We start from the raw sequence: 115,343 nt of genomic DNA, 5'->3' as shown, positions 1-115,343 counted from the left end.
TTCTGGAAACTTATTTTGCCACTGTCTGGTAGTTTGATGACCTGACACATTCAAATAACACGATAACAAGGTGTCTAACTGTCCTCTGGCAGTGGATGCAATACGATCGGGTCCCGGTAACAGGGCGTCGGTAACGACACGGGCATGACCTTCGGGTGGAGTGACAGGCCCGCCACTGCAAACCGGGATTCAGCGGAGATAAAAACGATGTCAACCGGTCCCGCTGCGATAGAAATCAGGAACCTGCACAAAACGTTCGGCCAGGATGAAGTCCTCAAGGGCATCGACCTGACCGCCCACGACGGCGACGTGGTCTCCATCATCGGTTCCAGCGGCTCAGGCAAAAGCACCTTCCTGCGCTGTATCAACCTGCTCGAACAACCCACCGAAGGTGAAATCGCCATCAGTGGAGAGCCCCTGGTGCTGAAAAGAACGCGCTCCGGTGACCTGGATGCCGCCAATCACAAACAGCTCACCCTGATGCGGGAACGCCTCGGGTTTGTGTTCCAGAATTTCAACCTCTGGCCCCACATGACCATTCTTGAAAATGTCATCGAGGCACCCGTCAATGTCCTGAAGCAGAAAAAGGCAGAAGCCCTCGAAACCGCTGAACGACTCCTGCATAAGGTCGGCATGTATGAGCGCAAAGACTTTTATCCCGGCCAGCTTTCCGGTGGGCAACAGCAGCGTGTCGCCATTGCCCGGGCGCTGGCGATGGATCCCCAGGTCATGCTGTTCGACGAACCGACCTCGGCACTGGACCCGGAGCTGGTCGGTGAAGTATTGAACGTCATGCGCAGCCTGGCGGAAGAAGGCCGCACCATGCTGATCGTGACCCACGAAATGGCCTTTGCCCGGGAAGTCTCCAGCCAGGTGATGTTCCTGCACCAGGGCAAGGTAGAAGAGTTTGGCCCGCCAGCCCAGGTGTTTGGTAATCCGGCATCCGCACGTTGCCAGGCCTTTGTCTCCAGTATCTTCTGATTACGGCAGAAGACGTGTAATACCGTTAACAACGATAAATGGCCATTCACAGGCCAGCAGTAATAAACAACGGAACAGGAAAAACAACATGACGATCAAGAATAAACTGCTCTCAACGATTGTCGCCGCCAGCCTGGCCATCAGCGCCGGCAGCGCCATGGCCGCTGAAAAGATCCGCTTCGCCACCGAAGGCGCCTGGGCGCCCTTTAACTTCATTGATGAGACCGGCAAACCCCGGGGCTTTGATGTGGATATCGCCGACGCCCTGTGTGAAAAGCTGGAGGCAGAATGTGAGATGGTCACCCAGGATTGGGATGGTCTGATTCCCGGCCTGAAAGTGCGTAAGTTCGACGCCATTATCGCCTCCATGTCGATCACCGAAGAGCGCCAGCGCGTCGTTGATTTCACCGATCCCTACTATTCCGGTGGCCTGCGCTTTGTCGCCGCCAAGGACAAGGATTTCGATACAACCGTTGAAGCCCTGAAGGGCAAGACCATCGGTGCCCAGCGCGCGACCGTCGGTGGTATCTATCTGGAAGATAACCTGTCAGATGTCGTCAATGTGAAACTGTATGATACCAACGACAGTGTCTACCTGGACCTGAAGTCCGGTCGACTGGATGGCGCCATATCCGATGAACTGCCGACCTATGAGTGGCTGAAAAACGAACCCGGCTTTGAATACAAGGGTGAGGCCTTCAACAAAAACGACAAGATCGGCATTGCTGTCCGCAAGAATGACCAGGAACTGCGTGACAAGCTGAACCGTGCCCTGCAGGCCATCGTTGCTGACGGCACCTATGCCGAGATCAACGCCAGGTACTTCCCCTTCTCCATCTACTGATAGGTCACCCCGGACACGGAGCGGCCCTGCCGCTCCCCCTTCCTGCGAGTAGAGGATGTATGCATGCTTGAACTGCATGGCTTTGAAGACCAGCTTCTGGCAGGGGCGATGGTCACCGTCAAGCTGGCGCTGGCTGCCCTGGCAGTCGGCCTGGTACTGGGGTTGCTGGGCGCATCCGCGAAACTGTCCCGCTTCCGGGTGGCCCGTGCCATTGCCTCCGGCTATACCGGCCTGATCCGCGGCCTGCCGGAACTCCTGACAGTACTGATCATTTATTTTGGCGCCACCACGGTGCTGATGGGCATTGCCAGCCAATTCGGTTACGACGAATACATTGAGATCGGCCCCTTTGCCGCCGGTGTCACGGCGCTTGGCCTGACCTTTGGTGCTTATGCGACGGAAGTCTTCCGAGGCGCAATTCAGTCCATCCCTGCCGGACAGCGCGAAGCCGGCCTGGCCCTGGGCATGAGCAAACTGCGTATCTTTTTCCGCATTACCCTGCCCCAGGTCTGGCGGCTGGCGCTGCCGGGGCTTGGCAACCTGTTCCTCGTACTGCTCAAGGATACCGCGCTGGTGTCGGTCATCGGACTGGACGACATCATGCGTAAGGCCAGTGTGGCCGTGAATTACACCAAGGAACCGTTCACTTTCTACCTGGCTGCAGCCTTCATGTACCTGCTGCTGACCATTGTCACCATGATCGGTCTCCACTACCTGGAAAAACGCGCTAACCGCGGCGTCGCGAGGGCCTGATTATGGATTTCAGTGTTGTCATCGACTATTTCCCCCGCCTGATGGAAGGCGCCTGGATGACCGTTCAACTGGTGGTCGTCTCCGGCATTCTTGGTGCAGCCATGGCGCTGCCCATCGGCCTGGCGCGCCATTCCGACAAACTCTGGATCAAGTCGCTGCCCTACAGCTATATCTTCTTTTTCCGTGGCACCCCGCTGCTGGTGCAGCTGTTTCTCGTCTATTACGGACTGGCGCAGTTCGAGATTGTCCGCGAAAGCATTTTCTGGCCTTATATACGTGAACCTTACTGGTGTGCAATCATCGCTTTCTGCCTGAATACATCAGCGTATTCTGCGGAAATCCTCAGAGGCGCACTGGCATCTATTCCCAAGGGAGAAATTGAGGCTTGTCGTGTACTGGGTATGAGCAAGGTGCAGATGTACCGTCGTGTACTCCTGCCCCGCGCCTTCGGCATGATTCTGCCGGCTTACGGCAATGAAGTGATCCTGATGCTCAAGAGTAGCGCGCTGGCCAGTACCATTACCCTGCTGGACCTGACCGGTATGGCCCGGACCATCATTGCCCGTACCTATACACCCATTGAAATCTTCCTGGCGGCAGGCGCCTGCTACCTCGTACTGAGCCTGATCATGATGGGAGGCTTCAGGCTGCTGGAGAAACGTTTTAACGGGCACCTGAACCCGAAACGCAGACCCATTGTTAAAAGTACCGCCGAGGCTGGCAGAGTGATCCCGGAAAAAGTCACCGCCTGACTCTGCAAAACAAGCATCAAATAAGCATTACCTGAAAGCAAAAATGAAAAAGGCTATGGTTGAATAGACCATAGCCTTTTTCCTGAGATGCCGACCGGCTTAAAGGCTGCTGTAGGGACCAAATACCTCGTAGTGTATCCGTTCGTCTTCGACGCCCCACTCTACCAGTGTTTCTTTGACCATCTTCATAAAAGGCAGTGGCCCACAGAAATAAAAATGCGCACCTGGAACATCTATCGCCTGGCGAACCCTTTCCAGCGCCATGTGTCCATCAAAATCATAGTCTTCAGCGGGACGATCACCTGCATCCGGCTGGTTATACCACACCCAGGATTTCAACCGTTCCTGTTGCTGTTCCTTATTACGAATATCGTCTTTGAAAGCATGTAAACGCCCATTGTCACAGGCATGCAGCCAGAATAGCGATCCTTGATGTCCATTGCTAAGCTGCGTGTTCAACATTGACAGCATCGGTGTTAAGCCAACACCTGCGCTGATCAGTACAACTGGCGTCTGCTCATCAACATTCAGGAAGAAATCGCCGGCAGGTGGCATAACCTCAATCACATCACCTTCATTAACGGCGTCATGTAGCCAGTTTGATACCAGTCCATCGACGTCACCGGTTTCACGCTTGACGCTGATACGATAATCGCGGCCATTTGGCGCATCAGACAACGAGTACTGTCGGATTTCTGCATAGTCACTGGTGGCTGGTTTCAGTTTGATGCCCAGATACTGCCCGGGCCTGAAATCCATGACCGGTTTACCATCCACAGGCTCAAGCGAGAATGAAGTAATCAGGTCACTCTCACGTTTTTTTTGCGCAACCCTGAAAGGACGAAGACCACGCCAGCCACCACGGGCTTCTTCACTGGCCTGATAAATAGCTTCTTCCCGTTCAATGAAAATTGTCGCCAATAATTGGTAAGCCTCGGTCCATGCCTGCAGCACTTCATCCGTAGCCGCATCACCCGCCAGCTCACGAATAGTTTCAATAAGATGATGCCCGACAATCCGGTACTGATCCGGCGTAATGAGGAAACTGGTGTGCTTCTGGGCAATACGCTCAACAACGGCGCTCAGTACGGAAAGGTTATCAATATTTCTGGCATACCCGAGAACGGCTTCAAACAGTGCAACCGGTTGTCCATCGGAGCGCTGATGACTCAGATTGAACACATCCTTCAGTTCCGGGTTATGGGAAAACATCCGCTGGTAAAAATGGCGAGTCAGTTGCGTACCGGCAGACTCAAGCAGGGGGATAGTGGACTGTACAATCCTGATGGTTTCTGAAGATAACATAACAACCTTAAATATGTATTTTTTATACCTCTTTTATAATCTTGTATTTAGAATGCATGTTCAAGTTAAAATGCCCATGCTTTCCCAACCTGTACAAAGCGGTTCCCGATGCGTCTTACCACATTCACCGATATTGGCCTGCGCGCCCTGATGTACCTGGCCACCCGCCCGGAGGGTTATAAGTCCAGCATTACGGAAGTGACCGAGGCCTACGATCTCTCACGCAACCATGTGGTCAAGGTGGTTCACCAGTTGGCTCGTGCCGGCCTGGTACACAGCATTCGCGGCAAGGGTGGCGGCATCATGCTCGGCAAACCGGCGGATGAAATACGCATTGGCCAGGTCGTAATGGCGCTGGAAGAATCCCTGCAAGTGGTAGACTGCACCAAACCGGTCTGCAAAATCCTGCCTGCCTGTCGGCTGAAGGGCGTGCTAAAGGAAGGGGTGGACGCATTTATTGGAGTGCTGGATCAATATACCCTGGCGGATCTCATTGGAAACAAGAAAGACCTGATACCGTTATTGCTACAAGATTGAGCCTCGCAGTTATTAGCCTGCATTGTCACAACAATCATCAATACCCACGCTATATCCAAGGCGACGCCTGTTTATACCTAAGTCCAATACCTGTAAGAGAACTTAACGGGCATTCAGGGTTCTAAATTAGAACAAGCATAATTGGGATGATAAGCATGTGTTGCAGCACAAATTCTACTACCCATGCCAGCACGCCCACTGGGCACGCTCTTAGGGCCGGGAATGGAACCGGGCACGACCCGGCTCCATTCCCCCGTGTTCAGAGCCAACCTGACCTGACAACACAAACCCCCATTCATCAAAGAAACGTATGCAGGACATCCCTGACTATCCGGATATTCTGTTACCGGGTCTTGCTGGCCCTGTTTTCCTGCTGTTGCCAGCAAAACGCACTGGGCTGGCGTGAACGCATCGCTGAACTTGAAAGACTGCGTAATGGACAACCAGGACATCCTGCACACCCCGTGACGCCTTCCAGTCCATCTTCTTTGGCCAGCAACCAGAGGGGCGCGGATGACGGGACAGAGATTGAGCCTCCCCCATCCAACGAAGACGTTGTATCAAGCCCCATTCATACATCTCATTTACCCACTGGAGCCAGGGATAGAACAGAACCATCAAGCAGCAGAAATGATTTGCCAGGCATCCTCAAAGAACTGTTGCCAAATGTCTCCGCTCAGGTCATCGACAAAATTGCACCTTCCTTTGACAGAGAATGTATCGCGATACATGGCAAGCATTTGCATGAGATTTACCGGGATAATCCTGATACCGCATTAAAATTTATTACTGAACGGCAATCTGTCCGCTCGGAAATCTCCAAAGGTCGCGTTTATCAGCTAAACGAATTGTCGTTGCAAGAGATAGACGAATGGTATGAAAAGTACGATTTCGAAAGCGAACGGATTGCCCGGGAATTTATAAAAAATGCCGGGGCTAATATTCCTGATAACCAGCGTCGTTTTTATCGCGGCGGCGGCAAGCATGAAGCCTCTCGAAAGAGAAACAGGCTCCTTAAGTTTGATGCACCATTCGATCTGGAAAATGTCAACCAGGCAAGAACGACTAACGGCCCGGGCCTTTACCTGACACAGGACAACACTGAAACTCATTATTATATGGAAGGTGAGAATCCCGCCATGGTTTGTGAAATCGTCGTGAGGCCTGAAACCGTTGTACTGGATTTTACCAACGCGGGGCAAGATACATTTTTCGATTATCTTCTAAGAAACCATCCAGCACAGGCGGAACATATCAAGGAACAATTCAAGACAGGAAAATGTAGCTACCCCGGTGCTGTTTATGTATGGGACACCAGAAGAACAGCAGATCAATGTCTGTATAGCAACGCAACAATCAGAGACGCCAATTTGATTGAGTCAACCAGAATCTATGACCAGGGAATACAGACGAAAGTACATATCCCGATTGATAAGGAAGAAATTGACAGGCAATCATCCGGGTTAACTCTCAAGACCGTTGATCTGGCAGGAAAACATGTCACGAAAAAATACGCAGCAAACGTGCATTTTCCTGATGGCACAATGAAAACACTTGAAGTGTCCCAGTATGAACACTTACAGGGAGAAGACGCCAAAACAATAAGAGGACAACAGAACGAATATAAATTCTGCGCGACTGATCCCAACACCCATCTCAACGTGAGAATCAAGCCTGACGCCCCGGGGTACGAGCGCAGGGCAAGTGCCACAAGAAGGCTACCCAATCATAACTTCAGAGACTTCCACGTTACACTGCACAGGCCCAAGCTGACTGGACGTGATGCTATTCGTCACGGTTCCTGATACGCAGGCATGCTACTCGCGGTTGTTGTATCTCAGCACTTGACGATTTCCAGATAAAAGCCCTTGCCTGATCATTTACGCCTGTGCTCACGGTGTCTGCCATCCTCGCAAAACACCTCATCGTCGTAAATGATAACTGCCGGCGTAACCGGTTCCTTCAACGCCACAACAGCGCCACATCGTTACCGTTTAATGTCAGCCTGCAATCATGTGTTGAGGCCAGCCAGGCAAATGTCGCTTCCGAATAAAAACAGATATGGGTCGGATCACGAATATAGTGCCAACCGGCAAAGGCATGACGATCCTTCACCCGTTTTGTCATGAGTCCGAGGCACCCTCCCGGCCTGACCATACCCAGTAACTGCTTCAGCACAATACCGGGGCAGGCAAGGTGCTCAATCACCTCTGTTGCGGTCACAAAGTCATAGTTTTTTTCCAGCACTTCAGGGTGGTGGGCGTAATAGAGATCGTAAACTGCCATCGCGTGGCCAGCCTCACTGAACATGGCGGCCAACGCCGGGCCCGGACCACAACCAAAATCCAGTCCCTCTCCCTGAATCACGCCTTGTTGGTCGAGGTGCTCCATGACAGGATCAAAGACACGCGAAAGAAACCGGCGATACCCCGGATCATCCACACAGTTATCATGCTGGTCATACACCGCTTTTTCCTGCTCCCCGGACAAGTGATAGCAAGAGGGGACAAACACCAGCTGGCAGTTATTGCATTGCAGGTAATCACGCACGTTATCCCGGTGATAATGGCGGGTGTCAAAATTGCCGCAAAGCGGGCATATGTCGTCAGTCAGCATGGTGTATCGGTTATCCCGGAAACAAAGAACGCGGCTTGCGCCGCGTTCAGAGTGTACCGGAAAACGGGGCTATTACAGCTGCGGACCTGCCGCAATCAGCGCCTTACCGGCATCATTATCGGTGTATTGTGCGAAGTTCTTCACAAAACGTGCCGCCAGATCCTGCGCACGACGCTCCCAGACTGCGGGATCGTCATAGGTATTACGCGGGTCCAGGATGGAAACATCATCAACACCGGGTACATCAACCGGTACTTCCAGGTTGAAATACGGCAGCATCAGGGTATCGGCCTCATCAATGGAACCATTCAGAATCGCATCAATGATCGCCCGGGTCGCCTTGATCGAAATGCGCTTGCCGGTACCATTCCAGCCGGTGTTAACCAGGTAAGCGGTCGCGCCTGAATCCTGCATCCGCTTGACCAGTGTCTGGGCGTATTGTGTCGGGTGCAGCATCAGGAAAGCAGCACCGAAAGCCGCAGAGAAGGTCGGCGTCGGTTCAGTGATGCCACGCTCTGTACCTGCCAACTTCGAAGTATAACCGGACAGGAAATGATACTGGGTTTGTTCTGGCGTCAGCCTGGAAACCGGTGGCAACACGCCGAAGGCATCTGCTGTCAGGAAGATAACCCGTGTCGCATGGCCACCACGGGAGACCGGCTTGACGATGTTCTCAATATGGTAAATCGGGTAAGACACCCGGGTGTTTTCTGTCTTGCTGCCATCGTCGTAATCAATCTTGCCTTCCGCATCAACAGCCACATTTTCCAGCAGCGCATCGCGACGAATGGCATTGAAAATGTCCGGTTCATTTTCCTGGCTCAGGTTGATGCACTTGGCGTAACAACCACCTTCGAAGTTGAACACGCCATCATCATCCCAGCCGTGTTCATCATCGCCGATCAGTTCCCGGTTAGGGTCAGTGGACAGCGTCGTTTTACCCGTACCGGATAAACCAAAGAAGACGGCCACATCACCTTCTTTACCGATATTGGCAGAGCAATGCATGGAAGCAATGCCTTTCAGCGGTAGCAGGTAGTTCATGACGGAGAACAACCCTTTCTTCATTTCACCGCCGTACCAGGTACCACCAATCAACTGCATACGCTCGGTCAGGTTGAACGCGACAAAGTTCTCGGAATTCAGCCCCTGCGCCTGCCAATCCGGATTGGTGGTCTTGGCACCGTTCATGACGATGAAGTCAGGCTCGAAGGTGTCCAATTCTTCGGCAGAAGGTCGGATGAACATATTCGTAACAAAGTGCGCCTGCCAGGCCACTTCGGTAATGAAGCGCACACAGAGACGGGTATCAGGATTGGCGCCACAATAAGCATCGACAACAAACAGCCGCTTGCCAGATAACTGTCGAGTGACAACACCTTTAAGGTCATTCCAGACAGATTGATCTATAGGCTTGTTATCGTTGCGTCCCTGATCAGCCCACCAGAGCGTATCCCGGGTCGTATCATCACGGACAATGTATTTGTCTTTCGGCGAACGACCGGTAAATATGCCGGTATCCACAGTCACCGCGCCGGAATCAGTGACCACACCGCGCTCATAACCGTCCAGGTCGTCACGGGTTTCTTCTTCGTAAAGCAGGTCGTAGGAAGGGTTTCGCAGGATGTCGACGGCGCCGGTAATGCCGTAGGGGGTCAGGTCAAGGGTATCAGTCTTGGCACTCACGTTTATTGTCTCTCACTTCTGGCGTTTATCCAGGTGCTGAAGGCCGCCCCGTCCCCAAGGGTTTTTATCCGGAGCCAGCTGTTTTCCCTGACAGTTGAATTCATTGGTATCAGGGCCTTCATCCAGGCACTCATCCTTCGAGGCTGAATTGACGATACGGAAGGGCATTTTCCCTGAAGATGAGAACAATTACCACAGCATGATACGTATATTTACCAATTCGAACGCTCTATAACGGGCCTGGTAATTATTAGACCGGAAAAAGCCGGTTCAGTTCACTCTCCCCCGGTAGGCACCAGCTGGTTTGCGGCCAGCAGGTTTCTCAGCGGTCTGCGTTGTTTGACCGCCCTGAGAATCTCCTGCCACTGCGACGACGAAAGGCTCTGCACACCGCGCAGACGCACACCGTCATTCACTGGATGTTCATGCTCAGCCAGGGATTCATGAATCACGGCTGAATTCTTGTACCGGCAGGCAATACAACAGACACTGGCGGCAACCTGTATCTGCCGTGCGCCCTGATCCAGCTTCATTTCCCTGGCAAGCCGACGAACACGATCCGCGAGCCGATGGCAACTGCCAGCCCGGGAGCAGTGGCCGCCACTACAAACCACAATTTGATCACGGGCCTCACCGTCCAATACCGTTTTTTTCTTATCCTGAGGATCAGTAAGCGCAGCCAGCCCATGGCTATCAGGAATTCTGCAGATAACCATTTTCACCGATGGCCCTCCGGCCTGCAGGCAAAACGTGGATTCCGGTATCAGAACAGTCGATGCACCACTGCAGTGGCGGGCAGCGGCTTCCGCGACAGAAAAACGACCGTTTTCCCACAAGCCTTTTACCTGATTAACTGGGCGACTGCGGTCAGCAGTCAACAGTTCATCAATACCGTATGTCAGGAGAGGAATATCGTGAATGATCCCGAAATCATTCAAGGCAGGATGATGGCGCTGTAAATCCAGCCCCGCCAGGTAACGCACGCTGTCAATCGACAGGCCATTATCATCAAGAAACTGCACTAAACCCTGCCCGACCACTTCCAGCGGGGTATCACGGTGGCACCAGACGCCGACAACCAGGCTCTTGGGGCGCCAGACAACCACTTTGTCCTGATATTTCGAATGCATCATACCGGCAATCTGTTGATCCGATACCAGCACCAGTGCGTTATAAGCTTCAGGGTTCACAGTCGCCAAAGACGCGTGATGTACCAGGCAGTCTGACCAACCACTGACTTTCGGCAAACAGGGCACACGACCTGATGACTGCACCCAGGCCACCGACTGTTTCTGATACAACGCTGTCACCACACACCGAAAAGCCGCGTATGAGGCAGGTTCAAGCACCCAGCCATGACGAAGCCCCAGCGTCAGCAGAAATTGCCAGACATCCCCCGGCGAACCCGGCAAAGACAGTACCGACTGTACGCCCAGCATCCAGGCCACCTGCTCGGTTAGCTGATGCTGACGGCCGGCCTCATGCCCGCCGTATACTGGCAAACAAACGCCCGCCTGCTCATCGACAACCATCACCATCACACGACGATAGTCATTATTTGAGGGGAATAATCCCGCCATCTGCCACCAGCTCTGTCCAGAACGCAGAAACACGATATGGCATTCGTAGTGATCAAGGTTGGTACTGAGTAAATCCTGGACTGAGCGCTGAAACAGGCAGGCAAAATCAGGCAGTAAGACGCTGACATCCCTGTCGACAAACAGGTCTGCCTGATCAAGATGGCGTTCAAGCTCTATCGCCCGCCTGGCGCCCCTGGTATCAGTAGCGTACAACGCGAAATGCCCGGTCACTGCGCCCATTCAAAGTCCCCGACCTGGAGTGATGGAATTACCGCAAGTCTCCAGACAGGCATCAGGCCCCCCTGTTATCACGATAATCATGGCAGCATCAAAGATAGCCAATCCATCCAACTTGCCGGGGCTTTTTGATAATCGGGAGGACTGTGTGAATAAATGGTTGGTTACGCACCAGCGCTATAACGCGTGCGAAATGCCAAAAATGGATTATGCATCCAGTCGGAAGACTACCGGTACGCGTACACGGCAGGCCAGAGACACGCCGTCACGCACCAAAGGCCGGAATGACCATCCTCGCACCGCTTTTTCTGCAGCCCGATCCAGCAGGCTGAAGCCGGAAGAATCCACCAGGGTGACAGATTCAATATGCCCCCGGTTATCCAGAAAAACCTCCAGCAACACGGTTCCCTGCTGTCCGCGCTTTCGCGCCTGGTAAGGGTAGGCCGGTTTGCGTTGGGCACCATTAAACAGTGGCTCCGATACCAGGGGACGCTGGTCAGTCAAACCGGCCACATCAGCAGTACGGCTCATATCCTGGGCAGTATTCCCCTTTGACGCTTCCGTCGCTGGCTGTTTGGATTCGGTGGTTTCCTGTTTTGCTACCAACTTTTCTGGTGGCAATGTTTCAGGTTGCTTCTCAGGCTCTGGCGGTTTGGGTTTACCGACCGGTTTGGTGCGATCATTTTCGGTTTTTGCAACCGCTTTACTGGGCGATTCACCGCGAGTCGTTACCACGGACTCCGGCTTTTTAACCGTTTGTGGTTCTGACTCATCAGAGGGTTTGTTTTGATCAGCCTTGACCGGCTCGGCCTTCGGTTCTGGTGGGCTCGCCAAGGTGACATTCAACTGCAAAGTCTGCCCCCCCTGGGGCAACGCCAGCATATCCAGACGGGTTTCAGGCTTTCCAACAAAGCCGACAATCGCGGCATGGATCGCCAGCGAAATCACGATTGTCACCAGGATGTCAGAATGCATCATCAGACAGGCACACTCACCATGAATAAAGACCCGACCTGCACAATGGCAACCAATCAGGCATAAGGGGGTCTAATCATACGGCATAGGTCTGCAAACGCTAATCCGTACTGGACGAAAGGCCTCGCGGGGACTATTCAGGCATATTGCCAGACAAAAAACCGGGTTATTCCCTGCTCCCGCACATATACGGATTGACCCGGCTAAACTGCAATTGATACTTTGCGCGCGATTTTGATATCGGCCTCAGGCTACTGAGACCGACAGTCACTGAGTCGAACCAGTCTAAACGGAAGCCCCATGACCCAAGAAAACATCCTGATCATCAACTGCGGCAGCTCTTCACTGAAGTTTGCAGTGATCAACCCCCAGAACGGTGACGAGAAAATCAGCGGTGTTGCTGAGCGTCTGTCCACTCCGGAAGCGTTTGTCCGCTGGAAATTCCAGGGCAACAAAGACATGGTCGAAATGCCATCTGCCGGCCACTTCGAAGTCTTTGGCAAGCTGCTGGACGTCCTGAAAGAAACCAACCTGTTCGACACCATCGGCGGCATCGGCCACCGCGTGGTTCACGGTGGTGAAACCTTCAAAGAATCCTGCCTGATCACTGACGAAGTGGTTCAGGGCATCGAAGACTGCATCCACCTGGCGCCGCTGCACAACCCGGCTCACCTGGTCGGTATCCGTGCTGCCATCGAATACTTCCCTGGCCTGAAGCAGACCGCCGTATTCGACACCGCGTTCCACCAGACCATGCCTGAACACGCCTTCATCTACGCCGTACCTTACGAGTACTACGAAGAGAAAGGCCTGCGTCGCTACGGCATGCACGGCACCAGCTACCGTTACGTCAGCGCCCGCGCCGCGGAAATGCTGAACCTGGAGCTGGACAACAGCGCCATCCTGGTTGCCCACCTGGGTAACGGCGCCAGCGCTGCGGCGGTCCTGAACGGTGAATCCGTTGACACCACCATGGGTCTGACCCCGCTGGAAGGCCTGGTCATGGGCACCCGTTCCGGCAGCCTGGATCCGAACGTATTCAGCTTCCTGAACAAGACCTACGGTTACACCCTGGAAGAAATCACCGACATCCTGAACAAGAAGTCCGGCCTGCTGGGCATCTCCGGCCTGAGCAACGACTGCCGCGCCATCGAGGATGCGGCTGCCGAAGGCAACCGTCGCGCGCAGCTGGCGCTGGACGTATTCTGCTACGTTCTGGCCAAGCAGCTGGCCGGTCTGGCTGTCGGCCTGGGCCGCATCGACGCACTGGCCTTCACCGGCGGTATCGGTGAAAACTCCGACCTGATCCGTAAGAAGGTTCTGGAGCTGATGGGCGTATTCGGCTTCGACATGAGCGACGAGCTGAACGAGAAGTTCCGTTTCGGCAACGAAGGCGTTATCACCAACGAAGGCAGCACCGTTGCCATGGTGGTTGCGACCAACGAAGAGCTGATGATCGCTCAGGATACTGCCGCCCTGATCGGCTAATCCTCATCCGGCCTGCAGCATCCGCTGCAGGCCGTCCTGATTTCTTCCCGAATTCTGACCTTTTTTCCTGTTCCCGAACCCCAAAGTCCGTTAGCATGGAAAGCCTCTCCTGCCATAAATTCCCTAAGGTTATCTGATGACAATTTCTGACCAGAAAGCGGTACTGATCCACTACACCCTGAAGAATGATCAAGGCGAAGTCCTGGACAGCTCCGCAGGTCATCCGCCCCTGGCCTACCTGCACGGCGCCGGCAATATCATTGAAGGCCTGGAAAACGCCCTGGTCGGCAAAAAAGCGGGCGACAAGCTGCAGGTAACCGTTGAACCCGCCGAAGCTTACGGCGAATACGATGAGAGCCTGGTGCAGGAAGTCCCTATGGAATCTTTCGCCGGTATCGAAACCATTGAGCCCGGCATGCAGTTCCACGCGGAAGGCCCCTTTGGTCCCCAGATCGTGACCGTCACTGCCGTCACCGAAGAGAGCGTGGTCGTTGACGCCAACGCGCCGCTGGCCGGTGAAACCCTGCACTTTGATGTAGAAGTCGTGGAAGTTCGCGATGCTACCAAGGATGAACTGGAGCACGGCCACATCCACGGTGAAGGCTGCAATCACAGCCATGAAGAAGCACTCGCACACGAAGAGTAAGCGCTTTTGGGTCGGGTGCTATGCCCGACCTGCTCCTTTTGTCATATGCCCTTTTTCTCCTGAAACTCCCCATCCCTTTTTCTGTCTAAACTGCATTCGCTGATGAAAAGAACACGGTTGGTTTCATCCGGTTCGTCAGAAGGCTGAGAGTGGAATAAAGGGTAGCTGACGTGAAGTACTGGTTATATATCGCCATTGCTGGCTTGTTTGAATGCGTATGGGCTGTTGGCCTGAAATATACCGAGGGGTTTACCCGGTTACTGCCGACGGCCGGTACGGTGGCAGCCATCATTATCAGTTTCTACTTCATGGCACTTGCCTTGGAAAAACTCCCTATTGGCACCGCTTATGCGGTCTGGACCGGTATAGGAGCGATTGGTGTAGCAAGCTTTGGGATTCTTTTCCTGGGAGAGTCCCGCGATATCCTTCGGATTATATGCATCCTGCTCATTGCTGCAGGCATTGTTGGACTAAAGCTGGTATCAAGTACCGTCGAATAGAGCTACTAACAAATTATTGAATTCACCATAATTGTTATTGAAGCGTCTACCGGATTCGATAGAGTTATCCCCCCTTTATTCTTCGAAATTGTTCGAACCACCACAAATCATTCAATAGCAAATCTACTTTGGAATATCTGATTATGTTGCGTAGCACCTCATTCGATTCTTTTTTAGTGCCAACACAGAAGTTCAGAAGAACATCTCAGGATGCCGTACTTCCCAATCAGATAACAATTAACCGTAATATAGTCACTAAGTTGCTTACCAAGGGTTACACAATAAAGGTATCTCCTGTTCTTATCCCTGAGCCTTACATGAGTCTCCACTGGAGTGGTACGGATAGTAACCATTACCCTGAGCTTTATAAGGACGAAATGCTCGAAGATCGAACAACATCCCCCCTGTTCAATGAGAACAGACGCAACATACGTGATACAGAAAACTCAGTCTCTATTATTGAGCTCAATGCAATGGAGTTTCGTACAAAGGAATCAATTACCGATGCATTTCTGCGTTTCGAAATCAGAGACAACAAACTTTTAATTCCGGATTGCGCCGTAAAAAACACCAAAAGACAGCAAGGACTTGGCTCGTTGTTATTTTTAATAACGCAAGACCTTGCAAGAGATATGTCACTGACCCTGGAAGCGCATGGGACCTACTTAAGCAAGGACTTCTACGAGGAGTATGCCCAGCTGAGGACACTTGATAATTTCTGGTACCAGCAGCCATGTGTTCACATAAGTGACTACAAACCCAGCCGCTGCCTCAGGAAACTGTCAGGGTATTCCATGGACGATAACACCGGAAGACCATTCAGGCTGCGGCTCGAGGTGGTTCATCATGATGCTCATCATTAATCGGCTCTCTTTTGATAACCAGCCGTTCTCTCACCAGCATCAATGACAGAACCGAACATAACCCGCAGCCAGCGATCAATGCTGCCATCGGTACCGCTGTACCATTGTGAAACACACCAGCAAGCCCTGCGGTAATACCACCAATACCAAACCGCAGAATACCTGCAGCCGCATTGGCTGTACCGGCAATGCCCGGAAAATAAGACAGTGCCAGGGCATTGGAATTGGGCCCGGTGAAGCCCAGCATACCGACAAACAAAACAACAGGGATCACGATACCTGGCAAACCACCGGCACCCGTAACAGCCATGAATAACAGTACCAGACCGGACAAAGCGGCAAATGCGGTTCCACAACGCAACATATTCATCAGCGGGAAACGTCCGATCAGACGCATGTTAATGATATTGCAGGTTCCCATCGCAATGATGTTGGCCGCAAAGAGAAAACCGTAATATTCCGGCGCTATGCCATAGAGCTGGATATACACAAAAGGCGACGCGCTGATAAACGCAAACAGTCCACCAAAGAAAAAGGCATGGCCCAGAATACATCCCATGGCATTGCGGTGAGTAATCACGGACAGGTAATTGCGGGTCAGTTGTTTTGCCGTAAGCGCCTGGCGGTGTTCTTCCGGCAGGGACTCTTTCAGCATAAATAACGCCAGCACCAGCGCCGCGCAGCCAAACAGCGCCAGGGTAATAAAGAGTGAACGCCAACCGCCTAACAGCAACAGTTGTCCACCCAGCAGCGGCGCAATCAACGGCGCCACGGTCATCACCAGCAGTATCGAAGACATGATGCGGGCGCAGTCTTCCCGGTCAAACATGTCACGCACCATGGCCGGGATCGTGACCATGATCGCAGCACCCGACATGGCCTGCAGGATACGGGCGACGATGAGTTCATTGGCGGTATTGGTGAAGGCTGAAAGCAAGGTCGTGGCGATATAAAACACCAGGCCGGGCACCATGACCCGGAGCCGTCCGAAACGGTCTGCCAATGGGCCAAACATCAACTGCCCCAGGGCAAAGCCCAGCGTATAGGCGCTCAGCGTCAGCTGGATGCTACCCAGAGGTTCGTTCATGCTTTCGGCGATAGCGGGCATGGCGGGCAGATAAAGGTCAATCGCCAGTGGCCCAAGGCAGGTCAGACTCCCCAGAACAAGTATGAGTAACTGCTTATCCCTGCCAGACATAGAATGCGTATTATTCATTGATGCGACTGCTTTAAAGCGTAAGTGCCCCCAAAGCCAGGGGGGAAAGAAATACGATGAACGGTCAGGCTGTGTAATGGTTATACATCGCCCGAACAGGGACTTCCTGAAGGGTTATACCCACCCGAGCTTTACTGTGCCATTGTCCGACAGTAAGTGAAATACGCTTTACCAACAGTTTTCAGAGCATCTTCCCTATTCAACTGCCCAATGACAGGGGTTATTCAGTGTTATCAGAGAACGCCATTTTCGTCAGCCTGCGCCGTATATTTACGCATCAGTTGTACGCAGGCGGCAATGGACGTCAATAACCCGACAAAACCAACCCCCAGCGCCACCGTGATGACATCCAGCCGTTCACTGCTGTTGAAACCGGTTTCCAGCCGCATAAACAACATGGCATAGAAATTACCCACTACAAACGCCCAGCCGACCGGCAAGAGCACGATGCTGAGCTCATTGCGCGCCATCCGCGCCACCAGCAGCATGAAGGCAACCGCGATGTAGTCATCGAAACTCAGCGGCCAGTATTTGTTGGTCGTGATAAACACAAAGGTTTCACCCACCCCCAACACCCAGGCAAACGCCAGCGCCAGATAACGACTGAAAAGCAACATTCCCGGTTCCTTTATTCCTGGATTCCTTTCCTCTCAACGCCTGATAGTTCAGGGCGAAGAAAAAGCCTGTTTATCAGTCTAACCAGTTGTTCTGAAAAGTGCTGCATGAACCTGAGCCGCCAAGTCGTTCCGATTCATGATACGTATCAAAGGATCTCAACGACGGTGTATTACCATCCGTGATCAATCAGTCGCTTACTGCAGGTCAGACCATACAATGCGTCGTTTGAATGACACCCTGGTTGATATCATCGAAAAAGCTCTGGGCAGTACGATTTACTGGCATGAAAACCGTACGGATTATTGTGTCACAACCGATTGGCGGACCCTGCCCTTCTGGGTGATTCTGAGCGTGCATTCAGGCCGCTACACCTGTGAACTCGGCTCATCCCCGGAACAGACACCTGACCACCGTCTTTTTCAGGCCGGCCCCGATGAAATCATGCTGATTCCCGCGGGCGTCAAACACAGATTGACTGTCGATACTCCCACGGTGATTGATGGCATCCACATTCGCTACTCGCTGTTCAAAAGCCTCGACATCCTGGCCATGATTGATCTGCCATTGGTGGTAGACCGCCACCTGGGAAGTTCCCTGAAAACCAGCCTGCATCATCTGACGTTGGCGATTCGCGAGTATGAAAGCCGTCCTGACCTGAAACAGAGCGTTCTGCAATCCAGTTACAGGCATATGTTATTCCATGATCTCCTGAACCTGTCGCCGACGCCCCAGCTTGATGCACTGGATTACATGTCGCTCAATCGCCTGTCTACCGCCATACAGCTACTGGAAGAGGATCTGGTCGGTATAACGGTGGAGGAAATGGCTAAAGCCTGTGCCATGAGTCGAAACACCTTTACACGCACGTTTAAAAAAGCCACCGGTCAGCTGCCTGTGCAGTACATCAAAAATAAACGGCTTGAGTTCGCCATGGCCAAACTGGTTTATTCCCACGATAACCTGGCCCGGATTGCCCAGGACACCGGCTTCTGCGACCAGTTCCATTTCAGTAAAACCTTTCGTAAGGCGATTGGAGAATCCCCCAGTCAGTATCGGCTCAGTACCCGTGAGGCATTGAAAATGTACCCAACCAGCGTCGCCTTCCATTGAACATTTGGTGCAAATCTACATATACCGGCCGGTTTCCTCCATGCCTTTTCTTCAGGCCGGTCCTTACCATAACCCTGTCTTCAAAAGCGATCCTCTTACAGAAAAGGTAACGCATCATGAAAGGTTCACGTCCTGAACAGGCTGTACTGACCAAAGACAACGACCTCAGCAAAACCGAAGAAACCCTGGGCGTCATCAATGCCATGGTTGACGGTCTGAACGACCATGACATTGACCATATGGATCGGTTCTTCAGCCAGTCCTTCCGCTGGATCGGCAATGCCGGCTGCGGTTTCAAGAAGGGTCTTAAAGAATTCCAGGATAACTGGCAGCGTCCTTTCCAGGCTGCGTTCTCTGACAAGGTCTGCTTCGATGAAGCCCGTATTACCCAGGGTGAATGGTGCGCGGCTTTTGGTCGTCAGGAAGCTATTCATAGTGGCCCCTTCATGGGCGTTGCCCCCACAGGCAAGCGTGTAGAAATTCGCTACATGGACTTCTGGAAAGTGGTCGATGGAAAGATTGTTGATAACTACGTCATGGTTGATTTCCCATACGTGATGAAACAGTTAGGTATCGATGCCTTCAATGGCCATGGTTGGGAAATGAACGACACTGGCGCCATGCCTGTTCAGAATGGTGAAGTGCACTGAAAACACGCTTAATCCATTGATACAAAAGCCCGGGTAAGCAGTCATTACCCGGGCTTTTTATTATTCGTTTATTGGCCAGTTAATACCCATCATTCTTTTAAAAGCCGGGGATTCGCTCAGTGTTACTTTGGAGCCGGGATCTTTGATGGAGTTAGAAAGTACGATTGATATAACTCGTTAACGAATACGAACCATCGATAAGCCGCAATAAAATTCCACAGCCATGAATATTAACTTATCATCGTTAACAGGATATCAGGCAGGTAAAGACAACTGATGACTGTAACCAACGCAAAAACCAGCAACAGGTAATGAGACAGCACGGGCCGTTGGTACAGCTGTTTTTGCTGATCCACAAAGGCTTGCTGCGCTGACGACAGGCTTCCGTACCACTGGCTGACACCATACCCGACAACAATAAAGACCAGGGTTCCGATGGGCGCATACCAAGGCCAGGCAATCTCCGTCAGCCAGCATCCGGCAATGACCAGCATACTCACCACACTGGCAACCACGGCGCCGGTTTCGTTGGCCGTTCGGGAGATCAGCCCCAACACGAAAGAACCCAGCTGAATCCCGACAAAAATAGACACCAGGCTGGCAATACTCTTCAGCACCGATTCGTTGGAAATCGCCAGTATGGCGGGAACGATCACCAGCACCGAACAACTGATACTCAGTCGTCGCGCCATGGTTTCATAGTGTGTCGCTTCGGCATCGGGTTTGATAAAACGACGGTAGATATCTACCGTGGCGACTGTCGCCATGGAGTTGTAGGTGGAATCCAGTGACGACATGGCCGCCGCCATCAGGGCCGACATCACCAGTCCAACAATCACTGGATTGGTATGATGAAAAACAAAATCCAGAATAATGTTATTGCTGTTGGTAAACGCTTCCCCACCATAAAACACGAACAACAAAATCCCCACCAGGCTGAAAAAGGCATAAACGAAAAATGCCCCATACCCGCAGACCAGCATGGATTTCTGCGCCAGGTGGACTGACCGCGTTGCCAGGGTGCGCTGAATAATCAACTGGTTGGAGCCATAGACACTCAGGTGGAGAAATGTTGCCGCAATCAACCCGCTCCAGAGTGTCGTATCGTTGGTAAAGTCGAATGATGGATTGATGATGTCCAGCTTGTCCGGTACCGCTGCCAGCAGGTTACTCTCGGGAATCTGCAATAACAGGCAACCCAGGACGGCCACACTGCCCAGCAACAGCACCACCGACTGCATCACATCCGTCCAGATAACCGTCGAGATGCCGCCGCAATAGGTATAGAAAGCAGTGAAAATGCTGATATAAACAATCGCTTCTTCTATTGAGATGGGAATCACCATCACCAGAATCAACGACACGGTATAGAGAATAATGCCGGCGGAAATACAACGCACAATGATAAAAACAATCGCGTTGATGGTTCTGACTTTTACACCAAACCGATGCTCAAGGTATTCATAGATGGAGGTGAGCCCCAGCTTGTAAAAAACCGGGATAAAGAAAACGACGGCAAAAAATACGACGATGGGATAATTCAGGTGAATAATCAGCGCCTGCATCCCTTCCTGGTAAATCCAGCCCGGCATGCCAACAAACGTCATGGCGCTTATATAGGTTGCCAATATTGAAATACCGGCGGTCACCCAGCCAAACTGACGACCTCCCGTAGCGAAATCCCCCCGGGTTTCTTTTCTTCGGTTTACCAGGAAACTTATCAGCAGTGTGGCAAAAAGATAAATTGCCATCACCAGAAAACTGGAGCCTGTTACCATACTCGGTTGAACCCTGTACAGCTGAACAAAGCCTTTGCCATAGAAAATGTTATGACCCGTCACAGCGGTACACGGAACGGATCTGGCAAGACACGAATCAGGAAATGTCTGTCAGTCCCTGTCAGTGATACATGATGTTCCCAGCCTTTCTTTTTGAAACGGGATTCAGACTAACGATAATCATCTGAAAATTTATTGGCATACATCAATTTATCATCTTCAAGGCATCCACACTTTTTTTAAAGTATTGATTGTGCCTAGTTAATGTTAACTCTATGAATCACTTAACTTTTTCTTCAAACTTCAATCGATTTAACAGATGAGCGCTGTGCTAGCGGCTTTTTTATTGAGCCAAATCATAACTTGACTGAAATTTATCTGGTTACATGACTGCAGGGTTAATTAACAACAGGATTCAAAAAAACCAGAATCAACAGCAACAAAAATGTTTAAGCGGGATGTGTTCATCCTGGGTATCCAGAAACTGATGATGTCAGGTAAAACACTGTCAGTTAATTGTTTCCTTTATCTGAATACTCAGTCATCCGCGATGGGTAAGACAATATCGTCTTATTTTTTTGAACACAAAATGTAAACGTTTACAAAACCACTGTGACCTTGAGTCACATAATTTTTAAACAACAATGTAAACGTTTACAAAACCGGCATTACAGGAAAAAAACGGAGTTAGTCATCATGTCAGAACAGAAAAGCGCCAAGGCCGATACCGTCTCCATTACCAAGGCCACACCAGCACCCGCAACCGATCCTATTGTGTTTTTTGGCGACAGTTCCAAGGTCATCCCGTTGTATCACCATGACCACAACGAAATGGATACCTTCCCGGCTCCCCGCCAGAAGATGGATGGGTTTGATGAAAAATACCGGGATTTTGTCGACTACATCCTGCGCATCACCCACAAGATCTGGGAAGAAAAAGGCATCGGCGTCATCTACGAAACCTATCACAATGACTGTATCGTACACTTCGGTTCCAGCACCTTTCAGGGTCTGAACCCGGTCATCTCCGGCACGCTTCAGGCCCTGCACGCTTTCCCGGACCGTCGCCTGATTGCCGAGAACGTGGTCTGGTCCGAAGACAGTGACCAGACGTTCTACTCCTCTCACCGCATCCACTCCACCGCCACCAACATGGGCGACAGCAGCTTCGGCCCGGCCACCGGCAAGGCCCTGTCCTTCCGCACCGTGGCAGACTGCAAGTGCTACAAGAACCGGATCGTTGAAGAGTGGCTGGTGCGCGACAACCTGCACATTGTCAAACAGATGGGGCTGGACCCGGTCGCCGTGGCCCGCAAGATGGCCCAGGGCACAAAACCCACCCAGACCTTCGGCCTGCCCGAAAACCGTGAAGGCCAGTTCCTGCCCACCATTTACCAGCGCAAACACAGCGGCTTCGAGATTGGTGATTTCATGCAGGAAATGATGAGCCGCGTCTGGGGCGCCCGTTATTTCAACCGCCTGACCGACTACTACGCCGACAACGCCGTCCTGCACACCATCTGCAACAAGGAACTGACCGGTTCCCACTCCATTCGCGGCTGGCTGGTGAGCTTCTTTGCCTCCTTCCCGAATGCCCGGGTACAGGTTGAGCGCGTCACCTGCAACCAGACCGGCGGCGAAAAAGACTGGGATGTTTCCCTGCGCTGGCGGGTACTGGGCCTGCACGAAGGCATTGGCTTCTTCGGTGCGCCTTCCAATGCACTGGCAGAGATTCTGGGCATCAGCCAGTACAAGGTACGCGACGGCGTCATCCTGGAAGAGTGGCTCACCTTTGACGCCCTTGATGTCATGAAACAGATCGAAGCACACCGTCTCCAGGAAGAAAAGAAAGCCGCCGAGTCTGCAGCCTGATCGAACGGGCGCCCGTCGACAGGTGGGCGCCCAATCCAGACCCGATACCGGGCCACTCGTTAATAAACCGTGCGGGATCACAATCCATGAATACCAAGGTCGATCAGGAAACCACCGTACTGGGGCCTGACTTCAGTATGGGCCGCCGAATCGCGGCTTTTCTCTCCATTCTGATTGTCTACTTCTTTTACTGTTATAACTGGATGGTCGACATTTTTGTCCGGCCGACACTGCTCAGTGAATACGGCTTCTCCCTGACCCAGGCGGAATCCATTTACTCCATGCTGTCCTACGGCACCGTACCCGGCACCATTATCTGCGGTATGCTCGCCACCCGCTTTGGCAAAAAGCGGACCCTGATGGGCATTGCCCTGCTCTTTTCCTCCATGACGTTCCTGCCGCTGATCAACCCGTCCAGCCAGCTGCTGTGGATGGCTGGTCGTCTGGCCACGGGCCTGGCGCTGGGCGGTGTCTTCGGCACCGCGATTCCGCTGGTTGCCGACCTGTTCCCGCAGAAGTACCGGGGCAAGCTGGCGGCGATCTGCACCAGTACCTTCTCCGTAGCCATCATGTTCTCCGGCCAGCTCTACGGCATGCTCGGGGATGCCAACTGGCAGCTGCTGGTGATGACCGCCGTGGTTCCGCCGGTACTCGGTGTCATCCTGATGTATTTCCTGGTGCCTGATGACGCCAGCCATATGAAAAAGCTGCGTGAAGACGCCGCCAGGGAAAACAAGAAGATCAGCTACATCGAGATGTACAAGGGCAAGTACTTCTTCATTGGCCTGGGCGCGATCCTGCTGTCCGGCGCCAACTTTATTGCCTATGCCCTCTACACCAACAACGCCACCACCTACCTCACCACGGTGCTGGGCATGACCGCCGCCACCGCCGGCGGGATCTACAGCGTACAGGGTATTGGCCAGCTGATTGGTTACAACTTCTGGGGTTACATTTCCGACAAGTTTGGCCGTCGTGTGCCGCTGATCGGGATGGCGCTGACCGGCGCCTGCATCTTTGTCTTCAACCAGCTCAATGCCAGCAGTGTCACGCTGTTCTACGTCCTTTCCTTTATGACAGGTTTCCTGTTTGGCTTCTCCGGCGCCTGGGGCGCTTACTATGCCGAACTGTTCCCGGAGAAATTCCGGACCCTGTCTTCAGGGATTTCCTTCAACGGCGGCAAGATTCTGCTGGCTACCCTCGCGCCCTTACTGACCGCACTGGCGGGTGGCAGCATGAACACCATCTTCTTCATCTCCATGGCCGTGGTGGTGCTGGGCGCCGTGCTCTGGTTCTTCCTGCCGGAAACCCTGGCCAAGAAACCGGCTGAAGAGAAGACGGAAAAACTCAAATACGCCTGATGGTGGGGCCGCGCAGCGGCCCACCTCACAAGATGAGATCGAACCATTGCGTTTTTCATCCACAGAGTAAGAACAGTGATGAACACGATTCATACTGAAAACAAAAAAGTCATCATGGATTTCAATGAGAGTATCCATGGTGCAACAGCGGATACCATTGGCGACATCGTCAGCCGCTATTATCATCCCGATGTTGACTGGAAAGGCCCGCAGCCTTTCAACGAACTGGAAGGACGCGACGCCCTGCTGGAAACCTTCTGGAAACCCTTCCTGACCGCGTTTCCGGACCTGGAGAAAGATGTTTACATGCATTTCGCCGGCAACGATACACAGTTCGCTGACCGTGACTGGGTGATCTCTTCCGGTAACTATGTCGGTACCTTCAAGCACGACTGGCTGGATATTCCCGCCACTCAAGGCTCTGTCTGGATTCGCTATATCGAATTCAACAAAGTGGTGGAAGGCAAGATTGCCCAGACCTTCACCCTGATTGATATCCTGGACCTTATGCGCCAGGCCGGCCTGCGCTTTGTGCCCGCACTGGCGCCGGAAATCCTGATTCCGGGACCCGCCACCAACGATGGCGTCATCCTGGGACAGGCCGATGAAGAAGCCACCCAGAAATCCTTCCAGGTGGTGTACGACATGATCTGGAAAGGACTGGAATCCTTCGAAGAGCAAGGCATGGGCAAGATGGGCCTGGAGCGCTACTTCGACAAGGACTTCATGTGGTATGGTCCCTGCGGTATCGGTTCCATGCGCGGTATCCGCGGTTTTGAAACCTACCACCAGCAGCCGTTCCTGAAAGCCGTTCCCGATCGCACCACGGTTGAAGACGAGAGCGACCGCGCCTTCTTCGCCGAAGGTAAATACTGCGCCTACATCGGCTGGGCAGGACTGACCGCAACCCATACCGGCCCTGACTGGCTCGGCATGCCGGCCACCGGCAAACATATCGTGATGCGCTGCGCCGACCTGTATCGCCGTGAAGGCGACCTGCTGGTCGAAAACTGGGTCATGCTCGATATCATCGACATCCTCATGCAGATGGGCGTGGATATCTTTGACCGGTTAAAACGCCGCGTTTACACGCTATAATCTCCGGCCTTTCGCCACCCCGGTTCGGGGTGGCGCCTGTCACGCCAGCCTGTGAAACCGATCCGGACATGAACGACACACGACAAATTGCCACCATGCCAGCCAAATCCACTTCGTCTTCACTGTCTGTTCACGATGTCGCCAGGGCACTCGGAGTTTCTACCGCTACTGTCTCCCGCGCGTTTACGCCGGGCGCCAGTATCTCGGAAAAAACCCGTCAACGGGTGCTGGAAAAGGCCAATGAACTGGGTTACCAACCCAACATCATCGCCAAGATGCTCAATACCCGGAAAAGTCACCTGGTGGGGCTTGTGACAGGTCCGTTGAACATCAACCCTTATTACGCGGATTTCATGACGGCACTCACCCAGGCATTACAGGCCCGGGGCTATCAACTGATGCTGTTCACCGCACGAAGCGACGAAGACATTTCGGACTCGGTGCTTCAGGCGATGCAATACCAGGCAGAAGCGATTGTGATCGCCAACGCGGTTCTCAGTCAGAAAACGGCCCTGAGTCTGAGCAGGAACAAGCGTCCGATCATTGCCATCGCACCGCCGTATACTGACCTCGAAGATACCAGCACGATCCACTTTGTTTCTGCAGACAACACCGATATGGGACGACAGGCTGCGGATATCCTGCTGTCACACGGTTACCGCACCCTGCAGGTTCTTTCAGGTCCCATGACCAACCCCATCAACCGGCAACGGGCGACACAATGCCTGCATTCCCTTGAGCAACAGGGCGTCACGACAGCGCATATCATCGCGGATGAAGACAGCTACACCGCCGGTTTTGACACGGCAGAGCAGATTATCACCCAACCGGTATTGCCAGACGCTGTACTGTGCACCAGCGATATTCTGGCCATGGGTTTTCTGGACAGGGTTAAGCAGCAAACCACGTTATCCGTCCCGGAAGATATCGGGCTTCTCGCCATTGATGGTACGTCCACTGCCCGCTTTCATGCTTATGATTTATCAACGATAGCGGTACCGTTCAGTAAAGAAATTCAGCGGATCATTGAGATTATCAGCGGGAAACTGACAACGGCGGAACGAACCCACCTCTTTCCCGGATTTTACATTTCCGGCAGCACATTGCCCGACAGGCAGAGGTGTTAATCTCCAATAACCATTGTGCATTAGATCAATCAGGAATCGGCAGATTGACAGCCAAACCAGGGTGAAACAGAAATTCCGCCTTTCTTTAAATTCAGGAAAGACGCCATGATTTTTTACGATCGTCCCTCTTGCTGTCTTCCAGCTTTTATTCTTTCCTCCTCTTCTTCTTTATCTCTTATCTTTGGAAAAACTTTTTTGTATGCTTTGAAATCTTCACCCAACATTTTTACAAGACGGCTCATCTTTTGTCTTCCAAAAACATTCTTTTCCGACATTTTATCTTTGAAACGATCATCCAACATATATTCATCAACAGAACGCTTTATCTCTTTAAATGTTTTCGACTCGACCCCTTCACCACTATGCAATTGATTATAAAACCCCACAACATCATTAATCTTATCCTGTAAGCTTAGTGTTCCACCTTCCGCACCTGCAGGCTCTGCCCGTTTTATCAATGTGCTTTGAAATGACTGCTCCCGACTGTGTTTTACTGATAACTCTTCGTCTCTTTTTTTCCTTTCTTCTTCGATTCTTTTTAGCACCCTCATATGCTCTTCTTCATCTTTTTTTAATTTCCTCCTCTGCTTTATATTTTCATTAATCTTTCCGTATAGAGATCCAGTAAATTCTTTCACTTCCTCTTCTCTGTAGAACTGTACCATTTCCGCTTCCATGTTTGCGCGTATTTTTTTACAATGCTGGATAATTGCTAAAGTAATAATATGACGTACTACAAGCTTGCTTAACCCTTGCCGAGACAGATAATCCATATAACGACAGAGTCCGACCCCCAAAATATCCTCATTATTATCTTTTTTCCACATATCGCTAATCATACTTCTGGAAACTGAATGAGAACAGGTATCGATATCATGCATTAAAGATTTATCATCCTTGATTGCTTTAACGGCTAACTTTTTTTCCACATCACCAAGCACATCATCTTTATCTGGCATAACTTCATGATTTTCATAAAGCTTCAACCAATCATTAATTTCCATATCATTTTCCTTTACGCTGTCATCCAGCACCCCTTTTAAATAAATCCTCATTCCTGCAAGACAAACTTCGCTAAAATGTTCACATAAACCATTATCAACAATAACACCGACAGCATCCTTATATTGCATGCCTATAGCCATGGAACTAAACTCTAAACAGAGCTTTCTAGAAGAAACAAAAGCTGAAAACAGTTTTTCAAGAATTACATCCACCGTCCCTGTAGCGACTGCCAATAAACCTGATAGGCCCAGCCCCGCGCATAAACCGTTTGAAAACAAAAGGTACCGCTCGCCATTATGCTTTTCCTCAGGCGTGTATTTATCAAAGTATTCCATCAGAAATCCATTGACACCAGCCGTCAACAGGGCACCGGATGCGCCAATAACACAACCATTGATAACCCGTGCGCGCCATGAACTCGTGAACCACGATCCTGTTTTCACGCACTTCAAAATGGCCGTATAGAATGCCACTTTACAATATGTAACACTGCGGGTTGCGATTCCCGGAGGCCTTAAGTCGACTTTTTTTATCGCTTGTGTCGCTTTGGATAGCTCTCCTTTCACTTCACTTGTCGCTTTGGATACCTGCGATTTTCTGCCTTTACGCCGTGGTTTCGCCCTTGACTTTTTCGGTATAGCACCGGGATTCCTCTGACCCTTCACACCTGAGGCTTCCATATATTCTCCTTTCACCGGTTGCGTTTTATCTATGAGAAAACCATTCCTGCAAAAAGTTCACTGGATGCTCCTTGCCTGACAAACTTGTCCGACAAAATAATCCGGCAGGTTGTACAACGCGATAGCGACTTTAAACGGCTGGTGCCCTGCCTTAATGACAGAAGCGCTGACACAAGCGGACAACCGTCGCCTGCATGTTTTAAGGTGTTATCCACCCTGACGCCCATCGTTTACAAAACCTGCCTGCGAAGTGGCCGCATTGCCAATCCTGGGCCACACTATTTACGTTATTTAAAAAAACCAGACAACACAGAATCACTCAGGACAAGCCATGCCACACCAACCTGCTCATACAGACATTGTTAAAGACATTGCCGTCGTTGCCGAAGGGATACCTGAATCAGAACGGCTGATGCCAGAGACGGAGATGACAATGTCCTACGATGATGCCCCTGAACATGTGAAGTTGGCTGTAGAAATTATCCGGCAGGTTGAGTTGCTGCATTTTGAAGACGATACCGTACTCGAAGCCGCCCTGCTGGTGATCCAGGATACCCTGAGAAAACTGCCCCAGCACGAGCGCCTGTCCTGGCGTCAGCGTCTTTGTGAAATATTGAAAGTGCCGAATGGTTCCGGTCGTCTGAAATCCGACCAGGAAACCATCTGATACCCTATTCGTCATCTCGGCATATCATCAAAAAGGGCAGGTCAAACCTGCCCTTTTTGATTACTGGCTGACGGGAAAATGCATCACGGCAAAGGTATCGGGTAAATACCATTTCGCGTCGTCTGCCTGTACTGTTTCAAGCCGCTGAATGAAGTTATCAATACTGGTCAATCGAATACCTTGTTGATCACCGGTCGGATCATTACCAAAGAAATCTTCCCAGTGGCCCAGGATACTGTTCCTTGGCTGTAAATCCGTCACCAACCCTTCCGGATAATTGTCGACCTGCTCAAACGCACCGACGCAATGAAAGGCAAGATCCACCCGACGCTCATCCGCAGCCGCCAGTTCCGGCACAAAACCCAGCGGCGGTGTACTGGCAGCATCCTGGTAATGCACCCGGTAAACGGGCTTACCTTCCTCATCAAGAAAATCGATTAAATAGGCAAAGGTCTTCCCCTCTTTCCAGCCAAACGAATGCCACGGCAAAGCAGGAAGATCTTCTTCATAGCGCCCCTGCATAAAGGTAATCCCCATCACATGGGGGGCATGTTCTGATTCGATGGCCATAATCCGGAGTTTGCCGCTGGGCGCATACAACCACTCACCGGCATCATTCCCTTTGGCTGCCCTACCATTCACCACCACAATGCGATCTTCGGAAACAGAACCAGCAATAGAATGCTTCATGGTTTGTGAACCATAGACCTGGGCTTTTAAGGCATGCTTTTCCATGACCCTGGGAACATCCATCAGGTGGTCATAATGCGCATGGCCGACGAGAATCATCTCCACATCGTCAACTTGAGGCATCAGTGCATCAATACGTTCATGGTCAGGAGCTATCGGCTGAAAAGGCCCCGGCGGCAAGCCCAGCAATGCCGGGTTACTGAAAGAAGGCGCAGTCAACAAGGCAGTGTCGCCATAACGAATCAGCAGACCGCCAACGCCCAGGTATTGCACGGTTACCTGGTCCGACTGTGAGTCCGTTTGTTCGGTTGTACCCGTTGCCACCGGTAAATGATCAACCGAGGTTGCACAGGCAACCAGCATCGATACCAGCAAAATCAATGAAAGCAACTGACTGACGCGCATGATGAGTCTCAACCCCCGGTCTGATTGTTATTGTTTAGTGCACAACATCCACTGCAGCCGTTTCATTGATAACAAGATACTCCCTGATCAGCTGCATAATGCGCTCACGGTTGAAAGGCTTGCCCACATGTTCATCCATACCCGCATCAAAGCATTTTCGCCTTGCCGTTGCAGATATATGGGCCGTTAGCGCAATAATCGGTGTCCGTTGCTTACCATGTTCACGTTCGTACGTGCGTATACGACGGGTGGCCTCGAAACCATCCATGCCCGGCATTTCACAATCCATCAACACCATGGCTACCGGCTGGTTCTGATGATCCTGCTGACTATAAATCGCTACCGCCTCTTTACCATTGCGGGCGTGAATGGGTGTCAGGCCAACCTGCTTGAGGAATTCAGAAACGACCAGCCAGTTAGTGTTATTGTCTTCCGCCACCAGTACCCGCTGTCCACACCCTGACAGCGGTATAGCCGGTTGATTAACCGCCGGAAAGATCGGTTGCTCTCCCGACAGGCTTGTGGCCAGGTTTGCCGTAAACCAGAAGCAGCTGCCTCGCCCCGGCTCACTGATGACACCGATTTCTCCCCCCATCAATTCCGCCAGCTGTTTGCTAATAGTCAGTCCCAGCCCGGAGCCACCGTACTGCCGGTTGGTGGCAGCATCCGCCTGCACAAATGACTGAAACAGACGCTCATGGAGTGATGTCGGTATGCCAATACCGGTATCCTTTACTGAGAAATAAAGCGTCAGCTGCCCATTTTCATCTTCATGATCGAGCCTCACCCTGACCGCAACCGCGCCTTTATCCGTAAATTTAAAGGCGTTACCCAGAAGGTTCACCAGGATCTGGCGAAGCCGGGTCGGGTCACCCGTCACCTGGGAAGGGATATCAGGTGCTATTTCCAACGACAGGTGAATATTTCGCAGCCTGGCCTCTGACTGAAACAGGTTCAATGTACGATTCATCAGATCAGGCAGATCAAACGAAAGGCGTTCCAGTTCCATACGCCCGGCACTAATGCGGGTATGGTCAAGGATATCGTTGATGATCGTCAGAAGAGACTGACCTGAGTCGTTAATCGTCTCCGTGTACTTTTCCTGCAACCGGTTAAGGGGCGTCTGTCGCATTAATTCGGTCACACCCAGAATGCCATTCAGTGGCGTCCGGATTTCGTGGCTGATTTTTGCCAGAATCTCACTTTTCGCGTTGCTCTCTGCCTGGGCGATCACGGCCAACTCGCGACTGCGCACCTGCTCTCGCCCCAGCAGGTAAAGCCGGTAACCCAAGCCAATCATTAACACGAAAAACTCACTGACAAAGGCGAGTTTGAGACCATAGATTGAGTCTGCGTAATCGTGAACAATCCCCAGGTTGGCCACCGCCACAAATACGCAAACGGAAATGAACAGTGTCCAGCCCGCCGTAAAGATCATGGCGGGCCGATCGCCCTGGATGGAACGTACCATCGCCTGACCGAAGATCCAGAAAACCAGGAAAGACTCGGGAATCACCACCGAGAAAGACGCCACGCTGTACGGCAGGAAAGGCGAACTGACCATAGCCAGCAGCATGTACCAGATCATGATGCGATTCAGGCGATCAGCTCGCGGCAGATATTCCGGCAAATGAAGATAGCTACGGGCAAATAACATGACAAAGATGGAATTCAGGCACTGGAAAACCACTACCGAGATTTCCTGGAATTTCAATGCATCCGGCCAGAAAGGAAAACCACTGCCATCGAGTGCCATCATTGCCAGCGTGGTAAACACCGCATGCATGAAATAGTAAAAATAAATCCGTTCCCGAATCGCCAGGAATATCAGCAGTGCGGAAAGAATAACCGTCAGACAAATCCCGTAAAACAAGCCATCCGCGGTATAGCGAAATTCAGACGTTTCAATGAGTGTCTTGAGGCCCGCAACGTAAAGCGGTATGTGCAGTGAGCTGGTGCTCTGCACTTCAATATAAAATGTTTGCGTCGCCTGCGGCGGTAATTCAAGGGGGAATGTCAGCTGTCGGGTACGAAAAGGTCTCTGTTCAAAAGGTTGTGCATCACCGCCCTGCACCACCCGGTATTGATCGCCCCCCATCAACGAAGAATCAGCGGATGGCGCATACAGATTCACATGATCCAGACGGGAAAAACTGGATTCAAGAAAAACACGGACAGCCCTGGAAGCAGGGTTCTGCAATGAAAATCTCAGCCAGACCGAGTCATCGCTATAGGCCAGGTTCAGCTGCCGGACCCTGACAGGCTGAAAATAGAGGGTTTGATTACCAATAATGTTGTCTGCTGTCGTACCGCTGGAAGGCGTAGCACGATACATTTCGAGATAGGGCGCCAGGGATTGGAAGGGCATGGTTTCATCAACCACTAATACACCCGCCAACGTCTTCTGCCAGGGCAGGCAGAGAGCAATCAACAGCAATGTACACCATACCGACAGACAACTGCGGTACGCCCCATGTACCCTGCCTGCAAAACTGTACGACAACATTTTTCTATTCTTGTTATGTGACAAGGCGACTACGTTACCGTTTCGCCTTTATTCCAGCAAGGGGCGAACGGCCACTGCAACCCTGTATTTCAGGTCAACAAGGCAAGTAGCCTTTCAGGGTCATCGGTTTCGATCCAGTCCACACCCAATCCTGCCAGCCGCTGTGCTTCCTGCTCATGATCCACATCCGGGTTATCGACGTAACGGGTATCCAACGGGAACAGGGTGTACGCACCTACCAGCATATTGCGCTGGTGAAATTTCTGGACGGTATCACTGTCTATCAGGATATGCTCTGCATCCACCACCGTAGAGTGCACAAATCGACCGATCGCATTGGCTTCCAGGAGTAGATTCAACAGGTTGAGCGCATTCTGGTTACCAGCCCGGTGACTCAGCCCGGTATCCGGCTCTGGCAACGCATTAAGCAGCGTGTCCAGCCAATCGCCCATGCCTTCCAGCATGCCGCCATCATAAGCAAAGCCGCTATGGATTCCCGGCAGTGCTTTCTCCAGTTTACGCAGCATGAAGAAATCAAATGAGGTACTGATGACATTGTCCTGCCTGCCCGACGCCTTGATGACACGACCTACTTCCGTGCCGGTATGACGGCGTGACCAGTTGGGCGCATAGGCTTTCATCTCGATATTGATCAGCAAGCTGTCGCCACACTCGTCCAGCACTTCTTCCAGCAATGGAATCCGTTCTTCCGAAGGGTACTCAACGACAGTGCCATCGCCCCGATCAATCCGCCGCCGGATGCGCAGTTGTGACACTTCATCCCAGGTCATCTCCGTGATTGAGCCGGGGACACCGGTCAGACGTTCCGTCTGTTCATCATGAAAAACCACAATCCGGTCATCCCGTGTTTTAAACACATCCAGCTCAATGCCATCGACGCCCAGTTCAATAGCCTTGCGAAATCCAGCCAGCGTATTCTCCTGATGCGCCAGCGGTACTCCACGGTGCCCCAGCACCAGCGACCGGTTTTTATCGGCAAAAAATCCATTTGTCATTGTTCTGTTTCTTACGCGTTCTGATCGGTCACACGATCATAAGACAGTGGAACATCCTTTTGCCAGACTTGCTCTCGAGTTCAGAAATAGCCCAGCGGGGTGGCGCCATCGCTCACCATCAGGTTTTTGACCTGTTGATAATGTTCAAGCGTCATTGAATCGGTGCAATCCGGAGAAACGACTAGACTCCTTCGTCTGGTTACACGTTCGGTAGTCCCATTCATGATATGAAAAACATCCATCAACACAGGCCGGTCTTTATCATCTGCACTGGCGCCATTGCACAATGGCTGGAATTTTCAGCCTATCTTTACCTGGCGCCACGCCTTGCGCAGCTGTTCTTTCCGGAGCAGTCCCCGTCTGCGGCACTGCTCTCTGTCTTTGGCCTGTTCACGATTGCCTATATCACCCGTCCCCTGGGTGGTTTTCTCTTTGGTTTCCTGGGGGATCGCTATGGTCGCCGCCTGACACTGACTCTGTCCGTCCTGATCATGGCGTTGGCAACAACCGGCATCGGACTGCTCCCCACCTGGCACAGTATGGGTTTACTGGCGCCGCTGCTGTTGCTGATCTGCAGGATTTTTCAGGGCATCGCCATCGCGGGCGAATTCACCAACGCGGCCGTTTTCATGATCGAACAGGGGCGAGGTAATCCCTGCCTGGCGGGCTCATGGGCCAACTGGGGCGCCAACCTGGGGGTAGCACTTGGCGCATTGGTCACAGCGTGGGTCAGCCTGCCGATAATGCCGGACTGGGCCTGGAGAATCCCTTTCCTCCTCAGCTGTGTCACCAGTCTGATTGCCCTGTTGATCAGGCGGCGTCTGCTGGAATCCCCCGCGTTTGACGCCACAAAAGCCCGGTCACTCACGCCGGGGAACGTACTGCGTGAGTTGATCCGCCATCATAAGCAAAGCAGCCTGATCGTCCTTCTTGTCGGCGCCTTTGCGGGTGTCACCCTGTATGTGGGCAATATGTTCTGGTGCAGTTATGTCGCCAGCCATGGCTATTTCTCGCCAAGCCAGGCAAATGTCATTGCGTCGCTGGATATGGGAGTCGAGTTCATTGCACTGCCCTTGATGGCGATAGTGGCTTACCGGGCCGGTATCAGAAAAATCATGGTGGCGGGTTTACTGGTAACCGTGGTTGGCGCCGGGCTGAATTTTTACCTGGCAGAGCGTGGGGACAGGCTCACCAGCATGCTGACGATGGCAGTATTCGCGCTTGGCATCGCCACGTTTGAAGCGCCCATGTTCAAGTTTCTCTTCGACCTTTTCCCGGCACGAATTCGTTGCACCGGCATTGCACTGGCCTGGGCGGTTGGACAAAGCCTTTTCTCAAGTCCTTCCCCCATGCTGGCACAGTGGCTCAGTGACCAGTATGACTGGCTGGGCGGCGTGATCTGCATTTTCCTGGTATGTTCGGGAGCGCTGGCAGCGATTGCTATTCACACAAAACACCATAACACGCCATGCCCGAAGGCTGTGGATATTGCTTCCCCCTGAAAATCAGCAATATCAGCCACCTGCAACCCAGCGACGCTTCCAGCCAGCATCCATAAACATAAACAGTCGTTTACATTTAGCCATCGATCCTGCCATTAACCTGTCTGAAATGACGACTCTCCAACCCGGGTACGGGTTTGGCCATTTCATTTATGCTGTAATTATGGATTGACAGATATCGTGTGATAATTTCTTATCGCGCGTTTTTTAAACACCAGTTTTTCACACTGGCACCCTGATTAAATGAACATCAACACCCCTGGCTGGCAGAAGGTTTACATTAGGTGACGACACGGATCTGGCTTTGCCCGGAATGCGACCTGGCGATGACGCCACCGCAGCTGGCTGCAGGCACCCGGGCGCAATGTCCACGCTGTAACCATGTACTGGCTGATGCCAAACATGGCTCGCTCAGCCAACTGATGGCACTGATCATTACCGGACTGCTGTTTTACATTCCGGCCAATACCTTTCCGATTCTCAGCCTGTCCCTGATGGGTGATGAACAGCACAACACCGTGCTTGCCGGTGTCCGGGCTCTCTATGAAGAGGGCTACCTGTTTGTGGCATTTGTCGTCTTCCTGTGTGCGATGCTCATACCCCTGATTCGGCTCGCAGCGCTTTTCTTCATCATCACGGCCATTAAACTGCGAAAACAACTGATGATGGCCCGTACCCTGTTCCGCCTCTATCACCGACTGGGCGAATGGGGAATGCTGGAGATTTATCTCCTGGGTATCCTGGTGGCTATCGTCAAACTGGTGGATATTGCCAGTGTGCATCCGGGTATGGGCATGGTGTGTTTTATCGGCTTGATGCTCTCTGAAATCGGCATATCACTCCGGTTGAATCAACATCACCTCTGGGAACTGCTGGAGGATCAGCCATGACCACAGGGAAACGCCTTGGCCTGCAACAGTGCCTGGAATGCCATGCCGTATGCCATTGCGATGTACGCCATTGCCCCCGCTGTGGTGCCTCGGTATACATCCGACGGCGTAACAGTATCCAGCGGACCTGGGCCCTGCTGATTACCAGTGCGATCCTTTTTATCCCCGCCAACCTGCTGCCCATCATGACCGTCAGCCAGTTTGGCAAAGGCACGCCGGATACCATCATGTCCGGCGTCATAGAACTGATGCGCCATGATATGGTGCCTATCGCGTTACTGGTCTTCACCGCCAGTATCCTGGTGCCCCTGTTCAAACTGATCGGCATGGTGATCCTCCTGCTTGCCGTACGGAAAGGAAAACCGGCGCAGATTCGCCGGAATATCCAGCTCTACCGGTTTATTGAGTGGATTGGACGATGGTCCATGCTGGATATTTTCATGATTTCGATCCTGGTGGCCCTGGTCAGCTTTGGCCGCCTTGGCACCATCGAGGCCGGCCCAGGCGCCGTGGCGTTTGCCAGTGTAGTGGTACTGACCATGCTGGCCGCCATCAGTTTTGACCCACGCCTGCTGTGGGATGCCATTGAACCACCGGCCCGTAGTAAACTGCCGGAAGCGGCAGTCAGTACAACCGACGACAAATAACGTTCATTCACGGAAAACACATCGCATGACGGATATCGACAAGCCCATACTGCAGGAGCCGGATATCATTACCCCCAAACGTCGGCTATCCACCATATGGCTGCTGCCGCTGATTGCGCTGATGATCGGCCTGTGGCTGGCATGGCGTGCTTTTATGGAAGGTGGCGTTATTATCACCGTCCAGTTTCCTGATGCAGAAGGACTTGAAGCGGGTAAGACACAGGTTGTCTATAACGGACTGGCTGTCGGCAAGGTCAAGGACCTTGTATTAATGCCGGATCTGAAAGGCGTCAACGTCCATATTGAGATGAGTCGACAAATGACGCCTTATCTCACAACTGGCGCCGGTTTCTGGATGGTCAAACCGACAGTCTCCATGGCAGGTATCAGTGGATTGGATACCCTGTTCTCCGGCAACTACATCGGATTTTTACCGGGCAAAAGCACAGAGAAAAGCAAGAAAGTATACGTCGCAGAAGAAGAACCACCCGCTATCCAGGACCCTGAAGGCCTGCGCATCACTTTGCGAACCGACAACCTGAACTCCGTCACCCAGGGCAGCCCTGTCTACTATCGTCGTTTACAAGTCGGAGAAGTGATTGGTTACAACCTGAGTGCCGATAACCAGCACGTCGATATTCAGGTATTTATCCGGCCTGCCTATGCTCACCTGGTACGAATGAATACCCGGTTCTGGAATGCCGGCGGCGTTGAAGTGTCAGGTGGTCTTTCCAGCCTCAAGGTTCGCACCCAGTCAATGCTCAGCATTATCAAGGGCGGTATTGCTTTCAGTACCCCTGAGCATGAACCTGAACAGCCTCAGGGCCATAATGGTGAGCTGTTTACCCTTCACAATGACTATGACAGCGCCCGTACCGGTATTCCGGTTGAAATCACCTTCCCTACGGGGGTTCGACTGGAAGAAGGGCGCACCAGGGTGGTGTTTATGGGCTTTGAAATCGGCATGGTCGAATCTGTCGATATTTCCGATAACCTGGGCCACATTACCGCACGTGTTTACATGGACCCTCGTGCCGAGCCTGCACTGGTTGAAGGCACCCGGTTCTGGGTTGTGGAACCGCAATTATCCATGGAAGGTGTATCGGGGCTCGACGCCCTGCTCAGCGGCCCCTACATCAGCATGGACGTCAATCTCAAGGATGTGGAAGCCAACAAACAACGTCGTACATTCGTCGGGCTCGACAAACGTCCTCCGGTCAGTCCCAACGCACCCGGTCTGCACCTGACACTGGAAGCTCCTACCCTGGCGGGTGTCAGCGTTGGCAGCCCCGTGTTGTACCGTCAGATTCAGATCGGTTCCGTGCAACAATATTCACTGGCTTCGGATAGCAGCGGCATCCGGATTAAGATTTTCATTCGTCCCGAGTTCGCTCACCTGGTCAATCAGGACAGTCGCTTCTGGAATCTCAGCGGTATTCACATCAAAGGCGATCTGTCCGGTTTGAGCATTAATACCGGTACACTGGCCACACTGATGAACGGCGGTATCGGATTGGCTACGCCCTCAGCCAAAGAGGCTGCAGTCAAAAACGGTCACAGTTTCACGTTGTACGACACCGAACAGGAAGCCATGGAAACGGGCCTGATGGTGCGTATCCGGTTTGATTCCGGGGAAGGTCTGAAAGCCGGTACTCCGCTGAAATTCCGGGGCATGGAAGTGGGTGAAGTCAAGCGGGTCAGACTGGATCATGACATCGCGGATCCCGATCATTCCACGATTATCGCCGATACCCTGATCTACAACGACAACCGCTGGCTGGCCCGTGAAGGCGCACGGTTCTGGCTGGTCAAACCGGAACTGGGGCTGGCCCGCACAGCGAACCTGGATACACTGATCAAAGGCCAGTACATTCAGGTTGACCCGGCCGACAAGGTGACACCTGAAAAAACGGCGTTTATTGCCCGCAATCGTCCCCCGGCACAAGGGAATGGACTGACAGGCCTGAAAATCAGGCTTGTATCCGACCGACTGGGCTCCATCGCCAAGGGAAATCCGGTGTATTACCGTGAGATTCAGGTCGGTGAAGTGTCAGGCTATCGTCTCGGCAATCCGGCAGACCATGTCATTATTTTCCTGACAATAGACGACCATTACGCACCATTGATCACACCGGATACGCGGTTCTGGAATGCCAGTGGCATCGACGTTGATGTCGGCTTATTCAGTGGCGCCAAAATTCGTACTGATTCACTGGAAAGTCTTCTGGCAGGGGGCATTGCCTTCGCAACACCGGCAGCAGGCACTACGCCGGTTAAACCCGGCATGCGTTTCACCCTGCATGAAAAGGCTGATCCGAAGTGGCTGGAATGGAAACCGGCCATCAAGCTGGCCAAGCGCAAGAAACAGGAAGGGCGAAATACATCTGCCCAAGCCCGTGAAAGTGACTTTATCACTGCCCCTGATGCGTGACTCTTAAGCGATCAGGCGTCCGATGACGCCTGATCCAATAATTCCTCAATACTGGTTCCATTCACCAGTCGTACAAACTGGTGTCCCCTCTCGGCATCCGTTTCAAACGCTCCACAGGCACGAATCAGGCGTGACAGGTTACGAAAGCGATAACCTGTTCCCCTGAGGGGAATGCGTGCGTGCTGTCCCAACCGGGAAAGCGAAATCCAGCCATTACTGGGATCGAGCTGTTCGCAGGCCTGCACCAACTCCCGGGTTACAGGTACAGGAATGGTATTACCTTCCTGCTCCAGTTCCATGGGTCCCAAACTGTCTCCGGGTATAAATGAAAAAGTGTCACAGGCACGAACCAGCTCATTCTTGACCTTTCCCCGGTCAGCAAAGCCATGCACATAACCACCGGACTGACGAATCAACTGTATGGGCGTTAAAAAATCCCCATCGTTAGTGACCACCAGGAAAATACCGACTTTGCCACTGTGCAGTAACTTAAAGGCGTCGTACATCATCAGGAAGTCACTGCTGCTGTTGCCGGAACGATAACTGAATTGATGAATCGTACGGATACCGTATTTCAGGGCAGGCTGTTCCCAACCCTTGGTATGCCCCCGGGAAAAGTCTGCATAAGCGCGAAGAATCGGTTTAACACCGTATTGCCTGGCTTGCTCAACAACCAGCGATGTACTGCGGGGGGAGATATTTTCTGCATCAAACAGAACGGCGACACCATCATTTTCTACAGGAACCCGGCGCTCCTTGCCTGTGGTTTTCATCGTGCTCTCCACTGCATGTGATACATTTCAGACTGGCAAATAACGCTGTCAGTTTCAATGCACAAATAGAATGAAATCAGCAAAATCCTGGAGCCGGCTAAAGATAACGGATCAAAAATGGAGCCTGTGTTGCAGTGAGAGAACATGACAAACGACAAAAAGTGTTTTTTTGTCGTTTGTCATATCCGAACGCATAGAAACTCACGGGCAAGAGTGAAATATTATGCCCCATCAAACGTTAACTTGAATTTCTGCAGGGTAAAGCGTCCATTGGTACACCAGATATTAATGATCGTATCCCCTGCCTCGAAATATTCACGGGCGTCATCACTGGTCACGGCTTCATACCGTGGAGAGAAAATACTGTCGGAGGTTCTCGGCAAGCGGGTGCTGTAGAACGTTCGGTTATTCTCATCCTGAACATTAATACTGGCACCGACATCATAGGTGGAAACAATGTATTCGGTCCGGTAGTAGCCACTCCTGGGAATCATTACCTTGTATGATGCATCACCAATCTTGCCTTCAAACAGGCTTTCCCCGATGAAGAGCGCTTCATTACCGCGAATTTTGACATAATCATTGCGCCTGACGACATCCGCGCCATGAATCAGAACCTCAGTATCATCCGGATACTGGTCATAGCCTTTCTGTCCTTTTGCAATCCGGTCTTCAAGCTGCTTGATTAAACGACGAATCTCCTGCATCAAGGGTTCCGATGGTGCGTATTCCCGGGCTTTCAACTCCTCGTAGCGCCGTTTGACCAGATGCCTGAGCGTAAAGCTGGCATACGCGATACTGTCTCCGATTTCATCACGGGTTGTCATGTGCTCATCCAGATGGGCAATCGCACTGGCGACTTCACGCCGAACCAGGTCACGCTGCCTTTCCAGGTATTCGTACCGTTCCTCTTCACGGTTACCCACATAACTCAGCAGCATGTAGTGATAATCAAGATTATTCCCTTCAACACTGACGTACAGCAGCCCCTGTTGAAGATCAATTTCTCTCGGTACGGACACCTTGAGATGCTTCAGACCATCGTCTGGCGCCGGGGCCTCGGTACTGAAAATAATGCTGTTATCCAGCGCACTGCGAACCGTCAAAGCGGTCGCCACCGCATGGCTGAAAGCCAACGTCAATTCATACTGACCATCGCGGGGAACATAAACCTGATAATAGGCTTTCCCCCCTTCACCAAACCGGATGCCCTGATTCGGCAACTGAGAACCCTGTTCATCAGTCTCGATAATGACCTGACCGTTTTTAGCAAAGTCGTTGTAGTAGTTATTCCCGTAAACAAACATATGATCAGAACGCAGCAACCATGTCGGATCACGCCAGAGCCTCATCTGGCCATCCGGATCTAACGGACTGATTTCAGCCTTGCTGATGGTTATCGTGTTCTCCCACATCATGGGACCATAATAGGCGCGCTGGTCATCAGTCATACTCTCCCAGGTCCCGTGGGTAAAGCGGGTATTGAACGATGTTTTGGGCCACAAGGGGTCCATCACATTTAACACGACCCAACGGTTAGATACCGCACAGTTTGGCGCCCGATTATTCCAGGTGCAGCGGGTTTTATAACGTCCCGGTTCCCGTGCATAGCTGTAAGGATGTTGCTTCTGATAATTGACGTAACTCAGGCCCCTGGCCTTTGTCAGGCACGCGCCAAACTGATCATTGCCTGCTCGTGCAGGCAGATGCACTTTATCAATGAGCGAATCATCATCCGCGGTATAAAATTCAACCACCATATTTTGCGATGTTGGCTTTGTACTCAGCCGCAGAACTTGAAGGTTTTTCAGCACAAATTCTGATGCATTATCAGCTGAAAATTCAGGGTATATTTTAATCCTGAATATAGGCACATCAGAAGTCGATGCAGGATTTGGGGATAAACGATCTTTAGTTGAATACGGATCGTAAGCAATAATTTCAAAACTTCCCTTACCAAACGTCACTGGAAGCGTATTGCTGTATTCCGTGACATTATTGTGCTCTATATCATATTCCTCCAGAACCGGCCCCAGAAAACTGTCTATTTTTTCAAGTATTGTTTTCAGACCGGAAGCAATTGAAACAGGCTTTGAACTGAAGGTAAAAGGGACTTTTGTCTGTATTGTTTCCCAAATCCCTTCAATCGTTTTTTCTGTAATTTCTTCGGCAGGATGCTGCCAGGGCGTTATATCCGCCGAATCCAGATCCGGAGATAATCCTGCGATGATATTTTCATAGGTTTGCTGCGGACTCACATAAGGCAGATCAGCCCTGGCCGTCGCAGAAAACATCATGATGAAAATGTACACATATCCCCATCGGAACGAGAAACAGCTCATCGTTATCCCTCCTGAACAGGAGCACAGTATTAAAAAAATTAGCGTCAAGCGTGAGGAGTTATCAGCAGTTCACACAACGTCTGCCATTCATAACAACAACCATAAGACAGTGCTTTTATAGTAAATTTACAGGCACACTGTTATGAAAATATTTTTTATCAAACCAACATTTCCCGCATTTTTCGCACAACTATTTCCATGCCTATTATTAAGCAATGGCATTCGACAATAATATCCAACATTAATCTGAATAAATCTCGACAAAATAAACTATGGACAATATAAAATATTCGCGTGTTGACTTTGACAAACTCAATAAGAGTGATAAACGCCAATATGATTACCTCAAAGTATCTGCTGCATTAGCAGACTATGGTTATTTTAGCCAGGGACTACCGGCAACCGATGAGCCTGCAGAGTTTATTGCCTGCCACTATAGCGGAACCTTTCAGTTATCGGTTTTATTAAAATCCCGTCTGACGCTTGCATCAAACCTTGAACATCAAAACCTGCATATCGCCTTTTATGAGCGAGGCTACTGGTACGTTTATCCACACGACGATGTACTCACTTTTGCCTGTCAGACCTCGGCTATCACGAGCACCACATCCTGGCGGCAGAAAGGTGTCTATACATTCCCGCAACTCACAGAAAAATACCGTCACTTCCTTGAGCCATGGAGACTCTGAGCATGGGATAACTCGCAGAACCCTGCCTTTTATGCTGATATAAATGAAAAAGACATTGCCAGGAAGGCGCCAAAAGGAGTCGGACACATGCTGAAAACCTACCGAATGGAACTTTCCCTTGGTTCACTCTGCTCGCTCAGCTTCATAGTGGGTTTCGGCAGCGGGATCTTCCTGGGCCTGCTGGGCGTATTTACCTCCAAGGCGGTAGCCAATCCCGCCGCCTGGCTGGTTGTCATGTTCTTCACGCCATTCCTTAGCGGTATCGGTGCCGTCATGTCCGCCCTGGTTGCCTACCCCTTTTATAACTGGTACTGCAACCGGGTCAAAGGACAGGTTGTTACAGGCAAATTTTTAGAGATACAGGAAAGTGAACTGGATAACAGGGAAGAGTAATCCATCCAACGAATTATCCATCAGTGATTTCCAGTGCCATTAAAGTGTTATAACATAACGCTTCATTTTCCAGCCGATCACTCGCATTCGATGTACGACCTGGGCAAGACGACCTCCAGAGCCAAGCACGGACGCACCACCATCACCATGGTGCTTGTGGCCGTCATGCTGTTTTGGTCTGCCCTTGGCAATGCGCACGTTCATGAGGGTGACCTGCAGCCCACATGGCATACTGACTGTAGCCTGTGCCATCAGGCGTCCTCTCCGGCAATAGCGAACCTCGCAGGTACACTGCAACCTGTCCACAGCGATATCATGATTGCTGAACAGGTCATACCTTGTTTAGCAACACCGCATAATGCCTTATTTCGTATACGGGCTCCTCCTGTCGTCTCTCTGTGAATAAACCAACCTATAACTGACACAATTTCACTGCAGTATGCGCACCAGAGAACCGCGTGACTGCACGACAGGAAAATACCATGAACCAGCGAACGATCTGCCGTAGCCTGGCAGCTATTCTCTTTATCTCTCTGCCGGTTGCGGCTCAAACGTCACGTCATCATGACGCTCACGTGCACGGTGCCGGGCAACTGAACCTGGCGGTAGAAGGCAAGCTTCTGCATATTGAAATGACCATTCCCGGCCATGACATTGTCGGCTTCGAAAGCATCACCAGCCCGGAACGGGAGCAGCAGGTTGACCAGGCCGTTGAGCGCCTGAAACAAGCCTCTATGTGGAAAATACCGGCATCAGCCCAATGTAAACTACTCAACAGCAAGGCGAATCATACGGCTGAAGAGCATCATGACGATGAGCATGGTCACCACCATGACCACGATAATCATCATGGCCAGGACAATCATCTGGACTTCACCGTCAGCCAGGTTTTTGAATGTAACGATCCAAAAGCCCTGACCCAGATAGAATCACGGCTGTTTGAACGCTTTGCCAACAGTGAATCGCTGAAAGTGCAGGCACTGACCGATAAAGGTCAGATGTCGGCAACCCTCAAACGCGACAAGCCTGCGTTCCGGTTCTGAGCCAATGACGGTCATACAAACGACACCGCCAGTCCAGCTGGATGATCTCCTGTTCAGCTGGCAGCCAGGGCAACCGGTTCTGGATATTCCAGCATTAGCTATCACACCGGGTGAAAAGATCTTTCTTAAAGGGCCCAGCGGCAGTGGCAAGACCACGCTGCTGGGGCTGATTGGCGGCGTACTGGTGCCTGAGCGGGGACGTGTTTCCCTGCTCGGCACACCGATCAACCCGCTTACGCCCGCGGCGCGGGATCGCTTCCGGGCCAACCATGTTGGCTTCATCTTCCAGATGTTCAACCTGATCCCTTATCTGTCTGTACTGGAAAATGTGCTGCTTCCCCTGGGGTTTTCACCGGAACGCAGGCAGAAACTGGCGGCAGCAGGCCAATCCGGTAACGAGGAGGCCGTACGGCTTCTGGCACAACTGGGACTGTCCGATCCTGCGTTACTGGCCCGCCCGGTCACAGCGCTGAGTATTGGGCAGCAACAGCGGGTTGCTGCCGCACGCGCGTTGATTGGACGCCCGGAAATCCTGATTGCCGATGAACCCACATCGGCCCTGGATTCCGATACCCGGGAAGCCTTTATCCGGTTGTTGTTCAGGGAGTGTGAAGCCGCTGGCAGCACCCTGCTGTTTGTCAGCCACGACGCTGGACTGGAACATTTGTTTGACCGCAGCCTGTCACTGGCCGGGCTCAACCGCGCGGCCGTGACAGAGAATGCCACGCTGCAGGAGAAAGCCGTATGTCACTGTTGAAGCTTGCCTGCCGCAGTATTCTCAACCGACGCATCACTGCGCTGCTGACAGTGGTTTCCATTGCCATCAGTGTTGCCTTGCTGCTGGGCGTGGAACGCATCCGGGTGGAAGCCAGGAACAGTTTCACCAACACCATCTCCGGTACCGATCTGATCGTGGGCGCCCGCAGCAGCGGTATTAATCTGTTGCTGTATTCGGTGTTCCATATTGGCGATGCGACCAACAATATCTCCCGGGAAACCTGGGAGGATATCGCCAGCGATCCGGCCGTTGACTGGACAATCCCGGTATCACTGGGCGACTCCCATCGCGGTTACCGGGTCGTGGGCACCAATACGGCGATGTTCGAGCATTTTCGCCATGCCGGTGATCAGCCGCTTGTCTTTGCCAACGGCAAGGCCTTTTCCGATCTTTATGATGCGGTCATAGGGGCCGATGTCGCTGCAGAACTGGGTTATACGACAGGGCAGAGCATTGCGCTTGCCCATGGTGTTGAAATGGTCAGCCTGCAGAGCCATGACGATAAACCCTTCCGGATCAGTGGCATCCTGCAACGGACCGGCACCCCGATGGATCGTGTCATTCTGATTTCATTGCAGGGAATAGAAGCACTGCATGTGGACTGGCACAACGGCGCCCCACCGATTCCTGGTCTGACCGTTTCTGCCGACAAGGCACGCAACTTGTCGCTGGAACCTGAAGCTATCACTGCCTTTTATGTGGGTCTGAAATCCCGCATGGCCACCTTCCGGCTACAACGGTTGATCAATGAGTATCCCCAGGAAGCGCTGCTGGCAGTACTGCCGGGAGTCGCCCTTCAACAGCTCTGGCAACTGGTTGGCGTCGCGGAAAAGGCTCTACTGGGTGTGGCCGCTCTGGTAGTATTAGCCGGGCTGGTCGGCATGCTGACAGCCATTTTGACGTCACTGAATGAACGGCGACGGGAGATGGCGATTCTGCGTTCTGTCGGTGCCCGGCCCGGCCATATCTTTTTCCTGTTGATGTTTGAGTCACTGTTCTATGCACTGGCCGGCTGTCTGTCAGGTAACCTGCTGCTCTATGGGCTGCTGTTTGCTGCCCAGCCTCTGGCCCAGGGCTGGCTGGGATTGCATCTCACCATTAGCCTGCCAGGCCTGTTTGAGTTGTGGCTGATGATAGCGATCATTGCAGCAGCACTGTTACTGGGTTTGTTCCCGGCACTGCGTGCTTACCGGAACTCCCTGGCTGATGGTCTGACGATCCGGGTATAACAAAGGAAAAAATAACGATGCCACACACCCTGATACCCTTACGCCATCTCAAGAAAGCCTGTGTGCTGGCCAGCCTGTTGCTATTGCTGCCCGGCTGGCTGGTAGCGGCTGAAAGCGCACCGGCAAACATCCAGGAAACGCCCCGGAAACTGATCTGGAATGACCTGATGCCACCGTTTGATGAAAAGATTCTCGAACGCTATGAACGCGATGAGATTCCTTTCGGCGAAATGCAGATCTACATGACGGAACATGGCAGCAAGGTGGTTGATAAACTCAACAATGTCTATGCCAGGGTGCCGGGCTACCTGGTGCCTCTGAACATGAATAAAAAGCAGATGGCGACGGAGTTCCTGCTGGTTCCCACCATGGGCGCCTGCATCCATGTGCCACCACCGCCGCCTAACCAGATTGTCTATGTAACATTTCCGGAAGGCCTCAAGTACCAGGAAACCGCTTATACCCCCTATTGGGTATACGGTCAGCTGAAAACGGAAAAGAAAACCTCCGAGTACAGTGACGCCATGTACTCAATGAAGGCTGACAGGGTGATTGAGTATCAGTAAAGGTCTCTCAATTAACACAGGACGGGGAGCCACAGGGCTCCCCTGATTATTTGCGTTTGGATTGAATAGCGGGAAATGGCTGTTAAAAATCTGCCTCCCACTGCACCTGGTCATTCCGCATCTCCGCCACTTTGTCGCTGTAACGCTTATCCAGTACCTGCCGTTTGATTTTCAACGTTGGCGTCAGTACATCATTTTCCACCGTCCAGGGTTCCTGCACGACAAGAATGCCTCCCAGTGTCGCATGACTCTCCATCTGGCCACTGACAACCTTGCAGGTTTCCTGAAGGGACTGCGTCACCTGCTCCTTCGGCATACCGGAAGCGCCTTCCGACAACTGCACTAACGCCACAGGATAAGGCAGTCCTGAGCCAATCACGCACACCAGTTCAATCAGCGGGTTTTGCACCAGTTTACGTTCCAGTGGGACCGGGGTGACATACTTGCCTTTGGCGGTTTTGAAGGTATCCTTCACCCGCCCGATGATGGTGACATAGTTATCCGCGTCAATTTCAGCCTGATCGCCGGTATGGAAAAAACCGTCATCCGTAAAGGCCGCTGCGGTTGCCTCCGGATCCCTGTAATACTCCTTGAACAGTCCCGGGCTTTTAAACAACAGTTCCTGGTTATCACCGGTCTTCACTTCGCAATCAATGCCGGGTCGGCCGACCGTTCCCACCTTGTCGGACCGAAAAGGGTAATTCAGGGTGGCGTAGGCGCCATTCTCCGTCATTCCCCAGGCTTCAGTGATCGACATGCCTACCTGCTCATACCAGCGCAGCAACACCGGTGACACGGGCGCCGAGCCACAGCCGAGTATACGGGCATCCTGAAGTCCCAGGCCTGCACGAATCTTGCCCGCAACGATCTTTCCGATAATGGGTAAGCGCAGCAGCAGGTTCAGCTTGCCATGTCCAATCTTGTCGATGATGTTTTTCTGAAACAGGGTCCACAGGCGGGGAACGGAGATAAACAAGGTGGGACTGGCGGCCTGCACATCTTCAATGAAGGTATCCAAGCTTTCTGCAAAATAGACAACCAGCCCACTGTACAGGCTGGCGCCTTCGATATACACCCGCTCCGTGATATGGGCCAGCGGCAGGTAGGAAATCACCCGGTCCTCGATGCCTGCCTGCAAATCCCGGGCAACTGCCTGGGACGCCCAGCTGTAACTGCTGTAGGTCAGTACCGCCCCCTTGGGATTTCCCGTGGAACCGGAGGTATAGATAATGCTCATCACATCATCGGGTTCCGGATAGCTGGGCTCAAGGGGGGGCGCCATTTCCATCAACTGCTGCCAGTGGTACTGGGACGGCATGGTATCGTAGGGCATGGCAAGGCGAACCAGGTCTCCCGGCACCCCGGCTTCCTGTGCCGGCCAGTCATCCAGCTTGCCGACAAAGATTGCCTTTGCGCCGCTGTGCTTGAGCACATAGCGAATCGTATCTGCATTGGCAGTAGGATAGATAGGGACACTGATATAACCACCCGACATCAGCGCCAGATCGGTGATAAACCACTCAGCACAATTTTTTGACAACACCGCAATGCGATCGCCGGGACAAAAACCGAGTTGCCGTAAACTGCCTGCCAGCAGACGGGTCATCTTGCTGACCGCCTCCCAGCTGAAATCGCATAACTCTCGATTTACGGGTTGGCGTAGGAAAACCCGTTTTCCCTGCTGCGCTGCCTGTTCCTCCAGCATCTGCACAGGGGTTTTCTGCACTATCGGCATTGAGCGTCTCCATGTCGTCGCGTTGCTGACGTTATCCGTTTACGATCCATTGAATATGACAATACCCGACTCTTACCCAGAGAAAAAACCGGATGCATGGAAAATAGCAGGAGATACTCAAACAGGGTCAGGATTCGAGGCGCAATTTGCAGAAAAATGACGCCTGTCCGGCTTTGGGCAAATCGACTTGCGTTAAGGATTCCCTACCCTCACAGACCGAACTAACCTGAAGATATAGGCAAACAACAGGAACGTTGGGTCTGATATGGAGCATCCCCTGCCTGAACGCCGGTTTGGCAAACATTCTCCCCTGTCAGAGGCCGACTGGCGGCAGTTCTTTGAAGACGGCTACTGTACGATTCATCATATGCTGTCCGCCGACGAAGTAGCGCTGGTCAAAGCGTCCCTCCATCATCTCCTGGAGATTGCCAAACAACGTGCGGCCTTAATGGGTCACCATTTCGACGGCTACTTTTATTATCGTGGAGCCCAGTTTGTTGTGGCGAACGATGCTTACGGACATCTGGAGAAGCTCTGTCGTGTCTGTGGTTGTGGCAGCGCCGATCCTACGCTGTTGCAAATGTCACGACACCCGAAACTGTTGCAGGCATTTGCCGACATTTTGATGTCGGAGCAATTTGAACACCTGATCTGTCAGTTCCACCCCAAGTTACCGGGAGACAGTGTCGTTTTCCCGCCACATCGCGATGTCGAGCACCGCATGAATGCTGATCCCAACTGGTCCGACATGAATCACTGGGGGAGTTACGTAGTGGCCATTATCGCCATTGATCCGGCCGGCCCGGGCAATGGCGGGCTGCGGGTGGTACCGGGTTCACACAGGAATGTTGGTCTGCCGGGGTTACAGCCTGCCAGAAACCAGCCTGATCCCCGGTGGTCAGAGCAGGCCATCTGCCCTGAACTGGCGCCAGGCGATGCGCTGTTGATGCATCCCTACCTGGTGCACTGGTCAGACGCCAATACCGGCAATGATCCGCGGTTCAGCCTGTTAAGCGGGGTCAGTTCACCGGGCGCAAACCATAACAGCTATCCCGGTGAATGCACCAACCGGATGCTCACCGCACCCGGATTCTGAAGACCTATGAAACAGGCGATCAGCGCAGCTTGCGTACCTTGAAGGAACGTCCCTTGATCTTGCCGGCTGCCAGGTGTTTCAGCGCCCGGTTTGCCACAGACCGTTTGACCGCGACATAAGCACAGAAATCAAAAATATCGATTTTGCCCACCTCACTGCCAGCAATACCGTCTTTGCCGGTCAGGGCACCCAGGATATCCCCCGGACGCACCTTGTTCTTGCGGCCACCGTCAATACAAAGCGTCACCATGGGCGCCTTGAAGACGACCGGTTCTTCCACCTTCAGGGTATTGGTATTGTCGATGAGCAGTGGGTGCGGCTGGTTTGCCTCAATGGCCTGAAGCTTATAGGTTTCTGATCCACTGAACAGACTCAATGCCAGGCCAGTCTGCCCCGCACGCCCCGTCCGCCCGATGCGATGCACATGCACCTCCGGATCCCGGGACAACTCCAGGTTAATGACGGCTTCCAATTCCCGGATGTCCAGTCCCCGGGCAGCGACATCCGTCGCGACCAGAACAGAACAACTCTTGTTGGCAAAACGAACCAGTACCTGGTCCCGGGCCCGCTGCTCCAGGTCACCGTGGAGCGCCTGTGCCTGAAAACCACGCTGCTGCAGGTCATCCGCCACATCCTGGCAGAGGCGTTTGGTATTACAGAAAACGACTGTCGATGCCGGTTGATAGTGGCTTAACAGTTTCGCCAGGACAGGCATCCGCTGGGCATTCTCCACTTCATAGAAACGCTGTTCGATGTCCGCATTGCCGTGGTGGGACTCGACCGTGACCTCTACAGGGCTTGACTGGACCGAGCCACTGACCCGTCGAATCTCCCCGGAGTAAGTCGCAGAGAACAACAGGGTCTGACGATCCGATGGCGCCTGTTCAATAATCGTGTTGATGCTGTCCAGGAATCCCATATCCAGCATCCTGTCCGCTTCATCCAGCACCAGCGCTTTCAATGACGATAAGGACAGTGAGCCCTTGTGCAGGTGTTCCATGATGCGACCGGGCGTACCCACCACAATATGGGCGCCATGAGCCAGAGAACCCAGCTGTGGCCCAAGCGGCATGCCTCCGCAGAGGGTTAATACCTTAACGTTATGGGTGAACCGTGCCAGTCGGCGAATTTCCTTGCCAACCTGGTCCGCCAACTCGCGGGTAGGACACAGCACCAGCGCCTGAACCTGGAAGTGCCGGACATTCAGGCGGGCTAAAAGGCCAATGCCAAAGGCCGCCGTCTTGCCGCTGCCGGTCTTGGCCTGGGCAATCAGGTCCTGCTGTTTCAGAATCACCGGCAGGCTGGCCGCCTGGATCGGGGTCATCTCCCGATAACCCAGCGTTTTCAGATTGGCCAGCATCGCTGGCTTGAGCGGGAGCGAGGAAAAATCCGTGGTAGTCACAGGCACCTGGGAGGTCACGTCAAAAAACCAGCAATACTAGCACTAACTGTGACGCCTGAAGACATCGGATAGACCGCCGTATCACCGTACTTATACCGTTGTCACAGGACTGACATCTCTGAACATGTCAGATACACTGAATAATCCTTTCTTTTCGGTGGATAACAACCAGACCACTGTATGGAATCCTTTTCCTCCTGGTTCAGCCTGCTGGCTGGCGGCGCCTACCTGGCACTCATCATCGGGTTTGCGCTGACGATTATTTTTCAACGGCGGCCTGTGGGTGTTTCCCTGGCCTGGCTGGTGCTGCTGTTCGCCCTGCCCCTGGCTGGCATTATTTTGTTCCTGATGTTTGGCACGCGCCGACTGGGCACAAAACGGGTCAAACGGGCAGATGCGCTGTACCCGACCTATGAACAATGGTCGCGCCACCTGAAAGAGGTTATCTGCCTGCAGGACACCAACAACTCTCATCGCCATAACCGGGTTTATAACCTGGCTGAAAAGGCCATGAATATTCCGGCCCTGCCCGGAAACCACTTAAAGCTTTATCATGACAGCGACAGCATCATCAATGGCCTGCTGACCGACATCCATAACGCCACCTCCAGTATTTACCTGGAATTTTACATCTGGGAATCCGGTGGGCGCATCGACGAGATTGAAGCCGCCCTGCTGGCTGCCCAGACCCGCGGTGTACACTGCCTGGTACTGCTGGATGCAGTCGGGAGCAGCAGTTTCCTCAAAAGCCAGGCAGCCAAACGGCTGAAAAAAGCGGGTGTCCGACTGTCTGAGGCCATGCCGGTGGGACCGTTCAGAATGCTGTTTGAGCGTATGGACATTCGCAACCACCGGAAAATTGCTGTTATTGACGATACCGTTGCCTGGAGCGGCAGCTTCAACCTGATGGATCCCCGCCTGTTCAAGCAGGATGCAGGCGTTGGCCAATGGGTTGATGCCATGACGCGTATCGAAGGGCCTTCCGCCCATGTTCTTGCGTCTATCATCCTGTGGGACTGGGAGCTGGAAACCGGTGACGGCCTCAGCGTGTTCCGGAGCGCCTACCAGCCGCCGCAGTCTATCGCAACGAACCTGCACCGGGCGGACATGCACGTTTTGCCCTCAGGCCCGGGCATTGACCGTACCCTCCTGCACCAGGTACTGCTGGCCGCGATTTATGAAAGCCGGGAAGAACTGGTCATCACCACCCCCTACTTCATTCCCGACGACGCCCTGCTGACCGCACTGGTTTCAGCGGCCATTCGAGGCGTAAAGGTCAAACTGATTGTGCCAGAGCGCAACGACTCCCGCCTGGTGCATTATGCCAGTCGCTATTACTACGAGGAGTTACTGGAGGCGGGTGTCGAAATCCAGCAGTTCAATGCCGGCCTGCTGCATACCAAGTGTGTCCTGGTGGACCGTTCCACCGTGCTGTTCGGCACCGTCAACCTGGATATGCGCAGCGTCTGGCTCAACTTCGAAGTCACCCTGATGGTGTATGACGATAATTTTGGCCAGGAAATGGGCAAATTGACCGACAATTACATCCGCCAATCCAACCGGGTGTTTCTGGACGCATGGAACCGCCGCGGATTTCCCAAGCGACTCGCTGAAGGTGTCTTTCACCTGATGAGTCCCCTGCTTTAGTTCGCTTCACGATTTGTCGTTGTCATCGACCGATTCACTGATATACCAAATAAGCAGCGGCACCACGGGCACCATCAGCAGGGTGGCAAAGCGCCATAATTCCTCAAACTGGTCATAGACGCCAATCTGATAACCCCACGTCACCAGCGCCAGCATAAACAGGCCAAACAGCCCGCCAATGATCAGCACCGACAAGAAAAGAGTTATCAGGAATTTTTTCATTGCTATCAAGCCTGTCGCAGCCACCTCTCTTTTTAGTGAAGCCGACAGATGGATAAAGGAAAGTCTGAATAGCGATTGAGAGCAGGCACCCATAAAAAAGGCTCCTTTGGGGAGCCTTTTGGACTTACAGAACATTCTTCCGGATGTCAGGATCCTTGCGATCAAGGTAGTGAATGGACTGAATCCGGCGAATGGTGCGGGATTTGCCCCGAATCAACAACGTTTCGGTTGTCGCCACATTCCCTTTGCGATGGATGCCGGCTAACAGATCACCTTTGGTGATACCAGTGGCGGAAAAGATAATATTGTCAGAGCTGACCAGTCGCTCCAGCGGCAATACCACGCCTGGTTCAATGCCCATTTCATGGCAACGGCTGATTTCCAGTTCGCCCGCCGCGCGGTTCTCCGGGGTATCCCCCTTGGCTTCATGGCGGGGCACCAGACGTCCCTGGAAGTCGCCATCCAGCGCCCGGATGACGGCTGCAGAAACGACACCTTCCGGGGCGCCACCAATGCAGTACATCACATCCACTTCACTGTCGGGCATGCAGGTGAGGATAGAGGCCGCCACATCGCCATCCGGAATCGCAAAGACTTTTACACCCATTTGCTGCATTTCGCGAATCACATCATCGTGACGCGGTTTGGCCAGAGTGATAACAGTCAATTCTTCGATAGATTTGTCCAGTGCGCCAGCCACATTACGCAGGTTTTCAGCCAGCGGTTTTTCCAGGTCAATCACTCCGCGGGCACCCGGACCAACGGCCAGTTTCTCCATGTACATGTCCGGCGCCTTGAGGAAACAGCCCTTCTCACCAACAGCCAGTACGGAAATCGCATTGGATTGTCCCATGGCCGTCATGCGGGTGCCTTCGATGGGATCAACAGCAATATCCACTGCATCCCCGATGCCCTGTCCGACACGCTCACCGATAAACAGCATCGGCGCATCATCAATCTCACCTTCCCCGATAACGATCTCACCATCGATCTGCACCTGGTTCAGCAGGGTTCGCATGGTCTCAACGGCAGCGCCATCGGCCGCATTCTTGTCACCACGCCCCAGCCACTTATACCCTGCCAGGGCGGCGGCTTCAGTCACCCGGGAAAATTCAATCGCCAGTTCGCGTTTCATGTCGCTGCTTTCCGTTTAACAGTTTGGCCGGCACTCTACAGGATCGGAACACCGGGGTGAAGCGCAGCATCAGGGCTTTTAAACCTTGTCTGACACCGGTCATCATTGGTCTCGGGTTCGTTATGTCAGTTCATTATCGTTGGCATCACCATTTTTCCACCGGATGATGTGCCATCGCTGGCAAAGGCGCGCCAACAGAATCGCAAACGCACCATTACCCGTGACATTGATCGCCGTACCGAACGGATCAAAAATCATGTAAACCGCCGTGATCAACCCCAACATGTCATCGGAAAAACCCAGGAAAGATTGCAATAAAGGCCCGGCAATCAAAATAACGCCTCCCGGCACGGCAACCACTGAAAACTTCGCCAGTGCATAATAAAAGGCAAACCCCATAAAGACGGTAAATGGTGGTAATCCGAAGCCGAAAGTTTGTATCGTCGCAAGTGTCAGGATGGTCAGACCAATAGCACTACCCACAGTATGGATATTGATCGTCGCCGGAATAATACTTCGGATCATGACAGGCACATCCGTGTTTTTTTCTGAACAGACAATCAACACCGACATACTGGCAGCACTGGAGATAGTACCCAACCCCGTTAACGTCGCCGGCAGAATATTTTTGATGTATTGCCAGCAACACGTCAAAGAACCATTTCCAGCCAGCAGGAACAGAATAAAGAGCCAGACCAGTTGTGTGAGAATCACCAGGATAAAGACTTTGCCATAAATCTGAATAGCACCGAGTAACAGGTCATCACTGTGCAATTTAAACGCAAACCCCAGAACAAACAGGGGTAGAACAGGAATAAAAAGCCGCTTCAAAAAGAAAAACGAGAGATCACTCATCCAGAATAATGCGCTTTTAATCCGGGAGTAATGACCAATATTCAGTATCAACCCAACCAAAAGCCCCAGAATAAGGGCCTGTCGGTTAGTCATTAAAACGGGTAATGACATCTGCCAGGCACTGACTAATTGACTTTCATAGTGCATCCCATCTAGCGGCAAAGATAACATCGGAACTATCCACGTCCCAACCGTAAAGCCCACACTGATCGCTGTCAGATTAGAAATAAATACACACGTAATTAGCACCAGGGTAAATAGCAGGGCACCACCGCCTATCCGAATAATACTGGCCGAAATGAAACTGAAAACGATAAAAGGCAGAACAAGAATCAATACTTCTTTCAAAAAAAGACTGAGCGTGTAGAAAAAAACACGTGCCCATTGAATTGCCCACACATCGACAAAAAAAGGCAAAACCAGAGCTACGACCAGAGAAACAGGTAACCGTGCTCTCTTTAACAATGCTCCCACAAGCATGCCCTCGAAATCGCTTTACGGATAATAGTTCCGATTTTAGATAACGCCATAACCCACTGTTATTTATATGAACAGGCGTTAATTGAGAGCAATGATGAATACCTGCCTGTCATGACAACCAGCCATGAGTTAATGAATCAATCCAGCCCCCTAACGGTTCCGGATTTGAGCCAGGAAACGGGGATAGCGGTCCCTTTGATTATTCGACAATATATGCCAGCGCACACACAACCGTGAGAACAAAATGGCAAAGGCACCATTAATGGTTACATTAACCGCTGTCGCAAAGGGGTCAAAGATGATGTACATCACTGTAATCAAACCCAGCATAGCATCAGAAAACCCCATGATTGCCTGAAGAATGGGCCCCGCGATCAGAATGATGCCCCCGGGAACATTCACCACGGTCAGCTTTGCCAAGGCATAACACAAGGTAAACAAAACAAAGTCTGATGGTTTGGGCAGTGGCATACCAAACCGTTGCATGACATCAAGAATCAGAATACTCAATACCAGGGCGCTGCCCACATTATGTACATACAACATAACCGGTATAACCGCCCTGGAAAGTACCGGACATTTCCCACACCGTTCCGTACAGACCATCAGTACAGGCATGGAATAAAGACTTGATGAGGTACCCATCGCACTGACTGCAGCGGGAAATAATCGCCAGAGATAAAGTCTGATCTTTCGCCAGGAGAAACCGGCAGCCATTGAGAAATAGAACAGTATCACTGCCACCTGCAACAGCATAATCAACCAGAATGTTGAACCAAAGACTAACGGAGAATTCTGATGAGCAAGGTCTGCACGTAACTTGAATGACAAGCCAAGAATCAGAATGGGAACCAGGGGAATACAGATATAACGGAGAAAAAAGGCAGATACATCTTCCGCTAACAGAACCAGATAGCGAAGTTTCGAATGACAACGAATATTTAACAGGACCCCTGTGACAAAGCCTGTCAGCAATGCCTGTTTATGTGTAAGCAGCACCGGAAGCTGAATGCGCCATAAACTACACAGTGTGTTTTCGTGTTCGTGTACATTACCGTCCCAGGGGAAATCGATAGCCGGGGTCAGAAACATACTGGCGGCATACCCCAGCCACAAGGCCATCATATTGGAAATAACGACCCCTACCACTAATAATAATAAACAGACCAAGGCCCGCCATTGAAGCAACATAATGCAGGCAACAACAAAACTCATCACCACAAATGGCAGACAAAAAACCAGTACATCCTTAACCGCAATACTCAGCGTATAGATCTGCGTCTGACTTTCAAAACTCACCCATTGACCAAAACCAAAGGGTATCAGGAGCATGACCAAAACGATCAGTGGAAACTTCACTTTCATCACAGTGGATGCCAATGACATTCTGTATTACACCTCACGCACCTGCTTCCCAAATAAGGGCAGTTCAGTGGCATGTCAACATTGAAGTCTCTCCTCCATGACACTATGACAACCCGGCTTTTCGGATGACAGGCTGGCGAAGAAGACAGTAGTCAACACTCAGTCATATACAAAGAAAATTGGAAGCCTGAGCACAGGACAGAGAACAGAATAGACGAGAATCAGGTTATGCTGTTCGCATTTACATGACTCTCACACAATACAGGCAAGAAAAAGGCGAGAAGGACAAACTGCTCGAGTGGAAACGGATTTCAAGGAAAAAGACTGAGAAGGTTTAAACTACAGCAGAATAACTGACCGCAGATCACAATGATCAGTTATCCTGCAATGAAGAAAGCAGGCTATGGCGTTACAACAACATCCTGCCCAACGGCAACTTCTGCAACAACCTTCCGCATACCAAAATGCTGGATACTATAGGCCACGCGATCCTCAACAGACATTTTCACATCCCCCAGGGCTTCTATCTGTTGTAATCGTGGTAACAGCCCCACCCCGTTAGCAATCTGAATGGCCAAACCCGGGCGGGCATTGAGCTCAAGAATCAATGGCCCATGTTCCTTGTCCAGCACCATGTCCACACCAAGGTAACCCAGGCCCGCCATGTCATAGCAGGCCGCCGCCAGTTCAAGATTGCGATGCCAATGCGGAACAGACAGGCCGGCAAAGGCATGCCCGGTATCCGGATGATGGGTCACGGGACGATCAAACTGCACCGCACGCAAGCCCTGCCCTGTGGCAATATCCAGACCAACCCCCACAGCCCCCTGATGCAGGTTAGCCTTGCCGTCAGAAGCCCGCGTAGCCAGCCGCAGCATAGCCATCACCGGAAACCCTTTGAATACAATGGTGCGGATATCCGGTACGCCTTCACAGCTGTAGTCATCAAACACATTATCCGCGTGAATTAATGCCTCGATCATAGCGACATCGCTGTTCCCGCCAAGACTATAGAGGCCACCCAAGATATTCGACATATGACGTTCGATATCGTTGAATGTCAGCCATTCGCCGCTGGCCTTGACGTAGTGCTCACCTTCCTTGCCCACAATCACAAGGATACCCTTGCCGCCACTGCCCTTGGCGGGTTTGATCACGAAGTCGCCCAGCCGATCCAGCTCCGGTTTCAGCCGGACGATGTCATGCTGTGTCGTGACGACATCGATCAATCGAGGCACTGCCACACCAGCCTGAATGGCCATGGTCTTGCTTGAGAGCTTGTTGTCCACCAACGGAAAACGTGAGCGCGGATTATAACGACCGATATAGGCATGGTTGCGCTGGTTCATACCCAGTATGCCGAGTTCACGTAACGCTTTTCGCCGCTTGAGAAACGCTAGCACGCCCATGGCTCAGTTCTCGATCAGTGGTTTGAAACGACGCAGTTCGAGCAACCGGTACCCGGTGTACTGTCCCAGCAAGAGGGTCACACCCAGCACCACCAGCAGCAGCTCCGGGAAATTGAACGTCAGATGCTCAATGAACCGGTTAGTCATGGCGAAATAGCTGATGATGGCGACCAGCAGGCTGCCACCGCCACTGACCAGTACATCCCGCGGCCCCTGTTCCTCCCAGAGAATAGACATCCGCTCGATGGTCCAGGCCAGGATAATCATCGGGAAGAAAGTCACCGACATCGCCTGACGTATCCCCATCTTGTAACTCAGGATACTCATGCCGGCCATGATACCGACCACCACGATCACCACCGCCGATATTCGCGCCACCAGCAACAGGTTAAGCCGGCTGAGAATAAAGCGTATCCAAAGGCCGATAGACACAATCGTGAGGAAAATCACCAGCCCTGGCAGCAGTTTGGTCTGCAGGAAGGCCAGCGCCATCAACACAGGCATGAATGTGCCACTGGTCTTCAAGCCCACCAGGATACGCATCAAAACGACAATCAACGTACCAATGGGTACCAGCAGGATGTAACGGTAAGCATTCTGTTCTTCAATCGGCAGGCTATAGAGCGAGAAGTCAACCAGGGCGGCATGCTCCATCTTGCCTTCCCGGATAGCCATATCGCTGACCGGTACCGTACGGGAGATCACAGAAAAGTTCACACGGGAATCGTAACCACCGGTGACATCAAGCAACGACACACCACCACGTTGCCAGGGCAGGAAGTTATCGGGTACTCCGACATGGCCGGATTCAGGATCAATCATGACCCAACCCTTGCTGGTCAGCACTTCCACCATTTCTACCAGTGGCTGCTTGCGGCGGCCACTTTCCAGGTAAACACCACGCACCATACGCACGGGTTTATCCATCAGCCGCAACAACTGCATCAACAAAACAGCGCGCGATTCACCATGTCGAACCGAGTCCAGCAGAATCTTCACATTGGGGTTGGCATCCGGCTGATTGAGTTGCTGCACCAACAGGCTGGCCATGCTGGTATCGTTGGAAGAATGTTGTTTGACATCTTTCAGCAATCCGATCGCGGCAACCCGGCTGGCGCCTTCGAGTTCCGGTAGATACAGTTCAGGCGGTTCTGCAGCCATATGGCCTGCGCCCGACTCGTCTGACGCTGCATCCCCTGTTCGACCGGTGTCATGAACCTTGATCTTGTAATACAACACCTGCTTGCCGGAGACTTCCCGACGTGTCCACTCCGCCCGTTCAATGCCACCATCTTCAACCTTGCGGAAGCCATAGCCCGGTGAAGCAAAAAAATCATTCACGACGGAAAAGCGGGAGTGTGGTTCCGGCATGGCCAGTGACACCGTGACCGGTCCATCTTCAGCCTTGAATTCAACCTGGGCTTCAACTTCCCAAACCTTGGTGCGCTCCCCCGGAAATATCGGAAACCCCAACACCATATGTTTATAAATGGCTATGCCAAGACCGATAGCAATCAATATCAGCACGACAAGCCGCATCTGCATCTTGTTACTCATGGCTGTTTACCAGTTGTATTTATGATGTTCTTTTTAGATACCAGGTACTCATGGCTGACATCGACAATGGCCATGTCAGTCAGGATATTGCGCCCTACCAGTACCGGGAATTCAAACTGGCTGCGATCCGTCAGGGTAAATTCTGCCATCTGCTCAATCTTGCCAATGCGCACCTTGAGCTTAACCACCGGGCGTTGCTGTGACTCCTTGCCATGGCGCTTGATCATCACATTTCGAACAACCTGACGCTCCACCGCCAGGCTGTCTTTATCGTTCTGCTCGCCATTCAGGCGGAAGCCGACCCACTGCCGGCCATCCCGCTCAAACAGGCGGATATCGGTCGCTCCCAGGGAGGATGTCGTGGCGCCTGTATCGATACGCGCTTCCAGTGACAGCCCAAGATTTTCAAACGTGGCAAGTTCTATAGCGCCAATCACCGGTTTGTTGCCGATTTCGACCGGCTTATAGACAACTTGCGTACGGGTGATGATTCGGGGATCACACTTGGGGGCATCCGGTTTTTGTTCAGGCTTTTTGACCGCAGGATGGTGTTGCTCACTGCTCGATGCAGAGTCGGCACTGGGGTTACCGGTGGTTTGCAGCGCCTGGCAGCCGCCAAGCAGGAAAACAGTTGAAAGGAGGCAAACCAGCGCGCACCGGCTTAGACTGCGAGCGGACATAAATGATTTCCAGGATGTCGACGGGATTCAAACCAACCTGAAGCATAGCCCAGGTCACCAACATACAAATTTGGGTACAGGAGTCTACCAGAAAGCCGGGATATCAAAACATCCACCGGGCACGCTTTTACTAAAATCTGACAGGTTAAATGCTTAAGCTGATGGCTGGCCGGGTACAGGAGTACTCCGGGAAAGCGCTTATTGCCAGAACGCGTTGCTATCAATACCAACCTCCTTGTTAGACTGACTGACGTTTATCGTTATTGCGCTACATGGCAGGCCTTGTCTACCGGTTCAAACAGGGGTGTTTACCTCTATTTGACTCAAAAGCGGTAACAGAGTTCTATGAATCTTCCACTCAGTAACCAGCAAAAGGGTAATGCTTCGGCACTTCCCTATACATCCGAGTCATACTAACCCCATAAAATACAGGGTTTCTATTTACATTACTTGTAGTCATACACCTTACCGACCAGCCATGAACAGACTTTACTGCAGTAACATCAATCGCCTGGTGCTGAATGCCGCCATGCGGACTGCGCTTGTCTGTACCGCATGGCCCCGACCCACTATCTATTAGCCAGCCTGAGCTGTTTGCAAAACGTCCGGAACCTAACGCCGGATCATAGACACTCATAAATACGTTATTGCACGGGTTCCAATGAACCTGAAGGCTGCTAGTTCATGCAAAAATCGCTTATTTTTTCGGTACGGAATGAAGTTCGTACGCTCCTGCGGCTGGCCCTGCCGCTGGCCGGTGCACAACTGGTCATGTGCCTGGCCGGCCTGGTTGACACGCTCATGGCCGGCCACTATAGCGCTGCCGACCTTGCCGCCGTGGCTGTTGGCTATACCGCCTGGATTCCGATCAATGTTTTCCTGGTCGGCCTGCTGATGGCGACAACGGCTTTTGTGGCCCAATCGGTCGGTGCCGGTCGTCAGGGCGAGATTCCTGACTTGATGCACCAGGGATTTCGCCTGGCCTTGCTTTTTGGCCTCACCGGGCTGGTATTGCTATACCTGAGTCCGCTTCTTCTGACCTTTACCGGACTGACGCCTGAATCACGGGAGATCACCACTGGTTACCTGCACGCTGTTGCCTGGGGCATGCCCGGTGTAGCCCTGAACCAGCTACTTCGCAGTTACCTGGAAGCACAGGAACACACACGACCGGTCTTGGTCATCCAGTTACTCAGCCTCGCGCTGAATATTCCGTTCAACTACGTCATGATCTACGGAAAACTGGGATTGCCTGCGCTGGGTGGTGTTGGATGTGGTTATGCCACCGCATTGATTATGTGGCTGGCGCCACTGTTCATGCTGGCTTATATCGCGCTTAATCCTGAACTAAGGCACACCAGTCCTTTTCGCCGTCTTTTACCTTTGCAGCGGGATACACTTTACGCATTGCTCAAGGTTGGCACACCGATCGGCTGCACACTGTTTTTCCAGTTTCTGGCCTTTACCCTGATCACCCTGCTACTGACCCCCTCAGGCAACACGGTACTGGGTGCGCACCAGATTGCCTTCAACCTTTCGACCCTGCCCATGGTACTGGCATCGGGTATCGGTATTGCTACCAGCATCCGTGTCGGGCAGGCTGTCGGGGCCGGCAACCATGAACTGGCACGATTCAGGGGACAAACCGGCATCCTGACCGCACTCTGCCTGGCAATGGGCATGGCACTGTTCATCTATGGAAACCGCGCATGGATTGCAGCGTTGTATACCAGTGACATTGGCGTCATCACACTCTCCTGCCAGTTATTACCACTGGTCGCGCTTTACCATGTCTTTGACAGTCTGCAGGTTTCCACTAACGCCGCTCTCAGAGGTTACAAGGATACGCGCATCTCTATGCTGATAGTTCTCTCATCATTATGGGGCGTTGCATTACCTCTTGGTTCTGTACTGGCATTGACAAGCTGGTTGATTCCCGCCAAGGGAGCAGCGGGGTTCTGGATCGCATTGTGCCTTGCATTGCTCTGCACCATGCTCCTCGTTCAGCGTCGGTTCCAGAAAGTCTCACGGTGCGTTCAGCCTCACAACAATGGTATGACACCCGCAAAAATGGCAGTGATTGACTAACCCATCACTGCGATAGGTCACCGAGTCGTGAGAAGCATGACAAGGACGTTATGCTGAACGAGCCGGAGAGAAACAAGCTGGGGAAAGTGCGAATACTACTAACTCTTCGCGATAGGCAAACAGCAACAGAACCCCACGCTGTCTGCCATTTATTTTATCGTCTACTGCACTATAACAATTCAACATCATCCGACGACAATAACCGCCGTGCGATAATCAACCGCATCACTTCATTGGTGCCTTCAAGAATCTGGTGAACCCGGGTGTCACGCACATGGCGTTCCAGGGGATATTCACGGATATAACCATAACCACCATGGATCTGCAGCGCTTCATTACAGACCTTGAATCCAATATCGGTGGCAAAACGTTTGGCCATCGCGCAGTAGGCAGACGCCTGGGGATCTTTGCGATCCAGCTTGTCCGCGGCCATCCGCACCATTTGCCGGGCGGCCACCAGCTCTGTGTTCATATCAGCCAGTTTGAACTGCAGCGCCTGGAAACCCGCCAACGGCTTACCAAACTGCTTGCGCTCCAGCATATAGTTCCTGGCGGTATTCAGCGCCTGCTGGGCCGTCCCGATGGAGCAGGTGGCAATATTGATCCGGCCGCCATCGAGCCCCTTCATGGCGAAACGGAACCCTTCACCTTCTTCGCCTAACCGGTTTCCGGCCGGTACCCGTACATTATCAAGGTTCACCTGCCGGGTTGGCTGGCAATTCCAGCCCATCTTTTCTTCCTTGCGCCCATAACTGATGCCGTCAGTGTCAGCCTTGAGGACAAACGCAGACACGCCCCCCGCCCCTTCACCACCGGTACGCGCCATCAAAACCAGTACATCAGTACTACCGGCGCCGGAAATAAAGACCTTGCTGCCATTGATGACGTAGCTGTCACCCTCCCGGGTTGCGGTCGTTTTCAGGGACGCCGCATCGCTGCCGGCTCCCGGTTCAGTGAGGCAGTAGGAACTGAGCCACTCACCGGTCACCAGTTTTTCACAAAAGGTTTCGCGCACCGGGTCATGGGCAAAACTGGCGACCATCCAGGTCACCATGTTGTGGATGGTCAGATAAGCGGTGGTGGATGTACATCCCATGGCCAATTGTTCAAATATCAGGCTGGCATCCAGACGGGACATCCCCATGCCCCCCTGATCTTCCGGCGTATAAAGGGACAGAAATCCCATTTCACCGGCTTTGCGAATGACATCCACGGGAAAGATCCCCTGGCTGTCCCATTCGGCGGCATGGGGAAGCAGTTCCTTGTCGGAAAAGACTTTTGCCGTGTGCTGGCAGGCTTTCTGATCGTCGGTAAGCTCAAAATGCATTGATTATTATCCTGTCACTGGCAACGCGCTGCGGCCCCTGCCTGCCGATGTCGCGACAGGCCTCCCGGTACAACTTCACGCTAGCGCAGGCGCTGGTCGATTGCACGCAGATTAACAGTATAACAATCGATCGAAACTGTGCCCTGCCAGCTGCACCCTCTCATTTTTTCTGACACTGTCAGGGGCTATTCGCCAACCACCTTCCGCTCAAACAAGGTATCTACCGATGCCTGATCCATTCCCAGCGACGCCAGTATTTCCCGGGTATTCCCCCCTGGCATCACACCGGCTTGTTCATAGCGCAGATCTCCCTCTGAAAAACGTATCGGACACGCCAGCTGCGACAAGGCATTTCCTTTTTTATCGGGTAGATCCACAACCATCCCGCGGAACTGGCAATGGGGATGATGGATGGCCTCAGCAACGGTTAGCACCGGTTCGACACAAATATCCAGCCACTCGAATGTTTCACGCCATTCATCAAACGTATTTTCTGCAAACCGGGTCTGAATATCGTTTCTTAACTGCTGCTGTTGCCCAGGCTCAGTATCAGCCACTCGTGCCAACCATTCGGGTTTACCTATCGCGCGAAAAAAGCCCTCGGCAAATTGAGGTTCCAGGCTGCCTACAGAGAACCAGCGGTCGTCACGGGTTCGGTAATAACCATAAAAACTGCCGCCATTGAGGATTTCCCGTTCAGGTTCAGGCGTTCGCTCGTCAGCCAGATACCCCGCCCCAGCCATGGCGTTCAGCGCCATGGCGCCATCGAGCATACTGATATCCACATGTTGCCCGATCCCAGTGGTCTGACGTTGAATCACCGCTGCCAGAATGCCCATAACGGCATGATGTGAACCGCCAGCTATATCCGCTATCTGCACAGCGTGAAGCCCGGGTCCTGTTTCACGGCTACCGCTGTAACTGGCAAGACCTGAGAGCGCCAGGTAGTTGATATCGTGCCCGGCACGGTCTTTCAACGGACCGGTCTGCCCATATCCGGTGATGGAGCAATAAATCAGTGCCGAATTAATCGCCTTCAGCGTATCGAAATCCAGTCCCAGGCGCCCCATCACGTCGGGACGAAATTGCTCAATCACAATATCGTGGGTTTTCACCAGGCGCCGGACAATCTCAACCGCTTCCGACTGTTTGAGATCCAGGGCAATAGACTGCTTGTTCCGGTTAATCGTGGCATGGGCGGCAGACATACCGGCTTCTACCACAGGAGGCAACAAACGAAGCATATCCGGCCGGTTCAGCGCCTCGACACGGATGACTTCAGCCCCCATATCAGCCAGCAGCATGGTCGCGTAAGGGCCGGGCAACAGCGTCGTAAAATCCAGAATTTTCAGTCCGGCAAGGGGGCTGGTCATGGTCTGGCGATTCCCTGTTTTATTCGTTTTTCTTCAGCGTCAATTTGCGCTGTCTGTATCCTTGAACGGCTCACCTTTGGCAGCCTGCTCCAGGAGCAGTGCCGGCGGCAAAAAGCGATCCCCGAACTGCGCTGCCAATGCCTGTGCCCGGGTAACAAACCGGACAATACCGTACTGGTTGATAAACTGCAGTGCCCCGCCCGTCCAGGCTGCAAAACCAATACCAAAGATTGAACCTATGTTGGCATCCCTTATGCTGGTCAATACACCTTCCTCAAGACAGCGCACCGTTTCCAGGGCCTGAATAAACAGCAACCGGTCCTTGATATCCTGCAACGGCAACACATCAGCCGCCGGTGCAAAATGTTCCTTCAAACCAGGCCAGAGGGATTTCTGTCCTTTTTCAGGGTATTCATAGAAACCTTTACCGGCAGCACGACCGGCACGCTCCAACCCCAACATGACATCAACCGCAGCATCCGCCGGATGCTCCATGTACGACTTACCTTCCGCTTTCAGATCTTTGATGGCCTGGCTTCGAATCCGCCCCATCAGCGTCAGGCTGACCTCGTCGCAGATCGCCAGGGGGCCCACCGGCATGCCCGCCAGCAATGCACCGTTTTCAATGGCTGCGGCGGGAACCCCTTCCGCCAGCATGGCTATCCCTTCATTGGTAAAAGTGCCAAACACCCTGGAGGTAAAAAAGCCCCGGCTATCGTTAACCACGACAGGCGTCTTGTTGATCTGCAGGACAAAGTCAAAGGCTCTCGCCAGCGTTTCATCGGTCGTTTGTTCACCGCGGATGATTTCCACCAGCGGCATTTTGTCCACCGGTGAGAAGAAATGCAGCCCGACAAAGTTGGCAGGCCTTGCACTGGCCTTCGCAAGTCCGGAAATCGGCAGGGTAGAGGTATTGGATGCAAAGACAGCGAACTCATCCAGTTGCGCTTCGGCCTCACATGTCACCGATGCTTTGAGATCCCGATCTTCAAAAACCGCTTCGACCACCAGGTCACATCCCGCCAGATCTTCTGCTGACGTGGTTGTCTGTATGCTGTCCAGCACTGCCTGTTTATCGGCATCAGTGATCTGTTGGCGTTTCAGGCGTTTATCCAGCAACCGCCCGGAATAGGCTTTCCCCTTTTCAGCCTGTTCAAGGCTGACATCTTTCAACACCACATCAATACCCCGCGAAGCGCAGGCCCAGGCAATGCCTGCCCCCATCATACCGGCCCCCAGGACAGCAACTTTCTTCACGGGTTCTGTAACATCAACCGCCGGACGACTCCCTCCTGCCTTGATAGCATTCAGCTGGAACCAGAACGTACCGATCATGTTTTTTGATACCTGGCCGGTCACCATCCGGGTAAACCAGCGGGATTCAATACGGGTAGCGGTGTCAAAATCCACCTGTGCACCTTCGACAGCCGCACTGAGAATCGCTTCCGGTGCCGGATAACAGCCCTTGGTTTTCTCTTTCAGCATGGCGGGAGCAATGGCCAGTTTCTGTGCCAGCCCGGGCGTTGAGGGTGTTCCGCCGGGTATCCGATACCCCTTGTCATCCCAGGGCTGGACAGACTTCGGATTAGCCCTGATCCATGCTTCTGCCGCTGCCAGTAACTGCACCTCCGTATCCACCAGCGTATTGACCAGACCACGTTGATGGGCGGTGGATGGACGTAGCTGTTTACCTTCCATTAACAGGGGAAAGGCCGCTTCCAGCCCCAGCAGGCGAACAGTTCGTACAACCCCTCCTGCACCGGGCAACAGCCCCAGGGTGACTTCCGGCAAACCCAGTCGAATGCTGTCATCTGCCAGTGCAATCCGGTGATGGCACATCAGGCATAGTTCCCAGCCGCCACCCAGCGCTGTGCCATTGATAGCAGCAACCACTGGAAGACCGAGCGTTTCCAACCGTCGCATGTCTGCCTTCATGGCTTCGACACTGTGGAAAAACAGGTCGCCCTGCTCAGCCGTCACCTGAATCAACGCATTCAGGTCTCCACCGGCAAAAAAGGTTTTCTTAACGGAGCGCAGGATTACACCAGTAACGTTGTCTTTTTCGGCTACCAGCCTGTCGATAACATCATGGAAATCCTGCTGGAAGGCCGCATCCATAATATTGGTAGAACCTTCCTGACGATCCATGACCAGGTGGACAATATTGTCGGATGTTTTTTCGTAACGAATCGCACGCATGTCCTGTCCCTCACACCCGCTCAATAATGGTTGCAATGCCCATTCCGCCACCGACACAGAGGGTGGCCAGGCCATAACGCTGCTGTCGCGCTTCCAGTTCGTCCATGAGGGTGCCGATCAGCATGGCGCCGGTCGCCCCCAGTGGATGCCCCATGGCAATGGCGCCTCCGTTGACATTCACTTTGTCATCCGCCACGCCCAGTGCTTTCTGGAAGCGGAGCACAACCGCGGCAAACGCCTCATTCACTTCAAACAGATCGATGTCATCCACAGACAGACCGGCAATGGCCAACGCCTTGCGGGCAGCAGGCGCCGGCCCGGTCAGCATGATGGTTGGATCGGTGCCCACCAGTGCCGTCGCCACCACCCTGGCGCGGGGCTTGATCCCAAGGGATTTACCCATCGCCTCACTGCCCAGTAACAACAGGGCCGCGCCGTCAACAATGCCGGAAGAATTACCGGGGGTGTGAACATGCTGAATCCGTTCGACCTGTGGATATTTTTCCCTCGCCACACCATCGAAGCCCATCGCGCCCATCATTTCAAAAGAGGGTTTCAATCCGGCAAGACTCTCTGTCGAACAATCCGCCCGAATCAGCTCATCTTGCGCCAGGATCGTTATGCCGTTGCGATCCTGCACCGGGATGACAGAACCGGCGAAGGCGCCTCGCTGCCAGGCCTGGGCAGCCTTCTTATGTGACGCCACCGCAAATTGATCCACCGCGTCACGGGAAAAACCATCCAGCGTCGCAATCAGGTCTGCCCCGATCCCCTGTGGCATGAAGCCGGTGGATAAGTTGGTCTCGGGGTCCATCGCCCAGGCGCCGCCATCGCTCCCCATGGGAACACGGGACATGGACTCAACGCCGCCTGCCACCACCAGCTGCTCCCAGCCGGAACGGACTTTCATGGCCGCCATATTCACCGCCTCGGCGCCAGAGGCACAAAAACGGTTGAGCGTGACACCCGCCACATCGTCATGCCATCCCGCTGCCAATGCTGCCGTCTTGGCAATATCTGCCCCCTGGTCGCCCACCGGGGTGACGCAACCCAGCACAATGTCATCCACCTGTTCGCTGGCAAAGCCGCTCCGTTCCCTGAGGGTATTGAGCAAATCTGCCAGAAGTGTCACCGGCTTGACTTCGTGCAGACCGCCGGTGGCCTTGCCACGCCCCCGGGGCGTTCGGATCGCATCATAGATAAAGGCTTCACTCATGACAGGTTCCATTGCATGTTTCGACGTTTGCCACCCACACTAACGTAACCCGGACTCACCACAATGGCGGGTTCACTCATTTTGACTGGCAAAAAATGACAACATCGGTTTTGAGACACAATAAAAATCCCCGTTGCGGCATGTACCGGAACGGGGATGCTTGTTGTGATCAGCGGCTGTGATGTCGCTTAGTGGCAGGTTGTATCCGTTGGCATGGCGTCAAAAATGGCCTGAACGGCTTCTTCCTGGTTGGTCTGATTATCATCAATGGGCAGTGGCAACACCTCGGTATCCATGCAGGTGATTTCAGCCACTGAACGGGCGAATTCTTCCAGAACAACGTCGATTTCTTCTTTGTAGCGGCTCAACTTGTCATCAAACTGGATGACAAATATCGGGTTGTTCTCGGAATCTGGACGGTTGGTTTCATACAGGCCGAGACGAAAGTGCTCATCATCACTCAGGTCGGCCAGGGCGAACGAACGTGAATCGACACTGGACTTGAGATACTTCATCAGGTCAAGCGCATCATTGGCAGTAACGGCTCCCTCCCGTAAGCAGTCGGCTATAAAGTCCTGCGGTTCCTGGCTGGACTCCCGGAAACGGCTGATCAGTCCTTCATAGCGCTCAAGCAGGTCATCTCCACAGTCATGCTGGTCACTCATGGCGGTCTCCCTCCGGCTCATGGCTGTTTTTTTATCGCTCATGACATCCTCCCCACTCGTCACTTAAGTTTCAGTGTAACCCGACCAGAACGGTATGGAAAATGAAAAATCTGCCGCCTATAAACACGTCATTTGACGTTTTCTGAGCGCCGTTGCGTTTCATTCTGTTATACAGGGACGAAAGCTATTCTGACCTGACGGTCAAATAACGACATTACAAAAAAATGACGTGAAATAATGCCTAACCAGCCTCAGAAGCGACCTGTTTAGAGGCGCGCCAGGCACCCGGCGTCAGGCCCGTCCACTTCTTGAATGCCCGGTGAAAGGTACTGGGTTCGGCAAAACCGGTCAGGCTGGCAATCGCCGCCACCGACAGTTCATTGCGGGATAAATGGAAGATCGCCCGATCACGGCGTACAGCATCGAGAATGCCACGATAGCTGGCCCCTTCGTCCTTCAGCCGTCGGCGTAACGTAGGAGGAGACAGGTGCAACCAGTTGGCCACCGTATCAAATGTCGGGAATTCCACGACTTCAAGACCGGACAACCGCTTACGGATCAAGGCTGACACACTGTCATCATGCCGATAATGGCTCATCAGGTTAGCAGGTGCCCGGGCCAGGAAGGACTTAAGTGTCAGCGGCTGCTGTACAACAGGCGCTGACAGGTAGTTTGCGGAGAAATAGAGCGTTGTCGCCGGTCGGTTAAATCGACAACGGCATGGGAAGATCTGGAGGTACTCATCACGGTGAGCCGGCTCTTCAAACGTAAAATCCACCTGCCGGAGCACGATATGGCGGTCAATCATCCAGCTTGACCAGCGCACCAGACTGACCAGCAATGTCTCAATCAGGAAACGGTCATCCAAACCATCTGCCCCTTCATGCTGCAGCGTCAGAGCTACTTCATTCTCATCCTGATGCAATGACAACCCTATGCTATGCGTAACCAGGTTCAGGAAACGGATACAGCGATCAAGCGCCTGCCCCAGCGTCTCGCAGGTCATGCAGGCATGGCACATCATGGCAAATGCCCCCACAGGGCAGGGACTCTTCGACAAGCCAAGAAATTCATCCTGCAAGGTTTCCCTTATGAGCAGGATCAACCGTGTGAAATTTTCTCGCGGTACACGCCGTTTCTGATCTGTCAGTACGGCCCTGTCGATACCGGCCTGATCCAGCAAAGCTGTAACAGCTTTCCCCTGTGCACGAACACCGGCAAGAGCCGACACAACAAAACAGGTGGCTATGGTTGCACCGGAATTCTGGTTAGACACCTTTTCCATCATTCCTGAATGACGTCTGATGATTCTTTTCGGACATCCTGCCGTAAATCAGCCACAAAAAACAAATGGTTTTTACATCGGTAAACGCTTGACACACGACCTGTCAAATAGGCCTATCAATTGAATGGTGTTAAACATTAAGTTAGCCAGTTTTACCCTTTCGTCACAACAAAATATCCATAGCGTAATCAAAAGTATTTTAATTATCAGGTTAATAAGCATGGAACCGACACAGCATGTTTATGTGGCTGTTGAATACAGGGTGCCTTCAGAAAAAAGTTCAGTATCATCTGAAACAGAAACTGTACCACCTGCAATACCTGCCACCCCAGCCGAGACGTTAACACCAGAAGTACACATACATTCAAGAGAGGTTAAGCACGACGAATCTTCCGAACACAAAACATTGATCAAATCCTTATTCTCTGGATCATTTAAACAAAAAGACCTTGACCGAATGGTATCAAATATATTCATGGAAGAATGCGAGGATTATCATCGACGCTACCTTAGGCTTTGTGAATTAGAGAAATCCGATTGTACTTTAGATCAAAAAACGGCTCTTACGTTATTTAATCAAGGACCAATGTATGAGACCGACTGTAATGTATTCAGACATCATTTCCTCGAAAGATTTCCCGAGAGCGAAGAAATAAAAAAAACCCTGCTTTATGAGCAAAGCAACATTCTAAGAAAAAGCGTACCGCCTACTGACATCTACATGAAAGAACCGTTAATGGATATCTCAGGTCATCTTCATTACGTTGCCAAACAGGGTCAAAAAGCCTCCGATGCATTACAGTGCCTGAGAAAAACATTTTGTATTATTGACTGCAACATAATTTATCAGTATGCCTATTACAGAGCCATATCAATCATCGTAGGCAAGAAAGCATTTAATAAAGCGTTCTCTCATAATAAAGATAGAACACTCTCTGTTAGCCTCAGTGGTAATAGTGAAACGCCATTACGGCACTTTATGAGTTATCGCAAAATACCTGTTCGCCAAGATGAAAAAAATATCCCGCCGGAGGAAGTACAATTTGGCACTCTCTACTATTTTAAAAACCACAAAGACTACCTTAAAAAACACCCTGATGCACATGTCCAAGGCTACAATGTCATGCTGTCACAAAAAAAGAAGGGGGTCAGTCTTTTTACTGCACTGGGATTACCGGGAGCCGGTTTATCATTTGATCAAATTGACGAGATACTCATTGACCGATACAACCAATCAGCCAGAGATGATTTTAAAACGGAAACCCTGTACGAAGCGTTAACCGGAGAGAAAAAAGAAGCCTTTGAGCGGCTAAAGGAATCAACGATTACGCTTGACGACCTCTATACCAACAATGGTGGATGGTCACCTACTGCCTACGGCGATTACCTTGATATAGAAAAGCTGAAGCGAGAATTCATACACCTGGCCCCTCCGGGTTACAGAATCAGGCACAAGATATTACCGCTTACAGGTGCATTAATCGTATCCACTCTTTTTATTCTTGTGGCAGTTATTTTTTGTACTGTATTTTCAGATCAGCTTAATAAAGCTAAAACGGACGAAGACGACAAATTTCCTTCTTGCGCACTACTGATCATTTTCCTTGCGAGCATTGGAGCTGTCGTAGGATATTACTTGCAGCGATCCGATTTTGTCAGATCAAACGCCTTATCACTTTATCGAAGATTACACACATTTCGGGAAACTGATTCGCCACAGGTAGAGAGCACGTCATCAGAAGAGGAAGAAGAAGAAACCTTCATCACTGCATAGAACCAGATACAACAACTGGCATAATATCCAACTTCAAAAACAGGATAAGGATTGACGAGCGTGATGCAGGAACTCTGGCTTAGCCTTATCGCTTTCCTGACTTCCACCTTCACAGCCATATTTGGTGTTGGCGGTGGGGTTCTGCTGATCGTTCTCATGCCGGGCCTGCTACCTCCGGCTGCCATCATTCCCGTCCATGCCGTCGTGCAGTTGGCCAGCAATGGCAGTCGCGTTCTCTTTGCCTGGCGAACCGTTGAATGGTCTATTGTGGGTCGATATGCAGGGGGAGCCTGCCTGGGCGCAGTGATTGGCTCTGAAACCGTTATGGTTCTGAATCCCGAATGGATCCCCCTGCTATTGGGTCTGCTCATCCTGCTATTGACCTGGCTGCCACCCCTGCCAATACACCGCCTGCCTTACCGGTTTTTCTCATTTGGCGCTATCCATACCCTGCTGGCCACCCTGGCCGGCGCTACCGGTCCCCTCAGCTCTGCATTCCTGAGCCGCGAAGGACTGCAACGGGATCCACTGGTCACGACAACCGGCGCATTTATGGGCACCGCCCATGCCCTGAAAACCCTGGCGTTTGTATTGCTCGGGTTCAGCTTCTCTCCCTACCTGTCATTGATGCTATGGATGAGTCTCGCTGCGATAGCCGGCTCATGGGCAGGCACACGGCTCCGTCGATTTCTGCCTGAAATCTCCTTCCGGCGTTTCTTCAAAGTCTTGCTAAGCCTACTGGCATTACGCCTTATAGGCATGACGCTCTATTAAGCCGGACTACCAGCATATCTTCGGATTAATAATTAAAAGCGATATATAGGAACTTATATATCCAATTTTTAAATAAATAATATCAACCGCCCCCAAACATCAAAAAGTAGAAGGGTTGATTAACTATGCTTTTTTTAATGGAGTTTTATATTACATGGATCGCAAATGTCTAAAAACAGCATCAATAATATCAATCGCCCTGTCGCACAACCTGTCAACATTCAGCCAGGGAAGCAGGTCCATACCGCATCTAAAGGCATTTTTGGGCGTTCCGTGAAATGGGTATCAGCCCCCGTTCAGTATATGATTCCAATCACTGCACCACAGACCACGATTCATGTGCCCAAGGGCTGGAACGTTCGGGTTATTAAAAATCCTGTCATGTATTATCCACCCATGGCGGCGCCACAGACAGCCAAACCTTCACACCACGGGCATTATTACATTCCGGGCAATAGCGCCCAGAATGCGCAACAGAAGCAAGAGGATCTCCTGCGCAATGAATATAACCTGCTGTGGCAGCAGAATGCCTCCATCGACCAGGATCATGTCCTTAAAGTAGTGGCAACCTGTTTACGACCATCACTGGAAAAGAAAGGGTTTAAAGCAGATACAATGCCTGAGGCAAAGGCAATTATACAAGAAATGAAAAAAGACATGGATCTGAAAACCATTCGGCATGTCGAGGACTTGATCCACAGTATAAATAGTTATGATGATTACATGGCATTTAGAGGCGAGGATGTTGCCCAGGAACACAATCCATCCCACCAGCCAGCGAACCACACTGAGCCCCCCCCATCATCCATCATGGCTGATGAACCAGGCTTATTGACTATAGCGGGAAGAAATATATTCGACTCAGAGGAACCATCAGGATCTGTTCAACCTCCCGTTGCAACATCAGAAACACGACTCTCACCTGCCAACGCTTCTAAAAAGACAGTACCCGCATCACCACAAGAACAAACGGGTCAAATAACCACAGCACCTTTAGTCCCGCACGATAAACAAACACCGCCAGATCAACAGGCTGATAAAACATTAAATCCCCCATCATCCACCAGAACAAAACCCCAAATTTCCCCCAAGCCTGAGCATTTAGTCCGCAACTTTGCCAAAACTAAAACAACGGCAGTATCTCCCCTGCCAGAAACAACCGCACAGTCGAAATCATCGACTATCAGGACAAATACAGAAAAGACAGACACCCAGCCCACTGCAGATACACAAAGCAACGCCTCCAATTGGCTGGATAATCGTGAAAATGCACAGTTAACATCAGATGTATCAGCATCCGCGGATAGCACGCGGCATGAAAACATTGCCGCCCAGCAAACAGATCAAGTCAACACAGCAACCCCTCAAGCAAGTTCACAATCTCAGCCCCCTAAATCCCGGATTGCAAAATTCAGAGCCTTTTTTAGTCAGTTATTCCAGAGACAGTCGAAAACTGACGCTGACTTAGCCAGTATTGAGCCCAGCTCAGTAAAAAGTCCGTCATCGATAGCATCCAGAGACACTTCTGACGTTACCGATCAGGCTTCCCAACAAGAGATAGAAAACAGCCAACAGGCATCCATTGCTGACAGCAGTGTTTATGAAACCGATTATGATGATGACGGTTATGAATGGGATCCTAGCGAATTTGATGACTTTGATGATGATGACTTGGATGATGACTTTGACGAAACACCCGGAATTCTCCAGACAGGAACATCTCCTGGTTACGAAAACATCAACACTTTACCAACTTACGAACACACAGCAACAGCACCGAATCCGTCAGAGCTGAACACCGAGAAAGAAACCTTAAATAACCCTGAAGATGAACAGGGCAACAGCTCATTGACCCCACTGGTATCGTTATTAAAGGACGCCCTGGACGCTCGGAAAAGCAGCCAGGAAACAAATACGCCAGAAAAACCCAATGTCCCGCCGTTATCACCTAATACGGCAGCGTCGCCTGCAACGAACACAGAGCAGCAGCCAGAAAAAAACACAGACGTCGATTCCGAGTCTCTCTCTCAGGCAGACATTCCAGGAAAAGATGTAACACCACCCAATGCCCAAGATCCGAAAGCCCCTCTGGCAGCCACCATTGAAGCGATCAAATCAAAACAGCACAAACTAACACCTGTTGACGAGGCCGCCACACAATCAAACGCTCCGACAGACATTTTCTCTACGGCTAACACGGCCATTACTGCCAGAAGGGGATCTATTACCACTCATTTTGCAGAGGAAATAGAGGACCTGTTTGATGAGGGTTATTATCCTGATAGCGACTCGGAAGAAGCTAAAGAACTGATTGAGCAAGTAAAGGGCTTAATACTGAATAATAGTAGTTTAAAGCCGGAACAGGCGTTGCAAGCCGCGCAGAAAATCTTTGATCTTGACGATAAAACAGCAGGAGAGATTGAAGCGATTATTGATGACATGCGTAGCTAGCTCGATCAGACACTGATTCGTTTGGCGAAAGCACGGCTCCCCATTCATCAAGCCGTCAGCGTGTGAAGTGGCATTTTCTGGCATTGAATAACGCCCTGCAATTCACACGCTGCTCCATCTCCCACTGGTCATCCCGCCCCAATAACTGGCAAACTATGCCGATTATCCTTTCCCGCTGACACCGCGCGCCGAACCTGAGACACCGGCCCGGCGGTGCTATGTTTGGAAAACCGTTTCAGAACCGGACGACAGAATGACGGACCAGATCGTAATCGGTGACGACGGCGTCGAACGCCAGTCACTGCGGGCCTATACCGAAATGGCCTACCTCAACTACTCCATGTACGTAATCCTGGACCGGGCGCTGCCCCACATCGGCGACGGCCTCAAGCCCGTGCAACGCCGGATTGTGTACGCCATGAGCGAGCTGGGCCTCAAGAACACCGCCAAGTACAAGAAATCCGCCCGCACCGTTGGTGACGTACTGGGTAAATACCACCCCCATGGTGACAGCGCCTGTTACGAAGCCATGGTGCTGATGGCTCAGCCGTTCTCCTACCGTTACCCGCTGGTCGACGGCCAGGGCAACTGGGGTTCCCCGGATGATCCGAAATCCTTCGCCGCCATGCGTTACACCGAAGCCCGCCTGGGCGCCTATGCCGAGGTGCTGCTTAGCGAGCTGGGCCAGGGCACGGTGGAGTGGCAACCCAACTTCGACGGCACCCTGGACGAACCATGTACCCTGCCAGCCCGGCTGCCCAACCTGCTGCTCAACGGCACCACTGGCATCGCCGTCGGTATGGCGACCGACATTCCGCCTCACAACCTGAAAGAAGTAGCCGAGGCCTGCATTCACCTGCTGGATAACCCGACCGCAGGGGTTGAGGATCTATGCCAATTCATCAAGGCGCCGGATTTCCCGACCGAAGCCGAAATCATCACCCCGCGGGATGAAATCCTGAAAATGTACCACCAGGGTCGCGGCAGCCTGCGGATGCGTGCGGTCTACATGCGGGAAGGCCCGGATATTGTCGTTACCGCCCTGCCGCACCAGGTTTCCGGCGCCAAGGTGCTGGAACAGATCGCCGACCAGATGCAGAAGAAAAAGCTGCCCATGGTCGCTGACCTGCGTGATGAATCCGACCACGAAAACCCAACCCGCCTGGTGATTACGCCCCGTTCCAGCCGTGTGGATGCCGAGCAGCTGATGAACCACCTGTTCGCCACCACCGACCTGGAGCGGACCTACCGGGTCAACATGAACATGATCGGCATCGACGGCAAGCCCCAGGTGAAGGCGCTGGACAAGATTCTGTTCGAGTGGCTCACCTACCGGACAGAGACTGTCCGCCGTCGTTTGCAACACCGGCTAGATAAGGTACTGGCGCGCCTGCATATCCTCGAAGGTTTGCTGATCGCTTTCCTGAACATTGATGAAATCATCGAAATCATCCGTACCGAGGATGAGCCGAAAGAAGCACTGATGAGTCGGTTCGGACTCTCTGAGCGTCAGGCCGAAGCGATCCTCGAGATCAAGCTGCGCCAGCTGGCCAAGCTGGAAGAGATGAAGATCCGTGGTGAGCAGGATGAACTCAGCCAGGAACGGGACGCACTGGAGCTTACCCTGAGCTCCGAGCGTCGCCTCCGCACACAGGTGAAAAAAGAGTTGAAGGCGGATGCCGAAACCTTCGGCGACGATCGTCGCTCACCACTGGCGATTCGCAGTGAAGCCCGCGCACTGTCTGAAACCGAGCTGATGACGGCTGACCCGGTCACTGTCGTACTGTCGAAGAAAGGCTGGGTACGTGCCGCCAAAGGCCATGATATCGACGCTGCCAAACTCAGCTACAAGTCTGGCGACAGTTATCTGCTGTCCGTCCAGGGCCGCAGTAACCAGGCGACCATATTCCTTGATTCCACCGGTCGGGCCTACACCATCGCCACCCATACCCTGCCCTCAGCCCGCAGCCAGGGTGAGCCGCTGACCGGCCGGGTTAACCCGCCGCCCGGCGCTACCTTCGACGCTGCGTTGATCGGCAATGACGACGACCATTACTTGCTGGCCAGCGACGCAGGTTACGGTTTCGTCACCCGCATCGCTGACCTGAGCGCCCGAAATAAAGCGGGTAAAGCTGCGCTGACCCTGCCCAAAGGAGCACGGGCATTGCCGCCGGTATCAGTGAAGGCGAAGGAAGAACTTTGCGTCGTTGCTATCAGCAACGAAGGCCGAATGCTGGTGTTCCCGCTCAGCGAACTGCCGGTCATGGCCCGTGGCAAGGGTAACAAACTGATCAACATTCCTTCTGCCAAGGCTGCCAGCCGTGAGGAATATGTGGTCTGTGTCGCCCTGCTACGCGCGGACGACACCCTGGTCGTTCACTCAGGCAAGCGTTATATCCGTCTGAAGCCGTCTGACCTTGATCACTATCGGGGCGAACGGGGCCGCCGCGGCAATAAACTGCCCCGCGGTTTCCAGAAGGTGGACCGAATTGAAACCGTCAGTAAAGGGAATGATCCCGAGGAATAATCATCCAGAATGCCGACCGTTTGCGGTCGGCATAGGTTCACCCCAGGCACACAATCACAGAACGAAAAAAACCCTCATTACGGGGCTTTTTTTCGTTTTCTGGCAGCCAGTAAGCATTTCAAACCATAGTCTACACATCAGATATCTGATCCAATGCCCAACTACTCGTTCAACAATGTAAACCTGAGATACTGGGAACCTGCTGTGCGGAATGGACGCTTAACGTCTTGCTGCTGAATCCCCGAGCGGTAGCGTGAGAAAATTGTAGATTTATATACTGTTTCTCTGGTAAGCATAATGGTGCTCACTTCAAAACACATACACCGCTCTTTTTTGAAGCTGTAGAATCACAGAGTAAACAGACCGTGAGTATGTAAATTTCCTCCCCAAAAACACGGTAAAATCACCAGACAAGGCATTGTAATGTACACCTCAAACATCGGATGCTGGGATTCGCGCCGCGCGGCTGCACATCAAAGCAATTGCAGGTAGTAGAGATAGATATGATTGTTGAAAATGTGCATCCCGAATATTACGCAGAGATGCTGGATGTTTGGGAAAACTCAGTCCGAGCAACACATGACTTCATTACAGAGGACGATATTGCGTTTTTCAAACCCATTATCATCGAACAGGCTTTTCCTGCCGTCACACTGAAATGCGTTAAGGACAGCAACGGCTCTATTCTGGGTTTCATCGGTGTTCACGACACCAACGTTGAGATGTTATTCATACTCAACCAGGCACGAGGAAAAGGCATCGGCAAGCTGCTGCTTGATTATGCGATCAACCATCTGGGCGCTGTCAGTGTTGATGTCAATGAGCAAAATCCTGATGCCGTTGGCTTTTATAAGCACATGGGTTTCAAGGTGATTTCTCGCTCGCCTTTGGATGGTATGGGTAAACCTTTCCCTATCTTACATATGAAGTTATAAATCTCGGTTTATTGTCATCGAACTGGGTAGAAGAAACGCTTAAGGCCAATAACCGTAGGCGTTTCCGTATATCTTCAAGTACTCCCCTCTGAACATACCTGTATCATAGAAGGACGCGGCATTTCTGCATGGCGTGTCTTCGTCATGTATCTGTATTTAGTTTAAATGTCTTTAAACACACCTCTACTTTCATTTATGGAGTATTAATGAAAGCTCTCTCCCAACAGCTGGATTTCATTTTAGAAATAGACAAACTCAAGGCAGTTTACCGTCGTACACTCATCCAGCCCGACAACAACCGCTTCGAAAACAGCGCCGAGCACAGCTGGCACATTGCGCTGATGGCGCATGTATTAAGCCCCTATGCAGAAGAGCCGGTAGATATTTCCCGGGTTACCCTGATGCTACTGCTTCACGACATCGTTGAAATCGATGCCGGCGACACTTTTGCGTTCGACCAGCAGGCCATCCTGGAGCAACAGTCAGACAAGGAAATCGCAGCCGCACAACGTATTTTCGGGTTACTGCCTGAACCGCAAGCTTCCACGTTCCTCTCACTCTGGCAGGAGTTTGAATCTGCTGAAACGCCGGACGCCCGGTTCGCCAAAGCGATGGATCGCCTGTTACCTCTTCTCCAGAACATGCGTAATAACGGCGGCAGCTGGGCCCAGCATATCGTTCACAAACAGCAAGTCATTAATCGCAATAAATACCTTGAAGCCTCAGCGCCGAGGCTATGGCAGTTTGTGTTAGAACAAATTGAGATTGCAACTCAAAACGGCTGGTTGATCGCACACTGATACACCATTCAACGCCACTATCGGACTGGTCGGTGAGTACTGAATATAAATTCTGATTGCATCAGCGTTTACTCGTATGACAGCCGACCAGAGGGGTATTTGTGATTATACTATCAATAAAATATGATTTAAAAACACATGCTACTAAACTTTGCGCCAGATAAGACTTATTCACTCTGATACTTATACACTTCCCAATATTTAGAATCCCTATAAGTTACAGGAATCTCTTTCTTGTATACCTGATTACACTGCCTCAATGCCATAAACTCTTTAGTTTCCAAAGAACCATCATCATTAAACAATCGATAGTCATCCGACGTACCGTAAAAAAACAAAATCATTTTTTCACTCGCTGATGATTTCAGATAGCTATCAATACAATGGCACTGAAAATTCTGGGGACCTGGATAACAAAAGAACAGAACATCACGCTCAGAAAAGAAAGAAGGCTCAATAGCTGTCAGATCAGTCTCAGTAAACGGGAGGAAATAACCGCCATCAGGCTGCCAGTACATGTTTTCCGAGTGATCTACAGGCCTTGTTTCAAACCCTCTAATAGCCAGCATCAAGGAGGCATAACCCGTTCCTGCGCCTGCCTCTACAATAACTTTCTTATGAATATTCCAATCTTTCATATCATTCGTTACATCCTCCCACTCCATGGTGGTTAACTTTCCCCAAAGTAATGGAGCGTTGAAAATGAGTGATGGCATACTCATCGGATAACGATATACCCCTAGACTACCTAACACCCTTTCCGGACAAAAAGCAGGATGATGGGGCAATGGTGCATTGAAGTATTTGGGGAAACCTTTTATATCCCATTCATCAATAATCGACTGAATAGCACAGACAACATTATCATGCTTCACCTGAAAACCTGGCACATTCTGCTTTTTTAATTTGATCAGGCGGGCGGTCTCACTGTGAGAGACATTACTGCAGATATTCATCAGAATACCCAGCATATTTATCCCATTAGAGTTGTTGCAGGTGTTGTAATCACCCTCTTTATGCCAACCTCCACAGGCTAAATCAGGACAAAGCTTATAGACTTCAATCGCGTTTCCGTTCTCATTTCTGACCTCATAGCACATACGCCCTTCGCAAGCCTTTCGACTACCACGTTCCCGATCAATATATCCACAACGATCATCGCTTTTTTCTCGCCTGACGCTTACGCAACTTCGACAATGAATATGACCCTTAGAACATTCCATGAAATAGGATGCCGAGCAACGATGTTCACCGCCATAACCAGATTCACAAATATACGATAGAGTGTCAGGTAATGGCTTTATGCTTACCAAACTGGAAAACGGGGAACCAGACTCCTGAGATGCAAGAAAAGCTGAGCGCTGTGATGATAAACAAGCGACTGATGTTTGCTGCCTCATACTCCTCTCTACTGTCGTATTAGTGTACTTGTGTGAATATCTGCGCCTTGTTGGCAGACCGATAATTTGAGCAGCAAAGGCGTTAAATAGTTCAAACAGTTACAAAAACCACCGGTTATTGCCAGATAAACTGACAATTCAACCTTAAGTGGCAATCAGGAAAAATTTTTAAAACTCAGTGAGCGCATGTATTACGATTTACTGTTAACTGCCTCAATCGCAATCAGGGTAAGCTTCAGTATTACAGATGGAAATAGAGGTTAACCAAAAACACCGTAATAATTGTCGTGAACAGCCCACCGAACGTAATCACATATTGCCGGTTAATGCCTGCCAGTTCTGTGCGGATATCAGCAAAACCCTGGTGCATCTCCGTCTTCACACTTTCAATTTTGTTATTTAGCTCGTGATTGACGCTTTCTATCTTGTTATTCAATTCATGGTAACGGGCATCAGATTCTTTGCTCATCTCGTGATAGCGCTCATCCATACGCATCTGCAGCTGCATCATGGCCTGCTGCATCAGCAGAACATCTTTTTTGCTGGCATTGTAATCCGGATCCAGCGATGCACTCACTTTGGCAGCCAGCGTTTCATCAATACCGATTTTCTTCAATTCGTCGAACAGGGATTGCGTCATAGAGACTCCAAAGGCTGACTACTGGCAATACGATGGATCACCCGATCATCAATAGAAGCGCTACACAACATAGTACGTACGTGATGATACAGCCAGTCGACGATGCTGCCTGCAATCCATAAAAAAGCCCCTGAACGGGGCTTTTTTATTCACTTCATTGAACCGCGAATCAATTCGCCAGTTCGATTTTGCTGTAATCCACCACTTCATCTTCTTCAGCGGCTTTGATCTGCGTGACTGGCTTACGCTTGGCCACCAGGATATAACCGAAGCAGGCGAAGAACAGGGCAATCACCAGTGCGCCGACCCACTGGATCTGAAGGAAGTCCAGCTTAAACAACAGTGTCAGTACACTCATGACAGCAATGTTGGCCAGAATATATTTCACCTTACCTAACCGCGCCACGGTCAACTTCAGGTTATCGGTATACAGGCGAATCAGGGAATCCAGTGAATTGATTACGAAGGTAACCCCGACAAACACCATCGCCAGGTTATAGAATCCGGCGGTTTCCAGCCCGTTGGCATGGTAGTAGTACAGGACCGAGAACCAGATCCCCAGCGGGATAGACGGCACCACCAGCATAGCGGCAAACAACTGCCAGGTGGTCAGGCCACCGACAAAGCGCGAGGTAAACTGGCCGATCATGATGCTCCATGAAAACCACCAGAACAGGTAGAACTCGTGGTAGTCATTCATGGGCAGCACGAACTCGTGAATATTGCCGAAATAGCCGCCCAGCAGCGCCACGGTCTTGGCCATTTCCACCGCACCATTTTCAGTGGAGAGCATCGCGCCGCCCCACATGACGGCAATCAATCCCAGGAACAACAGGCTGGTCGAAATACTCAGAAAGCGCACATAACGCAGGCTGGTACTGGAATAAACGGCAATGGCAATAGCGACAAACACAATCAGGTAGAAAGAAGCGACAATGGTCTCACCATTCCCGACGTCCGGCAGGTACCAGGGCAGATTCGCCAGCAGCAGGTAAGCGGTGAAAGCACAGGTGCCAATGATGACAATATTGTTGATGATCTTCACCAGTGGCAGCTCAAAGAAACCCACTTTCGGCTCAATCACGCAGAAGTAAAAACAGGTCAGGAAATAAAAGGCCCAGATCAAAAATCCCCAGAACCCGAATTCAATGGCCAGCGGGTTGGTAAACCCGTACTCAGGACTGGTCTGCAGATCCGCATAGCCCGCGAACTCTGTCAGCGGGAACATGATCAGTCCCACGTCGAGCCCCGAGGTGAACAGAATGGCAATAAACGTCAGGGTCCGTACGGGTGTATTACCAATACAGCGGACATTGCCCCATTTGATCAAAATGAACACCACCACAAGGAAAGTGAACAGCATGCCGGCTGATAACCAGGCAGTCATAGGCTTCTCCAGAGTTACTCGTTTTTATTGTTAGATTGTTGTGTCCTGCCCGCGTCGTTATCGTTTTATCAGGCAGTTCTCATATAGCCGGTTATCCATGACCGACCCCAAAACACTCAATACCGTTCGACTGACTGCTGTGTGCATAACGCGCCTGCCCCATACAGGTGTTATTTCAACAGTCAGTCGCTCATTCATTCACGCCACTGTGCGCTCAGGCGCACCCGCGCGCTGTCGTTCACGCCAGTTGTCATCCATACCCACCGCTACCGTCGAAGGCGCCAACGGTGTCTTGTCCCGGATAATATCCGCCGCCTTTTCCGCCACCATGATGGTCGGCGAATTCAGGTTGCCGTTCGGAATGGTGGGAAAAATGGAGGAATCGACCACCCGTAACCGATCGATACCACGTACCCGTGTATCAGGATCAACCACCGCCAGTACATCGGTTCCCATGCGGCAAGAACAGGACGGGTGATAAGCACTTTCCACCGCACTGCGGACGAAGGCATCAATCTCTTCATCCGTTTGCACCCGACTGCCCGGCTGGATCTCATCCGCACGGAACGGATCCAGGGCTGGCTGATTAATGATTTCCCGGGTCAGGCGCACACAGTCGCGGAAGCCTTCCCGATCCACCTCGCTCTCCAGGTAGTTGAACTGGATACGCGGGCTGTCGGACGGGCTTGCGCTTTTTGCCCGAATCCAGCCACGGCTCTTCGGTTTGTTATGACCGATATGCACCTGGAAGCCATGACCATCGAAGGCACTGCGACCATCGTAACGCATGGCGGCTGGCAGGAAGTGGTACTGCAGGTCCGGCCATTCCACACCAGCTTTTGAACGGATAAAACCGCAGGATTCAAAATGGTTGGTGGCACCAAGGCCTTTTTTGTCCAATAACCAACGGGCGCCTATCAGCCCCTTGCTGAACCAGTTCAGTTTGCCATTCAGGGTGATAGGCTGCTTGCACTTGAACTGGAAATAGAATTCCAGGTGATCCTGCAGGTTTTCCCCGACACCAGGCAATTCATGCAGTACTTCAATACCGGCGTCGTCCAGCACATCCTTCGGGCCAATACCCGACAGCTGCAGCAGATGCGGTGATCCGACCGAACCGGCAGAGAGAATAACTTCCCGCCTGGCTCGAACCTCCTGCACCTTGCCCTGCTGCTCATAGCGAATCCCTATGGCAGTCTTATCCTCCAGCAATACCTTGTGCACGAGCGCATGTGTGATAACCGTCAGGTTCGAGCGCTGCATAGCCGGCCGGAGATAGGCGTTCGCCGTGGACCAGCGACGTCCATTCTTCACGGTCATGTGCATGGGGCCGAAACCTTCCTGCTGTCGTCCGTTATAGTCATCAGTGCCAAAATATCCAGCCTGTACGCCGGCATCGATAAAGGCCTGGTAGAGCGGGTTCTTCATCCGGTTGCCATTGTTGACGCCCAGGGGACCACTGTCGCCCCGGTAGTCATCCCCCCCAAAAGCCCAGGTTTCCGCTTTTTGGAAATAGGGCAGGCAACGTGAGTAATCCCACCCTTCTGCTCCCTGAGACTGCCATTCGTCGAAATCCCGGGCATGTCCGCGGACATAGACCATACCGTTGATGGACGATGATCCACCCAACACCTTACCCCGGGGACAGTGCATACGACGGTTATCGAGGAAAGGCTCCGGCTCGGTCTCAAACTGCCAGGCAAACTTCTCCGTATTCATCGGGATGGAGAGCGCCGTGGGCATCTGGATGAAAATACTGCGGTCACTGCCGCCATTCTCCAGCAAGAGTACGCTGACATTGGCGTCTTCCGTCAGACGGTTAGCCAGTACACAACCCGCTGATCCGGCGCCAACAATGATGTAATCGTAGTGTGATGTTATTGACATAAACTGCTCTGCCTTATGCGTTAAAAGGGGCTTTCCAGTGGTGTCATGCCCACATAGACAGACTTCAGCTGGGTGTAGTGTCGCAGGGTCTCCATGCCGTTCTCACGACCAATGCCGGATAGCTTGTAACCGCCTACTGGCATCTCTGCAGGCGAAAGCCCGTAGCTGTTGATCCAGCAGATACCGGCCTGCAGACGTTGAATCACGCGGTGTGCCCGACGGATATCGCGGGTATAGACACCCGCCGCCAGACCATAGGTGGTATCGTTGGCCCGACGGATAACCTCAGCTTCATCATCGAATGTGAGCAATGCCATGACCGGCCCGAAAATTTCATTTCTGACAATCGTCATGTCATCACGGCAATCCGTGAAAATGGTGGGTTCAACAAAATAGCCATCCGGCACCGCAGCAGGCGACAGCGGCTTGCCGCCATGTAATAACGTTGCCCCTTCTTCCAGACCGGACTGGATAAAATTCATTACCACCTGGTGATGTTTCGCTGAAATCAGGGCGCCGAAATTAGTGTCCGGATCCATGGGATCACCGGCCACAATATTGTCACGGGTTCGCGCCAGCAGTTTTTCCACAAAAGTGTCGTACACTGAGCTGTGCACAAAGACCCGGGTTCCGTTAGTGCAGATTTCTCCCTGGGTATAAAAATTCCCCAGCATGGCCGCAGATACCGCTTCATCGAGATCAGCGTCCTCAAAAATGATCAGGGGGGATTTTCCACCAAGTTCCATCGTGACTTCTTTCAGTGACGACGCAGAAGCTGCCATCACCTGCTTGCCGGTATTCACCTCACCGGTAAACGAAACTTTGGCAATATCCGGATGCCCGGTCAGCCAGGCGCCGACGACTGCATCCCCCAACACAACATTGAAGACACCGGCTGGCACACCCGCTTCAATAAAAATCTCTGCCAGTTTCAGGGCGCCATGGGGCGTTTCCTCGGATGGTTTGAAGATCATGCTGTTCCCACAGGCCAGTGCCGGTGCCGCTTTCCAGCAGGCAATCTGTAACGGATAATTCCAGGCGCCAATGCCGGCACAGATGCCTAACGGTTCACGTCGGGTGTAATAGAAATCTTCACCGAGACTTTGCTGGTTGCCCTCAATAGCCGGTGCAAGGCCTGCAAAGAATTCAATAGAATCCGCCCCGGTCACCACATCAACAACAGACGCCTCCTGCCAGGGCTTGCCGGTATCTTCCACTTCAATGGCCGCCAGTTCGTCATTGCGTTCACGCAGCAAGGCAACCGCTTTTTGCAGAATCCGGCTGCGCTCCATGCCGGTCATCGCAGACCACTGATCAAAACCCCGCTGTGCACTGGTAATCGCCGCCTGCCGGATGGACTCATCCGCCACTTCGGCCTCATAAGCGACCTTCCCGGTAGCCGGGTTAATCACCTCAAAGGTTTCCCCACTGCTGTTACTGCGATAGTCGCCATCCACAAAATTCCTGAGGCGCATCAAACTTCTCCGTACTGCTGAATCTGTTGTTCTATGAAGTGTCGGCACAGTGCTTCCGCCTCGCGGAAATCCGCTGCCGAGACCGGGCTTAAGGTGCTGCGTAACCAGAAACCATCGATCATGGCCGCCGTCATGCGGGCGGCATTCATGGCGTGCTGTCGGTTGGGAATCAGTTGTCGGTAGGAATACAGCAGGTTGCTGAACAGGCGCCGGCTGTTCACCGCCTGCAGGCGTGCCAGCCCCGGCTCATGCAGGGCGCGGGCCCAGAAACAGAGCCAGGTGCGTATGGCGGGTGATGACTGCTGAAAACCACTGAAATTGACGGCAACGATATGGTTCAGGCGCTGGTGTGGGGTCGCAGTTTGCTCATCGGTAGCGGATAACAACCCCTGCCGGAGCTGCTCCAGCAGGTGCCGCACGGCAGCTTCAATAACGCCCTGCTTCCCGCCGAAGTAATGGCTGATAATGCCCGACGACAGACCCGCCAGCTGGCTGATCCGGATGATGGTAGCGCCCTGGAAACCATGGGACTCAATGCATTGCAACGTGGCATCAATGAGCTGTCGACGGCGGATGGGTTCGATCCCGACTTTTGGCATGCTGTTTTTATTGAATGACCAATTAATTACAAGTCTAATGATTTGATATCGATGAATCAACACGCAGTAAAATGCAAAAGTGCCTGATGATTGGCAAAGTTAAGCACCAACCACTACTTTTTCCACTCTGATATTTTAGAACTCTAACAATACTGACTCGCAAAATGTGCTGCATACCATATCCTTAAGGTCAATATTGAGGCTTGAACACGTGCTGGATTTGAAACGATCATTACTGTTTACGACCATCTCATTGAGCATCAGCCTTATGGCCCATGGTGATTTTTCCTTGCACAAAACAGCATCCAGGCAACTGGTGGTTGTTACGACCACAGACTGGAGCGCCACAACAGGACATCTGTACACTTTCAAGAAACAGGGTGATCAATGGCTGTCCGCAGGCTTGCGGGGAAAGGTCAACCTGGGAAGTAACGGCCTTGCCTGGGGATTGGGGTTGCATAACGATCAGACAGGCCCCTGCAAGCAGGAAGGCGATAACAAGGCGCCGGCTGGTGTGTTCGAGCTGGGAACAGCCTTTGGAAAATATGACCATTTACCCACCGGGCTGGATTATCAGCCACTGGACGAAGGCCATTACTGCATCGACAGTGAAACCAGCCCGTTCTATAACCAGATTGTTCATGTGAGCGATGTGGGAGAAGGTGCTACCAGAGACTCAAGAGAGCCTATGCGCCGAGATATTCATGCGGGTGATCATCTTTATAACAAGGGCATCGTTATCAGGCATAACCCCGACAATATCCCGGGAAAAGGATGTTGTGTTTTTATTCACCTGTGGCGAAGCGCCGATAAGCCCAGTGCCGGCTGCACGACGATGGAGGAATCCCAGCTCGATAGGCTGCTGGCCTGGCTGGATAAAGACAACAAACCGCTATTCATTCTTCTGCCAGTCTCTGAATACCAGAAAAAACAAGCTGATTGGCAGTTGCCGGCTCTTTAATACCTGTCAGTCTGCTCGCAGCGACAGGACCACGGCATTGACACTTATTCACATGTCGTGTGATTGTCACTATGAACACTATCAACATTTAAGAGAGTCACACCGATCAGGTATTCGTCTTACGGTTACTGACAAATAAACAGCTCACAACAGAGAACAATAAATGCTGGAACTGATTAACATCCCCATTGATAACGCTCTGGCTATTCGCAGTTCAGGCAGCATCTCTCAGGAAGAAATGGCAGAGGTACTGGCTGCCGCCCGGGAAAAAATTGCCCAACATGGCGATATCGTCGTATATGAAGAGATTGAAAGCCTTGGCATCATCACCCCCGGCGCGATGCTGGAAAAAATCAAATACCTGTTCGAGATGGGCATTTCAAATATCCGCAAAGTCGCAGTCCTGACCGACAAGCCCTGGATTGGCAAAGTGGTTGAACTGGAAGACAAACTCTTTAAGCAGATTGAACTCCGCTGTTTTGCCCCGGATGACAAGGCAAGTGCCCTGGCCTTTCTCATGGCGGACAATCATTGACCTGATAAGCCACTTCATTCCATCCCAGAAAAACAGTAAAGGAGCGCTTATGGATTCTCTGGAATTAAAAATCCCACCGGTTCTACTGGTCATCATCTTCGCATGCCTGATGTTAGGCACTGACTATCTGTTACCAGGAATTGAGGTGAACCCAGCGCTTCAATACACACTCACTGCAGCGCTGGTACTGACAGGTGCAGCCATTGCCCTTGCCGGTGTCATGCATTTCAAGAAAGCCCAAACGACAGTAAATCCTCTGTCGCCAGAAAGCAGTGCAAGCCTGGTGATTGAGGGAGTCTACCGTGTCACGCGTAATCCCATGTACGTCGGTTTTCTATTGGTGCTGCTTGGCTGGTCTGTTGTCTTATCCAACCCTTTTGCAGCATTAATAACCGCAGGTTTCGTGATTTATATGAACCGGTTTCAAATCCTGCCGGAAGAACGGGCACTGCAAAACCTGTTTGGCGATGCCTATACCGATTACAAAAGCCATGTTCCCCGCTGGATCAGTCTGTCAACGCTAAGGCCTGCTGCAAACACAACCGAAGTCCGTTAATTTTCAGGACGCGTAATAACAGAGATGACATCAATGGCTACCACAATCATAAAAGCAACGACCGCCGATGTTCCGAAGATTGCACGATTATTCGATGCTTACCGGGTCTTCTATGAACAGGACAGTGATCTGGCACTGGCGGAAGCCTTTCTTACCGCTCGACTGAGACACGAACAGTCCGTCATATTTTTTGCTCAGAACGACAGCGGTGAGGTGCTGGGTTTCACTCAGCTTTACCCGACATTTTCATCCATCTCTGCACAAAACAGCTGGATACTGAATGATCTTTTTGTGACTCAGGCAGCCCGAGGCCAGGGCATCGGTCGTCAGTTACTGGACAAGGCCAAAAGCTTCGCAGAAGCAACATTCGCTGCGGGCATCACGCTGGAGACTGCCGTTGATAATCATACGGCACAATCCTTATATGAATCCTCAGGCTACCAGCGGGAATCCGCCTTTTATACCTATCACTTGTCACTGGAGGACGTACTGGTCTAAACGTTACCATCGGATGTCATCATAGACTGGCCTATGAGCCGAGAGCCAATGACTATTACGTTCAGTAATGAGCGTTGAGAAGGTAATAACCCATGCCTGATATCATTGAACTCAGTACCCAACGTCTGTATTTACGACAATGGCATACAGAGGATTTCGAGCCCTTTGCCACTATGAATGCCGACCCTGCAGTGATGGCACATTTCCCTGCCACGCTGGATCAAGACGCCAGCAATGCCATGGCATTACGCTGCCAGTCACTCATTAGTGAACGGGGATGGGGCTTATGGGCCCTGGAAGAAAAATCCAGCGGCGATTTTATCGGCTTGACAGGATTACATCTTCCGCAGGCTGATCTTCCCTTTTCTCCCTGTGTTGAAATCGGCTGGCGGCTGGCAAAACGTTTCTGGGGAAAAGGCTTTGCCACAGAAGCGGCGAGGCAAGCACTGAAAACAGGTTTTGGTATGCTGAACCTGTCTGAAATTGTGTCGTTTACAACAATGGGCAATCGTCAATCCCGGGCAGTCATGGAAAGACTCGGCATGCAACAGGATCAGCAGACTTTCGAACATCCTGCCATACCTGTAGGGCACTCACTTCGCGAACACTACCTGTATCGTCTGTCACAGACACAATGGCAAAACCTGCAAAATTGAAATAGCAGTCATCAGACTGTTTGCCGTGCCCCAACACGCATATTGCCTCAAACCCCGGCCTGTGGCTCAATGGCGCCGTTCAATGGCAGCTCTTTTTCGAGGATGTATGAGCGCAGCCGCACGTGCTGAACAGCGCGCCCTGAAACTCTCCCTGGCCGGTACCATTTTCATGGCGGTGATGGGTATTGGTTTTGGCCTTTACCTGAATATTCAGGCCATTTTGCTGGATGGTTTTTTCTCATTGCTGAGCATGGGCATGACGGGGCTCAGCGTGTTTACCGCTTACCTGATCCAGCGTCCTGAAGACCGCCGATTCCAGTTTGGCTATGCTCACCTAGAGCCACTGATGAACAGCATTAACGGCATCGTCATACTGGCAGTCTGTACTTACTCCTTTACCAATGGTGTTGCCGGGTTACTTGCCGGAGGCAACAAGGTGTCGTTTAATCTGGCGCTGTTTTATGCCATTCCTGTCACGGTTCTCTGCCTGGCCATGTATTTTTATGAAAGCCTGATGGCCCGGCAACTGGATTCAGAACTGGTGCATGTGGATTCCAGGGAGTGGTTGGTCGACGCCATCCTCACGATCACCCTGACCCTCGGTTTTCTTTTGGGTTACTACCTTGAGAAGACACCCTATGCACATCTCGCGCCTTACCTTGATCCGGCGATGGTGACGTTGCTGTCCGCCTTTGCCGTGGTGATTCCTTACCGGGTACTCCGACGCAACCTGGGCGAAGTACTGCTGGTCGCGCCGCCGGAAATGGCAGGTAAAATCAGGAAAGTGGTTTACAGCGAGATGAAGCCGTACCGAGTGCAGCAGATATCCACCCACGTTGCAAAAATGGGGCGCCGGTATGATATCGAGATCAATATCCTGCTGGATGAGCAATCACCCTTGTTTGATGCATCCCTGGAAAGGCTGGATGAAGTAAGACACCAGATCAGCAACCGTCTGAAACTGGATCCGGCAGATCACTGGATCTCTATCAGTTTCACCCAGGATCCGGATTGGCTTTAATTCAATTCGTGTGAGGTTAACGTCCAACCTGTCGATATTTTCTCGCTATGCTTACTATCTTGTGAGAAGAAGACAGGATAAGTGATATGAAGCTGCCTCTCAGAAAACCACTGGCCATGCTGATGTTGATAATGGCAGGCGTCGCACAGGCCAGTGAACTCTGGATTGATGTCAGGCGTCCGGAAGAATTCCAGGCTGAGTCCATCCCGGGGCATATCAATATTCCACATACGGAAATTCACACCGGTATCTGGCAGATAATCAAAGATAAGGACACGGTCATTAATGTGTACTGCCAGCGCGGCGTACGCTCTGAGATGGCCAAAAAACGTCTGGAGCAAATGGGTTTCACCCATGTGATCAACCGTGGCGGCATAGAAGACGTCAAAACCCTGCAGGATTCCAATTAATACCACCAGCGGTTATGCTGCCTGCACCATGATACGCCGTCCGCTTCAGCAAATAACGATGAAAGACGTACGCGGACCATAATAATAATCATGGCAGGGGGAATAATGCTCCAGGTCTTTGGTGATTACCTGTCCGGTAACTGCTACAAAATTCAGCTGCTGCTGAATCATCTCGCGATTGATCACAACTGGCGCCCTGTGGACATTCTTAATGGGGATACCCGCACAGAACAATTCCTTGAACTCAATGTCAATGGCAAGATTCCGGTTGTGGTAAGGTGGTTTCAGCTTGCAGCGTTTTCCGGCCATACGACGCTGGATTGAAACGATCGAATCCCATCCGAAACACATTCCGATGCAGGTCACCGAGCACACCACCGCATGAGGGTTGATGGATGAACCTATGTGTTGAGATTTATGCCAACCGGATGATTCTGACCTCGGACGAACACAGCATGAGCATCAATGCCACCGAGCCGTTCACCACCACACGCCTGCTGGTTGGTCACTTTGAGCCTGCCGTCAACTGTCTCAAGGAATGCCTTCAGCAGACTGGTTTTACAGGCTTTTTCAAACGCGCGCCCAAATTGCATATCATTGCCCGTGAAAAAACGGAAGGTGGTCTCTCGGAGGTAGAAGAGCGCTGTATTCGTGAAGTCGGCCTGGCGGCTGGTGCGCGTGATGTGGATGTCAGTACATCGTAATGCTGGCAGGAAGCCAGAAGGATTTTCGCAACATTTACGAACAAACAGCGAATGCCCGAACTGTCGGCATACAGCCTCAATGCCTTGCCCCGCAAGCGATGAGAGTATATTGAAACCACCCAAATTCCGTGATATACGACGATCCAACAATAAATCAGCCCGATCATTCCGGGTGTGAACTGGCAGGAGTAAACCGTGTCCCAATCCCTACATTGGCTCTGGCGCATTAAACGGTGGTATATCCGTTTCATGCTCGCCTTTCTGGGTCATGCCCTGGCCAAGGCCAGCCGATCCGATCCCATTATCAGCAAGGAACTGGCGCCGCTGCCGGAAAACTTCTGCTTTGCCATGCGCGTGATGTCGGCAGGCCCCGCCCTGTATATGAAAAAAAGTGGCGGCGGCATGAAGCCGATAACCCGTGAGGCGGCAGGCAAACCCCATGTGGATATCCAGTTCAAACACCTTGAGCATGCCTTTTCAACGCTGTCGTTCCAGGAAGGCACAACTGACGCGTTTGCCCGGGAACGCATGATCGTCGATGGTGATATTCCTGCGTCGATGCGTCTCGTTCGCTGCTTTGAGCGGCTGGAAGCCATGACGTTACCGAAACTGATCGCCCGACGCATCATGCGCCAATACCCGGCATTGACACTGGGCGAAAAACTATCAGGCGCATGCCGTATCTATCTCGGCGTGCTGGGCGGTTTTGTGTTGGGGTACAAATAAATGAGCAAGGGATACTCAGAATTTTTCAGTCCGGTCAAAATTATCGCCGGTCACAAAGCGCTGGAACATATTCCTTATGAACTGGCCAGCTTTGGCGCCAGCCGACCATTAATCATTACCGATGCCGGTGTTGTGCAGGCAGGGCTGGTTGATCCGGTCAAACAGTCGCTGCAGGTCAGTGAAGTGCCCATTGCAGACATATTCAGCGATGTCCCCCCGGATTCCTCATCTTCGCTGGTCAGCCGGATTGCCGAGGTTTATCGCCAGACAGGGGCAGACGCCATCATTGCCATCGGCGGCGGCTCGGTGATTGATACCTCCAAGGCGGTGAACATCCTGGTTTCAGAAGGTGGCAATGACCTGCTGGCTTATAGTGGTGTCGGTGCACTGACCAAACGACTCAAGCCGTTATTTATCCTGCCCACCACGGCAGGAACAGGCTCAGAAGTCACCAAGGTTGCAGTCATCAAAGATGATGAAACCGGTCGCAAAGTACCGTTTGGTTCTGCCTTCCTGCTGCCGGATGTGGCCGTACTTGACCCGCGCATGACACTGACCCTGCCGCCACATATCACTGCAGCAACGGCGATGGATGCCATGACCCATGCCGTGGAAGCCTACATTGGCACCGCAAAGAACCCGTTAAGTGACGCCTATTCGGTCGCGGCGATCAAAGCCATCCGAGAAAACCTCGGTACAGTACTAGCCTCACCGGATAACGCCGACGCTCGCCTGAAGCTGGCAGAAGCTGCCACCATGGCAGGCATTGCTTTTTCAAATTCCATGGTGGGACTGGTGCATGCTATTGGCCATTCCATTGGTGCCATCACTCACCTTCCCCATGGGGTCTGCATGAGTCTGATGCTGCCTTATGTCCTGGAATACAACCTTGCCACCAGCAAGGAAGCCATCGGCGAACTCCTGTTACCCGTAGCGGGTCCCGATGTGTACAGCAGCACCCCGGCAGAGCAGCGGGCTGAAGCTGCCATTGCCGCCATTCGCACACTTCGTGATGAATTGTATGGCAAAACCGGACTCCCCCGTACGCTGAGCGAAACCGGTAAGGTCGACAAATCACAGCTCGCCGATATTGCAGGCATGAGCATTGACGACGGCGCGATGCTGTATAACCGCATTGATGCCAGTTACGAACAGGTACTGGCTATCCTGACCAGAGCGTGGGATTAATCCAACGTTTTAGAATCACCAAATGGAACGGGCAGTCGTTGTAAAACGACTGCCCGTAAAAATGTCTCTTGAATTAATGCGAATTCAGCAATACGAGAACATGCAGAATCACGACAGCGGCTGTGACTCTGATTCGTAACGTTAAATATTTCCAGTGGATAACACCGGATAAAATGTCTTTGTAAATAACCTCAAAGAGCACTACGAGAAGATACCCCAACAGCAACAATACCAGGGCAAACTTACCCAGCAGGAACATCAGCAATAAACCCGCCCATGCAAATAAAGCAGTCACATTGCTGACTATCAATAACGCAACGCGACTTTCTATCTGTGATAAGACCTGCCCCCACAATGTGCCACCAAGAAAACTCAGAATAATGGCACTGTATGTGGCAAAAACAATGAACGACGGCAATCCGGGAAGGGACCAGCCGACGAAGTCCATCAATGCGCCAGCAACAAAGGGCAGCAGCCCAAGATAAGCCAATAGGGTACTGATTCGTTGATTCGTCATAGCATTGCCTGATTCGCCGTTGCAGGTCTGATTATTCTTAAACAACAAATGCTCGTTGGTTCTATAGTATAGGGACTGGCCTTAATGACAACGGATAGATAAGGAACCAGCAATATATTAACAGGTCGGTGATACTGATAATTCAGCAAACAGGCTGCATACCGATGTCAGGTATAGGGATATCATATGAAAAAGCAGAGAATTCTGATTCTGCTAAGCGGTACATTAGCATTGACGTTTTTTTTGATAGACATACGTCAGAATGACACCAACAGTATTGAAGCATGGGCCATTGAACAATATCAGGAAAGCGGCAAAGGTCAGGATCATTTAAGCATTCTTACGTCGATGTACAGAGAGTAATCTCATGCTGCTCAAGCAAATAGTCATGTCATATCCCAATTCAGAGTCTTGATCGCCATGAAATACCATCACCTGGGAATTCCCACACAAGAGCCGCTCAAGGATGAGATCCACCTCAAGCACCTGAAAATGTACGTCAGCGGTTATGGCAAAAATCCCTATGGCATTGAATGGGTTCGTTACGAAGCAGATGCGCCCTACCCGGACATTGTAAAAAACCTGCCACATATTGCCTTTGAAGTGGATGATATTCATGAAGCCATCAAAGGTAAGCATGTCATTATTCCCCCCAACAGCCCCAGCCCCGGGGTCGTTGTTGCCTTTATAGAGGACAATGGCGCTCCCATCGAATTCCTGCAGATAGACCGCTCGATTGCAGAACCCGGTATCTGATCATTACCCACCGGACTTGAACCCATCCTGCAACTTGCGGTCTGATAACGGTAAGGCAATGTCTTGATCAATACCGGATGGGATTATCCAGCGATGATAAGAGGTTATTTCAGGTTATTACTGTTTTCTGTCTGCCTTCTGACGGGCATTCAGATACCGGGTTTTATCGACCAGTACCAGAAAAGAATCGACGCCCATTTCAAAGAAGCCACTATCAACCTGGGCGGTTTTCAGGCAACCGCTGACCAGTTCTTCGAAGGCAGTATGCTGGCACTGATCAATCATTATCAGTCGAGCCCTGATCCTGTCTTCACGCAGGATGCTGACAGTGTCCGGCAAATATATGACCGCTACCTGATGCAGGAAAAGGAACAGACTGCCCTGGGTCAGCCCTGGTACCGAGTCGCTTTGCATGTCGCATCGCGTTACGGCAATGAATTTTTTGACGAAACGCTGTCGTCATTTTCCCGCACTGTTCCGATGACCTGGCAAGCCATTAGCTGGGGAGTCGCATTGGCTTTCTTTGTCACCTTCCTCTGCGAAAGCCTGCTCATCACTTTCTTACAACTCATCGGCATACGGCGCAAGGTTGCCATGAAGCAAACCGTTTAACCTGGAACTGCACCAGGATGGCATCATTGCCCAGGCAGGCACTGATACTCTGCGTTAATATGCTACTGAAATTGATTAAAATAATGTGACAACGCATGAATTTCTACGACAAGTACTGCCTGCCGCACCTGCTCAACTTTTGTTGCGGATTCAAAGATATTCAGGGATTACGTGCAGAGATTATTCCGGATGCTGCAGGTCGCGTACTGGAAATTGGTGCCGGATCAGGTCTGAACTTCCCGTTCTACCGTTCAGACACCGTCGAGAAGGTCTGGGCACTGGAGCCCTCTGAAGCTATGCGGTCTCTGGCGGCAAAGCGCTACCAGCAGGCACCTGTGCCTATAGAATGGTTGTCTTTGCCGGGAGAGGAGATACCGCTGGACACAAACAGCATGGATACCGTTGTTTTGACGTATACCCTCTGCACAATACCTGACTGGTACTGTGCCCTGCAGCAAATCTACCGCGTATTAAAACCGGGCGGGCGATTACTGTTCTGTGAGCATGGACGATCGCCAGCGGTTCGAATCAGCCAATGGCAGGACCACCTGACTCCTCTCTGGAAGAAACTGTTTGGAGGATGCCACCTGAATCGGGCCATTCCTGATTTAATCACGGAAGGTCATCTCGACATCCAGACACTGGACACCCAATACATGCCATTTGTCCCCAAACCCCTCGGGTTCATTTACAAGGGATATGCCGTAAAAAAACTGCCTCACTCGTTTTGACGGCTTTAGTCCGCCATTGACGGACAACCAACAAACAGGAATCCTCTTCACAATAATGATAAACAGCGGTGAATTGTTGTCATGAACCCGACACTCCCTGTGAATACAGCAATATCCTCGACAGACGAATGGCTTGCCTCACATGCAAGACTGATGGCAAACAGCTTCCAGTCACTGACAGGACAATCATTGATCGATACTTCCAGTCTCAATCTTGTCACTGCGCTGGATACTGCACCGGCAGTCATTGTTTCTCATGGCACCCAGGCAGACCCGATTTTCAATTATGCCAACCAACAGGCGCTGAAATTGTTCGAGATGGACTGGGAGACCTTTACACGACTGCCATCCCGTTATTCGGCAGAGGCGCCGGAACGGGGTGAAAGAGAACGCCTGTTACTGGAAGTTTCTGAGCACGGCTTCATAAAAAACTATGCTGGCATCCGGATCGCGGCATCCGGCCGGCGTTTTGCCATCCATAATGCCGTTGTCTGGAATTTGCTGGATGACAATGGCATTTACCATGGGCAGGCTGCAACGTTTTCTGACTGGGAGTACCTTTAAGCTCCAATCACTACATGACATTGCCAGCCATAAAGTCACGCTGGGCAGTGGTCACTTTCTCAAGATAGCGACGAGACTCCGCCCGGGGATGGCGCTTGGTCAAAGCCCAATAGACCTGGGACGGCTGCAGCTGATTAATTTTTTCTACTGCACGGCCCCTGTCCCGGTCAAAGGTTGCAAACACATTACCTGCACCACCGTTATAAGCAGAGATGATCGTATATTTTCGTGACAGAGGATCCCGAATCCCCTTGAGATAGTGGGTTTCAAGAAGATGAATATAGGCGGTTCCCGTATCAATATTATTGTGTGGTTTAAACAAATAATGTTTGGACGGCTGGTCAGACCGATTCTTGATTCGGGTAAAGACATCCTTACCAGCAGTTTTCGGGATAATCTGCATTAACCCATACGCGTTGGAGCTACTGACCGCATAAGGGTTGAAGCTGCTCTCAGTCCGGATAATGGCGTAGACCAAGCTTTCATCCACCTTGTAACGGCGGGCATACTGCCGTACCAGGCTGGCATATTGATACTGTCGTTTTTGCAGGTGGTCACGGGTCAGGTCAAAATCCACGGCATACACAGTGCCCCGTTTACTCCATTTCTGCGACAGCCTGTTTGTAATCAGGTAATCCGCATAACGGTCTGCACGCCACGGCCAGCGTATTGGCTGCTTTTCATGATCCAGCACCTGACCATACAACACCGGCTCCCCGCCTAAAGGAATATCGCGGGTGCCAAACAGATCCACAGTCTCTGGCTCATTCGGTGTCAGGAGTGTCAGGACAATCGCGTGATGCAAATCCTTTCGATCAAGGGTCTCGACATGCACCTTCCCCTTGTCAAAATCCACAAAAACCCGTGTACGGTAGTTATTGGTGTATTTGACGTATTCCTTACGTGTCGCGTGTTTTTCATCCCCCCAGTTCACCCGCGCCTCTTTCGCCAACAGGCGAACCAGTGCTTCAAAACCGATAAGGTCTTTCTGGTAGTCCATCCCTGCCGCAATCACCTGACCGGCTGAACCGGTCTGCTTCAGTAACTGGTTTCTGGCATAACTGGACGCATAATCAGAAGCCTCACGCGTCGTGCAACTGAAGAGTAACGGTGTAAGTAACAGTATCCCAAACAGACGGCGGGTATTGTGCATGAACAGTGTACATCCCTGTTGCGCAGGCTGGCGCTTTGGTATCAGGTCAAAGAGAAAAAACGCGGTAATCTAACACGCTGACCATGACAGCCAAAATATGTGGCTGCCGTAGTGTATTTACCTCCGATACAAACAATGTTCCTGAAACAATAAAACCTGCCGGTAAGCAGGTTTTATTGATCTTAGAGAAACAAGGTTACCCAATGAATGGGATTATTTAGTCACGCTTTCCCTGGGGGCATAATCAAATACATCGGAATGTACCCGACTTTCATCCACGCCTGCTGCAACCAAACCATCCAGTGTTGTATACACCATATCGGGTGAACCACTGAGATAGAAATGCGCATTACCCAGTTGATCCAGGTCATCAAGCACGGCACGGTAGAGCTGACCATGGCGTCCCGCCCAGTCATCTTCCGCTTCGGCTTCGCTGACAACGGGATGGTAATGCAGTCCCCACTCACTGCTCCACTGCACAGGCAGATGGGGCAGGTAAAAACCATGAGGACGTCGTACTCCCCAATAGAGTGAAACGGGATGCTGATGACCGTTCTGATGGGTAAATTCCACCATGCTTTTCATCTGGGCAAATCCGGTGCCGGCGGCCACCAGTACAATGGGAGCATCAGGGCAATCACCCAGATGACAATTACCATGGGGCAGGGTTGCACGAATCATTTCCCCGGACGACAGATGAGCAATAACCTGCTGCGCCCGTTCGTGCCCCGGGTAGCACTGCACATGCAATTCCAGCTCATTGCGGTTGTCACCCGGCGCCGAGGCGATGGAATAGGCACAGGGATCACCCTCAGGCATCAACACCTGCAGGTACTGCCCCGCTTCAAACGACAATGGTTTACCGTCCGCTACTACCAGGTGTACCTGGTAGATGTCTCCTGTCACCTTGTTAAGGTGCTTAACGCGAAAGGCCCGTGTTCTCTGGTCAGGCACGCTGCCCCCTCTGATCCATTACTGCTTTGGCGTGATAATAAGGTCGCTTACGTCAGGTATCAACGTCACAAAGTATCGGGATTTATCACTTTTACTGTAAAACCTCACCCCGTAGCCTGCCAGCCGGGACGACTCAACCTGCCATTCATTTGAATACTGACGTGTGGCAGAAATTGTCGTTTGAACTAGGCTTTCCGACTATGTCACTCAGAGGACACCTTCATGGGAATCAAGACACTGTGCCTGACGTGCAGTCTGGCAGTGCTGTCCTGCGTCACCTTTGCCGACAGCAAGAAAAAGTCCAACGTTCCTCCCAAGCCCATTACCAAGTGGACCTGTGCGGATTTTCTGGATATTGAAGATGACTTCCAACCCTACGCGGTTGGCTGGGCCACGGCCTACAGTAAATCCGGCAAGCCTGAAGATACGGATTTTGATGTCGATGGCGTCGATACCATTACGCCTTACATCGTTACCGTCTGTGCGCAGAACCGCAAAGCGTCATTCTGGGCAAAAGTGAAAGACAGGGTGAAACAGATGGATGCCGATTTGAAGCAGAAGATGTAAAACTTTGCCCCGAAGCAAACTTCGGGGCATGAACCTTTGCCCCATTATAGAATCCCATTTCCACAGTTATTTTTACAAAATGCCACTCAGCCCTGAAGAATGTCTGGACCTTATCAAAAACAATGTCTTTGCGATTCAAGATGAGTGTAGTTATGTTGCAAATGAGATCTTTGACCTTTTGAGTTGCGGTCCAATCTTTGAAGGTACCAGCCATGAATCACTAATAACAATGTTACATACTATCGATGATGCAATATTCCAGGTCGATTACACCGTGACCGAAAGCCTTGGGCACTCTTTTATATTGATTCAACATGGATTTCTCTTTTCTCTATACCAATCCTTTATCAATGGATACAGACTTATTGACTGGTTGAGCATGACACCATCGCAGTTTATGCCTGACACCTCATTTTCACCCTCGAACTCTTTTTCACAGCATGCAATGGTAAAATTCCTTAATATGCTGGAACATGATTTGAAACCAACAGAACAGAATAAAGAGAATCTTGCCGCTACATTCAAACGCATGTTCGGAGGAAACCCCACCAGTAGCAGGCGGCTAACCATGGCGCTGAATTTCGGACTTGGAACATCTGACAGTACTTGGCACTGGCGTAAATGCAGTCTTAAAAGTCATCATGGCAGGCGCTCAATGGGTGCCTAGAAGGCTGCCCGAAAATAGACGCCCCTCGGACGCTATTTTCGGACAACCTCCCTGGCTATTTTCCTGTAACAGGCTGTGCATTTACCCCGGCGCTCAAACAAGCATCTGTCAAAAGATACCAAGCTCATCCCAGATCTCATCCACTCGCATTTTGACCTCGTCACTCATACGAATTGCTTGCCCCCATTCTCGCTGAGTTTCACCCGGCCACTTATTCGTAGCATCGAAACCGACTTTAGAACCAAGGCCTGCGACAGGCGAGGCGAAATCCAGGTAATCAATGGGTGTGTTTTCTATAAACACCGAATCCCGCTTCGGATCCATCCGGGTGGTCATGGCCCAGATCACATCTTTCCAGTCCCGGGCATTGATATCGTCATCCGCAACGATTACAAACTTCGTATACATGAATTGCCGGAGAAAAGACCAAACGCCAAGCATGACCCGCTTGGCATGACCCGGGTACTCTTTACGTATCGTGACAACGGCCAGGCGGTAAGAACACCCTTCCGGCGGAAGATAGAAGTCTACAATCTCTGGAAACTGCTTCTGCAGAATCGGTACAAAGACTTCATTCAGTGCAACCCCGAGGATCGCAGGTTCATCCGGCGGGCGACCGGTATACGTGCTGTGATAAATGGGATCGCGGCGGTGCGTCATGCATTCCACGGTGAAGATCGGGAAGCGCTCCACCTCGTTGTAATAGCCGGTATGATCGCCGTAAGGGCCTTCATCGGCTTCCAGCCCTGGCTCAAGGTAACCTTCCAGAACAATCTCGGCACTGGCCGGTACCTGAAGGTCATTGGTCACACATTTGACCAGCTCCGTTTTGGAACCACGCAAGAGGCCGGCAAACGCATATTCTGACAGCGTATCGGGAACCGGTGTCACAGCGCCCAGAATGGTCGCCGGGTCGGCACCGAGAGCTACCGCGACAGGGAAACGCTCGCCCGGATGCTTTTCCTGCCAGTCCCGGTAATCCAGCGCACCACCACGGTGGGACAGCCAGCGCATAATCAGCTGGTTACGTCCCAGCAACTGCTGGCGATAAATTCCCAGGTTCTGGCGCTCTTTCAGCGGCCCTTTCGTAATCACCAGGGGCCAAGTTACCAATGGTGCGACATCACCTGGCCAGCAAGTTTGTACCGGCAGCTTTTCCAGGTCGACCTCATCACCGTGCAAGACGACTTCCTGGCAGGGGGCAGACCGAACCACCTTCGGCCCCATGTTCAATACCTGCCGGAATACCGGAATCTTGGCCAGCGCGTCGCGGAAGCCCTTCGGGGGTTCAGGCTCCTTGAGGTACGCCAGTAGCTTACCGATATCCCGCAACGCTTCCACATTATCCTGCCCCATACCCATGGCGACACGGCGAGGCGTTCCAAACAGGTTGGCCAGCACAGGAATGTCATACCCCTTGGGGTTTTCAAACAACAGGGCCGGGCCTTCACGACGGAGGGTGCGATCACTGATTTCCGTCATTTCCAGGTTGGGATCCACTTCTGCGGTAATACGCTTCAGCTCGCCCTGCTTTTCCAGCTGGTCGATAAAATCGCGGAGGTCGCGGTATTTCATGGAAGGTCACTTCGTCTGTGCACAGTCTGGCGATGATACGACATAAACAAAAGGCCGGTAAAACCGGCCTTTTGCTCAATTATCCATGTATTACTTGCGCTTCATGGACTGGAAGAATTCCGTATTGGTCTTGGTATGCTTCATACGATCCAACAGGAATTCAATCGCGGCGATCTCATCCATCGGGTGGAGGATCTTGCGCAGAATCCACATCCGCTGCAGCTCTTCTTCGGTGGTCAGCAGGTCTTCACGGCGGGTACCGGACTTGTTGATACCGATAGCCGGGAATACACGCTTCTCTGCAATACGACGATCCAGGTGCACCTCCATATTACCGGTGCCCTTGAATTCCTCGAAGATAACTTCGTCCATCTTGGAGCCGGTATCCACCAGCGCGGTCGCGATGATGGTCAGGCTGCCGCCCTCTTCAATGTTACGGGCCGCACCGAAGAAGCGCTTCGGACGCTCCAGTGCGTGGGCATCCACACCACCGGTCAGTACCTTACCGGAAGATGGAATCACGGTGTTGTAGGCACGGGCCAGACGGGTGATGGAGTCGAGCAGGATGACAACATCTTTCTTGTGCTCAACCAGACGCTTGGCCTTTTCCAGTACCATCTCGGCGACCTGAACGTGACGTGATGGCGGTTCGTCGAAGGTAGACGCAACCACTTCACCGCGTACAGAACGGGCCATCTCGGTCACTTCTTCCGGACGTTCGTCGATCAGCAGAACGATCAGGTGACATTCCGGGTTATTCTTGGTGATATTTGCCGCAATGTTCTGCAGCATCAGGGTCTTACCAGCCTTCGGCGGGGAGACCACCAGACCACGCTGTCCCTTGCCCACCGGGGATACCAGGTCGATGATTCGGCCGGTCAAATCTTCGGTGGAACCGTTACCCATTTCCATGAGCAGGCGTTCATTGGGGAACAGAGGCGTGAGGTTTTCGAAAAGAATCTTGTTGCGGGCGTTTTCAGGCTTGTCGAAATTGATTTCGCTGACTTTCAGAAGGGCAAAATAGCGCTCACCTTCTTTCGGGGGGCGAATCTTGCCCGATATGGTATCCCCCGTGCGCAGATTGAAACGGCGGATCTGGCTGGGTGATACATAGATGTCATCGGGGCCCGCCAGGTAGGAACTGTCGGCGGAACGGAGAAAACCGAACCCGTCCTGAAGGATTTCCAGAACGCCGTCCCCGTAAATATCCTCACCGCTGCGCGCATGGCGTTTCAGGATAGTAAAAATGACATCCTGCTTGCGTGAGCGGGCAAGATTCTCAAGTCCCATTTCTTCTGCAATTTTCAGCAGCTCAGGGACACTTTTTTTCTTTAATTCGGTAAGATGCATAACTGACTGTGTGAGTTACTCAGTGAAAGGCGAAATCCGGTTGCTGGTCTATTCGCTGATAAATGTGTCAGGCTTTCGTTCGATTTATGATTCAGATGAGAATGTTGGCCTGCGGTTCCGACTGGGGCTCTGTGATGCCAGATACTTGCTTGCCGGAAAGCGGCGTCAGCGATGGTCGATTAATTCTAAATCTAACACTGTCTACAAAGACCGTCCAGCATCCAGCCGATAATTTTTTACGTTTTTTAACCAGAACCAAGGGACGGGGCAAGAATAGCAGGGAAAATGCCCAGCGACCAGTCGTACAGGCACTGATCGCCGGTTTCAAACGCCGGGAATCAGGCCAGGTTGCTGTCCAGAAACGCAGTCAGCTGGGACTTTGACAGGGCGCCGACCTTGGTGGCTTCTACAGAACCATTGATGAACAGCATCAGGGTCGGGATACCGCGAACACCGTACTTCGGCGCCGTGGCTTCATTTTCGTCAATGTTCAGTTTGCAGACCTTAAGCTTGCCATCGTACTCGGCAGCGATCTCTTCCAGCACCGGCGCAATCATCTTGCAGGGGCCGCACCATTCGGCCCAGTAATCCACCAGCACCGGTATCTCGGCATTCAGAACCTGCTCCTCAAAGGTCGCGTCCGTGATATTGACAATCCCGCTTTCGGCAATCTCGCTCATGGATACAGACTCCTAACAATCAAGAAATTTCACAAGAGCGCAATCATAGCACTGGCCTGCGACAGTGATAAACCCTTTGCCCACCGCCTGAATCATGCCCCTGTTTATGCCCTGCATTGCCTGACCGTCTGGCCAGTGCTGTCCCCCTCTTTGCAGACATCTGGTATTCTTCACCCAATACCCGAAGTGACTGATAACCCATGACAACACCTGATGTCACCCATGCCGAAAGCCAGCCGCTCGTGGCGGCCATAGACCTCGGCTCCAACAGTTTTCACATGATTGTGGCCCGCCAGGATCACAATGAAATCCGTCCGGTCGAGCGACTGGGGGAAAAAGTACAGCTCGCCGCCGGCATTGATGAACAGGGGCTGCTGACCGATGAGGCTATGGAACGGGGTCTCGATTGCCTGCGCAAGTTTGCCGAATATATTGACGGCATGGCTTCTGAGAATATTCGTATCGTAGGTACCAACGCCCTGCGCAAGGCCAGAAACAGTGACACCTTTGTTCGCCTGGCTGAGCAGGAACTGGGGCACCCCATCGACATTATTGCCGGACGCGAAGAAGCCCGCCTGATTTACCTGGGTGTGGCGCAAACCTATTCCGATGACAACGAACGTCGTCTGGTCGTCGATATCGGTGGCGGCAGTACCGAATTCATCATCGGCCAGCGCTTTGAGCCCAGGCTGCTGGAAAGTCTGCACATGGGCTGTGTAAGTTATACCCACCAGCATTTTCCCAATGGCAACCTCAGCGAGAAACGTTTCCAGGAAGCGTATTACAGCGCCCGCCTGGAGCTGATGAACATTGAGAAAACCTACCGAAAAGAAGGTTGGGTTGAAGCCATCGGCTCTTCGGGTTCCGTTAAGTCAGTACACGGCATCCTGGCGGAACAGGGTATTGATCGCATCACCCGGGATGGACTGAAAAAGTTAAAGCGTGACGTACTGCAATTCCGAAAAGTCGAACGGGTACATTTCCCGGGACTGAAACCCGAACGTGCCGCCATATTTCCTGCAGGGCTGGCGATACTCACCGCGGTTTTCGACAGCCTGGATATCGACAGCATGGACTACTCCGATGGTGCACTGCGCGAAGGCGTGCTGTACGACCTGGTGGGTCGCCAGAGCCATGAAGATGTCCGCGAACGCACCATCAGCGCGCTAATGACCCGATATCATGTCGATGAGGAACAGGCCCGTCGTGTCAGCAAACATGCGACACTGCTGTTTCAGCAGGTTGCTGCTGACTGGAAACTGAATGAACTCGATCTCAAGCTCCTGCAAGGCGCTGCCCTGCTGCATGAGATCGGTCTGGATATCTCCCATATCCAGTTCCACCGCCACGGCGCCTATATTATCCGTAATTCTGACCTGCTGGGCTTCTCCAGCCGTGAGCAGCAACAACTGGCCATGCTGGTACGGGGTCATCGACGGACATTACCGCTGCAATCGCTCTACCAGCTGCCTCGCGCCGAATTCACCCGACTGCTGCGATTGATGATCCTGCTACGCCAGGCCATTCTGTTAAACCAGATTCGTACCGATCGCCTGCCGGATATTGCGCTTCAGGTGAAAGACCGCCAGATAACGTTACAGTTCCCGGAAGGGTGGCTGGATAAACGCTCACTGACCAAAACCAATATCGAACATGAGCGCGAATACTTGCAGCGGGCGGGTTATAAGCTGAAATATGTCTGATAATGCGTTGAAAACGTATTAGGAACCCCACCCCTGAATTATTTTCGCTTTCTGTAGTCGAACCCTGAAATACGTTATGGGTTCGACTATCGTCAATCCTGCAGTTTCTGGTTGTATCGCTATTTCGTTTGAGCTGAATTTAATACGACGATTATTGAATAATAAACAGTGTCTGAAAAATACAGGAAAGATTGCTCAACTATTCCGTTTTGTCCCCTGCATTGGACTCTGCCATAGCAGCTAATACCTTATCGTATTGCTCCGCTCGCTCCGCCAGTGACAGGAATTCAGGCGACGTCGCATTACGGCTGAAAAAAGTATCAACATCCTCAAAAAAATTGTCGGGTATATAAGTATGCCCGGCTTTAGCTTCATTATCGGGATGGGTTAACGTCAGAAACACCAGCCTGCTTTTAACTGCCCCGGAAAGGGTTTGACACGAAGCAACAAACAACTGCTGCGCATGCTGATAAGGAATAATCTCATCATCCCTGGGATGCGCAATACAAACTCGAGCTGTCTCGCTTTTACCCAGAAAGTCCTGCAGATACTTACAGCTTGGCAGATCGTAACTGAGCATAAAATCAGGCACAGGGAAATGCACACGAGATAGTTGTTTGAGACTGTAGTAAGGAGCAAGCAACAACAGCGCATCGACCATTTTCACCTGATGACGACGCGTCCGAGACTTTATCGCCGGTAAATCATGGCTTTTATTGGCAACATAGGCCGAAATACCTGTACCAATTGAATACCCGCCAACAAACATCTTTTGCCGTTGATTTCTTTTCAGCTCAATAGCTTTGTTAAAAAAGCGCCAGGATACATCCAAAAGATCCTCAATACAGCTAATGTTCCCCTGAGACTCACCATAACCAGGATATTCACTCCATAGGGAGTCATAACCAAGGCCTGCCATTTGGGAACCAAAGGTGAAAGCACAATCCCTGGCGGTATGAAAATTCCCATGATAAAAAACGATAATACCCTGCACCTTGTCTGCGTTGGTTTTGATATGCCATCCCACAATCTCAGCATGATTGGATGTCACCGAAACCCGTGTCATTGCCAGGTTAGAAGGAAATCCTTCTCCCGTTTCAGCTTGATATTCTGCAACAGTACCAAACCGACTTTGCAATGGAAAAAGCATAAAGCTTTCAACACACCTGGGTACTGACGCCAGACCGTTGAAAAAACAATCAATCACGCGAAAGAGTATTTGCCTGTTGTTATTGGTTCCATCAAGATTCAATAATTCCCTGAACGGCTGCCCAAATTCAATGCGCCCTCCCATTACCAAACGGGTAATGTTTTGGAAACGCATAAGCCAACACCCCCTCCTTGTTAGAAGCAGTGTATTTCGGGACAATCCTCCCGCGCTATTTGAGAGCATAATCGCCTGCCGGGATATGGCTCTCACCCTCACGGAAAGTCCATTAATGAAAGTAACCCGTGTCGATTGCCCTTCTTCATTCATGTGCGTACGCACACCGGGTCTTCCAGAAGAATGTGTTACTCTCCCCACTGTCAGAGGCCTCACTTCAGAATAAAAGGCATGCTCTGTTGACCACAGGGAAAGCACCAGGTTCACTCGCGTCTCCAACACCTTCAGACAGCAAAAAAAACAACGAAACAACGTTAAGCCTAGCGATGTAGCCCGATACCGTGGCGCTTCAGCGGATAAAGCAATTTTCTCTACAACATGGGATTTGCATCTTCGAATGACCTGATGACAGATGAGGCAAGCCACATCGGCTAACAGGCAAAATTACGCAGTGACTCCAAACCCTGTCACGATACAATATCCCTTTTTTGCAAGGAGTCGCTCCCCACTGTGTCCAGGCTCAATGATCGACAGGCTGAAGCGGTTAACTACATCAGCGGCCCCCTGCTGGTGCTGGCCGGCGCCGGCAGCGGCAAGACCAGCGTGATCACTACCAAGATCGCCTACCTCATTCAGGAATGCGGCCTCAAGGCCCGCAATATTGTTGCCGTCACCTTTACCAACAAGGCGGCGCGGGAGATGAAGGAGCGGGTCGGCAAACTGGTGAAGGGGCGCGCCTCCCATGGCCTGACGGTTTCGACCTTCCATAACCTCGGCCTGAACATCATCCGCAAAGAGCACAAGGCGCTGGGCTTCAAGCCGGGCTTCTCCATCTTTGACGACCAGGACGCAAAGTCACTGATCAAGGAGCTGATGCACCGCGAACTGGCGGATAATGACGACTCCCTGGATTTCATTCAGCATGTCATCTCCAACTGGAAGAACGACATGCTGGCGCCGGAAACCGCCCTGCAGATGGCGCGCAATGACCAGGAGATGCTTGCGGCCCGGGTGTATCTCCATTACAACCGCACCCTTCGCGCCTATAACGCGGTCGATTTTGATGACCTGATCCTGCTGCCGGTGCAACTGTTCCGCGATAATCCGGACGTCCTGGAGCGCTGGCAGAAAAAAATCCATTACATGCTGGTCGATGAGTACCAGGACACCAACTCGACCCAGTACCTGCTGGTCAAGCAGCTGGTCGGCGGCCATTCGCGCTTCACCGTGGTGGGTGATGACGACCAGTCCATCTATGCCTGGCGGGGTGCGCGACCGGAAAACCTGATCCAGCTGAACGAAGACTTTCCCGGCCTGAAACTGATCAAGCTTGAGCAGAACTATCGCTCCACCAGCCGCATCCTGAAAGCCGCCAACGTGCTGATTGACAACAATCCCCATGTCTTCGACAAGAAGCTCTGGAGTGAGCTGGGCATGGGCGAGGAGATCCGCATTATTCGTTGTCGTAACGAGGACGCTGAATCGGAGCGGGTTGCCACGGAGATCCTGACCCACAAGCTCAAGCACGACACCCACTACCGGGATTACGCCATCCTCTACCGGGGCAACCATCAGTCCCGCCTGCTGGAACTGAAACTGCAGCAGCACCAGGTGCCCTACCATATCACCGGCGGCACCTCGTTTTTCTCACGTGCAGAGGTCAAGGACATCATGGCCTACCTGCGCCTGGTGGTGAATCCGGATGATGACAACGCGTTTCTGCGTATCATCAATGTGCCACGCCGGGAGATTGGCCCGACCACGCTTGAGAAGCTGGGCACTTATGCGGGGGATCGCCACATCAGTCTTTACCAGGCCTGCCATGAGTTTGGCCTCGAACAGGTGCTGGACGCCCGTTACGTGGAAAAGCTACGCCGTTTCACCGCCTGGATGGATGACATCACCCGCCGCTGCAGCACGGATGACCCGATCGCCACCATCAAGGAGATGATCGCCGACAGCGATTATGAAAACTGGCTCTACCAGAACTCCAGCAGTGAAGTGGTCGCGGAAAAGCGGATGGGCAATGTGTGGTTCCTGGTGGATTCTATCCAGCAGATTCTGGATCGTGCCGATGAAGACGCTACCATTGAGGACGCCATCTCCCGACTTCTGCTTCGGGACATGATGGAGCGGCAGGAAGAAGAAGACGATTCAGACAAAGTGCAGCTGCTCACCCTGCATGCCTCCAAGGGCCTGGAATATCCCTATGTCTTTATGGTTGGCATGGAAGAAGACCTGCTGCCTCACCGCACCAGCATTGAAGAAGACAATGTCGAGGAAGAACGCCGCCTGACCTATGTTGGCATCACCCGTGCCCGCAAGGCGCTGACCATGACGCTGGCAGCTACCCGCCGACAATTCGGAGAAACCATCGATACCACCCCCAGCCGGTTTATTGATGAGCTGCCCCAGGAAGACCTGGCCTATGAAGGCTGGGGAGAACGGAGTACGCCGGAGCAACAGTCGGCCCGTGGCAATGATGCTCTCTCACTGATGCGGAAAAGCCTGGAACTGTAAGTTCTGCATTTTTCTTCCTGCCACAAAAAACGCCGCTTAAAAAGCGGCGTTTTTTTGTGCCTGATAAACATCAGGCAGCCATAAAACCTTTCAGCTTTTTTAGCGCATTGTTTTCCAGCTGACGAATACGCTCGGCGGAAACCCCATACTTCGCAGCCAGCTCATGCAGGGTGGCCTTGTTATCTTCATCCAGCCAGCGGCTCTGAAGAATATCCCGGCTTCTTTCATCCAGGCTGTTCAGGGCATCCTGAAGCTGCCGGGTGGCATTGTTTTCCCAGTCGCTTTCTTCCAGCTGGGTGGCCGGATCATAACGCTGATCTTCAAGGTAATGTACCGGCGCCTGGTAACCGGTATCGCTGTCGTCATCAGCGTAGCCGTCGAACGCGGTATCCTGCCCCGTCATGCGGCTTTCCATCTCGCGGACAACATCGGGATCAACGCCGAGATCCTTGGCAACCGCCTCGGCTTCATCGGTCGATAACCAGCCCAGACGCTTCTTGCTGGAACGCAGGTTGAAGAACAGCTTGCGCTGCGCCTTGGTGGTGGCGATCTTGACGATACGCCAGTTACGCAGAATGAATTCGTGGATTTCCGCCTTGATCCAGTGCACGGCAAAAGAGACCAGCCGTACCCCGTATTCCGGGTTGAAACGCTTGACCGCCTTCATCAGGCCGACGTTGCCTTCCTGGATCAGGTCAGCCTGGGACAGGCCATACCCGGTATAACTTCTGGCGATGTGCACCACAAAACGCAGGTGCGACATAACCAGCTGCCTTGCCGCTTCCAGGTCATTCTGATAGTACAGGCGTTCCGCCAGTTCACGCTCCTGGTCAGCGGACAACACAGCGATGCTGCTTACGGCCTGGATGTACGCATCAAGGTTGCGCCCCGGCACAAGCAATTCAACACGCTGTAAACTGTTACCCATTGACGAACTCCGAAAGTGAAAATTGCAGTGAGTGTAACACTCTTTCAAACAGACAACTAATCCCTGAATTAGTTCAATTTCATAGCATTATTTTTACGGCTTCCTGATAAAATTATACTACACAGATAGACGGTAGGCAGGGTCAAAGCCCTGCATCACAATCAGCAGAGACCGGTAAAAGCCCTGACAAAATGACAGGTATCCCCGGTTAATAATGAGCACGTGGGACAGTGTCACAATTCAGGGAAGCCATCGTCGATGTAGCTGCCGGTATCTGCAACCATACCCAGCAAGCGCTTTTCCGCCATTCCGTACTCCCGATCATTTCCAAGCATTTCAGCCTCGGCTCCCCGATGGAGCAACCGATGGCTGTTCGTAAACAAGAACCCCCCATTTTCTTCATAGGAGAACTTTTCCTCGGACCCCTCTCTCACTTTTTCAGGACCGTCTTCTTCAGCGATATCCAGACCGCCCCCGATATAACCCGTGCCGTCTGCGTGAATGGGTGGATTCATTAAAACCGTCATGCTGGTGACTTGAGAACCGTCTCTATGCCAGTCCATATCCTTAAAGCGGTTTTCCGCTGTTATGGGGTAGCGGAGGATCTGGACATCAAGGAAATTTACCGTTTGATTTTGCCATCCATTTTCCCTGGCCATAACCTCCATCGCATTCCTGACAAGTTCTCTTAGCGGTTTATTATCAGGTTTCAAATAGAGTTGATGCTTTACCATTTGCCGCCAATTGGTAATTTTGAATTTTTCATCAAATTGAACACCCTTTACGTTACGTCCAAGGACATAGGCATAAACGCAACCGTGACCAAGGTTATATATATGAGAGGCTAAAGCAACGTCACTTTTCCTTGACTCTCCAGCCCTGCCAATAGAATTAAGTTCCTGCAAGGATGGCCTGACAAAAAAAACCTTATCCGAATCAATCAATTGATTTGCATTGTTCAATATTTCAGGATCAAGTACTGCCGTTAACTTCCTGAAGCTATCGCCAAACTTAACGCTATCAAAACCTTCATACCAGCGACATTCTTTAATCGATTGTTCATACCGGGAATGATTCGTAAGAGGGTATTCGCTGGCAAACAAAGGCAATGTCGAATCTGTTGACAAAATCTGAGAGTCTGCTGAGGAATGATCAATGCTACGCGTCTGGATACGCGTACCTGGTAGCCATGCAGATGGCTCCATTTGCGAGCAAGTGTAAGCAGCAACAGCTGCTGTCATCCCAGCCCCAAGTACACGCCAAATCGAAAAACCGCATATCTTCCAGGGTTTACTTTTTGACTGATCAGGATCAACTTGACTGGTGGAAGATTCAGATGTTACATCTCCACCGAAGTTAGCTATTTTTCTTGCATCCATGCGAGATGAATCCATTACAATACTCCTTCATTTCTGGATTACACCTTCCAACTGACCGGTTTGCTATATAAAAGTTCCCCCAAATGATTATCTCCGCCGGTAAAGTCTGGGGCCAATATCTCTCGCCAGAAATAAAACCAAACATCAAAAGACTGAGTATGCTCTTATAAGAAACAAGCGCTGTCAGCTTTCTCCCTTCCCCTATGGCACCGTGGGTGTTGTCTCTACGATAACACCCAGGCCTCTTTCAGCATTGAGACATGCATGGCATTAGCGGATTAACTGACCGATCAAACAATAAACCTTACTAACTATCTGCTACTCACGAATCAAAATACGCCCGGAAGTGACCTGTTACAGGCGGGGCGCCATCAAAGATCAGCGCCCGTTTCATCCAGAAGTAACTGTCGCCGACAAGTCAAAAATGCCCCCAACGTGGCAATAGCGGCACCTGAAACAAGGAGTACCAGCGTATCCGCAACATTCAGGAAAGCAGGATTATAGTCGCCCTGGTAAAGGCGCAGCAGATCATCCACCGCTCCGGACGCCATCAGGAACAGGGTGCCGGACAGTAACCAGGCCATCATCGCACCCAGCACACCATACCAGAACCCCGTGTAGACAAACGGCAGCATGATATAACCGTCGGTACCGCCAACCAGCCGGATCACCCGGATCTCATCCATGCGCGCCGTCACCAGCAGTCGGATGGTATTGCCTACCGCCAGCAACAGGGCCACCGCGAGAATAGACGCCAATCCCCAGGTCGCCTGACGCCCCAGGCTCAGGATGGCATGGACGCGCTCCACCCAGTCACGATCCAGACGTACCACATCAACCTGGGGCAACCGGGACAAACGTTCCTGAAGCGCAACCAATTGAGCCGGTGCCAAAGACAGTTCCGGCGTTACTTCCAGCACCGCCGGCAGCGGATTTTTGCCCAGCTGGCTCGCCAGTCCGGCGAGTCCTGCCTGCCGCTCAAATTCCGCCAGTCCCTGTTCTGCAGAGATATAGGAAACCGTTTCGACACCAGGCTCCTTCATCAACGTCTGCTGCAGCTGCCTGCCCTGTTCCTCACTGGCATCCAGTGTCAGAAACAGCGACAAACGGGCAACACCCTGCCAACCACCGGCCAGGGTTTCGATATTGCTCAACGAAACATAAAGCAGCGTGGGCAGCGACAATGAAATCCCCAGCACCAGAATCGTCATCAGACTGGCCAGCGGTGTCGCCATCAGCCGGGAAAATGCCTCTCCCGCCACCCGCTTTTGCAGAATAAAGAACCGGCGCATGCCTGCCCCATCACGACGCTCACGGGGAGCAGACTTTGCCGGCGGCGCTTGATGGGATGGCGGATGCGAGTGAGCCTTCTCCTTCTGCCGACGTTTCCCTTCCCGGCCACGTCCATCCGATGCGACAGCCGCTTCCCGCCAGGTGGTCACAGCCTGCTTCCTGGCGCGTTCATGCCCGCGCCGTTCAGACGCCCGTTGCGATTGTCCGGACGATTTCCGCTTAAAAAAAGAACCGATCATGCCGACACCACCTGGCAGTCACGCACCAACTGTCCCTGATCCAGTGTCAGTACTCGCTTTCCCATTCGCCTCACCAGTTCCAGGTCATGGGTTGCAACCAGAACAGTGACGCCGGCCTGATGAAAGTTATGGAACAGCTGCATAATCTCTTCCGAGAGTTCCGGGTCAAGGTTACCCGTCGGTTCATCCGCCAGCAGTACCGGTGGACGATTCACCACCGCCCGAGCAATGCCAACCCGCTGCTGCTCACCTGTCGATAGTGACAACGGATTCTGTTTTTCCTTGTTAAGCAAACCGACCATATCCAGCGCCGCTCTCACGCGACGCGCCCCCTCTTCCGGGGAAAAGCCGGCCACCTGCAGGGGAATCGCCACATTATCGAAAACAGAACGGTCAAACAGCAGCTGATGGTTCTGGAACACCACGCCGATATTGCGCCGCAACGAAGGAATCTGCGCCCGCCGCAACCGGGATAACTGGTAACCACCCACCTGGATAGAACCTGATGTAGGACGATCCATCAGGATGATCAGTTTCAGCAGTGAACTTTTACCCGCACCGGAATGGCCGGTCAGAAATGCCATTTCGCCCCGGTCCAACCGGAAGCTGATCTGGTTCAATCCCACATGGCCATTGGGGTAACGCTTGGTGATATTGTCAAAATGAATCATGTTTGTCGGGCCCGGCATGGACCGGGCGTCCTTCTGTGATCATTAATGAAACACGGCGGACGCCCCCATCTCCCTGTTATTGAAACTCGGTATCGGCAAACAAGGCATCCACAAACTCCGCCGCCTTGAAAGGCCGCAGGTCATCAATCTGCTCACCCACGCCCAGGAAGCGGATCGGCAACTGCATTTGCCGCGCCAGGGCAAAGACCACCCCGCCCTTGGCCGTGCCATCCAGCTTGGTGAGCGCCATTCCCGTTACCTGTACGGTGTCATTGAAGAGCTTCGCCTGACTGAGGGCATTCTGGCCGGTACCGGCATCCATCACCAGCAGGACTTCATGGGGCGCCGCCTCATCCAGCTTGCCCAACACCCGCTTGACCTTTTTCAGCTCTTCCATCAGGTGTTCCTTGTTATGCAGACGTCCGGCGGTATCCGCAATCAGGACATCGGCGCCACGGGCTTTGGCGGCTTCAAAGGCATCGTAAATCACGGAAGCACTGTCAGCACCGGTATGCTGGGCAATGACCGGAATCTGGTTACGATCGCCCCACACCTGCAGCTGCTCCACGGCGGCCGCACGGAAGGTATCACCTGCGGCCAGCATTACCTTGCGGCCTTCTTTCTGCAGACGCTTGGCCAGCTTGCCGATGGTGGTGGTTTTACCCACGCCATTCA

The 115,343-nt window shown here is 52.0% G+C and carries 104 protein-coding genes (1 of these 104 running past the window's edge); 55 read left to right on the top strand and 49 right to left on the bottom strand.

Annotation, left to right across the window (positions count from 1 at the left end; genetic code table 11):
- Nucleotides 1-207 precede the first annotated feature (207 nt).
- The 4 genes from AC27K1_RS01455 (at nucleotide 208) to AC27K1_RS01440 (ending at nucleotide 3,330) form a co-directional block, all read left to right on the top strand.
- Nucleotides 208-981, top strand: a complete 774-nt coding sequence (locus AC27K1_RS01455; RefSeq protein ID WP_487147747.1) for an ABC transporter ATP-binding protein — start codon at nucleotides 208-210, stop codon at nucleotides 979-981.
- A gap of 88 nt (nucleotides 982-1,069) precedes the next feature.
- Nucleotides 1,070-1,825, top strand: coding sequence for a transporter substrate-binding domain-containing protein (locus AC27K1_RS01450; protein ID WP_487147745.1), 756 nt, complete (start codon nucleotides 1,070-1,072; stop codon nucleotides 1,823-1,825).
- A gap of 63 nt (nucleotides 1,826-1,888) precedes the next feature.
- A complete protein-coding gene (locus tag AC27K1_RS01445; protein ID WP_487147743.1) occupies nucleotides 1,889-2,578 on the top strand; it encodes an ABC transporter permease in 690 nt (229 codons plus the stop codon).
- Between the two features lie 2 nt (nucleotides 2,579-2,580).
- Entirely contained in the window at nucleotides 2,581-3,330 is a 750-nt protein-coding gene (locus AC27K1_RS01440) for an ABC transporter permease (RefSeq protein ID WP_487147742.1), read from the top strand.
- A 99-nt stretch (nucleotides 3,331-3,429) separates the two neighbouring features.
- Here the strand turns inward: AC27K1_RS01440 and hmpA are convergent, their stop codons facing one another.
- Entirely contained in the window at nucleotides 3,430-4,635 is a 1,206-nt protein-coding gene (gene hmpA, locus AC27K1_RS01435; RefSeq protein ID WP_487147740.1) for an NO-inducible flavohemoprotein, read from the bottom strand.
- Nucleotides 4,636-4,743: 108 nt separating this feature from the next.
- On the opposite strand from hmpA, the gene AC27K1_RS01430 reads away from it, so the two are divergent.
- Together AC27K1_RS01430 and AC27K1_RS01425 are read left to right on the top strand one after the other, a co-directional pair.
- Nucleotides 4,744-5,172: an Rrf2 family transcriptional regulator gene (locus AC27K1_RS01430; protein ID WP_487147739.1), complete on the top strand. Its 429-nt coding sequence runs from the start codon at nucleotides 4,744-4,746 to the stop codon at nucleotides 5,170-5,172.
- A 353-nt stretch (nucleotides 5,173-5,525) separates the two neighbouring features.
- Complete coding sequence (locus tag AC27K1_RS01425) at nucleotides 5,526-6,977, top strand: hypothetical protein (RefSeq protein WP_487147738.1); 1,452 nt, start codon at nucleotides 5,526-5,528, stop codon at nucleotides 6,975-6,977.
- A 157-nt stretch (nucleotides 6,978-7,134) separates the two neighbouring features.
- Here the strand turns inward: AC27K1_RS01425 and AC27K1_RS01420 are convergent, their stop codons facing one another.
- The 4 genes from AC27K1_RS01420 to AC27K1_RS01405 form a co-directional block, all read right to left on the bottom strand.
- Complete coding sequence (locus AC27K1_RS01420) at nucleotides 7,135-7,788, bottom strand: class I SAM-dependent methyltransferase (RefSeq protein WP_487147736.1); 654 nt, start codon at nucleotides 7,786-7,788, stop codon at nucleotides 7,135-7,137.
- Nucleotides 7,789-7,860: 72 nt separating this feature from the next.
- On the bottom strand, nucleotides 7,861-9,474 hold the full coding sequence (pckA, locus tag AC27K1_RS01415) for a phosphoenolpyruvate carboxykinase (ATP) (RefSeq protein ID WP_487147734.1): 1,614 nt from the start codon (nucleotides 9,472-9,474) through the stop codon (nucleotides 7,861-7,863).
- A 275-nt stretch (nucleotides 9,475-9,749) separates the two neighbouring features.
- The gene (locus AC27K1_RS01410) at nucleotides 9,750-11,294 is read right to left on the bottom strand and encodes a cobalamin biosynthesis protein (RefSeq protein WP_487147733.1); all 1,545 of its coding nucleotides are present in this window, start codon (nucleotides 11,292-11,294) and stop codon (nucleotides 9,750-9,752) included.
- Nucleotides 11,295-11,498: 204 nt separating this feature from the next.
- Nucleotides 11,499-12,269, bottom strand: a complete 771-nt coding sequence (locus AC27K1_RS01405) for an energy transducer TonB (RefSeq protein ID WP_487147732.1) — start codon at nucleotides 12,267-12,269, stop codon at nucleotides 11,499-11,501.
- 297 nt (nucleotides 12,270-12,566) lie between these two features.
- Here AC27K1_RS01405 and AC27K1_RS01400 point away from each other — a divergent pair, with 297 nt between their 5' ends.
- The 4 genes from AC27K1_RS01400 (at nucleotide 12,567) to AC27K1_RS01385 (ending at nucleotide 15,763) form a co-directional block, all read left to right on the top strand.
- Complete coding sequence (locus AC27K1_RS01400; RefSeq protein ID WP_487147730.1) at nucleotides 12,567-13,754, top strand: acetate kinase; 1,188 nt, start codon at nucleotides 12,567-12,569, stop codon at nucleotides 13,752-13,754.
- Between the two features lie 136 nt (nucleotides 13,755-13,890).
- Nucleotides 13,891-14,400: an FKBP-type peptidyl-prolyl cis-trans isomerase gene (locus AC27K1_RS01395; RefSeq protein ID WP_487147728.1), complete on the top strand. Its 510-nt coding sequence runs from the start codon at nucleotides 13,891-13,893 to the stop codon at nucleotides 14,398-14,400.
- 170 nt (nucleotides 14,401-14,570) lie between these two features.
- Nucleotides 14,571-14,900 (top strand): quaternary ammonium compound efflux SMR transporter SugE, encoded by a 330-nt coding sequence (gene sugE / locus AC27K1_RS01390; RefSeq protein WP_487147727.1) that lies wholly within the window; start codon nucleotides 14,571-14,573, stop codon nucleotides 14,898-14,900.
- A gap of 143 nt (nucleotides 14,901-15,043) precedes the next feature.
- Entirely contained in the window at nucleotides 15,044-15,763 is a 720-nt protein-coding gene (locus tag AC27K1_RS01385; protein WP_487147725.1) for a hypothetical protein, read from the top strand.
- On the opposite strand, the gene AC27K1_RS01380 is transcribed toward AC27K1_RS01385, so the two are convergent.
- Together AC27K1_RS01380 and AC27K1_RS01375 are read right to left on the bottom strand one after the other, a co-directional pair.
- Entirely contained in the window at nucleotides 15,720-16,979 is a 1,260-nt protein-coding gene (locus tag AC27K1_RS01380; protein WP_487147724.1) for a Bcr/CflA family multidrug efflux MFS transporter, read from the bottom strand. The genes AC27K1_RS01385 and AC27K1_RS01380 overlap by 44 nt on opposite strands.
- A gap of 233 nt (nucleotides 16,980-17,212) precedes the next feature.
- Nucleotides 17,213-17,596: a hypothetical protein gene (locus tag AC27K1_RS01375; protein ID WP_487147723.1), complete on the bottom strand. Its 384-nt coding sequence runs from the start codon at nucleotides 17,594-17,596 to the stop codon at nucleotides 17,213-17,215.
- Between the two features lie 217 nt (nucleotides 17,597-17,813).
- Here AC27K1_RS01375 and AC27K1_RS01370 point away from each other — a divergent pair, with 217 nt between their 5' ends.
- Both AC27K1_RS01370 and AC27K1_RS01365 read left to right on the top strand, forming a co-directional pair.
- The gene (locus AC27K1_RS01370) at nucleotides 17,814-18,707 is read left to right on the top strand and encodes a helix-turn-helix transcriptional regulator (RefSeq protein ID WP_487147722.1); all 894 of its coding nucleotides are present in this window, start codon (nucleotides 17,814-17,816) and stop codon (nucleotides 18,705-18,707) included.
- A 116-nt stretch (nucleotides 18,708-18,823) separates the two neighbouring features.
- Nucleotides 18,824-19,357 (top strand): ester cyclase, encoded by a 534-nt coding sequence (locus tag AC27K1_RS01365; RefSeq protein WP_395177003.1) that lies wholly within the window; start codon nucleotides 18,824-18,826, stop codon nucleotides 19,355-19,357.
- 230 nt (nucleotides 19,358-19,587) lie between these two features.
- On the opposite strand, the gene AC27K1_RS01360 is transcribed toward AC27K1_RS01365, so the two are convergent.
- Nucleotides 19,588-21,135: a sodium:solute symporter family transporter gene (locus AC27K1_RS01360; protein WP_487147720.1), complete on the bottom strand. Its 1,548-nt coding sequence runs from the start codon at nucleotides 21,133-21,135 to the stop codon at nucleotides 19,588-19,590.
- Between the two features lie 696 nt (nucleotides 21,136-21,831).
- On the opposite strand from AC27K1_RS01360, the gene AC27K1_RS01355 reads away from it, so the two are divergent.
- From AC27K1_RS01355 to AC27K1_RS01340, 4 genes are all read left to right on the top strand, one after another.
- Entirely contained in the window at nucleotides 21,832-23,007 is a 1,176-nt protein-coding gene (locus AC27K1_RS01355; protein ID WP_487147719.1) for an ester cyclase, read from the top strand.
- An 86-nt stretch (nucleotides 23,008-23,093) separates the two neighbouring features.
- Nucleotides 23,094-24,368 carry an MFS transporter gene (locus tag AC27K1_RS01350; protein ID WP_487147718.1) on the top strand — a complete coding sequence of 425 codons (1,275 nt, stop codon included), beginning with the start codon at nucleotides 23,094-23,096 and terminating at the stop codon, nucleotides 24,366-24,368.
- Nucleotides 24,369-24,446: 78 nt separating this feature from the next.
- Nucleotides 24,447-25,466, top strand: coding sequence for an ester cyclase (locus tag AC27K1_RS01345; protein ID WP_487147716.1), 1,020 nt, complete (start codon nucleotides 24,447-24,449; stop codon nucleotides 25,464-25,466).
- Nucleotides 25,467-25,495: 29 nt separating this feature from the next.
- Nucleotides 25,496-26,593: a LacI family DNA-binding transcriptional regulator gene (locus AC27K1_RS01340; protein WP_487147715.1), complete on the top strand. Its 1,098-nt coding sequence runs from the start codon at nucleotides 25,496-25,498 to the stop codon at nucleotides 26,591-26,593.
- A 113-nt stretch (nucleotides 26,594-26,706) separates the two neighbouring features.
- Here the strand turns inward: AC27K1_RS01340 and AC27K1_RS01335 are convergent, their stop codons facing one another.
- Nucleotides 26,707-28,278, bottom strand: coding sequence for a hypothetical protein (locus AC27K1_RS01335; RefSeq protein WP_487147713.1), 1,572 nt, complete (start codon nucleotides 28,276-28,278; stop codon nucleotides 26,707-26,709).
- Nucleotides 28,279-28,609: 331 nt separating this feature from the next.
- Here AC27K1_RS01335 and AC27K1_RS01330 point away from each other — a divergent pair, with 331 nt between their 5' ends.
- The gene (locus AC27K1_RS01330) at nucleotides 28,610-28,945 is read left to right on the top strand and encodes a hypothetical protein (protein WP_487147712.1); all 336 of its coding nucleotides are present in this window, start codon (nucleotides 28,610-28,612) and stop codon (nucleotides 28,943-28,945) included.
- Nucleotides 28,946-29,005: 60 nt separating this feature from the next.
- On the opposite strand, the gene AC27K1_RS01325 is transcribed toward AC27K1_RS01330, so the two are convergent.
- From AC27K1_RS01325 to AC27K1_RS01310, 4 genes are all read right to left on the bottom strand, one after another.
- A complete protein-coding gene (locus AC27K1_RS01325; protein WP_487147710.1) occupies nucleotides 29,006-30,040 on the bottom strand; it encodes an MBL fold metallo-hydrolase in 1,035 nt (344 codons plus the stop codon).
- Nucleotides 30,041-30,074: 34 nt separating this feature from the next.
- Entirely contained in the window at nucleotides 30,075-32,546 is a 2,472-nt protein-coding gene (locus AC27K1_RS01320) for a hybrid sensor histidine kinase/response regulator (protein ID WP_487147708.1), read from the bottom strand.
- 89 nt (nucleotides 32,547-32,635) lie between these two features.
- A complete protein-coding gene (locus AC27K1_RS01315; RefSeq protein ID WP_487147706.1) occupies nucleotides 32,636-33,562 on the bottom strand; it encodes a glycerophosphodiester phosphodiesterase in 927 nt (308 codons plus the stop codon).
- A gap of 80 nt (nucleotides 33,563-33,642) precedes the next feature.
- Nucleotides 33,643-33,786: a hypothetical protein gene (locus tag AC27K1_RS01310; RefSeq protein ID WP_487147705.1), complete on the bottom strand. Its 144-nt coding sequence runs from the start codon at nucleotides 33,784-33,786 to the stop codon at nucleotides 33,643-33,645.
- 3 nt (nucleotides 33,787-33,789) lie between these two features.
- Here AC27K1_RS01310 and AC27K1_RS01305 point away from each other — a divergent pair, with 3 nt between their 5' ends.
- From AC27K1_RS01305 to AC27K1_RS01290, 4 genes are all read left to right on the top strand, one after another.
- Complete coding sequence (locus tag AC27K1_RS01305) at nucleotides 33,790-35,064, top strand: MFS transporter (RefSeq protein WP_487147704.1); 1,275 nt, start codon at nucleotides 33,790-33,792, stop codon at nucleotides 35,062-35,064.
- A 284-nt stretch (nucleotides 35,065-35,348) separates the two neighbouring features.
- Complete coding sequence (locus tag AC27K1_RS01300) at nucleotides 35,349-35,954, top strand: paraquat-inducible protein A (protein ID WP_487147702.1); 606 nt, start codon at nucleotides 35,349-35,351, stop codon at nucleotides 35,952-35,954.
- On the top strand, nucleotides 35,951-36,601 hold the full coding sequence (locus AC27K1_RS01295) for a paraquat-inducible protein A (protein ID WP_487147700.1): 651 nt from the start codon (nucleotides 35,951-35,953) through the stop codon (nucleotides 36,599-36,601). Before AC27K1_RS01300 ends, AC27K1_RS01295 begins: the two co-directional genes overlap by 4 nt.
- A 25-nt stretch (nucleotides 36,602-36,626) precedes the next feature.
- Complete coding sequence (locus AC27K1_RS01290; RefSeq protein ID WP_487147698.1) at nucleotides 36,627-39,032, top strand: PqiB family protein; 2,406 nt, start codon at nucleotides 36,627-36,629, stop codon at nucleotides 39,030-39,032.
- Nucleotides 39,033-39,043: 11 nt separating this feature from the next.
- On the opposite strand, the gene AC27K1_RS01285 is transcribed toward AC27K1_RS01290, so the two are convergent.
- Together AC27K1_RS01285 and AC27K1_RS01280 are read right to left on the bottom strand one after the other, a co-directional pair.
- Entirely contained in the window at nucleotides 39,044-39,805 is a 762-nt protein-coding gene (locus AC27K1_RS01285; RefSeq protein ID WP_345198716.1) for an NYN domain-containing protein, read from the bottom strand.
- A gap of 221 nt (nucleotides 39,806-40,026) precedes the next feature.
- Entirely contained in the window at nucleotides 40,027-42,147 is a 2,121-nt protein-coding gene (locus AC27K1_RS01280) for a hypothetical protein (RefSeq protein WP_487147697.1), read from the bottom strand.
- Between the two features lie 272 nt (nucleotides 42,148-42,419).
- Here AC27K1_RS01280 and AC27K1_RS01275 point away from each other — a divergent pair, with 272 nt between their 5' ends.
- Nucleotides 42,420-42,836, top strand: a complete 417-nt coding sequence (locus AC27K1_RS01275) for a hypothetical protein (protein WP_487147695.1) — start codon at nucleotides 42,420-42,422, stop codon at nucleotides 42,834-42,836.
- 87 nt (nucleotides 42,837-42,923) lie between these two features.
- Nucleotides 42,924-43,229: a hypothetical protein gene (locus AC27K1_RS01270; protein WP_487147694.1), complete on the top strand. Its 306-nt coding sequence runs from the start codon at nucleotides 42,924-42,926 to the stop codon at nucleotides 43,227-43,229.
- A gap of 39 nt (nucleotides 43,230-43,268) precedes the next feature.
- On the opposite strand, the gene AC27K1_RS01265 is transcribed toward AC27K1_RS01270, so the two are convergent.
- On the bottom strand, nucleotides 43,269-43,481 hold the full coding sequence (locus AC27K1_RS01265; protein ID WP_487147693.1) for a hypothetical protein: 213 nt from the start codon (nucleotides 43,479-43,481) through the stop codon (nucleotides 43,269-43,271).
- A 230-nt stretch (nucleotides 43,482-43,711) separates the two neighbouring features.
- Between AC27K1_RS01265 and AC27K1_RS01260 the strand changes: the two genes are divergently transcribed.
- From AC27K1_RS01260 to AC27K1_RS01245, 4 genes are read left to right on the top strand one after another with little or no spacing between them, the layout of a single operon-like run.
- Nucleotides 43,712-44,272 (top strand): ZrgA family zinc uptake protein, encoded by a 561-nt coding sequence (locus tag AC27K1_RS01260; RefSeq protein WP_487147692.1) that lies wholly within the window; start codon nucleotides 43,712-43,714, stop codon nucleotides 44,270-44,272.
- A gap of 4 nt (nucleotides 44,273-44,276) precedes the next feature.
- Complete coding sequence (locus AC27K1_RS01255) at nucleotides 44,277-45,029, top strand: ABC transporter ATP-binding protein (protein ID WP_487147691.1); 753 nt, start codon at nucleotides 44,277-44,279, stop codon at nucleotides 45,027-45,029.
- Nucleotides 45,017-46,279, top strand: a complete 1,263-nt coding sequence (locus tag AC27K1_RS01250) for an ABC transporter permease (RefSeq protein ID WP_487147690.1) — start codon at nucleotides 45,017-45,019, stop codon at nucleotides 46,277-46,279. Before AC27K1_RS01255 ends, AC27K1_RS01250 begins: the two co-directional genes overlap by 13 nt.
- Nucleotides 46,280-46,296: 17 nt before the next feature.
- Entirely contained in the window at nucleotides 46,297-46,845 is a 549-nt protein-coding gene (locus AC27K1_RS01245; RefSeq protein WP_487147688.1) for a DUF3299 domain-containing protein, read from the top strand.
- 82 nt (nucleotides 46,846-46,927) lie between these two features.
- On the opposite strand, the gene AC27K1_RS01240 is transcribed toward AC27K1_RS01245, so the two are convergent.
- On the bottom strand, nucleotides 46,928-48,580 hold the full coding sequence (locus tag AC27K1_RS01240) for an AMP-binding protein (RefSeq protein ID WP_487147687.1): 1,653 nt from the start codon (nucleotides 48,578-48,580) through the stop codon (nucleotides 46,928-46,930).
- Nucleotides 48,581-48,845: 265 nt separating this feature from the next.
- Here AC27K1_RS01240 and AC27K1_RS01235 point away from each other — a divergent pair, with 265 nt between their 5' ends.
- The gene (locus tag AC27K1_RS01235) at nucleotides 48,846-49,676 is read left to right on the top strand and encodes a phytanoyl-CoA dioxygenase family protein (RefSeq protein WP_487147686.1); all 831 of its coding nucleotides are present in this window, start codon (nucleotides 48,846-48,848) and stop codon (nucleotides 49,674-49,676) included.
- Nucleotides 49,677-49,695: 19 nt separating this feature from the next.
- Here the strand turns inward: AC27K1_RS01235 and dbpA are convergent, their stop codons facing one another.
- Nucleotides 49,696-51,078, bottom strand: coding sequence for an ATP-dependent RNA helicase DbpA (gene dbpA, locus AC27K1_RS01230; RefSeq protein ID WP_487147685.1), 1,383 nt, complete (start codon nucleotides 51,076-51,078; stop codon nucleotides 49,696-49,698).
- A gap of 180 nt (nucleotides 51,079-51,258) precedes the next feature.
- Here dbpA and cls point away from each other — a divergent pair, with 180 nt between their 5' ends.
- Entirely contained in the window at nucleotides 51,259-52,725 is a 1,467-nt protein-coding gene (cls, locus tag AC27K1_RS01225) for a cardiolipin synthase (protein WP_487147684.1), read from the top strand.
- Between the two features lie 6 nt (nucleotides 52,726-52,731).
- Here the strand turns inward: cls and AC27K1_RS01220 are convergent, their stop codons facing one another.
- The 7 genes from AC27K1_RS01220 to AC27K1_RS01190 form a co-directional block, all read right to left on the bottom strand.
- Complete coding sequence (locus tag AC27K1_RS01220; protein WP_487147682.1) at nucleotides 52,732-53,040, bottom strand: hypothetical protein; 309 nt, start codon at nucleotides 53,038-53,040, stop codon at nucleotides 52,732-52,734.
- 31 nt (nucleotides 53,041-53,071) lie between these two features.
- A complete protein-coding gene (gene glpX / locus AC27K1_RS01215; RefSeq protein WP_487147681.1) occupies nucleotides 53,072-54,082 on the bottom strand; it encodes a class II fructose-bisphosphatase in 1,011 nt (336 codons plus the stop codon).
- A 120-nt stretch (nucleotides 54,083-54,202) separates the two neighbouring features.
- Nucleotides 54,203-55,417 (bottom strand): cation:dicarboxylate symporter family transporter, encoded by a 1,215-nt coding sequence (locus tag AC27K1_RS01210; RefSeq protein WP_487147679.1) that lies wholly within the window; start codon nucleotides 55,415-55,417, stop codon nucleotides 54,203-54,205.
- 150 nt (nucleotides 55,418-55,567) lie between these two features.
- A complete protein-coding gene (locus tag AC27K1_RS01205; RefSeq protein ID WP_487147678.1) occupies nucleotides 55,568-56,803 on the bottom strand; it encodes a cation:dicarboxylate symporter family transporter in 1,236 nt (411 codons plus the stop codon).
- Between the two features lie 380 nt (nucleotides 56,804-57,183).
- Nucleotides 57,184-58,191: an alpha-L-glutamate ligase-like protein gene (locus tag AC27K1_RS01200; protein ID WP_487147676.1), complete on the bottom strand. Its 1,008-nt coding sequence runs from the start codon at nucleotides 58,189-58,191 to the stop codon at nucleotides 57,184-57,186.
- A 3-nt stretch (nucleotides 58,192-58,194) separates the two neighbouring features.
- On the bottom strand, nucleotides 58,195-59,748 hold the full coding sequence (locus AC27K1_RS01195; RefSeq protein WP_487147675.1) for an inactive transglutaminase family protein: 1,554 nt from the start codon (nucleotides 59,746-59,748) through the stop codon (nucleotides 58,195-58,197).
- On the bottom strand, nucleotides 59,745-60,428 hold the full coding sequence (locus AC27K1_RS01190) for an ATP-dependent zinc protease family protein (RefSeq protein WP_487147674.1): 684 nt from the start codon (nucleotides 60,426-60,428) through the stop codon (nucleotides 59,745-59,747). The genes AC27K1_RS01195 and AC27K1_RS01190 overlap by 4 nt, the downstream gene beginning before the upstream one ends.
- Before the next feature lie 684 nt (nucleotides 60,429-61,112).
- Here AC27K1_RS01190 and AC27K1_RS01185 point away from each other — a divergent pair.
- Complete coding sequence (locus AC27K1_RS01185) at nucleotides 61,113-62,516, top strand: MATE family efflux transporter (RefSeq protein ID WP_487147673.1); 1,404 nt, start codon at nucleotides 61,113-61,115, stop codon at nucleotides 62,514-62,516.
- 169 nt (nucleotides 62,517-62,685) lie between these two features.
- Here AC27K1_RS01185 and AC27K1_RS01180 read toward each other — a convergent pair whose 3' ends face one another.
- From AC27K1_RS01180 to AC27K1_RS01155, 6 genes are all read right to left on the bottom strand, one after another.
- Nucleotides 62,686-63,843: an acyl-CoA dehydrogenase family protein gene (locus AC27K1_RS01180; RefSeq protein ID WP_487147672.1), complete on the bottom strand. Its 1,158-nt coding sequence runs from the start codon at nucleotides 63,841-63,843 to the stop codon at nucleotides 62,686-62,688.
- 185 nt (nucleotides 63,844-64,028) lie between these two features.
- Nucleotides 64,029-65,216, bottom strand: a complete 1,188-nt coding sequence (locus tag AC27K1_RS01175) for a CaiB/BaiF CoA transferase family protein (protein WP_487147671.1) — start codon at nucleotides 65,214-65,216, stop codon at nucleotides 64,029-64,031.
- A 39-nt stretch (nucleotides 65,217-65,255) separates the two neighbouring features.
- The gene (locus AC27K1_RS01170; protein WP_487147670.1) at nucleotides 65,256-67,490 is read right to left on the bottom strand and encodes a 3-hydroxyacyl-CoA dehydrogenase NAD-binding domain-containing protein; all 2,235 of its coding nucleotides are present in this window, start codon (nucleotides 67,488-67,490) and stop codon (nucleotides 65,256-65,258) included.
- Nucleotides 67,426-68,631 (bottom strand): acetyl-CoA C-acetyltransferase, encoded by a 1,206-nt coding sequence (locus AC27K1_RS01165; RefSeq protein ID WP_487147668.1) that lies wholly within the window; start codon nucleotides 68,629-68,631, stop codon nucleotides 67,426-67,428. The genes AC27K1_RS01170 and AC27K1_RS01165 overlap by 65 nt, the downstream gene beginning before the upstream one ends.
- Nucleotides 68,632-68,819: 188 nt before the next feature.
- Entirely contained in the window at nucleotides 68,820-69,338 is a 519-nt protein-coding gene (locus AC27K1_RS01160) for a hypothetical protein (protein ID WP_487147667.1), read from the bottom strand.
- 199 nt (nucleotides 69,339-69,537) lie between these two features.
- Entirely contained in the window at nucleotides 69,538-70,572 is a 1,035-nt protein-coding gene (locus AC27K1_RS01155; protein WP_487147666.1) for an AraC family transcriptional regulator, read from the bottom strand.
- Nucleotides 70,573-70,801: 229 nt separating this feature from the next.
- On the opposite strand from AC27K1_RS01155, the gene AC27K1_RS01150 reads away from it, so the two are divergent.
- The 6 genes from AC27K1_RS01150 to AC27K1_RS01125 all read left to right on the top strand — a co-directional run bounded on the left by AC27K1_RS01150 (nucleotide 70,802) and on the right by AC27K1_RS01125 (nucleotide 79,842).
- On the top strand, nucleotides 70,802-72,355 hold the full coding sequence (locus tag AC27K1_RS01150; RefSeq protein WP_487147665.1) for a hypothetical protein: 1,554 nt from the start codon (nucleotides 70,802-70,804) through the stop codon (nucleotides 72,353-72,355).
- 63 nt (nucleotides 72,356-72,418) lie between these two features.
- On the top strand, nucleotides 72,419-73,129 hold the full coding sequence (locus AC27K1_RS01145) for a sulfite exporter TauE/SafE family protein (RefSeq protein ID WP_487147986.1): 711 nt from the start codon (nucleotides 72,419-72,421) through the stop codon (nucleotides 73,127-73,129).
- 165 nt (nucleotides 73,130-73,294) lie between these two features.
- Nucleotides 73,295-75,580 carry a hypothetical protein gene (locus AC27K1_RS01140; protein WP_487147664.1) on the top strand — a complete coding sequence of 762 codons (2,286 nt, stop codon included), beginning with the start codon at nucleotides 73,295-73,297 and terminating at the stop codon, nucleotides 75,578-75,580.
- Between the two features lie 253 nt (nucleotides 75,581-75,833).
- Nucleotides 75,834-78,107, top strand: a complete 2,274-nt coding sequence (gene parC, locus AC27K1_RS01135; RefSeq protein ID WP_487147663.1) for a DNA topoisomerase IV subunit A — start codon at nucleotides 75,834-75,836, stop codon at nucleotides 78,105-78,107.
- A 443-nt stretch (nucleotides 78,108-78,550) separates the two neighbouring features.
- On the top strand, nucleotides 78,551-79,042 hold the full coding sequence (locus tag AC27K1_RS01130; protein WP_487147662.1) for a GNAT family N-acetyltransferase: 492 nt from the start codon (nucleotides 78,551-78,553) through the stop codon (nucleotides 79,040-79,042).
- A 128-nt stretch (nucleotides 79,043-79,170) separates the two neighbouring features.
- A complete protein-coding gene (locus AC27K1_RS01125; protein ID WP_487147660.1) occupies nucleotides 79,171-79,842 on the top strand; it encodes an HD domain-containing protein in 672 nt (223 codons plus the stop codon).
- Nucleotides 79,843-80,009: 167 nt separating this feature from the next.
- On the opposite strand, the gene AC27K1_RS01120 is transcribed toward AC27K1_RS01125, so the two are convergent.
- From AC27K1_RS01120 to betI, 6 genes are all read right to left on the bottom strand, one after another.
- Nucleotides 80,010-81,065, bottom strand: coding sequence for a class I SAM-dependent methyltransferase (locus tag AC27K1_RS01120; RefSeq protein WP_487147659.1), 1,056 nt, complete (start codon nucleotides 81,063-81,065; stop codon nucleotides 80,010-80,012).
- 418 nt (nucleotides 81,066-81,483) lie between these two features.
- A complete protein-coding gene (locus AC27K1_RS01115; protein ID WP_487147657.1) occupies nucleotides 81,484-81,882 on the bottom strand; it encodes a hypothetical protein in 399 nt (132 codons plus the stop codon).
- Nucleotides 81,883-82,051: 169 nt separating this feature from the next.
- Nucleotides 82,052-83,269 carry a BCCT family transporter gene (locus AC27K1_RS01110; RefSeq protein WP_487147656.1) on the bottom strand — a complete coding sequence of 406 codons (1,218 nt, stop codon included), beginning with the start codon at nucleotides 83,267-83,269 and terminating at the stop codon, nucleotides 82,052-82,054.
- 198 nt (nucleotides 83,270-83,467) lie between these two features.
- The gene (betA, locus tag AC27K1_RS01105; protein WP_487147655.1) at nucleotides 83,468-85,156 is read right to left on the bottom strand and encodes a choline dehydrogenase; all 1,689 of its coding nucleotides are present in this window, start codon (nucleotides 85,154-85,156) and stop codon (nucleotides 83,468-83,470) included.
- 20 nt (nucleotides 85,157-85,176) lie between these two features.
- Nucleotides 85,177-86,631 carry a betaine-aldehyde dehydrogenase gene (gene betB, locus AC27K1_RS01100; RefSeq protein ID WP_487147654.1) on the bottom strand — a complete coding sequence of 485 codons (1,455 nt, stop codon included), beginning with the start codon at nucleotides 86,629-86,631 and terminating at the stop codon, nucleotides 85,177-85,179.
- Nucleotides 86,631-87,230: a transcriptional regulator BetI gene (betI, locus tag AC27K1_RS01095; RefSeq protein ID WP_487147653.1), complete on the bottom strand. Its 600-nt coding sequence runs from the start codon at nucleotides 87,228-87,230 to the stop codon at nucleotides 86,631-86,633. Before betI ends, betB begins: the two co-directional genes overlap by 1 nt.
- 211 nt (nucleotides 87,231-87,441) lie before the next feature.
- On the opposite strand from betI, the gene AC27K1_RS01090 reads away from it, so the two are divergent.
- From AC27K1_RS01090 to AC27K1_RS01040, 11 genes are all read left to right on the top strand, one after another.
- Entirely contained in the window at nucleotides 87,442-88,191 is a 750-nt protein-coding gene (locus AC27K1_RS01090; RefSeq protein ID WP_487147652.1) for a L,D-transpeptidase family protein, read from the top strand.
- 163 nt (nucleotides 88,192-88,354) lie between these two features.
- Nucleotides 88,355-88,726: a SpoIIAA family protein gene (locus AC27K1_RS01085; RefSeq protein ID WP_487147651.1), complete on the top strand. Its 372-nt coding sequence runs from the start codon at nucleotides 88,355-88,357 to the stop codon at nucleotides 88,724-88,726.
- 49 nt (nucleotides 88,727-88,775) lie between these two features.
- The gene (locus AC27K1_RS01080) at nucleotides 88,776-89,282 is read left to right on the top strand and encodes a methyltransferase family protein (protein ID WP_487147649.1); all 507 of its coding nucleotides are present in this window, start codon (nucleotides 88,776-88,778) and stop codon (nucleotides 89,280-89,282) included.
- A gap of 33 nt (nucleotides 89,283-89,315) precedes the next feature.
- Nucleotides 89,316-89,780, top strand: coding sequence for a GNAT family N-acetyltransferase (locus tag AC27K1_RS01075; RefSeq protein WP_487147648.1), 465 nt, complete (start codon nucleotides 89,316-89,318; stop codon nucleotides 89,778-89,780).
- 92 nt (nucleotides 89,781-89,872) lie between these two features.
- The gene (locus AC27K1_RS01070; RefSeq protein WP_487147646.1) at nucleotides 89,873-90,436 is read left to right on the top strand and encodes a GNAT family N-acetyltransferase; all 564 of its coding nucleotides are present in this window, start codon (nucleotides 89,873-89,875) and stop codon (nucleotides 90,434-90,436) included.
- 106 nt (nucleotides 90,437-90,542) lie between these two features.
- Nucleotides 90,543-91,457 carry a cation diffusion facilitator family transporter gene (locus AC27K1_RS01065; protein WP_487147644.1) on the top strand — a complete coding sequence of 305 codons (915 nt, stop codon included), beginning with the start codon at nucleotides 90,543-90,545 and terminating at the stop codon, nucleotides 91,455-91,457.
- An 86-nt stretch (nucleotides 91,458-91,543) separates the two neighbouring features.
- A complete protein-coding gene (locus AC27K1_RS01060) occupies nucleotides 91,544-91,867 on the top strand; it encodes a rhodanese-like domain-containing protein (RefSeq protein ID WP_487147642.1) in 324 nt (107 codons plus the stop codon).
- A 105-nt stretch (nucleotides 91,868-91,972) separates the two neighbouring features.
- On the top strand, nucleotides 91,973-92,191 hold the full coding sequence (locus tag AC27K1_RS01055; RefSeq protein ID WP_487147640.1) for a glutathione S-transferase N-terminal domain-containing protein: 219 nt from the start codon (nucleotides 91,973-91,975) through the stop codon (nucleotides 92,189-92,191).
- 71 nt (nucleotides 92,192-92,262) lie between these two features.
- A complete protein-coding gene (locus AC27K1_RS01050; protein WP_487147638.1) occupies nucleotides 92,263-92,571 on the top strand; it encodes a hypothetical protein in 309 nt (102 codons plus the stop codon).
- A 195-nt stretch (nucleotides 92,572-92,766) separates the two neighbouring features.
- Nucleotides 92,767-93,297 carry a hypothetical protein gene (locus tag AC27K1_RS01045; RefSeq protein WP_487147637.1) on the top strand — a complete coding sequence of 177 codons (531 nt, stop codon included), beginning with the start codon at nucleotides 92,767-92,769 and terminating at the stop codon, nucleotides 93,295-93,297.
- Nucleotides 93,298-94,485: an iron-containing alcohol dehydrogenase gene (locus AC27K1_RS01040; protein ID WP_487147636.1), complete on the top strand. Its 1,188-nt coding sequence runs from the start codon at nucleotides 93,298-93,300 to the stop codon at nucleotides 94,483-94,485.
- 73 nt (nucleotides 94,486-94,558) lie between these two features.
- Here the strand turns inward: AC27K1_RS01040 and AC27K1_RS01035 are convergent, their stop codons facing one another.
- A complete protein-coding gene (locus tag AC27K1_RS01035) occupies nucleotides 94,559-95,002 on the bottom strand; it encodes a DUF3429 domain-containing protein (RefSeq protein WP_487147635.1) in 444 nt (147 codons plus the stop codon).
- A 420-nt stretch (nucleotides 95,003-95,422) separates the two neighbouring features.
- On the opposite strand from AC27K1_RS01035, the gene AC27K1_RS01030 reads away from it, so the two are divergent.
- The 4 genes from AC27K1_RS01030 (at nucleotide 95,423) to AC27K1_RS01015 (ending at nucleotide 97,665) form a co-directional block, all read left to right on the top strand.
- The gene (locus AC27K1_RS01030; protein WP_487147633.1) at nucleotides 95,423-95,758 is read left to right on the top strand and encodes a VOC family protein; all 336 of its coding nucleotides are present in this window, start codon (nucleotides 95,423-95,425) and stop codon (nucleotides 95,756-95,758) included.
- A 93-nt stretch (nucleotides 95,759-95,851) separates the two neighbouring features.
- Complete coding sequence (locus AC27K1_RS01025; RefSeq protein WP_487147632.1) at nucleotides 95,852-96,370, top strand: DUF2937 family protein; 519 nt, start codon at nucleotides 95,852-95,854, stop codon at nucleotides 96,368-96,370.
- 95 nt (nucleotides 96,371-96,465) lie between these two features.
- The gene (locus AC27K1_RS01020; RefSeq protein WP_487147630.1) at nucleotides 96,466-97,101 is read left to right on the top strand and encodes a class I SAM-dependent methyltransferase; all 636 of its coding nucleotides are present in this window, start codon (nucleotides 96,466-96,468) and stop codon (nucleotides 97,099-97,101) included.
- 81 nt (nucleotides 97,102-97,182) lie between these two features.
- The gene (locus AC27K1_RS01015; RefSeq protein ID WP_487147629.1) at nucleotides 97,183-97,665 is read left to right on the top strand and encodes an MEKHLA domain-containing protein; all 483 of its coding nucleotides are present in this window, start codon (nucleotides 97,183-97,185) and stop codon (nucleotides 97,663-97,665) included.
- A 10-nt stretch (nucleotides 97,666-97,675) separates the two neighbouring features.
- On the opposite strand, the gene mltC is transcribed toward AC27K1_RS01015, so the two are convergent.
- Both mltC and AC27K1_RS01005 read right to left on the bottom strand, forming a co-directional pair.
- A complete protein-coding gene (mltC, locus tag AC27K1_RS01010; RefSeq protein WP_487147627.1) occupies nucleotides 97,676-98,818 on the bottom strand; it encodes a membrane-bound lytic murein transglycosylase MltC in 1,143 nt (380 codons plus the stop codon).
- A 213-nt stretch (nucleotides 98,819-99,031) separates the two neighbouring features.
- Nucleotides 99,032-99,772 carry an FAD-binding oxidoreductase gene (locus AC27K1_RS01005; RefSeq protein ID WP_487147625.1) on the bottom strand — a complete coding sequence of 247 codons (741 nt, stop codon included), beginning with the start codon at nucleotides 99,770-99,772 and terminating at the stop codon, nucleotides 99,032-99,034.
- Nucleotides 99,773-99,994: 222 nt separating this feature from the next.
- Here AC27K1_RS01005 and hdeA point away from each other — a divergent pair, with 222 nt between their 5' ends.
- Together hdeA and AC27K1_RS00995 are read left to right on the top strand one after the other, a co-directional pair.
- Nucleotides 99,995-100,339 carry an acid-activated periplasmic chaperone HdeA gene (hdeA, locus tag AC27K1_RS01000; protein WP_487147624.1) on the top strand — a complete coding sequence of 115 codons (345 nt, stop codon included), beginning with the start codon at nucleotides 99,995-99,997 and terminating at the stop codon, nucleotides 100,337-100,339.
- Between the two features lie 79 nt (nucleotides 100,340-100,418).
- Nucleotides 100,419-101,006 carry a hypothetical protein gene (locus tag AC27K1_RS00995; RefSeq protein WP_487147623.1) on the top strand — a complete coding sequence of 196 codons (588 nt, stop codon included), beginning with the start codon at nucleotides 100,419-100,421 and terminating at the stop codon, nucleotides 101,004-101,006.
- Nucleotides 101,007-101,114: 108 nt separating this feature from the next.
- Here AC27K1_RS00995 and ubiD read toward each other — a convergent pair whose 3' ends face one another.
- From ubiD to trxA, 3 genes are all read right to left on the bottom strand, one after another.
- On the bottom strand, nucleotides 101,115-102,581 hold the full coding sequence (gene ubiD, locus AC27K1_RS00990; RefSeq protein WP_487147622.1) for a 4-hydroxy-3-polyprenylbenzoate decarboxylase: 1,467 nt from the start codon (nucleotides 102,579-102,581) through the stop codon (nucleotides 101,115-101,117).
- A gap of 90 nt (nucleotides 102,582-102,671) precedes the next feature.
- Complete coding sequence (gene rho / locus AC27K1_RS00985; RefSeq protein ID WP_487147621.1) at nucleotides 102,672-103,931, bottom strand: transcription termination factor Rho; 1,260 nt, start codon at nucleotides 103,929-103,931, stop codon at nucleotides 102,672-102,674.
- A gap of 338 nt (nucleotides 103,932-104,269) precedes the next feature.
- Complete coding sequence (gene trxA / locus AC27K1_RS00980) at nucleotides 104,270-104,611, bottom strand: thioredoxin TrxA (protein ID WP_487147619.1); 342 nt, start codon at nucleotides 104,609-104,611, stop codon at nucleotides 104,270-104,272.
- A gap of 200 nt (nucleotides 104,612-104,811) precedes the next feature.
- On the opposite strand from trxA, the gene ppx reads away from it, so the two are divergent.
- Nucleotides 104,812-106,314, top strand: coding sequence for an exopolyphosphatase (ppx, locus tag AC27K1_RS00975; RefSeq protein ID WP_487147618.1), 1,503 nt, complete (start codon nucleotides 104,812-104,814; stop codon nucleotides 106,312-106,314).
- 199 nt (nucleotides 106,315-106,513) lie between these two features.
- On the opposite strand, the gene AC27K1_RS00970 is transcribed toward ppx, so the two are convergent.
- Nucleotides 106,514-107,638 (bottom strand): alpha/beta hydrolase family protein, encoded by a 1,125-nt coding sequence (locus AC27K1_RS00970; RefSeq protein WP_487147616.1) that lies wholly within the window; start codon nucleotides 107,636-107,638, stop codon nucleotides 106,514-106,516.
- 510 nt (nucleotides 107,639-108,148) lie between these two features.
- Between AC27K1_RS00970 and rep the strand changes: the two genes are divergently transcribed.
- Entirely contained in the window at nucleotides 108,149-110,158 is a 2,010-nt protein-coding gene (gene rep / locus AC27K1_RS00965; RefSeq protein ID WP_487147615.1) for a DNA helicase Rep, read from the top strand.
- A 70-nt stretch (nucleotides 110,159-110,228) separates the two neighbouring features.
- Here the strand turns inward: rep and rpoH are convergent, their stop codons facing one another.
- From rpoH to ftsY, 5 genes are all read right to left on the bottom strand, one after another.
- Entirely contained in the window at nucleotides 110,229-111,086 is an 858-nt protein-coding gene (gene rpoH, locus AC27K1_RS00960; RefSeq protein ID WP_487147614.1) for an RNA polymerase sigma factor RpoH, read from the bottom strand.
- A 233-nt stretch (nucleotides 111,087-111,319) separates the two neighbouring features.
- Nucleotides 111,320-112,480 (bottom strand): hypothetical protein, encoded by a 1,161-nt coding sequence (locus AC27K1_RS00955; RefSeq protein ID WP_487147612.1) that lies wholly within the window; start codon nucleotides 112,478-112,480, stop codon nucleotides 111,320-111,322.
- Nucleotides 112,481-112,836: 356 nt separating this feature from the next.
- The gene (gene ftsX / locus AC27K1_RS00950) at nucleotides 112,837-113,997 is read right to left on the bottom strand and encodes a permease-like cell division protein FtsX (protein ID WP_487147611.1); all 1,161 of its coding nucleotides are present in this window, start codon (nucleotides 113,995-113,997) and stop codon (nucleotides 112,837-112,839) included.
- The gene (ftsE, locus tag AC27K1_RS00945) at nucleotides 113,994-114,668 is read right to left on the bottom strand and encodes a cell division ATP-binding protein FtsE (protein WP_395176916.1); all 675 of its coding nucleotides are present in this window, start codon (nucleotides 114,666-114,668) and stop codon (nucleotides 113,994-113,996) included. Before ftsE ends, ftsX begins: the two co-directional genes overlap by 4 nt.
- Before the next feature lie 76 nt (nucleotides 114,669-114,744).
- Nucleotides 114,745-115,343 carry the 3' portion of a signal recognition particle-docking protein FtsY gene (ftsY, locus tag AC27K1_RS00940; protein ID WP_487147610.1) on the bottom strand. 760 nt of this gene lie beyond the right edge of the window, so only the last 599 of its 1,359 coding nucleotides appear in the window; its start codon lies beyond the right edge, outside the window — the gene reads right to left on this strand; it ends in the stop codon at nucleotides 114,745-114,747.

The sequence above is a fragment of the Kistimonas ophiarachnellae genome, assembly GCF_057552235.1.
Note: the sequence above shows the minus strand (reverse complement) of the source record. Positions and strands in the feature narration are given on the sequence as shown.

Coding starts and splice junctions, on each gene's coding strand:
- cls (WP_487147684.1), top strand. CDS start 51,259: ATGGAATCCTTTTCCTCCTGGTTCAGCCTGCTGGCTGGCGGCGCCTAC.
- AC27K1_RS01445 (WP_487147743.1), top strand. CDS start 1,889: ATGCTTGAACTGCATGGCTTTGAAGACCAGCTTCTGGCAGGGGCGATG.
- AC27K1_RS01175 (WP_487147671.1), bottom strand. CDS start 65,216: ATGACCAGCCCCCTTGCCGGACTGAAAATTCTGGATTTTACGACGCTG.
- AC27K1_RS01035 (WP_487147635.1), bottom strand. CDS start 95,002: ATGACGAATCAACGAATCAGTACCCTATTGGCTTATCTTGGGCTGCTG.
- ftsE (WP_395176916.1), bottom strand. CDS start 114,668: ATGATTCATTTTGACAATATCACCAAGCGTTACCCCAATGGCCATGTG.
- AC27K1_RS01290 (WP_487147698.1), top strand. CDS start 36,627: ATGACGGATATCGACAAGCCCATACTGCAGGAGCCGGATATCATTACC.
- AC27K1_RS01360 (WP_487147720.1), bottom strand. CDS start 21,135: ATGGTAACAGGCTCCAGTTTTCTGGTGATGGCAATTTATCTTTTTGCC.
- AC27K1_RS01065 (WP_487147644.1), top strand. CDS start 90,543: ATGAGCGCAGCCGCACGTGCTGAACAGCGCGCCCTGAAACTCTCCCTG.
- ftsX (WP_487147611.1), bottom strand. CDS start 113,997: ATGATCGGTTCTTTTTTTAAGCGGAAATCGTCCGGACAATCGCAACGG.
- AC27K1_RS01115 (WP_487147657.1), bottom strand. CDS start 81,882: ATGACGCAATCCCTGTTCGACGAATTGAAGAAAATCGGTATTGATGAA.
- AC27K1_RS01370 (WP_487147722.1), top strand. CDS start 17,814: ATGCGTCGTTTGAATGACACCCTGGTTGATATCATCGAAAAAGCTCTG.
- AC27K1_RS01075 (WP_487147648.1), top strand. CDS start 89,316: ATGGCTACCACAATCATAAAAGCAACGACCGCCGATGTTCCGAAGATT.
- AC27K1_RS01345 (WP_487147716.1), top strand. CDS start 24,447: ATGAACACGATTCATACTGAAAACAAAAAAGTCATCATGGATTTCAAT.
- AC27K1_RS01265 (WP_487147693.1), bottom strand. CDS start 43,481: ATGGCACAGGCTACAGTCAGTATGCCATGTGGGCTGCAGGTCACCCTC.
- AC27K1_RS01025 (WP_487147632.1), top strand. CDS start 95,852: ATGATAAGAGGTTATTTCAGGTTATTACTGTTTTCTGTCTGCCTTCTG.
- AC27K1_RS01325 (WP_487147710.1), bottom strand. CDS start 30,040: ATGCGCGTCAGTCAGTTGCTTTCATTGATTTTGCTGGTATCGATGCTG.
- AC27K1_RS01410 (WP_487147733.1), bottom strand. CDS start 11,294: ATGGGCGCAGTGACCGGGCATTTCGCGTTGTACGCTACTGATACCAGG.
- AC27K1_RS01275 (WP_487147695.1), top strand. CDS start 42,420: ATGGACAATATAAAATATTCGCGTGTTGACTTTGACAAACTCAATAAG.
- AC27K1_RS01310 (WP_487147705.1), bottom strand. CDS start 33,786: ATGAATGGGACTACCGAACGTGTAACCAGACGAAGGAGTCTAGTCGTT.
- AC27K1_RS01355 (WP_487147719.1), top strand. CDS start 21,832: ATGTCAGAACAGAAAAGCGCCAAGGCCGATACCGTCTCCATTACCAAG.
- AC27K1_RS01020 (WP_487147630.1), top strand. CDS start 96,466: ATGAATTTCTACGACAAGTACTGCCTGCCGCACCTGCTCAACTTTTGT.
- AC27K1_RS01030 (WP_487147633.1), top strand. CDS start 95,423: ATGAAATACCATCACCTGGGAATTCCCACACAAGAGCCGCTCAAGGAT.
- AC27K1_RS00970 (WP_487147616.1), bottom strand. CDS start 107,638: ATGCGTTTCCAAAACATTACCCGTTTGGTAATGGGAGGGCGCATTGAA.
- AC27K1_RS01160 (WP_487147667.1), bottom strand. CDS start 69,338: ATGAGCGATAAAAAAACAGCCATGAGCCGGAGGGAGACCGCCATGAGT.
- AC27K1_RS01405 (WP_487147732.1), bottom strand. CDS start 12,269: ATGATGCATTCTGACATCCTGGTGACAATCGTGATTTCGCTGGCGATC.
- AC27K1_RS01420 (WP_487147736.1), bottom strand. CDS start 7,788: ATGCTGACTGACGACATATGCCCGCTTTGCGGCAATTTTGACACCCGC.
- parC (WP_487147663.1), top strand. CDS start 75,834: ATGACGGACCAGATCGTAATCGGTGACGACGGCGTCGAACGCCAGTCA.
- AC27K1_RS01335 (WP_487147713.1), bottom strand. CDS start 28,278: ATGGAAGCCTCAGGTGTGAAGGGTCAGAGGAATCCCGGTGCTATACCG.
- AC27K1_RS01060 (WP_487147642.1), top strand. CDS start 91,544: ATGAAGCTGCCTCTCAGAAAACCACTGGCCATGCTGATGTTGATAATG.
- AC27K1_RS01395 (WP_487147728.1), top strand. CDS start 13,891: ATGACAATTTCTGACCAGAAAGCGGTACTGATCCACTACACCCTGAAG.
- AC27K1_RS01260 (WP_487147692.1), top strand. CDS start 43,712: ATGAACCAGCGAACGATCTGCCGTAGCCTGGCAGCTATTCTCTTTATC.
- AC27K1_RS01195 (WP_487147675.1), bottom strand. CDS start 59,748: ATGAGTAACAAGATGCAGATGCGGCTTGTCGTGCTGATATTGATTGCT.
- AC27K1_RS01255 (WP_487147691.1), top strand. CDS start 44,277: ATGACGGTCATACAAACGACACCGCCAGTCCAGCTGGATGATCTCCTG.
- AC27K1_RS00995 (WP_487147623.1), top strand. CDS start 100,419: ATGCCACTCAGCCCTGAAGAATGTCTGGACCTTATCAAAAACAATGTC.
- AC27K1_RS01200 (WP_487147676.1), bottom strand. CDS start 58,191: ATGGGCGTGCTAGCGTTTCTCAAGCGGCGAAAAGCGTTACGTGAACTC.
- rho (WP_487147621.1), bottom strand. CDS start 103,931: ATGCATCTTACCGAATTAAAGAAAAAAAGTGTCCCTGAGCTGCTGAAA.
- AC27K1_RS01245 (WP_487147688.1), top strand. CDS start 46,297: ATGCCACACACCCTGATACCCTTACGCCATCTCAAGAAAGCCTGTGTG.
- AC27K1_RS01320 (WP_487147708.1), bottom strand. CDS start 32,546: ATGTTGTCGTACAGTTTTGCAGGCAGGGTACATGGGGCGTACCGCAGT.
- betA (WP_487147655.1), bottom strand. CDS start 85,156: ATGTCAATAACATCACACTACGATTACATCATTGTTGGCGCCGGATCA.
- AC27K1_RS01380 (WP_487147724.1), bottom strand. CDS start 16,979: ATGAATAATACGCATTCTATGTCTGGCAGGGATAAGCAGTTACTCATA.
- AC27K1_RS01180 (WP_487147672.1), bottom strand. CDS start 63,843: ATGCATTTTGAGCTTACCGACGATCAGAAAGCCTGCCAGCACACGGCA.
- AC27K1_RS01125 (WP_487147660.1), top strand. CDS start 79,171: ATGGCGTGTCTTCGTCATGTATCTGTATTTAGTTTAAATGTCTTTAAA.
- AC27K1_RS01070 (WP_487147646.1), top strand. CDS start 89,873: ATGCCTGATATCATTGAACTCAGTACCCAACGTCTGTATTTACGACAA.
- AC27K1_RS01055 (WP_487147640.1), top strand. CDS start 91,973: ATGCTCCAGGTCTTTGGTGATTACCTGTCCGGTAACTGCTACAAAATT.
- AC27K1_RS01110 (WP_487147656.1), bottom strand. CDS start 83,269: ATGACTGCCTGGTTATCAGCCGGCATGCTGTTCACTTTCCTTGTGGTG.
- AC27K1_RS01270 (WP_487147694.1), top strand. CDS start 42,924: ATGCTGAAAACCTACCGAATGGAACTTTCCCTTGGTTCACTCTGCTCG.
- betI (WP_487147653.1), bottom strand. CDS start 87,230: ATGCCAAAAGTCGGGATCGAACCCATCCGCCGTCGACAGCTCATTGAT.
- AC27K1_RS01150 (WP_487147665.1), top strand. CDS start 70,802: ATGGAACCGACACAGCATGTTTATGTGGCTGTTGAATACAGGGTGCCT.
- AC27K1_RS01170 (WP_487147670.1), bottom strand. CDS start 67,490: ATGGCCTGGCCACCCTCTGTGTCGGTGGCGGAATGGGCATTGCAACCA.
- AC27K1_RS01330 (WP_487147712.1), top strand. CDS start 28,610: ATGCCACACCAACCTGCTCATACAGACATTGTTAAAGACATTGCCGTC.
- AC27K1_RS01120 (WP_487147659.1), bottom strand. CDS start 81,065: ATGGAATGTTCTAAGGGTCATATTCATTGTCGAAGTTGCGTAAGCGTC.
- betB (WP_487147654.1), bottom strand. CDS start 86,631: ATGCGCCTCAGGAATTTTGTGGATGGCGACTATCGCAGTAACAGCAGT.
- AC27K1_RS01040 (WP_487147636.1), top strand. CDS start 93,298: ATGAGCAAGGGATACTCAGAATTTTTCAGTCCGGTCAAAATTATCGCC.
- AC27K1_RS01185 (WP_487147673.1), top strand. CDS start 61,113: ATGCAAAAATCGCTTATTTTTTCGGTACGGAATGAAGTTCGTACGCTC.
- AC27K1_RS01190 (WP_487147674.1), bottom strand. CDS start 60,428: ATGTCCGCTCGCAGTCTAAGCCGGTGCGCGCTGGTTTGCCTCCTTTCA.
- AC27K1_RS01080 (WP_487147649.1), top strand. CDS start 88,776: ATGGATTCTCTGGAATTAAAAATCCCACCGGTTCTACTGGTCATCATC.
- AC27K1_RS01430 (WP_487147739.1), top strand. CDS start 4,744: ATGCGTCTTACCACATTCACCGATATTGGCCTGCGCGCCCTGATGTAC.
- AC27K1_RS00955 (WP_487147612.1), bottom strand. CDS start 112,480: ATGGATTCATCTCGCATGGATGCAAGAAAAATAGCTAACTTCGGTGGA.
- AC27K1_RS01365 (WP_395177003.1), top strand. CDS start 18,824: ATGAAAGGTTCACGTCCTGAACAGGCTGTACTGACCAAAGACAACGAC.
- AC27K1_RS01385 (WP_487147725.1), top strand. CDS start 15,044: ATGTTGCGTAGCACCTCATTCGATTCTTTTTTAGTGCCAACACAGAAG.
- AC27K1_RS01280 (WP_487147697.1), bottom strand. CDS start 42,147: ATGAGCTGTTTCTCGTTCCGATGGGGATATGTGTACATTTTCATCATG.
- AC27K1_RS01085 (WP_487147651.1), top strand. CDS start 88,355: ATGCTGGAACTGATTAACATCCCCATTGATAACGCTCTGGCTATTCGC.
- AC27K1_RS01130 (WP_487147662.1), top strand. CDS start 78,551: ATGCTGGGATTCGCGCCGCGCGGCTGCACATCAAAGCAATTGCAGGTA.
- AC27K1_RS01440 (WP_487147742.1), top strand. CDS start 2,581: ATGGATTTCAGTGTTGTCATCGACTATTTCCCCCGCCTGATGGAAGGC.
- hmpA (WP_487147740.1), bottom strand. CDS start 4,635: ATGTTATCTTCAGAAACCATCAGGATTGTACAGTCCACTATCCCCCTG.
- AC27K1_RS01240 (WP_487147687.1), bottom strand. CDS start 48,580: ATGCCGATAGTGCAGAAAACCCCTGTGCAGATGCTGGAGGAACAGGCA.
- AC27K1_RS01305 (WP_487147704.1), top strand. CDS start 33,790: ATGAAAAACATCCATCAACACAGGCCGGTCTTTATCATCTGCACTGGC.
- AC27K1_RS01235 (WP_487147686.1), top strand. CDS start 48,846: ATGGAGCATCCCCTGCCTGAACGCCGGTTTGGCAAACATTCTCCCCTG.
- AC27K1_RS01375 (WP_487147723.1), bottom strand. CDS start 17,596: ATGTTGCTTTTCAGTCGTTATCTGGCGCTGGCGTTTGCCTGGGTGTTG.
- AC27K1_RS01220 (WP_487147682.1), bottom strand. CDS start 53,040: ATGGGTGCCTGCTCTCAATCGCTATTCAGACTTTCCTTTATCCATCTG.
- rpoH (WP_487147614.1), bottom strand. CDS start 111,086: ATGGGTAACAGTTTACAGCGTGTTGAATTGCTTGTGCCGGGGCGCAAC.
- glpX (WP_487147681.1), bottom strand. CDS start 54,082: ATGAAACGCGAACTGGCGATTGAATTTTCCCGGGTGACTGAAGCCGCC.
- AC27K1_RS01350 (WP_487147718.1), top strand. CDS start 23,094: ATGAATACCAAGGTCGATCAGGAAACCACCGTACTGGGGCCTGACTTC.
- AC27K1_RS01050 (WP_487147638.1), top strand. CDS start 92,263: ATGAACCTATGTGTTGAGATTTATGCCAACCGGATGATTCTGACCTCG.
- AC27K1_RS01400 (WP_487147730.1), top strand. CDS start 12,567: ATGACCCAAGAAAACATCCTGATCATCAACTGCGGCAGCTCTTCACTG.
- ubiD (WP_487147622.1), bottom strand. CDS start 102,581: ATGAAATACCGCGACCTCCGCGATTTTATCGACCAGCTGGAAAAGCAG.
- AC27K1_RS01210 (WP_487147679.1), bottom strand. CDS start 55,417: ATGCTTGTGGGAGCATTGTTAAAGAGAGCACGGTTACCTGTTTCTCTG.
- trxA (WP_487147619.1), bottom strand. CDS start 104,611: ATGAGCGAGATTGCCGAAAGCGGGATTGTCAATATCACGGACGCGACC.
- AC27K1_RS01145 (WP_487147986.1), top strand. CDS start 72,419: ATGCAGGAACTCTGGCTTAGCCTTATCGCTTTCCTGACTTCCACCTTC.
- AC27K1_RS01315 (WP_487147706.1), bottom strand. CDS start 33,562: ATGACAAATGGATTTTTTGCCGATAAAAACCGGTCGCTGGTGCTGGGG.
- AC27K1_RS01455 (WP_487147747.1), top strand. CDS start 208: ATGTCAACCGGTCCCGCTGCGATAGAAATCAGGAACCTGCACAAAACG.
- AC27K1_RS01250 (WP_487147690.1), top strand. CDS start 45,017: ATGTCACTGTTGAAGCTTGCCTGCCGCAGTATTCTCAACCGACGCATC.
- AC27K1_RS01015 (WP_487147629.1), top strand. CDS start 97,183: ATGAACCCGACACTCCCTGTGAATACAGCAATATCCTCGACAGACGAA.
- AC27K1_RS01140 (WP_487147664.1), top strand. CDS start 73,295: ATGTCTAAAAACAGCATCAATAATATCAATCGCCCTGTCGCACAACCT.
- AC27K1_RS01165 (WP_487147668.1), bottom strand. CDS start 68,631: ATGAGTGAAGCCTTTATCTATGATGCGATCCGAACGCCCCGGGGGCGT.
- mltC (WP_487147627.1), bottom strand. CDS start 98,818: ATGCACAATACCCGCCGTCTGTTTGGGATACTGTTACTTACACCGTTA.
- AC27K1_RS01285 (WP_345198716.1), bottom strand. CDS start 39,805: ATGAAAACCACAGGCAAGGAGCGCCGGGTTCCTGTAGAAAATGATGGT.
- ppx (WP_487147618.1), top strand. CDS start 104,812: ATGACAACACCTGATGTCACCCATGCCGAAAGCCAGCCGCTCGTGGCG.
- AC27K1_RS01295 (WP_487147700.1), top strand. CDS start 35,951: ATGACCACAGGGAAACGCCTTGGCCTGCAACAGTGCCTGGAATGCCAT.
- AC27K1_RS01205 (WP_487147678.1), bottom strand. CDS start 56,803: ATGTCATTGGCATCCACTGTGATGAAAGTGAAGTTTCCACTGATCGTT.
- hdeA (WP_487147624.1), top strand. CDS start 99,995: ATGGGAATCAAGACACTGTGCCTGACGTGCAGTCTGGCAGTGCTGTCC.
- AC27K1_RS01450 (WP_487147745.1), top strand. CDS start 1,070: ATGACGATCAAGAATAAACTGCTCTCAACGATTGTCGCCGCCAGCCTG.